This is a genomic window from Thioalkalivibrio sp. ALRh (genome assembly GCF_000381425.1).
Taxonomy (GTDB): Bacteria; Pseudomonadota; Gammaproteobacteria; order Ectothiorhodospirales; family Ectothiorhodospiraceae; genus Thioalkalivibrio.
The window spans coordinates 513826-627439 of record NZ_KB906519.1 but is presented as its reverse complement, the minus strand read 5'-3'; the positions used below and the strand labels follow the sequence as shown (position 1 = coordinate 627439).

99 protein-coding genes, 9 tRNA genes and 1 pseudogene (1 of these 109 cut by a window edge) are annotated in these 113614 nt (G+C 66.5%); 67 read left to right on the top strand and 42 right to left on the bottom strand.

The window, feature by feature from the left end:
* Window positions 1–1089: the 3' portion of a cation-transporting P-type ATPase gene (locus tag F791_RS0103000; RefSeq protein ID WP_019592152.1), read on the top strand. It extends 1662 nt beyond the left edge of the window; only the last 1089 of its 2751 coding nucleotides appear in the window; its start codon lies beyond the left edge, outside the window; the stop codon is at window positions 1087–1089.
* 21 nt (window positions 1090–1110) lie between these two features.
* On the opposite strand, the gene F791_RS0102995 is transcribed toward F791_RS0103000, so the two are convergent.
* From F791_RS0102995 to F791_RS0102985, 3 genes are all read right to left on the bottom strand, one after another.
* Window positions 1111–3168: a bifunctional diguanylate cyclase/phosphodiesterase gene (locus F791_RS0102995; protein WP_019592151.1), complete on the bottom strand. Its 2058-nt coding sequence runs from the start codon at window positions 3166–3168 to the stop codon at window positions 1111–1113.
* Between the two features lie 204 nt (window positions 3169–3372).
* Window positions 3373–3906 (bottom strand): cytochrome c, encoded by a 534-nt coding sequence (locus tag F791_RS0102990; RefSeq protein ID WP_019592150.1) that lies wholly within the window; start codon window positions 3904–3906, stop codon window positions 3373–3375.
* Between the two features lie 77 nt (window positions 3907–3983).
* Complete coding sequence (locus tag F791_RS0102985) at window positions 3984–4553, bottom strand: hypothetical protein (protein ID WP_018993752.1); 570 nt, start codon at window positions 4551–4553, stop codon at window positions 3984–3986.
* Window positions 4554–4668: 115 nt separating this feature from the next.
* Here F791_RS0102985 and F791_RS13160 point away from each other — a divergent pair, with 115 nt between their 5' ends.
* Complete coding sequence (locus F791_RS13160) at window positions 4669–5085, top strand: hypothetical protein (RefSeq protein ID WP_038038635.1); 417 nt, start codon at window positions 4669–4671, stop codon at window positions 5083–5085.
* A 27-nt stretch (window positions 5086–5112) separates the two neighbouring features.
* On the opposite strand, the gene F791_RS0102975 is transcribed toward F791_RS13160, so the two are convergent.
* Both F791_RS0102975 and F791_RS0102970 read right to left on the bottom strand, forming a co-directional pair.
* Complete coding sequence (locus tag F791_RS0102975; protein ID WP_018174620.1) at window positions 5113–5775, bottom strand: O-methyltransferase; 663 nt, start codon at window positions 5773–5775, stop codon at window positions 5113–5115.
* A 9-nt stretch (window positions 5776–5784) separates the two neighbouring features.
* Complete coding sequence (locus F791_RS0102970) at window positions 5785–6834, bottom strand: SO_0444 family Cu/Zn efflux transporter (RefSeq protein ID WP_018138562.1); 1050 nt, start codon at window positions 6832–6834, stop codon at window positions 5785–5787.
* A gap of 147 nt (window positions 6835–6981) precedes the next feature.
* On the opposite strand from F791_RS0102970, the gene F791_RS0102965 reads away from it, so the two are divergent.
* Window positions 6982–7452, top strand: coding sequence for a CopD family protein (locus tag F791_RS0102965; protein WP_018138561.1), 471 nt, complete (start codon window positions 6982–6984; stop codon window positions 7450–7452).
* A gap of 37 nt (window positions 7453–7489) precedes the next feature.
* On the opposite strand, the gene F791_RS0102960 is transcribed toward F791_RS0102965, so the two are convergent.
* Complete coding sequence (locus F791_RS0102960; protein ID WP_018993749.1) at window positions 7490–7855, bottom strand: DUF3293 domain-containing protein; 366 nt, start codon at window positions 7853–7855, stop codon at window positions 7490–7492.
* 270 nt (window positions 7856–8125) lie between these two features.
* On the opposite strand from F791_RS0102960, the gene F791_RS0102955 reads away from it, so the two are divergent.
* The gene (locus F791_RS0102955) at window positions 8126–9853 is read left to right on the top strand and encodes a diguanylate cyclase domain-containing protein (RefSeq protein ID WP_019592149.1); all 1728 of its coding nucleotides are present in this window, start codon (window positions 8126–8128) and stop codon (window positions 9851–9853) included.
* An 11-nt stretch (window positions 9854–9864) separates the two neighbouring features.
* Here F791_RS0102955 and F791_RS0102950 read toward each other — a convergent pair whose 3' ends face one another.
* Both F791_RS0102950 and F791_RS0102945 read right to left on the bottom strand, forming a co-directional pair.
* On the bottom strand, window positions 9865–12759 hold the full coding sequence (locus tag F791_RS0102950; protein WP_019592148.1) for an EAL domain-containing protein: 2895 nt from the start codon (window positions 12757–12759) through the stop codon (window positions 9865–9867).
* An 81-nt stretch (window positions 12760–12840) separates the two neighbouring features.
* The gene (locus tag F791_RS0102945; RefSeq protein ID WP_019592147.1) at window positions 12841–14265 is read right to left on the bottom strand and encodes a phospholipase D-like domain-containing protein; all 1425 of its coding nucleotides are present in this window, start codon (window positions 14263–14265) and stop codon (window positions 12841–12843) included.
* Window positions 14266–14373: 108 nt separating this feature from the next.
* Here F791_RS0102945 and parC point away from each other — a divergent pair, with 108 nt between their 5' ends.
* The gene (gene parC, locus F791_RS0102940) at window positions 14374–16635 is read left to right on the top strand and encodes a DNA topoisomerase IV subunit A (protein WP_019592146.1); all 2262 of its coding nucleotides are present in this window, start codon (window positions 14374–14376) and stop codon (window positions 16633–16635) included.
* A gap of 48 nt (window positions 16636–16683) precedes the next feature.
* Here the strand turns inward: parC and F791_RS0102935 are convergent, their stop codons facing one another.
* Window positions 16684–18477, bottom strand: coding sequence for a bifunctional diguanylate cyclase/phosphodiesterase (locus F791_RS0102935; protein ID WP_018138555.1), 1794 nt, complete (start codon window positions 18475–18477; stop codon window positions 16684–16686).
* The gene (locus F791_RS0102930) at window positions 18461–20554 is read right to left on the bottom strand and encodes an ATP-binding protein (RefSeq protein ID WP_018138554.1); all 2094 of its coding nucleotides are present in this window, start codon (window positions 20552–20554) and stop codon (window positions 18461–18463) included. The genes F791_RS0102935 and F791_RS0102930 overlap by 17 nt, the downstream gene beginning before the upstream one ends.
* Before the next feature lie 500 nt (window positions 20555–21054).
* Here F791_RS0102930 and htpX point away from each other — a divergent pair, with 500 nt between their 5' ends.
* On the top strand, window positions 21055–21942 hold the full coding sequence (htpX, locus tag F791_RS0102925) for a protease HtpX (protein ID WP_019592145.1): 888 nt from the start codon (window positions 21055–21057) through the stop codon (window positions 21940–21942).
* Window positions 21943–22048: 106 nt separating this feature from the next.
* On the opposite strand, the gene F791_RS0102920 is transcribed toward htpX, so the two are convergent.
* The gene (locus tag F791_RS0102920; protein WP_018138552.1) at window positions 22049–22729 is read right to left on the bottom strand and encodes an MBL fold metallo-hydrolase; all 681 of its coding nucleotides are present in this window, start codon (window positions 22727–22729) and stop codon (window positions 22049–22051) included.
* A 368-nt stretch (window positions 22730–23097) separates the two neighbouring features.
* On the opposite strand from F791_RS0102920, the gene F791_RS0102915 reads away from it, so the two are divergent.
* The 11 genes from F791_RS0102915 to F791_RS0102865 all read left to right on the top strand — a co-directional run bounded on the left by F791_RS0102915 (window position 23098) and on the right by F791_RS0102865 (window position 35517).
* A complete protein-coding gene (locus tag F791_RS0102915) occupies window positions 23098–24633 on the top strand; it encodes an ATP-binding protein (protein ID WP_018174631.1) in 1536 nt (511 codons plus the stop codon).
* Window positions 24630–26057, top strand: coding sequence for a sigma-54 dependent transcriptional regulator (locus F791_RS0102910; protein ID WP_018138550.1), 1428 nt, complete (start codon window positions 24630–24632; stop codon window positions 26055–26057). Before F791_RS0102915 ends, F791_RS0102910 begins: the two co-directional genes overlap by 4 nt.
* Window positions 26058–26454: 397 nt before the next feature.
* Window positions 26455–26916 (top strand): hypothetical protein, encoded by a 462-nt coding sequence (locus F791_RS0102905; RefSeq protein WP_018174633.1) that lies wholly within the window; start codon window positions 26455–26457, stop codon window positions 26914–26916.
* A 97-nt stretch (window positions 26917–27013) separates the two neighbouring features.
* Entirely contained in the window at window positions 27014–27547 is a 534-nt protein-coding gene (locus tag F791_RS0102900; protein WP_018174634.1) for a DUF4168 domain-containing protein, read from the top strand.
* A 222-nt stretch (window positions 27548–27769) separates the two neighbouring features.
* Window positions 27770–28198 carry a 50S ribosomal protein L13 gene (gene rplM / locus F791_RS0102895; protein WP_018138548.1) on the top strand — a complete coding sequence of 143 codons (429 nt, stop codon included), beginning with the start codon at window positions 27770–27772 and terminating at the stop codon, window positions 28196–28198.
* 29 nt (window positions 28199–28227) lie between these two features.
* Window positions 28228–28620, top strand: a complete 393-nt coding sequence (gene rpsI / locus F791_RS0102890) for a 30S ribosomal protein S9 (RefSeq protein ID WP_018138547.1) — start codon at window positions 28228–28230, stop codon at window positions 28618–28620.
* Between the two features lie 39 nt (window positions 28621–28659).
* Window positions 28660–28733, top strand: a tRNA-Gln gene (locus tag F791_RS0102885).
* Between the two features lie 633 nt (window positions 28734–29366).
* The gene (locus F791_RS0102880) at window positions 29367–30284 is read left to right on the top strand and encodes an MBL fold metallo-hydrolase (protein WP_018138816.1); all 918 of its coding nucleotides are present in this window, start codon (window positions 29367–29369) and stop codon (window positions 30282–30284) included.
* A 53-nt stretch (window positions 30285–30337) separates the two neighbouring features.
* Entirely contained in the window at window positions 30338–30487 is a 150-nt protein-coding gene (locus tag F791_RS13390; RefSeq protein ID WP_018138815.1) for a DUF3096 domain-containing protein, read from the top strand.
* Between the two features lie 151 nt (window positions 30488–30638).
* The gene (locus F791_RS0102870) at window positions 30639–34481 is read left to right on the top strand and encodes a DUF3683 domain-containing protein (protein WP_019592144.1); all 3843 of its coding nucleotides are present in this window, start codon (window positions 30639–30641) and stop codon (window positions 34479–34481) included.
* Between the two features lie 199 nt (window positions 34482–34680).
* Entirely contained in the window at window positions 34681–35517 is an 837-nt protein-coding gene (locus F791_RS0102865; RefSeq protein ID WP_018138813.1) for a rhodanese-like domain-containing protein, read from the top strand.
* Window positions 35518–35596: 79 nt separating this feature from the next.
* Here the strand turns inward: F791_RS0102865 and F791_RS0102860 are convergent, their stop codons facing one another.
* Together F791_RS0102860 and rpiA are read right to left on the bottom strand one after the other, a co-directional pair.
* Window positions 35597–35806 carry a DUF2905 domain-containing protein gene (locus tag F791_RS0102860; RefSeq protein ID WP_018138812.1) on the bottom strand — a complete coding sequence of 70 codons (210 nt, stop codon included), beginning with the start codon at window positions 35804–35806 and terminating at the stop codon, window positions 35597–35599.
* Window positions 35806–36465 (bottom strand): ribose-5-phosphate isomerase RpiA, encoded by a 660-nt coding sequence (gene rpiA / locus F791_RS0102855; RefSeq protein ID WP_018138811.1) that lies wholly within the window; start codon window positions 36463–36465, stop codon window positions 35806–35808. Before rpiA ends, F791_RS0102860 begins: the two co-directional genes overlap by 1 nt.
* Before the next feature lie 96 nt (window positions 36466–36561).
* Between rpiA and ilvA the strand changes: the two genes are divergently transcribed.
* Window positions 36562–38076, top strand: a complete 1515-nt coding sequence (gene ilvA, locus F791_RS0102850) for a threonine ammonia-lyase, biosynthetic (RefSeq protein ID WP_018138810.1) — start codon at window positions 36562–36564, stop codon at window positions 38074–38076.
* Between the two features lie 55 nt (window positions 38077–38131).
* Here ilvA and F791_RS0102845 read toward each other — a convergent pair whose 3' ends face one another.
* The 4 genes from F791_RS0102845 to purM are packed head-to-tail and all read right to left on the bottom strand — an operon-like array spanning window position 38132 to window position 42087.
* Window positions 38132–39538, bottom strand: coding sequence for an NAD(P)/FAD-dependent oxidoreductase (locus F791_RS0102845; protein WP_018138809.1), 1407 nt, complete (start codon window positions 39536–39538; stop codon window positions 38132–38134).
* Between the two features lie 5 nt (window positions 39539–39543).
* Window positions 39544–40344 carry a DUF3108 domain-containing protein gene (locus tag F791_RS0102840; protein ID WP_018138808.1) on the bottom strand — a complete coding sequence of 267 codons (801 nt, stop codon included), beginning with the start codon at window positions 40342–40344 and terminating at the stop codon, window positions 39544–39546.
* Window positions 40295–41032, bottom strand: coding sequence for a phosphoribosylglycinamide formyltransferase (gene purN, locus F791_RS0102835; protein WP_018138807.1), 738 nt, complete (start codon window positions 41030–41032; stop codon window positions 40295–40297). The genes F791_RS0102840 and purN overlap by 50 nt, the downstream gene beginning before the upstream one ends.
* Window positions 41029–42087: a phosphoribosylformylglycinamidine cyclo-ligase gene (purM, locus tag F791_RS0102830; RefSeq protein ID WP_018138806.1), complete on the bottom strand. Its 1059-nt coding sequence runs from the start codon at window positions 42085–42087 to the stop codon at window positions 41029–41031. Before purM ends, purN begins: the two co-directional genes overlap by 4 nt.
* A 156-nt stretch (window positions 42088–42243) precedes the next feature.
* On the opposite strand from purM, the gene F791_RS0102825 reads away from it, so the two are divergent.
* The 3 genes from F791_RS0102825 to hda are packed head-to-tail and all read left to right on the top strand — an operon-like array spanning window position 42244 to window position 45079.
* A complete protein-coding gene (locus F791_RS0102825; RefSeq protein WP_019592143.1) occupies window positions 42244–43275 on the top strand; it encodes a DUF2066 domain-containing protein in 1032 nt (343 codons plus the stop codon).
* Window positions 43272–44351 (top strand): AI-2E family transporter, encoded by a 1080-nt coding sequence (locus F791_RS0102820; RefSeq protein ID WP_018174643.1) that lies wholly within the window; start codon window positions 43272–43274, stop codon window positions 44349–44351. The genes F791_RS0102825 and F791_RS0102820 overlap by 4 nt, the downstream gene beginning before the upstream one ends.
* A 32-nt stretch (window positions 44352–44383) precedes the next feature.
* Window positions 44384–45079: a DnaA regulatory inactivator Hda gene (gene hda / locus F791_RS0102815; protein ID WP_018174644.1), complete on the top strand. Its 696-nt coding sequence runs from the start codon at window positions 44384–44386 to the stop codon at window positions 45077–45079.
* A gap of 18 nt (window positions 45080–45097) precedes the next feature.
* On the opposite strand, the gene F791_RS0102810 is transcribed toward hda, so the two are convergent.
* The 3 genes from F791_RS0102810 to arsC are packed head-to-tail and all read right to left on the bottom strand — an operon-like array spanning window position 45098 to window position 46421.
* The gene (locus tag F791_RS0102810) at window positions 45098–45454 is read right to left on the bottom strand and encodes a DUF2069 domain-containing protein (RefSeq protein ID WP_018138802.1); all 357 of its coding nucleotides are present in this window, start codon (window positions 45452–45454) and stop codon (window positions 45098–45100) included.
* A complete protein-coding gene (gene wrbA / locus F791_RS0102805; protein WP_018138801.1) occupies window positions 45451–46068 on the bottom strand; it encodes an NAD(P)H:quinone oxidoreductase in 618 nt (205 codons plus the stop codon). Before wrbA ends, F791_RS0102810 begins: the two co-directional genes overlap by 4 nt.
* Window positions 46065–46421 (bottom strand): arsenate reductase (glutaredoxin), encoded by a 357-nt coding sequence (gene arsC, locus F791_RS0102800; protein ID WP_018138800.1) that lies wholly within the window; start codon window positions 46419–46421, stop codon window positions 46065–46067. Before arsC ends, wrbA begins: the two co-directional genes overlap by 4 nt.
* A gap of 22 nt (window positions 46422–46443) precedes the next feature.
* On the opposite strand from arsC, the gene F791_RS0102795 reads away from it, so the two are divergent.
* The 21 genes from F791_RS0102795 (at window position 46444) to F791_RS0102695 (ending at window position 63229) form a co-directional block, all read left to right on the top strand.
* Window positions 46444–46734, top strand: a complete 291-nt coding sequence (locus F791_RS0102795) for an acylphosphatase (protein ID WP_018993738.1) — start codon at window positions 46444–46446, stop codon at window positions 46732–46734.
* Between the two features lie 81 nt (window positions 46735–46815).
* Window positions 46816–47862, top strand: a complete 1047-nt coding sequence (ruvB, locus tag F791_RS0102790) for a Holliday junction branch migration DNA helicase RuvB (RefSeq protein ID WP_018138798.1) — start codon at window positions 46816–46818, stop codon at window positions 47860–47862.
* Window positions 47859–48311, top strand: a complete 453-nt coding sequence (ybgC, locus tag F791_RS0102785) for a tol-pal system-associated acyl-CoA thioesterase (RefSeq protein WP_018993737.1) — start codon at window positions 47859–47861, stop codon at window positions 48309–48311. The genes ruvB and ybgC overlap by 4 nt, the downstream gene beginning before the upstream one ends.
* A gap of 40 nt (window positions 48312–48351) precedes the next feature.
* Window positions 48352–49026, top strand: a complete 675-nt coding sequence (gene tolQ, locus F791_RS0102780) for a protein TolQ (protein WP_018138796.1) — start codon at window positions 48352–48354, stop codon at window positions 49024–49026.
* Window positions 49027–49029: 3 nt separating this feature from the next.
* Window positions 49030–49482 (top strand): protein TolR, encoded by a 453-nt coding sequence (gene tolR, locus F791_RS0102775; RefSeq protein WP_018138795.1) that lies wholly within the window; start codon window positions 49030–49032, stop codon window positions 49480–49482.
* Window positions 49483–49493: 11 nt separating this feature from the next.
* Window positions 49494–50507, top strand: a complete 1014-nt coding sequence (tolA, locus tag F791_RS0102770; RefSeq protein ID WP_018993736.1) for a cell envelope integrity protein TolA — start codon at window positions 49494–49496, stop codon at window positions 50505–50507.
* Between the two features lie 32 nt (window positions 50508–50539).
* The gene (tolB, locus tag F791_RS0102765; RefSeq protein ID WP_018993735.1) at window positions 50540–51826 is read left to right on the top strand and encodes a Tol-Pal system beta propeller repeat protein TolB; all 1287 of its coding nucleotides are present in this window, start codon (window positions 50540–50542) and stop codon (window positions 51824–51826) included.
* Between the two features lie 39 nt (window positions 51827–51865).
* Entirely contained in the window at window positions 51866–52432 is a 567-nt protein-coding gene (gene pal / locus F791_RS0102760) for a peptidoglycan-associated lipoprotein Pal (RefSeq protein ID WP_018138792.1), read from the top strand.
* A 78-nt stretch (window positions 52433–52510) separates the two neighbouring features.
* Window positions 52511–53278 carry a tol-pal system protein YbgF gene (gene ybgF / locus F791_RS0102755; protein ID WP_018138791.1) on the top strand — a complete coding sequence of 256 codons (768 nt, stop codon included), beginning with the start codon at window positions 52511–52513 and terminating at the stop codon, window positions 53276–53278.
* Window positions 53275–53973, top strand: coding sequence for a 7-carboxy-7-deazaguanine synthase QueE (gene queE / locus F791_RS0102750; RefSeq protein WP_018993734.1), 699 nt, complete (start codon window positions 53275–53277; stop codon window positions 53971–53973). The genes ybgF and queE overlap by 4 nt, the downstream gene beginning before the upstream one ends.
* A 3-nt stretch (window positions 53974–53976) precedes the next feature.
* Entirely contained in the window at window positions 53977–54660 is a 684-nt protein-coding gene (gene queC / locus F791_RS0102745) for a 7-cyano-7-deazaguanine synthase QueC (protein ID WP_038048905.1), read from the top strand.
* Between the two features lie 137 nt (window positions 54661–54797).
* Window positions 54798–56069 carry a YeeE/YedE family protein gene (locus F791_RS0102740; protein WP_018138788.1) on the top strand — a complete coding sequence of 424 codons (1272 nt, stop codon included), beginning with the start codon at window positions 54798–54800 and terminating at the stop codon, window positions 56067–56069.
* A gap of 131 nt (window positions 56070–56200) precedes the next feature.
* Window positions 56201–56276, top strand: a tRNA-Lys gene (locus F791_RS0102735).
* 118 nt (window positions 56277–56394) lie between these two features.
* A tRNA-Leu gene (locus tag F791_RS0102730) sits at window positions 56395–56481 on the top strand.
* An 85-nt stretch (window positions 56482–56566) separates the two neighbouring features.
* Window positions 56567–57874, top strand: a complete 1308-nt coding sequence (tig, locus tag F791_RS0102725; protein ID WP_018174653.1) for a trigger factor — start codon at window positions 56567–56569, stop codon at window positions 57872–57874.
* On the top strand, window positions 57871–58545 hold the full coding sequence (gene clpP / locus F791_RS0102720; RefSeq protein WP_018138786.1) for an ATP-dependent Clp endopeptidase proteolytic subunit ClpP: 675 nt from the start codon (window positions 57871–57873) through the stop codon (window positions 58543–58545). The genes tig and clpP overlap by 4 nt, the downstream gene beginning before the upstream one ends.
* 115 nt (window positions 58546–58660) lie before the next feature.
* On the top strand, window positions 58661–59938 hold the full coding sequence (gene clpX / locus F791_RS0102715; protein WP_018138785.1) for an ATP-dependent Clp protease ATP-binding subunit ClpX: 1278 nt from the start codon (window positions 58661–58663) through the stop codon (window positions 59936–59938).
* 108 nt (window positions 59939–60046) lie between these two features.
* Window positions 60047–62512, top strand: coding sequence for an endopeptidase La (gene lon / locus F791_RS0102710; RefSeq protein ID WP_019592142.1), 2466 nt, complete (start codon window positions 60047–60049; stop codon window positions 62510–62512).
* Between the two features lie 249 nt (window positions 62513–62761).
* Entirely contained in the window at window positions 62762–63034 is a 273-nt protein-coding gene (locus F791_RS0102705; RefSeq protein ID WP_012981989.1) for an HU family DNA-binding protein, read from the top strand.
* 11 nt (window positions 63035–63045) lie between these two features.
* Window positions 63046–63121, top strand: a tRNA-Val gene (locus F791_RS0102700).
* Between the two features lie 31 nt (window positions 63122–63152).
* Window positions 63153–63229 (top strand) — tRNA-Asp (locus F791_RS0102695).
* A 216-nt stretch (window positions 63230–63445) separates the two neighbouring features.
* Here F791_RS0102695 and motB read toward each other — a convergent pair.
* Both motB and motA read right to left on the bottom strand, forming a co-directional pair.
* A complete protein-coding gene (gene motB, locus F791_RS0102690; RefSeq protein ID WP_019592141.1) occupies window positions 63446–64423 on the bottom strand; it encodes a flagellar motor protein MotB in 978 nt (325 codons plus the stop codon).
* A gap of 19 nt (window positions 64424–64442) precedes the next feature.
* Window positions 64443–65294 (bottom strand): flagellar motor stator protein MotA, encoded by an 852-nt coding sequence (motA, locus tag F791_RS0102685; RefSeq protein WP_018138782.1) that lies wholly within the window; start codon window positions 65292–65294, stop codon window positions 64443–64445.
* A gap of 109 nt (window positions 65295–65403) precedes the next feature.
* Between motA and F791_RS0102680 the strand changes: the two genes are divergently transcribed.
* From F791_RS0102680 to F791_RS0102665, 4 genes are all read left to right on the top strand, one after another.
* Entirely contained in the window at window positions 65404–66777 is a 1374-nt protein-coding gene (locus tag F791_RS0102680) for an HDOD domain-containing protein (RefSeq protein WP_018174655.1), read from the top strand.
* A 156-nt stretch (window positions 66778–66933) separates the two neighbouring features.
* Window positions 66934–68505, top strand: coding sequence for a PAS domain-containing methyl-accepting chemotaxis protein (locus tag F791_RS0102675; RefSeq protein WP_019592140.1), 1572 nt, complete (start codon window positions 66934–66936; stop codon window positions 68503–68505).
* A 607-nt stretch (window positions 68506–69112) separates the two neighbouring features.
* A complete protein-coding gene (gene mgtE, locus F791_RS0102670; RefSeq protein ID WP_018993729.1) occupies window positions 69113–70498 on the top strand; it encodes a magnesium transporter in 1386 nt (461 codons plus the stop codon).
* Window positions 70499–70581: 83 nt separating this feature from the next.
* Window positions 70582–71238: a TorF family putative porin gene (locus F791_RS0102665; RefSeq protein ID WP_018993728.1), complete on the top strand. Its 657-nt coding sequence runs from the start codon at window positions 70582–70584 to the stop codon at window positions 71236–71238.
* 127 nt (window positions 71239–71365) lie between these two features.
* On the opposite strand, the gene ispG is transcribed toward F791_RS0102665, so the two are convergent.
* From ispG to F791_RS0102650, 3 genes are all read right to left on the bottom strand, one after another.
* Window positions 71366–72592 (bottom strand): flavodoxin-dependent (E)-4-hydroxy-3-methylbut-2-enyl-diphosphate synthase, encoded by a 1227-nt coding sequence (gene ispG / locus F791_RS0102660; RefSeq protein WP_019592139.1) that lies wholly within the window; start codon window positions 72590–72592, stop codon window positions 71366–71368.
* A 104-nt stretch (window positions 72593–72696) separates the two neighbouring features.
* Complete coding sequence (locus tag F791_RS0102655; protein WP_038056963.1) at window positions 72697–73791, bottom strand: hypothetical protein; 1095 nt, start codon at window positions 73789–73791, stop codon at window positions 72697–72699.
* Entirely contained in the window at window positions 73772–74602 is an 831-nt protein-coding gene (locus F791_RS0102650; protein ID WP_018138773.1) for a hypothetical protein, read from the bottom strand. Before F791_RS0102650 ends, F791_RS0102655 begins: the two co-directional genes overlap by 20 nt.
* Window positions 74603–74709: 107 nt before the next feature.
* Here F791_RS0102650 and F791_RS0102645 point away from each other — a divergent pair, with 107 nt between their 5' ends.
* Window positions 74710–75348: a TIGR02281 family clan AA aspartic protease gene (locus F791_RS0102645; RefSeq protein ID WP_018993726.1), complete on the top strand. Its 639-nt coding sequence runs from the start codon at window positions 74710–74712 to the stop codon at window positions 75346–75348.
* Window positions 75349–75406: 58 nt separating this feature from the next.
* Window positions 75407–76741 carry an MFS transporter gene (locus F791_RS0102640; protein WP_018993725.1) on the top strand — a complete coding sequence of 445 codons (1335 nt, stop codon included), beginning with the start codon at window positions 75407–75409 and terminating at the stop codon, window positions 76739–76741.
* 22 nt (window positions 76742–76763) lie between these two features.
* Here the strand turns inward: F791_RS0102640 and F791_RS0102635 are convergent, their stop codons facing one another.
* Window positions 76764–77471, bottom strand: coding sequence for a MarC family protein (locus F791_RS0102635; RefSeq protein WP_018138770.1), 708 nt, complete (start codon window positions 77469–77471; stop codon window positions 76764–76766).
* A 349-nt stretch (window positions 77472–77820) separates the two neighbouring features.
* On the opposite strand from F791_RS0102635, the gene cysM reads away from it, so the two are divergent.
* The 10 genes from cysM (at window position 77821) to F791_RS0102585 (ending at window position 87198) form a co-directional block, all read left to right on the top strand.
* The gene (cysM, locus tag F791_RS0102630; protein ID WP_018138769.1) at window positions 77821–78732 is read left to right on the top strand and encodes a cysteine synthase CysM; all 912 of its coding nucleotides are present in this window, start codon (window positions 77821–77823) and stop codon (window positions 78730–78732) included.
* Entirely contained in the window at window positions 78729–79535 is an 807-nt protein-coding gene (locus tag F791_RS0102625; RefSeq protein ID WP_018138768.1) for a 3'-5' exonuclease, read from the top strand. The genes cysM and F791_RS0102625 overlap by 4 nt, the downstream gene beginning before the upstream one ends.
* The gene (rlmD, locus tag F791_RS0102620) at window positions 79535–80875 is read left to right on the top strand and encodes a 23S rRNA (uracil(1939)-C(5))-methyltransferase RlmD (protein ID WP_019592137.1); all 1341 of its coding nucleotides are present in this window, start codon (window positions 79535–79537) and stop codon (window positions 80873–80875) included. Before F791_RS0102625 ends, rlmD begins: the two co-directional genes overlap by 1 nt.
* Window positions 80876–80910: 35 nt before the next feature.
* Entirely contained in the window at window positions 80911–81555 is a 645-nt protein-coding gene (locus F791_RS0102615) for a MotA/TolQ/ExbB proton channel family protein (RefSeq protein ID WP_018138766.1), read from the top strand.
* The gene (locus tag F791_RS0102610) at window positions 81552–81977 is read left to right on the top strand and encodes a biopolymer transporter ExbD (RefSeq protein ID WP_018994647.1); all 426 of its coding nucleotides are present in this window, start codon (window positions 81552–81554) and stop codon (window positions 81975–81977) included. The genes F791_RS0102615 and F791_RS0102610 overlap by 4 nt, the downstream gene beginning before the upstream one ends.
* Before the next feature lie 35 nt (window positions 81978–82012).
* Window positions 82013–83152 (top strand): glycosyltransferase N-terminal domain-containing protein, encoded by a 1140-nt coding sequence (locus tag F791_RS0102605; protein ID WP_026296427.1) that lies wholly within the window; start codon window positions 82013–82015, stop codon window positions 83150–83152.
* Between the two features lie 2 nt (window positions 83153–83154).
* A complete protein-coding gene (gene lpxK, locus F791_RS0102600) occupies window positions 83155–84180 on the top strand; it encodes a tetraacyldisaccharide 4'-kinase (RefSeq protein WP_018138763.1) in 1026 nt (341 codons plus the stop codon).
* 29 nt (window positions 84181–84209) lie between these two features.
* Window positions 84210–84404 (top strand): Trm112 family protein, encoded by a 195-nt coding sequence (locus tag F791_RS0102595; protein ID WP_018174671.1) that lies wholly within the window; start codon window positions 84210–84212, stop codon window positions 84402–84404.
* A 7-nt stretch (window positions 84405–84411) separates the two neighbouring features.
* Window positions 84412–85179 (top strand): 3-deoxy-manno-octulosonate cytidylyltransferase, encoded by a 768-nt coding sequence (gene kdsB, locus F791_RS0102590; RefSeq protein ID WP_019592136.1) that lies wholly within the window; start codon window positions 84412–84414, stop codon window positions 85177–85179.
* 117 nt (window positions 85180–85296) lie between these two features.
* Window positions 85297–87198, top strand: a complete 1902-nt coding sequence (locus F791_RS0102585; RefSeq protein WP_019592135.1) for a SurA N-terminal domain-containing protein — start codon at window positions 85297–85299, stop codon at window positions 87196–87198.
* A 115-nt stretch (window positions 87199–87313) separates the two neighbouring features.
* On the opposite strand, the gene F791_RS0102580 is transcribed toward F791_RS0102585, so the two are convergent.
* The gene (locus F791_RS0102580; protein ID WP_018138759.1) at window positions 87314–88120 is read right to left on the bottom strand and encodes an enoyl-ACP reductase; all 807 of its coding nucleotides are present in this window, start codon (window positions 88118–88120) and stop codon (window positions 87314–87316) included.
* 252 nt (window positions 88121–88372) lie between these two features.
* Between F791_RS0102580 and F791_RS0102575 the strand changes: the two genes are divergently transcribed.
* Genes F791_RS0102575 through F791_RS0102560 form a run of 4 tightly spaced genes read left to right on the top strand, consistent with a single transcriptional unit; the run spans window position 88373 to window position 94526 of the window.
* The gene (locus F791_RS0102575; protein ID WP_018174674.1) at window positions 88373–90232 is read left to right on the top strand and encodes a peptide-binding protein; all 1860 of its coding nucleotides are present in this window, start codon (window positions 88373–88375) and stop codon (window positions 90230–90232) included.
* Window positions 90233–90277: 45 nt separating this feature from the next.
* A complete protein-coding gene (locus F791_RS0102570) occupies window positions 90278–91657 on the top strand; it encodes an ABC transporter permease (RefSeq protein ID WP_018138757.1) in 1380 nt (459 codons plus the stop codon).
* Complete coding sequence (locus F791_RS0102565; protein WP_018649049.1) at window positions 91650–92903, top strand: ABC transporter permease; 1254 nt, start codon at window positions 91650–91652, stop codon at window positions 92901–92903. Before F791_RS0102570 ends, F791_RS0102565 begins: the two co-directional genes overlap by 8 nt.
* A 3-nt stretch (window positions 92904–92906) precedes the next feature.
* Window positions 92907–94526: an ABC transporter ATP-binding protein gene (locus F791_RS0102560; RefSeq protein WP_018993719.1), complete on the top strand. Its 1620-nt coding sequence runs from the start codon at window positions 92907–92909 to the stop codon at window positions 94524–94526.
* A 22-nt stretch (window positions 94527–94548) separates the two neighbouring features.
* On the opposite strand, the gene folD is transcribed toward F791_RS0102560, so the two are convergent.
* The gene (gene folD, locus F791_RS0102555; RefSeq protein WP_018174676.1) at window positions 94549–95412 is read right to left on the bottom strand and encodes a bifunctional methylenetetrahydrofolate dehydrogenase/methenyltetrahydrofolate cyclohydrolase FolD; all 864 of its coding nucleotides are present in this window, start codon (window positions 95410–95412) and stop codon (window positions 94549–94551) included.
* A 54-nt stretch (window positions 95413–95466) separates the two neighbouring features.
* Entirely contained in the window at window positions 95467–96366 is a 900-nt protein-coding gene (locus F791_RS0102550) for a GGDEF domain-containing protein (protein WP_018993718.1), read from the bottom strand.
* Between the two features lie 161 nt (window positions 96367–96527).
* Between F791_RS0102550 and F791_RS0102545 the strand changes: the two genes are divergently transcribed.
* The 5 genes from F791_RS0102545 (at window position 96528) to F791_RS0102525 (ending at window position 99250) form a co-directional block, all read left to right on the top strand.
* Window positions 96528–96604 (top strand) — tRNA-Pro (locus tag F791_RS0102545).
* A 68-nt stretch (window positions 96605–96672) separates the two neighbouring features.
* Window positions 96673–96749: transfer RNA gene (locus F791_RS0102540), tRNA-Arg, on the top strand.
* A gap of 39 nt (window positions 96750–96788) precedes the next feature.
* Window positions 96789–96864: transfer RNA gene (locus F791_RS0102535), tRNA-His, on the top strand.
* A gap of 15 nt (window positions 96865–96879) precedes the next feature.
* Window positions 96880–96955 (top strand) — tRNA-Lys (locus F791_RS0102530).
* A gap of 297 nt (window positions 96956–97252) precedes the next feature.
* The gene (locus F791_RS0102525) at window positions 97253–99250 is read left to right on the top strand and encodes a nucleoside-diphosphate sugar epimerase/dehydratase (protein ID WP_018993717.1); all 1998 of its coding nucleotides are present in this window, start codon (window positions 97253–97255) and stop codon (window positions 99248–99250) included.
* 61 nt (window positions 99251–99311) lie between these two features.
* On the opposite strand, the gene F791_RS0102520 is transcribed toward F791_RS0102525, so the two are convergent.
* The 13 genes and pseudogenes from F791_RS0102520 to F791_RS13155 all read right to left on the bottom strand — a co-directional run.
* Window positions 99312–100328, bottom strand: coding sequence for a glycosyltransferase family 4 protein (locus F791_RS0102520; protein WP_018993716.1), 1017 nt, complete (start codon window positions 100326–100328; stop codon window positions 99312–99314).
* Window positions 100329–100466: 138 nt separating this feature from the next.
* On the bottom strand, window positions 100467–101435 hold the full coding sequence (locus tag F791_RS0102515) for a D-2-hydroxyacid dehydrogenase (RefSeq protein ID WP_019592134.1): 969 nt from the start codon (window positions 101433–101435) through the stop codon (window positions 100467–100469).
* On the bottom strand, window positions 101426–102277 hold the full coding sequence (locus F791_RS0102510; protein WP_018993714.1) for an aldolase/citrate lyase family protein: 852 nt from the start codon (window positions 102275–102277) through the stop codon (window positions 101426–101428). Before F791_RS0102510 ends, F791_RS0102515 begins: the two co-directional genes overlap by 10 nt.
* Window positions 102274–102924 carry a sugar transferase gene (locus F791_RS0102505; RefSeq protein ID WP_018993713.1) on the bottom strand — a complete coding sequence of 217 codons (651 nt, stop codon included), beginning with the start codon at window positions 102922–102924 and terminating at the stop codon, window positions 102274–102276. Before F791_RS0102505 ends, F791_RS0102510 begins: the two co-directional genes overlap by 4 nt.
* The gene (locus tag F791_RS0102500) at window positions 102921–104135 is read right to left on the bottom strand and encodes a glycosyltransferase family 4 protein (protein ID WP_018993712.1); all 1215 of its coding nucleotides are present in this window, start codon (window positions 104133–104135) and stop codon (window positions 102921–102923) included. Before F791_RS0102500 ends, F791_RS0102505 begins: the two co-directional genes overlap by 4 nt.
* 183 nt (window positions 104136–104318) lie before the next feature.
* Window positions 104319–105608, bottom strand: a complete 1290-nt coding sequence (gene tviB, locus F791_RS0102495; RefSeq protein WP_019592133.1) for a Vi polysaccharide biosynthesis UDP-N-acetylglucosamine C-6 dehydrogenase TviB — start codon at window positions 105606–105608, stop codon at window positions 104319–104321.
* A 74-nt stretch (window positions 105609–105682) separates the two neighbouring features.
* The gene (locus tag F791_RS0102490) at window positions 105683–107029 is read right to left on the bottom strand and encodes a glycosyltransferase family 39 protein (RefSeq protein WP_018138746.1); all 1347 of its coding nucleotides are present in this window, start codon (window positions 107027–107029) and stop codon (window positions 105683–105685) included.
* Entirely contained in the window at window positions 107026–108162 is a 1137-nt protein-coding gene (locus F791_RS0102485) for a glycosyltransferase (RefSeq protein ID WP_019592132.1), read from the bottom strand. Before F791_RS0102485 ends, F791_RS0102490 begins: the two co-directional genes overlap by 4 nt.
* The gene (locus F791_RS0102480; RefSeq protein ID WP_018138744.1) at window positions 108159–109496 is read right to left on the bottom strand and encodes a phenylacetate--CoA ligase family protein; all 1338 of its coding nucleotides are present in this window, start codon (window positions 109494–109496) and stop codon (window positions 108159–108161) included. The genes F791_RS0102485 and F791_RS0102480 overlap by 4 nt, the downstream gene beginning before the upstream one ends.
* Before the next feature lie 12 nt (window positions 109497–109508).
* Window positions 109509–110228 carry a hypothetical protein gene (locus tag F791_RS0102475; protein ID WP_019592131.1) on the bottom strand — a complete coding sequence of 240 codons (720 nt, stop codon included), beginning with the start codon at window positions 110226–110228 and terminating at the stop codon, window positions 109509–109511.
* 26 nt (window positions 110229–110254) lie between these two features.
* The gene (locus F791_RS0102470) at window positions 110255–111340 is read right to left on the bottom strand and encodes a sugar-transfer associated ATP-grasp domain-containing protein (RefSeq protein WP_019592130.1); all 1086 of its coding nucleotides are present in this window, start codon (window positions 111338–111340) and stop codon (window positions 110255–110257) included.
* Window positions 111341–111374: 34 nt separating this feature from the next.
* The gene (locus F791_RS0102465; RefSeq protein ID WP_019592129.1) at window positions 111375–113210 is read right to left on the bottom strand and encodes an ABC transporter ATP-binding protein; all 1836 of its coding nucleotides are present in this window, start codon (window positions 113208–113210) and stop codon (window positions 111375–111377) included.
* Window positions 113210–113614: pseudogene (locus F791_RS13155) on the bottom strand (capsular biosynthesis protein CpsI); the annotation flags it as partial. The gene F791_RS0102465 and the pseudogene F791_RS13155, both read right to left, overlap by 1 nt.

Sequence of the window (113614 nt, the reverse complement as noted above, 5' to 3'; positions counted from 1 at the left end):
CAGGCCGTGGCCGAGTGCCGGGAGGCCGGTATTCGCGTGAAGATGATCACCGGGGACCACCTGGCGACCGCGCGGGCCATCGGCGAGCAACTGGGACTGGGGCGCGATGCCGAGGCGCACGCGGGACACGAGCTGGATGATGTAGACGACGAGCGCCTGGCGCAGATGGCCGAGGCCACCGATGTGTTCGCACGCACCTCGCCCGAGCACAAGCTGCGTCTGGTGCGGGCCCTGCAGGGCCGCGGCCGGATCGTCGCCATGACCGGGGACGGGGTGAACGACGCCCCGGCACTCAAGCGCGCGGATGTCGGCGTCGCGATGGGCGGCAAGGGCACGGAGGCCGCCAAGGAGGCGTCGGAGATGGTGCTCGCGGACGACAACTTCGCCTCGATCGCCCACGCGGTCGAGGAGGGGCGCACGGTCTACGACAACATCCGCAAGGCCATCCTGCACATGCTGCCGACCAACGCCGGGCAGTCGCTGACTATCATGATGGCGATCCTGATGGGCCTGGCCCTGCCGCTGACACCGGTGCAGGTACTGTGGGTGAACATGGTGACCTCGGTGACCCTGGCGATGGCGCTGGCCTTCGAACGTGCCGAGCCGGGGGTGATGCAGCGTCCGCCGCGTGACCCGGATCAGCCGCTCCTGTCCGGGTTCCTGTTGTGGCGCATCCCGTTTGTCGCGGTCCTGCTGTGGCTGGGGACCTTCGGGCATTTCGTCTACATGGAGGCGGTGGTCGGCGTAAACGAGGAGCTGGCGCGTACCATTGCGATCAATACCCTGGTGGCCGGGCAGGCCTTTTATCTCCTGAATCTGCGCCTGATCCACCAGCCGGTGCTGCCGGGATTCGAGCTGTTTCGCTCGCACAGCATGTGGATCGCGATTGGGGTCCTGATCCTGCTTCAACTGGCCTTCACCTATGCCCCGGTGATGCACACCCTGTTCGGCACGACCACGATCGGCCTGGGCGACTGGCTGCGCATCCTGGCCTTCGGCCTTGCGGTGTTCGTGATCGTGGAGCTGGAGAAACTGGTGGTGCGCCAGGTGCTGGCCCGCCGTCGAGGAATTGCCCCGACGGCGGTGTAGTCTCCAGGACGGCCGCTGGGCTCAGGTGGTGACCAGCGGGAGCTGATCGGCAACCAGGAGCTCGCCGGCCCGGTCGGCGGGTACGGGGCGGGAGTAGTAGTACCCCTGGGCTCGGGTGCACCCCAGTGCGCGCAAGGTGGCCGCGTGGGTATTGCTCTCGACGCCTTCGGCGACCGCCTCCAGGCCGAGGTTGCGCGCCATGTTGATCACGGTCTGCACCAGGCGCTGGCTGTATTCGTCGCGGTCCAGCCCGGCCACGAAGGCGCGATCGATCTTCAGGATATCCAGCGGCAGGCGGTGAAGATAACTGAGCGACGAGTAGCCCGTGCCGAAGTCATCCATCGCCAGACTGACGCCGAGGGCCTTCAGTCCCTTGAGGGTGGCGATCAGTTCTTCGAGGTTGCCCAGCGTTGCGGTCTCGGTGATCTCCAGGCGCAGTTGTTCCGGCGGGGTGTCGGTACCGCACAGGATCGTGGCGACCTCGTCCACCAGCTCGGGGCGGGTGAGCTGCCGCGCGGAGAGGTTGGTGCTGATCGTCAGCGGCGGGCCGCTGCGTTGTGCATTCCAGGCTTGTAGCTGGCAGCACGCGGTATACAGCACCTGCATGTCGATCAGGTGGACCAGCCCGGCATCCTCCGCGATCGGGATGAAGCGATCCGGGGGCAGGAGTTCGCCTTCCCGTTCCCAGCGCACCAGGGCCTCGAACCCGGTAATGCGATTGTCCGCCAGGGACATGATCGGCTGGTAATGCACGACAAAGGCATTGCGCTCCACCGACTCGCGCAGGCTGGTCTCCAGACGCAGGCTCTCGAGCGCCTGCGTCTGCATGCCCGGGTCGCAGAACTCGCAGCGGGCCTTGCCGAGCGATTTGGCGCGATACATCGCCATATCCGCCTCGCGCATCAGATCCTCGGCACAGCTCGGGCCGTCCTGATCGGCACTGGCGACTGGGCAGGCCTGGCCATAGGGGCGCGTGGCGATGCCGATACTGACCGTGACATACACCGTCTGGCCGGCGACCGCGAAGGGCTCGTGCAGGACGGCCTGCAGGCGCTCGGCGACGCGCAGCGCATCCACCGGTTCGTGCAGGCCCTCCAGCAGGATCGTGAATTCGTCACCGCCCAGTCGGGCGAGGGTGTCGTCCGGTCGCGCATTGTGGTCAACGCCGGGACGAGAAACCGTGTCGTTCTGGCGTAGCGTCGTCAGCAGACGCTGGCCGACCTGGGCCAGCAGCTCGTCCCCGGCCGTGTGGCCGAGGCTGTCGTTGACGAGCTTGAAGCGGTCGAGATCGACGAACAGCACGGCGAACAGTGACTCCGGCTCGCGCGCATAGCGCGCGATCGCGTGCTCCAGACGGTCGTGAAAGAGCCGCCGGTTCGGCAGGCCCGTCAGCGGATCATGGGAGGCGTGGTGGATCAGCCGTTCGGCGTGGCGGTTGCGCTCGACCACGCGCCCCAGTTGCACACCGGCCTGTGCCAGCAGGGCCAGTACCTCCGGCTGCTCGGGCGTGGTCTCGGCGGCGAAGAATTCCAGTACGCAGGCGACCTCGTGCCCGACCATGACCGGGAAGGCGAAGCCCGAGCGCAGGCCGCTCAAGGCCGCCGCCGCGCGCCGGGGGAAATGGGGGTCCTGATCCAGGTGCTCGATCCACACCGGGGCACGCTGTTCGAGAACGCGGCCGGGCAGGCCCTGGCCGGAACGGAAGATCGTGTCTTCCGTGCATTCACGAAAGGCCTCGACCGGGTCGAGTGTCCGCAGGTGCCAGATGCCCGTCGGGCCCAGCTCCAGTTCGCCATCTGAACTCTTGCGCGCAAGGTAGGCATGGCCGACCGGCCAGTCGAGAAACTCCCCGATGGCATTCAGGGCCGTGCGCAGAACTTCGGCGATGGAGTCGGACTGATTGGCTGCGAAGGCAATCGTGTTGAGCAGTTCGATCTGCTGCTGCTTCGCGTAGAGGTCCTGCAGGCGGGTGTCGGCCAGGGATTCTGCATGTCGTCGGGCCTCGCGTTCCTCGCGAATCAGGCCCTCGAGGCGCGCGCGCTCCTCGTCCGGGAGGACGTCGCTACGGCGGCGATTCATTGGTGGTTTCCGTGTTCGCGGCGACCACTGGCTGCGTCATGCATGGGCTTCCCCGGTCTTCCATACCCTGGGTGTGAACGCGGCGGATCATAACCCGTTTGAGGCTTGCTATCTCGGCAGACGCCGTGGCGCTAGCGGCTATTCCCGAGTGAGCGTAATTCCTGGGGGCGGTGTGGCTTGCGTGAGGTCCCGGTTGAGCACTGTTTAGTGATGTTCGTGCCCGGTCGAAGGGTTGCGCGGATCGGATACGTGAGTGACCCAGGGCTCGCCCATCTCTTCCTCCCAGGCCTCCTGGGTCGGGTGGTTCTGGTCGTAGCGGATCCATGCCTCGAAGATCTCGTCGGGCCACTGCGCCTGTATGAAGGCGATGATCGCTTCTACGTCGTCGTAGGACAGGGTGTCCTCGAAACTGGGCATGGCCCCGCCGCGCGCTTCGGCGCCGTAGCGGATCATGTCCTTGAGCTGCCAGTAGGGGTGGTGCCAGGTGTGGGCGCTGCCATCCAGGGGCGGGGGCGGCATGTAGCCTTCCGCGTCGCGCTGGCGCCAGTTCTCCGCGCCCTCGCGATTCTCGCCGTGGCATACCGCGCAGTTCTGCATGTACAGCCGTTCGCCGTATTGCAGGGTCTCGTTGTCCCAGTCGCGCTGGTGGTGTTCCGGGGTCGCGTCCAGGCCTGGCAGACCGTCGCAACCGACCAGGACCGCGCCGGCGAGCAGCGCGGCCAGGGCCGGAAGGAACATGACGGGCCGGCGTCCGTGTCGGCTTGGCTTCATTCAACCCTCATTGTGACGAGTACCATTTCAGTCCGTCCGTTGGTTCAATCCGTCTGCATGGCCGGGTCGTCCGGGTCCGCGGGATTTTCCTGCGTGCCCGGTTCGCCTTGCTCGGCCGGCGGGCGATCCCCGCGGACGGCATCACGAACGGAGCCCCAGGCCTTGCGCGAGCCATCGCGAACGCCACCCCAGGCATCGCGGGCGCCTTCACGCACACCCTGCCAGGCACCGGAGGAACGTTCGCGGGTCTCGGCGGACCATTCGGCCAGGTTGTCGCGTTCGCGTACCAGTCCGTCGTAGGCCCGTTCTCGGCGCTCGCGGGTGGCATCGCTCAGGTCATCCCAGCCCTCGCGCGTGCGTTCGCGCAGGGTGGTGAGCTGCTGGTCCATTGCATCCAGGGTTTCGCGGGTGCGCGAGCGGGTTGCTTCGTCGTCGCGTTCGGCATCGGCCTGGATTTCTTCGCGGGTCTGCGCCCAGTCGTCGCGCAGCTCTTCCATTTCGGTTGCGGTTTCGTCCTCGGCGGCCTGCTCCTCGGCCAGCACGAGCGGCGCACTGAGTGCCAGCGCGGCCGCGGCCACCAGGGCGAGTCCTGTCGTGCGGATGTGGTCCATCATCGTATCCCCCGTGGGAATGGGCTTGTGGTCATGTGATGATAAGACGTTCGTGCGGTGGAATTTGTTGCAGTGGATGATGGATTTGCGACGCGAGACACGTGATGGGGTGCCAGCCATGATAGACAGACGACTAATCGGGGCGCTTCTGCTGGGCGGGCTGCTGGCGGGTTGTGCGCCATTCCCCTCTGAGCAAAAGCGAGCGACGGACGTGTTCCAGCCGCAGCCGACCGAGCGCAAGACGCTCGAGATCCCGGAGCTCGAACCGGCCGCCACGCCGGGGGGCGCGGTGATGGACTGGGTGGAGGCCAGCGGCTGGCGCGAGGGCCTGGGTACGGACTACTCCAGTCTGGAGATCCACCATCAGCGCCGCGAGCGGGCCGAGGTCTTCGTCAAGAACCTGCGCGATGACGCCGTGCGCGACCATGAATACCGGCTGACACTTCGTGAACGCGACGATGGCTGGGCGGTGACCGGGGTGGAGCGGCGCGTGATCTGTCGCCGGGGGTTGTCTGGCGACGGGCTTTGTCGCTGATCGCCTGATTCGCGCGCGGCCTGACGATCAGCGGCGACGCGCCAGGGACAGGCCGTCGCCGATCGGCACCAGCGAGAGGTCGATGCGCTCGTCACGATGCAGCGCCTGGTTGAAGTCGCGGATGGCCCGGGTGTCCTCGTCATCGCAGTGCCGGTCCGCCACCTGGCCATGCCAGAGGGTGTTGTCCACCATGATCAGTCCGCCCGGGCGGACCAGGCGCAGGCAGGCCTCGAAGTACTCCGGGTAACCGGTCTTGTCGGCGTCGATGAACGCAAGATCGAAGCGATCGCTCTGTCCTTCAGCCTCCAGCTGGCGCAGGCTGGCGCGCGCATCGCCCAGGCGCAGGTCCATGCGCGCGGCCAGACCGGCCCGGTCCCAGTAGCGCCTGGCGATCGCGGTCCAGGTCTCGCTGTGATCCAGGCAGACCACCTCGCCGTCGTCGGGGAGGGCTTGCCCCACCGCCAGCGCGCTGTAGCCGGTAAAGGTGCCGACTTCCAGGTAGCGCCGGGCCCCGACCAGGCGCGCCAGCAGGGCCATGAACTGTCCCTGTTCGGGGGCGATCTGCATGTTGTGCTCCGGCAGCCCCGCGGTCTCGGCGCGCAGCTCCGCAAGCAGGCTGGACTCGCGCAGCGAGCGATCCAGTACATAGGCCTGAAGGCGGTCATCGAGCCCGATTGAACGGTTGGACATCACGGCTCCTTAGGCATGGGCAGGCAGGCGCCAGCGTAGCGGATGCAGGGCGAGCACCACCAGCACGGCCAGCGCCACCCATTCGACGGTGGGCGGTATCCATTCGGTGGCCTTGCCCGGGGTGATCGCGGGGCTCAACCCGCTCATGCCCAGTCCGGCATCCAGTGCCAGCCCGAGCGCCACGGTGCTGGCGCCGATCCCCAATAGATAAAGACTCAGGGCCGCGTTGCCCAGTTCCCGCCGGAACACCCCCAGGGTCGCCAGGCTGGTGATCGGGGCGGCCAGCAGGAACACCAGCACGGCGCCAGGAGAAACTCCAGCCGCCAGCAGGGCGACCGCGATGGGGGTGGCCGCGGTCGCACACAGGTACATCGGGATGCCGATCACGGCGAGCAGCAGCATTGCCGGCAGCCCGCTGCCATATTCCGCCAGTGCGGCCGGTGGCACCAGGGCCAGCAGCGCCCCGGCAACGAACAGTCCGATCACCAGCCAGAGACGGATGTCATCCAGCACGTCGCCGAATGCGTAGCGCTGGCCCTCCAGCAGGCGCGTCCATGGGCCCGGCGCCGTGGCGGATGGTGAGCCCCCTCCATCGCAGGAAGCCGCGGTGCAGCAGTCTTGTGACGTCCGCGTATTGTCCGCATGCGCCGCGGGAGCGCGCGTGCGCCCGACCAGCAGGCCCGTGGCGATGGCCGTCACCACGGCGCCGGCGACCCGGGCGACGGTCATCAGGGGGCCGAGCAGGGCATAGCTGATCGCCACCGAGTCGACGCCCACGCCCGGGGTACCGATCAGGAACGCCGTGGTCGGGCCCCGTCCGGCGCCGCCCCGGTGCAGTGCCAGGGCGGTCGGGATCGCCCCGCAGGAGCAAAGCGGCAAGGGTGCCCCGGCAATGGCGGCGCGGGCGGTCGGTGCCAGACCCGTGCCGCCCAGCCAGCGCTGCAGCACCGCCTCTGGCAGGAAGGCCTTGACCAGTCCGGCCGCGGCCAGGCCCAGCAGCAGCCACGGGGCGGCCGTCAGGGCGAGTTCCAGCGTAGCGCTCAGGATCGCGGCGATCATTGGTCGATCGTCGTCTTGGGACGTCGCCGCTGCAAGAGTCCGCGAGGGCAGCGCCGGATGGTGACTGGCGAGACAGGGGTCGGCAGAGTCCGCTGTGCCCGGCTACACTGCGCCACGGAATCATCCGAAACGGACAAGGAGCGGAATATGGAAGGGTATGCACTGGCCACCGTGGTGCACGTGCTGGCGGTCGTGATCTGGGTTGGCGGGATGTTCTTCGCCTGGATGTTCCTGCGGCCGACGGCGGCACGGCAGCTCGACGACATGGCGCGGCTGCGCCTGTGGGAAGAGGTGTTCCAGCGCTTCTTCCCCTGGGTGTGGGCGGCCGTCGTGGCGCTGCTGATCACCGGCTTCCACATGATCTTCCTGGTGTTTGGCGGCATGGACAGCGTGCATCCCAGTGTGCACACGATGCTGGCGCTGGGCCTCATCATGATGGCGATCTTCGCCCATGTGGTATTCGCCCCGTACCGCCGTATGCGCCAGGCGATCGCGGCCAGTGATACCGCGGAAGGCCTGCGCCGTCTGGGCCAGATCCGCCGGCTGGTGGGTATCAACACCCTGATCGGGCTGGTCACCATCATCGTGGCCTCCGGTGGTCCGCTGATGCCGCAGTAGGGTCATTGCCGGTCGGGCAGTCGGGAGCGGCCGGGGCTCAGCCGGCCGATCGCAGGGCCGGGTGCCAGACCAGACGCGACGTGCCGGGAGGTTCGATTACCACAGCCGCGTTCTGGTCGAACCCGACCATCCAGGTATCCAGCTCGGCGGCGCCCATCCCCAGCACACAGCAGCCGGGTTCGTCGGGCCAGCGGCCGGCCGGGTCCCGGTGGACCGTGGGCCAGCAGCGCCAGCCGGCCTGCGCCAGCTCGCGCTCGAGACGGGCCTGGCGTGCGCGGTTCTCCGGTTCCGGCAGGGGGTCGCTGCGCGGGTTCCATGCGGTCAGCAAGCTGGCCTGCTTCACCCCCTGTGCCTGCACGGCGGCCTCGAGACGCGGATCGCGCTGACCGATGCGCAGGAGCAACGTCTGCCCGGGGGCCTCGATGCAATAGTGCGTGGCAGTGTAGGCCCGGGACAGCGCCGCCCGGGTCTCGGGGTTATCGATGGGTGTCCCGTCCCCTCTTGAGTTTGGCGCCATCCCGGGGCACTCTCGCGTGTGGTCGTGCGGACTCACGATCACACAGGGAGACAGCATGCGCGTCAAGGACTGGACTCAGACCTGCCGGACGGTCGGTGACGATCCGACGATCACGCGGGCGAAGGCACTGGCAGCCGGAAGGTCGGTGGGCTGATCGTGTCCGTCGATCGCCCGCGTGTCCCGGGAATCACCAGCGTGTTTGCGCTGGTGATTCTGCTGGTCGCGGCGATCGCGGTGTTCAGTTGGCTGCGGGTGCAACACCTGCAGCAGGATATCCAGACCCTCACCGAAGAACACATCCAGAGGGTTGATCATGTCCACCGCATGCGCAGCCTGGTGCGCGAGCGTGTGCTGCGCGCATCGCTGGTGGTGAGCGCGGAGGACACCGCCCTGCAGGAGCGCTATCACCGGGAGTTTCGCGACCTCGCGCCCCAGTTCGTGGAGACACTGGCGGCGGCGGAGGCCCAGACCACCGAGACCGCGGAGCGCCAGCGCATGCAGGAATTGCGCGAGCTGACTTCCATCGGCGCCCCGCTTCTGGAAGACATCGTCGATCTCGCCCTGGTCGGGGACCGTAACGAGGCCCTGGGCATGCTGTATGCCGACTTGATGCCGGTGCAGGAAGAAGTCCTGGGTCAGATGGAGCGCATACTGGAGGCTTTCCACCGGGACAATACGCGTGCGATCGAGGTCATGGCGCAACGCCATGAACAAAGCCAGGAATGGATGCTGTGGGCCACCGGTCTGGCGGCGTTGCTGATCATGCTGCTGGGGGCTCGCGTACGCCACCGCCTGCAGCGCAATCACCAGGCACTACAGGACGAGTTGCGCGAGCGCGAACGAGTGGAGGCGCGCCTGCGCGAGACCCAGGGGGGTCTCGAGGCCGCCGTGGCGCGTCGAACGGCGGAGCTCGAGGAGACCACGGCGCGCCTGGAGGAGGCGCAGCGCAGTGCGGGCGCAGGGTTCTGGGACTGGGACATACGCAATGGGCAGCTGAACTGGTCCGCTCATGTGTTCGAGCTGTTCGGGCTGGACCCCGGGTTGGACGAGGCGGGTTTCGAGTCCTACATCCACGCCGTGCACCCGGATGACCGCACCCGCGTGCGCCGGACCATCAACCAGGCCCTTGCCAGCGAAGCGGTCTATCGTGTCGATCACCGGGTCGTGCGGCCGGATGGCGGGGTGCGCCATGTGCGCGTGGAAGGCGAGATCGCCCGTGACGACACCGGCCGCCCCCTGCAGGTCCTGGGGATGGTGCGGGATGTCACCCTGGAAAAGGCCTCGGAGGAGCGCCTGTGGCATCAGGCCCATCATGACTCGCTGACCGGGCTGGCCAATCGCAGTCTCTTTAACGAGCACCTGTGCCATGCGCTGCGCCGTGCCCAGCGCAACAACACGGGGCTGGCCCTGGTGGTCTGCGATCTGGACGGGTTCAAGCCAATCAATGACCGGCTTGGCCATGACGCGGGCGATGTGGTGCTGGTGACGGTGGCCGGGCGTCTGCGCGAGGGGGTGCGCGAGTGCGATGTGGTCGCCCGCATGGGGGGAGACGAGTTCGTGATTCTGCTGGAAAACATGGATGCCCCGGATGCCTTGCTCGGGGTCGGTCTGAAGCTGATCGAACGCTTTGCCGAGCCCATCGAGGTCAACCACGAGGCCGTGCAGGTGGGCTTGAGCATGGGAGCAGCTCTGTACCCGCATGACAGTGCCGACGCGGAAGGTCTGCTGCTGCAGGCGGATCGTGCGATGTATGCGGCCAAGGAGGCCGGGGGCGGCGGGATCGTGTTGTACGAGCAGGTCGATACCAGCCTCGCCAGCCGGTCGAACACACGGCATCGGCGGCGCGGGCCGCTGGGCTGCGGTCTTGGGCTGGAAGCCCCGTAGTCAGCGCTGGGTCAGCTCTGGCGTTGCGCTGCCGGGCTGGCGTTTCGTTCCAGCCAGGCCGGGAACTCGTCTTCCGCGATCGGCTGGCCGTAGAGAAATCCCTGGAAATGCGTGCAACCCAGTGCCAGGAGCCGCTGGCGCTGGGTCTGTTGGGCCACGCCCTCGGCGATCACGCGCAGGCCCATGTTGTGGCCGATATCGAGGATGTTCTCGATGAGCATCTGCTCGCCCTTGTCCACGAGTTCATCGATGAACGACTTGTCGATCTTGAGTTCGTCCAGTGGCAGATCGCGCAGGTAGGCCAGAGACGAATACCCCGTGCCGAAGTCATCCAGTGCCACCTGGACGCCGAACTCGCGCAGCACCCGAAGTTTCCCAATGGCATCGGACAGGTCACGCAGCAGTCCCGACTCGGTCACTTCCAGGGTGATGCGGCTGGGTTCCAGGTCGGCGGCCTGCACGCGCTCCCTGAGCTGCTCGACGAAATCGGGGCGGGCCAGCTGCCAGGGCGAGATATTGATGGCCACGTGGGGCGGAAGCGGCAGACCCCGCGCGCGCCAGTCCCGCAGATTTTCCAGTACATGTTCGACCACCCAGGTCCCGATAGGGTGGATCAGCCCGGTCTCCTCGGCGATCGGGATGAACAGCGCCGGCCCGACCGAGCCCAGCTCGGGGTGTGTCCAGCGCAGCAGCGCCTCGGCACCGATCATGTTCTCCTGGGCATCGAACTGCGGCTGGTAACTCAGGTGCATCTCGTGATTCGCCAGGGCCTGGCGCAGCCCCTCCTCGATCTGCAGCCGTGCACGGGCCTCGTCCTGCAGCGCATGGCGGTAGAACTGCACCCCGCCGCGTCCGGCCCGTTTCGCCTGGTACAGCGCGATGTCGGCATGGCGCAAGGCATCCGATGAGGTCTGCCCCGCGTCCGGGAACAGCACGCAGCCCAGGCTGGCGCCGACACTGAAGGTGCGCTCTCCCACCACGATCGGGTGCTGCAGGGCATCCAGCAGCCGTTGGGCCGCGTCGTTGACCGTCGCCTCGATCGCCTGGCGCGATGCGCGCCGGGGATGGATCAGGGTGGCGAACTCGTCCCCGCCCAGGCGCACCACCAGGGCCTGTGCGGGCGCGTTCTGTCGCAGGCGGTCGGCGACCGCGGCCAGCACGGTGTCACCGACCGCGTGCCCCAGGGCATCGTTGATCGTCTTGAAATGGTCCAGATCGATCAGGATGAGCCCGCCATGCTGGCCCCCGTAATGTGCCAGGTCCAGATCCTGGGTTAGGGCGTCGTGCAACTGGATCCGATTGGCCAGTCCGGTCAGCGGATCGTGATAGGCGAGCCGCCGGATGTGCTCCTCACCTTCCAGTCGCTCGAGTTCGGCCGCTGCCCGGTCGGCAAAGATCTCGAGGATGCCCGCTGCCTGTTCGGTTTCGTCCAGCGGGTAGCGGTTCAGGACCGCGATGTGTCCGAGTTCGCGTCCCTGACTGTCGAGCATGGGGGCCCCGAGATAGCTGCGTGCCTCCATCTCGACGAGGAGGTGGTCGTGTGGGAACAGTTCCTGAACGCCATCCGGGTAGACGCACAGACCGCTCGTTAGTGTTTCATCGCAAGGGGTGTTGGCCAGGGCATAGTGGATGTTCTGCCCGAGTTCTCCATCTTGGGAAAGCGCGACGGTTTCGACGTAACCGGGCCTGTCCGCCATGTTGATGCCCACCAGGGCATAGTTGGCGCGAAAGACCTCGCTTAGCCGAAGCACAAGGTTCTGGAAGAAGCTCTCCCGGTCGTGGGCGCGAAAACCCTGAGCGATCACGCGCAGTGCGTCTTCGCTGCGGCGCGCCAGTGTGATGTCTTCCTGCATCACCACGATGTCCTGTACCTCACCCCGGTGATTCTTCAGGGGATACACGCACCCCTTCAGCCAGCGGCTGCCCGCCTGCTTCGTCGCGGAATCGGCCCCCATGTAGCAGGCGAAGGGTTCGATCAACTGACGCTGGCCCTGTGCAGCCGCCCGGATGGCATCGGTGATGCGCCCATCGATGGGGTCGGGACGGTGCAGCACGCTGGAATCGCGCACGCGCTCGCCGTCACGTCCATGAAGAGTTTCCCAGGCGGCGTTCACCTGGCGCACCCGGCTCTCGGGCGTGAGAACCGCCACGGCCATCGGGGCCTGTTGCACCAGATCACGAAAGCGGTGTTCGGACTCGCGGGTGCGCTCCTGGGTTTCCCGGTGCAGTACCAGGCTCATCACCAGGATCATGCCCAGATAACCGAATACCGACAGTGGGACCGAGTCGAGCACGCCGAGGCGCACCAGTGCGCCCTGGGCGGTGGCTGCGAGGAAGACCGCCATGGCGGCGAAAAGGACCAGCGGGCCGCTGCCACCTTCGCGATGCCACTGGCGTAGCAGGGCCCAAATCGCGAAGCCGAACACCAGTAGCAGTCCGGCCAGGCCCAGCAGAAACCATGGGCTGGGGGTTCCCGTCGCGAGTGCCAGCGTCTCGCCCCAGGGGAGGGTCACCGTGCGTAGTTCGGCGACCTCGCCCAGTTGCAGCCCGTGCGGTTGCTGCGCGTTGGCAACCCACATGGCAACCGTCAATATCGCCAGTGCCGCGAGCAGGCCCCGGGCGGGGGTTTGGGTATAGCGGGCGATGAACGCCGCGAACAGCACATAGACGGGGGCGATCAGGGCGTAGTACGCCTTGATGGGACCGGTATAGGCCTCAAGGGACGGTGCCTGATAGGAAAGGGCAATGCTGATCGCGGCGCCCGTTATCAGCAGGCACATGGCGGCGAACAACAGATGTTCCGTGCGCCTCAGGCTATGGGCGGCATACAACAGGTGGCTGGCTGTGGCGTAGACACACAGCCCGGCGAGCAGATAGAGCGCTGCGATCAATGGACCATTCACCATCGACCCCCTGAAATGGCGGAAATCCCTTTCTCTGTTTTCGAGTTAAGCACAAGCAGCGTCGGGTTGCGCGCGCTGGGGCATCTAGAGGTACGGCGTCAGCAGCCGCGCGGCCCCGTCGCGCAGACGAGCGGGCAAGGGGCGGGCGTGGACATCCTCCAGGGTCAGTCGATGGGAGCGCGAGCGCAGATCCTCGGCCCAGTCGGCCAGCTGTTGCCCCAGGTCGCGGTCCACGCATTCCAGGTTGCACTCGAAGTTGAGGCGCAGGCTGCGCGGGTCCCAGTTGGCCGATCCCACCAGGGCCCATTCCCCGTCGACGAGCATCAGCTTGGAGTGATTGAACGGGGGCGGCGTCAACCAGATGCGGCAGCCGCGGGTCAGGAGTTCGCCGTGCAGCGGACGGGCGGCCCACTCGACCAGGCGCAGGTTGTTGCGTTCCGGCAGCAGTAGATCGACCTCGATGCCGCGCAGGGCCGCGGCCTTGAGCGCCCCCAGCAGTTCCAGGTCGGGCAGGAAGTAGGGCGTGACCACGGTAACGTGCTCGCGCGCCTCCGCGATCGCGGCCAACAGGGTGAACTTGAGCACCTCGAAGTCTTCATCGGGGCCGTCCGGCAGGGCGCGGCACAACTGGGCACCTGCCAGGCGCGTCTCCTCCGGGAACCAGGGCGGGCCCTCCAGCGCCTCCTGCGTGCTGAACTGCCAGTCTTCCGCGAACACCCGCTGCAACTGCAGGCAGATCGGACCGCGGACCTCGAAGTGCAGGTCCTGAATCGGGTGTGGGCCCGGGTCGCTCGCGCTGTGGCCGCGACGGATATTCATGCCCCCGGTAAAGCCGTGCTCGCCATCCACCAGCAGCATCTTGCGGTGATTGCGCAGATTGAACGCCGCAAGCGTCCGCGGCAGGTGGTGTACGGGCATGAAGGCGGCGGCCGGGATGCCGGCCCGCTTGAGGAAGCGCAGGGTGTTGCGGCGGCTGTAGCGGGCGCCGATCCCATCGATCAGGACGCGCACCTCGACGCCGCGGTCGCGGGCGGCCTTCAGGTGGCGCACGAATCGCTGCCCGACCACGTCGTAGTCAAAGATATAGGTCGCCAGGGTGATGCTGCGGGACGCGCGGTCGATCGCCTCGAGCATCGCCGCGTAGGCCTGGTCACCATCGGTCAGCGGCCGGACCGAATTGCCGGCGCTGGCGCGAAACGGCGCGAGCCGGTCGCCACAGCCCAGCAGGCGACTCCAGCGGGGCGGAATGCCCGGGCCGTCGGCGTCGCGCGCCGCGGGGTCGACCAGCAGATGGCCCTCGCGCAGGGCGTGGGCGCGGCGGCGGATGCGGTTGACTCCGAACATCCAGTACAGGATCGAGCCCCCCACCGGCAGCAGTACGATCAGCCCGACCCAGGCGATCACGGTCCCGGTCTCGCGGCGCTGGAGCAATGCGTGCATCACACTGGCGGCGGCCAGTGCAAAGGCGGCGACGGCAGTGATACTGGCAATCCAGCCGGTACCCAGCACGGCATTCTCCCCGGGAATGGAATGGTGGCGGTGTGATCGCTACAGTACGCGGGCCGGGCGAGCGGTAAAAGGCCGCCATGGTGATCCATTCGCCCTTCGAGAGAGCCGATGACCGATATCGAGACCCCCAGCCTGTTCGCCAACAGTGGCGAGCAGCTGCCGCTGAAGGACTTCACCGAGAAGGCGTACCTGGACTACTCCATGTACGTGATCCTGGACCGTGCGCTGCCGCACATCGGCGACGGGCTCAAGCCCGTGCAGCGCCGCATCATCTACGCGATGAGCGAGCTGGGGCTCTCGGCCACGGCCAAGTACAAGAAGTCCGCGCGCACCGTGGGCGACGTGCTCGGCAAGTTCCATCCGCACGGCGACTCGGCCTGCTACGAGGCGATGGTGCTGATGGCGCAGCCCTTCTCCTACCGCTACCCGTTCGTCGACGGGCAGGGCAACTGGGGTTCGCCGGACGATCCCAAGTCCTTCGCCGCGATGCGCTATACCGAGTCGCGCCTGTCGCGCTACGCGCAGCTGCTGCTCTCCGAGCTGGGGCAGGGCACGGTGGACTGGGTGCCGAACTTCGACGGCGCGCTGGACGAGCCGAAGGTATTGCCGGCGCGGCTGCCCAACGTGCTGCTGAACGGCGGTTCCGGGATCGCCGTGGGCATGGCCACCGACATCCCGCCGCACAACCTGCGCGAGGTGGCTGCGGCCTGCGTGCATCTGCTGGAGCACCCGAAGGCGACTGTCGCGGAGCTGTGCGAGTACCTGCCGGCGCCGGATTTTCCCACCGAGGCCGAGATCATTACTTCGCCCGCCGAGCTGCGAAAGGTCTACGAGACCGGCCAGGGCTCGATCCGCGCGCGGGCGCGCTATGAACGCGAAGGTGACGACATCGTGGTGACCGCGCTGCCGCATCAGGTCTCCGGGGCCAAGCTGCTGGAGCAGATCGCCAGCCAGATCCGCGCGAAGAAGCTGCCGATGGTCGAGGACCTGCGAGACGAGTCCGACCACGAGCACCCGACCCGCCTGGTGATCACCCCGCGCTCGAACCGCGTGGACGTCGAGGCGCTGATGGCGCATCTGTTCGCGACCACGGACCTGGAAAAGACCTACCGCGTAAACATGAACGTGATCGGCCTCGACGGGCGCCCGCAGGTGCGCGACCTGGCCGGGCTGCTGGGCGAATGGCTGACCTTCCGCATCGAGACCGTGCGCCGGCGCCTGCAGTGGCGCCTGGAAAAGGTGCAGGCGCGGCTGCATGTGCTGGAAGGCCTGCTGATCGCGTATCTCAATATCGACGAGGTGATCGCGATCATCCGCGAGTACGACCAGCCCAAGCCCGAGCTGATGAGCCGCTTTGGCCTGTCGGACATCCAGGCCGAGGCGATCCTGGAGCTGAAGCTGCGCCACCTGGCCAAGCTCGAGGAGATGAAGATCCGCGGCGAGCAGGACGAACTGGCCAAGGAGCGCGATCAGCTGGAGAAGACCCTTGGGTCCGAGCGTCGCCTGCGCACCCAGGTGCGCCGCGAGATCGAGAAGGACGCCGCGGACTACGGCGACGAGCGCCGCTCGCCGCTGGTCCAGCGCGCTGCCGCGCAGGCACTGGACGAGTCCGCGCTGGTGCCCACCGAGCCGCTGACCATTGTGCTGTCGGAGAAGGGCTGGGCACGCGCGGCCAAGGGTCACGACGTGGATGCCCAGGGGCTCAGCTACAAGGCCGGGGATGCCTTCCAGGCCGCGGTCACCGGGCGCAGCAACCAGCCGGTCGCGTTCATCGACTCCACCGGCCGCACCTATACCATCCCCGCTCACACCCTGCCGTCCGCGCGCGGGCAGGGCGAGCCGCTGTCCGGCCGTGTGAACCCGCCGGAGGGCGCGCGCTTTGTCGGCCTGGCCACCGGGGCGGAGGAAGATCGCTGGCTGCTGGGTTCGGATCACGGCTACGGCTTCGTCGCGAAGCTGGGTGATCTGCTGGGCCGGCAGAAGGCGGGCAAGAACGTGCTGACCGTGCCTGACGGGGCCGCCGTGCTGCAGCCGGCCTCGGTGCGCAACCCGCACGAGGATCACATCGCCGTCGTCACCACGCGTGGCTACCTGCTGCTGTTCCCGGCCACCGAGCTGCCGGAACTGGCGCGCGGCAAGGGCAACAAGCTGATTGGCATCCCGTCCGCCGCCCTCAAGGACGGCTCCGAGCGGGTGCTCGGCGTGGCCGTGCTGGGCCCGCAGGACACCCTGGTCGTGCATGCCGGCAAGCGCTTCAAGGCGCTGGCCCCGACGGAGTGGGCGGAGTACGTGGGCGAGCGCGCCCGGCGCGGGCGCCAGCTGCCGCGCGGCTACCAGAACGCCGATCGCCTGGAAGTGCGCAGCGCCTGATTGGCAAGCGTGGCCGTCTACCGCCAAGCGCGGGGGAGCGGCTGGATGTCAGGCGCAGGCTCGGCCCAGCAGACCGCTTGCGTCCGTCTCGGCGAGCGGGCGGTGGTAGAGGTATCCTTGGCCAATCGGGCATCCGAGCTTCGCCAGGTGTCGTGCGTCGGCCTCGGTCTCGATGCCCTCGGCGACGGTGGTCAGGCCGAACCCGCGCCCCACCGACAGGATGGCGCGGGCCAGAGTGTCCATGCTCGGGTTCGCGGATACGCCGTCTATCAGGCTGCGGTCGATCTTGATGGCCGTAACCGGCAGGCGACGCAGGTACGCCAGCGATGAGTAGCCGGTACCGAAGTCATCAATCGCGATCGATACCCCGAGGGCCCTAAGGGCCCGAAGTTCCTCTACTGCCGCGTCCACGTCGTGCATTACCGCAGTCTCGGTAATCTCGATCTCCAGTGCGCTGCCGTTCAGGCCGTTGGCCTTCAGCGCGCTTTCCACTGCATCCACCAGCGATCTGCCGGATCGGGTCAGGGCGGCGAATTGCTGGGTGGAGACATTGACCGCGATCGGCGGGCAGTGCCCGCTGGCCTCGCGCCAGCGGCGGGCGGCGGCCAGTGCCTCGTGCAGGGCCCATTCTCCCAGCTCGGCGATACGCCCGGTGTTCTCCGCCAGCGGGATGAACTCCGCCGGCGAGATGAGCCCAAGACGCGGATGCTCCCAGCGCATCAGGGCCTCGAACCCGACCAGGCAGCCGCTGGCGAGCTCGATCTTTGGCTGGTAAAGCAGGTGGAACTGGTCTTGCTCGCGGGCGACCGTCAGACCGTATTCCAGTTGGTGGCGTCGGCGTGCAGCCTGCTCCAGTACGGGGTCGAAGCTGAGCCACTCGCTCCCGCGGCGTTCGCCCTTGGCCAGGGTCAGCGAGACCCGGCGGATCAGTTCCTCAGTGTCGCGACCATGATCGGGGGCCCGGACGTGTCCGGCGGAGGCACTGGGGGTGATCTCGTAGCGCCCCAGGCGCAGGTGCGCCATCGAGGCATCCAGGCAGTCCTGCAGGGTGCTGGTGGCAATGCTCTCGCTGCTGGCCACGGCGAGCAGCAATGTGGAACTGCCCCAGATGCCGCACAGTACTCGCCCCGGGGTCTGATCTTCCAGGGCCAGGCGCAGCCGCTGGCCGATCTCGCGCAGCATCAGGTCGGCCGCGGCATAGCCCTCAAGACGTTCCACTGCCTCGTGACCACGGACGTGCACCATGACCAGGTCCAGGGCGCTGCCGGTCTCGATGGTCCCGTCAATGAAACGCAGCAGTGAATGCCGGTTTGGCAGGCCGGTAGCCGGGTCGTGGTGGGCCAGGTGCTCGAGGTCCTGTTCGGTGCGTTGCAGGGTGCGCACACGGTCGGCAAGGCTGCGCGACAGGTCTTCGGCGCGATCGTGGGCGGCGTTGTGCAGCGCCCGGACCCGCAGGAGATTGTCGATCCGCTGCACCACCTCGGTGGTGTTGAACGGCTTGGTAATGAAATCCAGCGCCCCGGCGGCGAGGGCCTGTTCCCGGGTCTGGGGGTCGATCTGCGCGGTCAGGACGATGACCGGCAGCCAGTCGCCCTCCGCCAGGTCGCCGTTCAGTTGGCGCATCACCTCGTGGCCGTCGATACCGGGCATGCGGATGTCCAGCAGCACCAGGTCGAAGGGTTCTTCGCGCCAGCGCTCCACCGCGCGTTCCCCGCTGGTTTCGCTGGCGACATCCCGGAACCCGGCCCCCTCGAGGATGGCCCCGAGCAGATCCACGTTCATCCGGTTGTCGTCCACGATCAGAATGCGGGCATCGCGGGGGCTGTCAGCGGGTGTAATCATCGGCGTCCGTGCGACTCGCGGAAGGCTCGAGCAGTGGGTCGAGGGCCGCGAGGAACCGCGCTATATCCAAGGGCTTCGTGAAGTAAGTCACAAAATCCGGGTTTTGGTTCCCGTCATCGACGGCCTCACGCGTGGCATCGGCACTCAGGGCGATGATCGGGACCTCCCGGGTCTCCGGACGCGCGCGCAGGAGGCGGGCGGCCGCGGTCCCGCTCATCCCGGGCAGGTGGATGTCCATGATCACCAGATCCGGGGGGTTCTCCCGGGCGAGCATCAGGCCCTCCTCAGCGCTTCCCGCCGTCTGTAGTTCGATCCCGTCGCGAAGCGCCAGGATCTCTTGCATCAGGCTGACATTGGCTGGATTGTCCTCGACATACAGCACCCGCCGGCACAAGTCCGTTCTCGGTGCATCGTCGAGCGACCGGGTTGTGTGTTCCTGGGTCGCTGGACGCTCGGCGGCGCTGGTCATGGGCAGGGTGAAGAAGAATTCCGTGCCTTCGCCCTCCTGGCTTCGGTATTCGAGTTCGCCACCCATGTGTCGCACCAGCTCCCGAGTGATGACCAGTCCGATTCCGGAGCCCTGGATGGCGCCGGTCTCGTGCCCGAGGCGGCTGAAGGGCCGGAACAGTTCGGCGCGGCGGTCTTCGGGGATCCCCAGGCCGGTGTCCCGGACACGGAATTCCACGCGTCCGTCGGGCATGGGGGTCACGTGGACGCGCACGATGCCCTCGTCGCGGTTGTACTTGATCGCATTGCTGAACAGGTTCAGCAGTACCTGCTTGAGCCGTGTGCGGTCGGCCTGTACGGCGGGCAGGGCGGGTTCCGGAGGCGGAAAGTCCAGCTGGATGCCCCGTTCGCTGGCCGCGCCCTCGATCATGCCGCGGCACTCCGCGAGGGTCATGGCGGGATCCGTAGGCTCCAGTGACAACGCGATTTGCCCGGCCTCGATGCGGGACAGGTCCAGGATGTCATTGATAAGGGCCAGAAGGTGGTGTCCGCTGCGCTCGATGTGCTCGACCTGGCGCTGCTGGCGCTCGGGCAGTGGGTGGGCCCGGTCGGCCCGCATCAGCTGGGAGAACCCCAGGATGGAGTTCAGTGGGGTGCGCAGCTCGTGGGACATGTTTGAGAGAAACTCGGACTTGGCACGATTGGCCCGTTCGGCCTCCGCCAGTTCGCGGCGCTGGCTCTCGCGCAGGTCGGTGAGGTCCGTGACGATACCGATGTAGTGGGGCTGCTCTTCGATTCGAACCTCGCTGACCGCGAGCTGCATCGGAAAGGTGGAACCGTCGCGGCGCAGCCCTTCGACCTCGCGCCCGCTGCCGATCACCCGCGCTTGCCCCGTTTCGCGGTAGTGACGCAGGTAGTCGTCGTGTTCGTGGGCCCAGCGTGACGGCATCAGCATGGATACGTTGTGCCCGAGGACTTGATCCGCCGGGTAATCGAACAGTCGTTCGGCCGCCGAATTGAACTGCTCGATATGGCCAGTGTGGTCGATCTGGATGATGCCGGCCGCGGCCGTTTCGAGTACGGCGGCGAGACGCTGGCCCTGAGCATCCAGTGCGCTGCGGCTGTGCCCCAGGTCGCGGCGCGCGAGGTACTCGCGCAGCAACGAGGTGGCGATTTCGCCGAATTCGCGCAGATCCGTCGCCTCCTCTGAACGGAAGCGGCGTGGTTGCGTGTCGATGATGCACAGATTGCCGACTGCAAGCCCGGGCTCGGGTGTCAGCGGGATCCCGGCGTAGAAGCGGATGCCGGGCTCGTCGAGGACCAGCGGGTTGTCGGTAAAACGCGGGTCTGCGGTGGCATCCTCGATGATCAGCAGTTCATCCGGCCGGGCCAGAGCGTGTGCACAAAAGGAGATGCTGCGCTCCGTGCCGGCCCCGAGCGGACCCTGTGGCGCGATGAAGCACTGGCATTGCTCGTCGACCAGCGTGACCGTGGCCATGGGGACGTCGAAGTGGCGCGCGACGAGCCGCGTCAGCGGCCGAAACAGGTCGTGGTCGCTGGTTTCCAGGGGCAGGCGGTGCACTGCCTCCAGACGTGCCTGCTCGTTTTCGGGCAAGGGTGCGGAGGGCATCGGCCGGGACCGTAGGAATGGCCTGGCAGTATGCGGGAAGAATGGCGTTGATGGGAGGGGGCCGGCAGGGTTGGGGGCTGGGAACCGCAGCGCCGGAATGTGGTCCTTAAGGAAATACTGATGAATATACACGCTCGCTGCTTCGTCGCTTTTGCGTGCGAACAAGGCGCGGTGACTGCCGTGCAGTCATTCTGCACAAAGGAGGCGCAACGCCGCTGTTCCCACGCTTCGGGGTTGGCACCCCAGGTTCCCCGATCCTGCGTTGCGCCCCGAATCAATCAAAAGCGGGCGGGTAGAACCACTACCCGTTGCACGACGCGCCTTGTCTCGGAAAACCTGGGGTACCAACGCGAGCGTGTATATTCATCAGTGTTTCCTTAAAGCGGCGCGGTATCCCGCCGGTGGTGATGAAATACCGCCGGCGAGCCTTGAATTCCGGCGCGTGGCAACCATTTAATACGCATCCACCGATTCCGACTGATGGGGTACAGGAAGGCTTCATGAAACGTATTGCGCTGTTTCTGGCGACAAACTTCGCCATCATCATCGTGCTCAGTATCACCCTGCGCCTGCTGGGTGTGGAGCGCATTCTCGACGAGGAGGGGGTCCACCTCGACCTCAATGCGCTTCTGATCTTTGCCGCGGTGTTCGGCTTTGGCGGGTCCTTTATCTCGCTGGCCATCTCCAAGTGGATGGCCAAGAAGACCATGAAGGTCCACGTCGTCGACAAGCCGCGCAATGCCACCGAGCAGTGGTTGCTGGAGACCGTTCAGCGCCAGGCCCGTGAGGCCGGGATCGGCATGCCGGAGGTGGGCATCTATGACTCGCCGGACCCGAATGCCTTCGCCACTGGCATGAGCAAGAACAATGCGCTGGTTGCGGTCAGCACCGGGCTGATGCAAAGCATGGGTCAGGGCGAGGTCGAGGCGGTGCTGGGCCACGAGGTCGGGCACGTGGCCAACGGCGACATGGTCACGCTGGCGCTGATCCAGGGCGTGGTGAATACCTTCGTGATCTTCCTGGCGCGTGTGGCTGGGCATTTCGTCGACCGCGTGGTGTTCAAGAACGAGTCCGGTCATGGCCCGGCGTTCTGGATTACCACCATCGTGACGGAGATCATCCTGGCGATCCTGGCCTCGATCATCGTCATGTGGTTCTCGCGCCAGCGCGAGTTCCGGGCCGACGAGGCGGGAGCGAAGCTGGCCGGACGCGAAAAAATGATCGGTGCACTGGAGTCGCTGGCGCGCGCCTCCGGGCGCCAGGTGGACATGCCCGATCAGATGGCGGCCTTTGGCATTCGCGGGGGCATGGCCCAGGGGCTGAAGAAGCTGTTCATGAGCCACCCGCCGATCGAGGAGCGCATCGCGTCGCTGCGTGCGAACAGCTGATTCACCTCCAGCACCAGGGGCAGGAACGCGGAAGGCCGCCGACAGGGCGGCCTTCTTCGTTGGGAGGCTGGTTACTCGTAGGATGCGTTGAGCGCAGCGAGACGCATCAATAATAGCGTCCGCGCCCGGGCTGACCGCCAGCAGCGAGAGCGGCATCGCCCACAAAAGGGTTGCTGCGGCGCTCTTCCCCGAACGTCGACTCCGGGCCGTGGCCGGGCACAAAGCGCACATCGTCGCCCAGCGGCCAGAGGCGCCGGGTGATGGATTCGATCAGTTGCGGCCCGTTGCCGCGCGGGAAGTCGCTGCGGCCGATGGCGCCATGGAACAGGACATCGCCCACCAGGGCGAGGCGGCTCTCGCGGTCGAAGAACACGATATGACCCGGGGTGTGCCCCGGACAGTGCAGCACCTCGAGCGTGACCTCGCCCAGCTGCAGATTCTCGCCGTCGTGCAGCCAGCGATCCGGAACCAGCGCAGGCATCTCGGGAAAACCGAACATCTGGCACTGCATCGGCAGCTGATCGAGCCAGAAGGCATCTTCAACCTGAGGGCCCAGGATCGGGATATTGCAGCGGCGCGCCATCTCGGCGGCGGCCCCGACATGATCGAGGTGGCCATGGGTCAGCAGGATGCAGTCCAGCCGGACATCCTGCCGTCGTGCGATCTCGATCAGCGTGTCGGCCTCGGCGCCGGGGTCTACCCAGGCGGCGGCGCGGGTCTGGTCGCACCAGATCAAGGTGGCGTTCTGCGCGAGTGCGGTAACGGGGTGGCTCAGGTGCTGGAGCATATGGGCTGTGAAGATCGGTGACGAGAACGCGGATTGTGCCCGTTTTTGATTCGTGACGGGAATTCGGGAATAGAACGCGCGCGCCTGCGTCTTAAAGGGTGTGCAGATCTTTAGAAAAAGCGGTCGAGCGGAGCAGCCCAAGAGTACGACCCCCTGCGTACGAGGCTGCTTGACAAGAAGATCGCTATATTAGAAGATTTGCATATGCTGATTGCTGCCCCCCCCCTGGTAGCGTCAGCAGACTCCTCCATCCTCCTTTGGTGGTTTTCTTGGCGCGGGCTTCGACCCGCGCTTTTTTTTGCCCGGAATTCGCATCCCGACAAAGCCCTGCCTAACATGACGGCGATGTCCGGATCCCCGAACGCCTGATGCCCACACGTCTGAACAGTTTGCGCAATGCGGTGTTGCTGTTTGTCCTGCTGCCCCTGTTGCTGGTGGTCGGCGGCACGGTGACGCTCGGGCTGCAGGAGTTCCAGACGCAGATGGAAAATCGCATGCAGGCCGATATCGAGCTGGTTGCGCGTTCCATTCGCCTGCCTGTGGCCACCGCGATGATTGACCAGGACGTGACCACGGTGCAGCAGTCGCTGGACTCGTTGTTCCAGATCGATCAGGTGTTCGGCGTCTACGTCTACGACGCCCAGGGCGACATGGTCGCCACCAGCGGGCCGCCCAGCCCCACCATTCGCCACCCGGGCGAGGCCCAGGCGATCAGCGAGACGGGCAGCCTTGGCGCCTTCGACGAACATCAGGGGCGCGAGGTCTTCTCGTTCTTCCTGCCACTGTCGGATTCCGCCGGGCGGATCGTCGGCCTGTTGCAGGTGACGCGTGACGTCTCGCCGTTCCGGGCCTATGTGTCGCAGCTGCGCTGGCAGGGGGGCATGGTGATGCTGGCGGTCAGCGTGCTGTTCTTGCTGGTGGTCCTGATTGGTCACCATCGAGCGGTCGGGCGTCATGTGGCGCGCCTGATCGGTGCCATGCGAGATATTGGCGACGGGCAGCGGGGACTGCGCGCCCCGGAGAAGGGACCCTGGGAACTGCGCCGTCTGGCGATCACGATGAACGGGATGCTGGAGCGCCGCGAGGCCTCAGAGGCGGCATTGCAGGCGCAGCGCGAGGAGCAGGCACGGCTCGAGGAAAAGCTGCGCCACTCGGAAAAGCTGGCTGCCATTGGTCAACTGGCGGCCGGGGTCGCGCATGAGCTGGGGACACCTCTGGGTATTATCGCCGGCCGGGCCCAGCGTGCCGCGCGGCGCTTGCCCGCGGACGACCCCGCGCACAAGGAGATGAAGGAGCTGCAGGCGGAGCTCGAGCGCGTGGAGACCATCGTCCGCCAGCTCCTGGATTTCGCGCGCCGGAATCCGTTGCAGCAGCGCCCGCTGGAGCTGCAGGGCCTGGTCCGCGAGATCGTGGCGCGCGTACAGGAACGTGGCAAAGGGCGCGAACAGGTGCGCTTTGATCTGGATGGCGGGGCGTTGACGGTGGCGGCGGACCGGTTGCGTCTGGGGCAGGCGCTGGAGAATCTGATCGACAACGCTGCGCAGGCTGCTGCCGAATGTGTGCGGGTGAGTTGGCGCTGCCAGGGCGACACGCTCGAATGTGTGATTGCGGACGATGCCCCGCGCGCGGGGCGCGGAATCTCCGATGAGCAGGCTGAGCGCTTGTTCGAGCCCTTTTTTACGACCAAGCCGACGGGCGAGGGGACCGGCCTGGGGCTGGCGGTCGCACAAGTGGCGCTGGAGGACCATGGTGGCCAGGTAAGGCTGGATCGCAACGATCCGCAGCTCACGCGTTTTGTGGTCACGCTCCCGCTCGCGTCCGGCGCCTGTCGCGACAGGCAATCGGAACCGTCCGGGGCGGAGTCGGTCCAGGACGGGCACGCAACAGGTGGAGGAGCGGAATGAGCATGGCCCGGGGTGACGAGCTGAACAATCGCGTGCTGGTCGTCGAAGACGACCGGGGCCATCGCGAGCTCCTGGCCGAAGAGCTGGCCGAAGTGGGCTACGCGGTCACTGCGGTGGAGACGGCCGAGGAGGCCGAGCAGGTCCTGCGGCAGCAAACGGTTTCCCTGGTGGTCAGCGATCTGCGACTGCCCGGTGCCGATGGCTTCCATGTGCTGGAGGTGGCGCGCGACACGGTGCCGGTGCCCGGGTTCATCATGCTCACGGGCTTCGGCACGATCGATCAGGCCGTGACGGCGCTGAAGGCGGGTGCGGACGACTTCCTGACCAAGCCCGTCGATCTGGAGCATCTGCGTCTGGCGGCCGAACGGGTGGCCGAGGCCCGCCGCCTTCGGGCCGAGGTACGCCAGTATCGCGAGGTCCTTGCGGGCGACGAGAGCTTTCATGGCATGCAGGGCAAGAGCCCGGCGATGCTCAAGCTGCATGACCTGATCCGTCGGATCGCCGCGGCCGATGGCAGCGTACTCATCACCGGCGAATCGGGGACGGGCAAGGAGCTGGTGGCCCGCGCGCTGCATGCGGAGAGTGCCCGCGCCGATGGCCCATTCATCGCGCTGAACTGTGCGGGCATCCCGGAGACCTTGCTGGAGTCGGAGTTGTTGGGGCATGTCGCCGGGGCGTTCAGTGGCGCCAAGGGCGCGCGGCGTGGCCTGTTTACCGAGGCCGACGGCGGCACACTGTTCCTCGACGAGATCGCCGAGATGCCGGTGGCCATGCAGAGCAAGCTGCTGCGTTTGCTGCAGGACGGGCGTGTCCGGCCGGTGGGTTCCAACGAGGAGATCGAGACGGACGTGCGCATTGTGGCCGCCACCCACCAGGATCTGCAGGAGCGTATTCGTCACGAGCAGTTCCGCGAGGACCTCTATTACCGTCTCGAGACCTTTCGTATCGAGATCCCGCCCCTGCGCGATCGCGGTGATGACATCGAGCGCCTGGCGCAGCAGTTCCTGCGCGAGCAGGCGCTGGCGCGCGGGCTGCCCGTGCGCGAACTCAGCCCGGAGGCCATGCGTGCCCTGCTGCGCTACGGCTTCCCCGGGAACGTCCGCGAACTGGCCAGCCTGATGGAACGCGCGGCGACGCTCGCATCCGGGGAGGTGATCGAGCTACGCGATCTGCCCGAGCGTGTGCGCCAGTCCGGGGCCGCTAGCGGCTCGGGTGAATCGTCCGGGAATGTCTCTGGAGCCGACCTGCCGATACCGGGCGCCGGTGATGACAGCCACTGGCCCAGCCTCGCCGAGGTGGAGCAGGCCTATCTGCATCGGGTCCTGGAGCATGTCGAGGGCAACAAGCAGCGCGCCGCGCGTATCCTGGGGATCGGCCGCAAGACGCTTTATCGCAAGCTGGGCGAGAGCGAGTCGGATTCGTGACCGGCGTTATCTGCTGCGCACCGCGCCTGGTCTCGGAAAACCTGGGGTACCAACGCGAGTGTGTACATTAATCAGTGTTTCCCGAGTGCCTCTGCTCGGCGCCTCTCCACCGTTCACGGTCGGCTCTAACGTGACCCTTTTCACCCCTCCCAGCCCCTGATGGGCCGTACTGACCCGGGTCGCCCTGACCCATGTGTCGTTTTGACCCGCATCTCATTGTGATCCAGGCCCACCTGCAGGCCCTTTGGGTATTCGTAAAGCATTGATTATTAGTTTGTTGTTCTTTTTGGGTCGTTTTTGGCACGGCTTCTGCTAATTCCTTGGGTGCAGTCAACCGAAAGCCAATCGAGCCGTTCCGTTGACTGTGCTGAAACCTTAAATGAAGGAGAGAAGCACAATGTCGACTTTTCGTAAATCTGCTCTAGCAATCGCGATGAGTTCCCTTTTTGCCCTCGGTGGTCTGAGCGCCGCCCAAGCCATGGGCGAAGGTGCCGAGGCGCCGGATGAAGAAGAGGCGCAGGAAGAACAGGGTGGCATGCCGCCCCAGATGATGGTCCAGGCGGGTGAGCCTGCCGCGCCGCCGGCCGATGATGACGACGAGGATCGTGAGGGTGGTGGCATGCCTCCGCAAATGGCCCAGGCCGGTGAGCCGGCTGCTCCGCCCGCGGATGACGACGAGGACGAGGGCAACGGCGGTATGCCTCCGCAGATGACTCAGGCTGGTGAGCCGGCTGCCCCGCCCGCGGACGATGATGATGACGACCGCGAAGGCGGTATGCCGCAGATGGCCCAGGCGGGCGGCGCTGAAGCCCCGGCTGGCGATGATGACGACGACGAAGACGACGCCCCGGATTGGTAAGGGGCTAACGGGCAAGCCGGGCAGTGTTCGTCTGCCCGGCCCCCATCTCTGAGGCAGGAGCCTCGAGTTTTTTCACCCAGAGGAAGAGGTAGACATTATGAGCTTTCGCAAGACCGCACTCGCATTTGCTTTGACTTCCATGTTCGCGATCGGTGGCGTGGCGACCGCGCAGACCGGCGACATGGGTGGTGGTGCCCAGGGTGGCGCCGAAGGTGCCCCGCCGCAGGGTGGTGCCGAAGGTGGTGCTCCGCCGCAGGGCGGCCAGCCGCCGGAAGGTGGTGCCCAGGGTGGTCAGCCGCCTGAAGGTGGCGCTCCGCCGGAAGGTGGTGCTGCTGGTGCGCCGCCCGCTCAGCAGGCCCCTGAAGTGGACCTGAGCGAAGAAGATATCGACACGTTCGTGGGTGCCTTTGTGGCCGTCCAGGAAGTGCGCGAAGACTTCGCCAACCGCCTGCAGGAAGCCGAGGATGAAACCGAGGCCCAGTCCATGCAGCAGGAAGCCCAGGACGAAATGGTCAGCGCTGTTGAAGACGCCGGCATGTCCGTCGAGGAATACAACGAAGTGGCCATGGCTCTGCAGAACGATCCCGAGTTGATGCAGGAAGTCCAGGAGCGCGCCGAAGCGGAGATGTAATCCATCCCCGCTCCGGACCCCGGGCCTCGCGCCCGGGTCCAGAAAGGGCCGGCCTTCGTGCCGGCCTTTTTATTGTTTTCTATTACGGGATATCTCATGGGTGTGATCGCGCACAGGTTCTCGTGGGGCGTGCAGATTAATCCGCGCGCCGCTTGAATCAGACGCCGGGAAGCGCTATTCTTGCGCGCTTTCTGAATCGCCCCGACATCGGAGCATCAAGACATGAGCACCATCAGCGCCAAGCCGGCTGAAGTCGAACGCGACTGGTTCCTGGTCGACGCCGCGGACAAGACCCTGGGCCGCCTCGCCACGGAAATCGCGCGTCGCCTGCGCGGGAAGCACAAGCCCGTCTACACGCCGCACGTGGACACTGGCGATTACATCGTCGTGATCAACGCGGAAAAAATTCGCGTGTCCGGCAACAAGGCCAGCGACAAAATGTACTTCCGCCATACCGGCTACCCGGGTGGTATCAAGGAAGCCAATTTCAACCAGATGATTGACCGTCATCCGGAGAAGGTGCTCGAGCTCGCCGTGAAGGGCATGCTGCCGCGCAACCCGCTGGGCCGCGCCATGTTCAAGAAGCTCAAGGTGTACTCCGGTACCGAGCATCGCCACACCGCGCAGCAGCCGCAGCCGCTCGACATCTGACGGCTAAACAGCAAGGGAAATCGATCCGTATGGCTACCAATCAATACTACGGCACTGGCCGTCGCAAGACCTCCTCGGCCCGCGTGTTCCTGCGCCCGGGTACGGGCAACATCACGGTCAACGACAAGCCGCTGGACGAGTTCTTCGGCCGTCAGACCTCGCGCATGGTCGTGCGTCAGCCGCTGGAGGCCACCGAGTCCACCGAGAACTTCGACGTGATCGCGACCGTGGAAGGCGGAGGCGGCAACGGCCAGGCCGGGGCCATTCGTCTGGGCATCGCTCGTGCGCTGGTGCAGTACAACGAAGAGATGCGCCCGTCGCTGCGTCGTGGGGGTCATCTGACCCGTGACGCCCGCGAGGTCGAGCGCAAGAAGGTCGGCCTTCGCAAGGCTCGCCGCGCGACCCAGTACTCGAAGCGCTAAACCGCGCTCGAGTGCCGGCGCGTACGGCACCCGGTTTACTGGGGGATCGTCTAGCGGTAGGACTACGGACTCTGACTCCGTCAACCCAGGTTCGAATCCTGGTCCCCCAGCCATCCATAGAGAAGGGCCCCCTCGCGGGGCCCTTTTCTATGGATATTTGAGCGAGCCCAGGGTTCGAACCTGGAAGGTTCGGCGCAGCGAAGCGGAGCACTGCACGCGCGCTGCGCGTGCAGCCCCGAAGGGGTGAGGCGGCGTAGCCGCCGAATCATCCTGGTCCCCCAGCCATGGCGGTGTGCCCCTCGACGGGGCTCACCGCCATTTGCTTTGGACTGGTCGTTACTTCAGAGAAGGGCCCCCTCGCGGGGCCCTTTTCTATGGATATTTGAGCGAGTCCGGGGTTCGAACCTGGAAGGTTCGGCGCAGCGAAGCGGAGCACTGCACGCGCGCTGCGCGTGCAGCCCCGAAGGGGTGAGGCGGCGTAGCCGCCGAATCATCCTGGTCCCCCAGCCATCCCCGCCTGGAGCCGCTATCGGCCCTTGCGGGTCGAGCATGGCGATGCGGCGATCTCTGCCGCTGGCTTTCCCTCCCCGCGTCCCAAACTCGCTACACTCCCCTGATCGGCGCCCCGCCACCCGCATCCAGCGGGAATTCTTGCGGCCCCTCTGCGTCGAACCCTTCAGGAATGGCGCGAACGTCGACTCGATGTGCGCCAGACAAAACCAAAAAAACAGGAGAGGAGAGAGTCCATGTCGGTACCTGACAACCCCTACGAGCCGGTCAGCGTCGATACCACCGCCCACGAGGTCGAGGGCGCGGATACCTGGTACATGATCGGGATATCCGGAATCCCGGACCCGGACAACGAGGGGCATACCTCGAACGCCGGCTTTGTGGTGACGGACGAGGGTGTGGTGGTCTACGACGCCCTGGGGACGCCGCCGCTCGGGTTCGAGATGATCCGGCGGATCAAGGAGGTAACGGATCAGCCGATCAAGTACGTGATTGCCGGGCATTACCACGCGGATCACATCTATGGCCTGCAGGCCTTCGCCGATCACACGGACGCGAAGATCATCGGCCAGTCGCGCGCGCAGGACTATCTTGACAGCCCCGGGGCCTCCGCACGGCTCGAGCAGCGCCGAGGTGTGCTGGCTCCCTGGGTCGACGAGGACACCCAGATCATCCCGCCGGACGAGTTCTTCGATGACGAGTACGTGATCAAGCTGGGCGGCAAGACGTTTCGTTGCGTGCACGCAGGCCCGGCCCATTCGCCGGATGACATCATCATGGTGGTGGAGGAGACCGGCGTGGTCTTTGCCGGCGATATCGTGTTCGACGGCCGCATCCCGTTCATGGGTGATGACGCGCTGGACTCGGAAAACTGGGTCAAACGTCTGGAAGAACTGATGGAGATGGACCTGAAGTTCCTGGTCCCGGGGCATGGCGACGCCACCGACGAGGCAGCTCGCGCGGTGAAGTTCACCCGTGACTATATCGCGTATCTGCGTGAACACATGGGCGCGGCAGTCGAGAATATGGATTCCTTCGACGAGGCCTATGCGGCGATGGACTGGTCCGACTATGAGGACCTGCCGGCCTTCGAGCAGACCAATCGCAGCAACGCCAATGCCGTTTATCTGGAGATGGAAGAAAAACTCTTCTGATCTCGATCACTCGCGGTATGCCGGGCCGTCGAGCCCGGCAAAGGAGCATCCGCATGACGCTGCATATTGACCCCGGCCTGCTGACGGCCATCCTCTCGCTGGGTGCGGGCATCCTGATTCTGGTTTGGCCCCGGCTGCTGAACTATATCGTGGCGATCTACCTGATCGTAATCGGTGCGGTGGGGCTGCTGACCTACCTGTAACGCCGGGTAACCAGAAGCCGGGTACCGAACGGCGCGGGGATCGGCAGGTACTTTGGTGCCCAAAAGCATGGACGAAGAGTGCGACTTCGTGCGCATCCCGCACGGAGCCGTTACTCTTTGCGCTCATTCTGATCGGGGGGGCCAAGCCTCAATGACCGCCGAACGCGTTCGAGAAATACCCTATAACTACACTTCATTCTCCGACCGCGAAATTGTCATCCGCTTCCTGGGTTCCGATACCTGGGACCTCCTCAACGAACTGCGTGGGGAACGCCAGACGGGTGTCTCTGCGCGCATGCTGTTCGAGGTGCTCGGCGACATGTGGGTGGTCGCCCGCAACCCGTATATCCAGGACGACCTGCTGGACGACAAGAAGCGCCGCAAGTCGCTGATCGATGCGATGCAGCATCGCCTGGACCAGATTCGCAAGCGTGCTGACGGCAACGAGAAGGCGCTGACGCTGGCGCGCCGTGCCCAGGCCGCGGTCACGGCCTTTTCCGACGAGTTCCAGCAGACGCTGGAGCTGCGCGAGCGTGTGCGCAAACGCCTGAAGGGCCTGACGCACAGGGACAACATCCAGTTCGGTGGCCTGGCCCGCGTCTCCCACGTCACCGACGCCACCGACTGGCGCGTGGAACTGCCGTTCGTCGTGCTGACGCCGGATTCCGAGGACGAAATGGGGCCGCTGGTCGCCGCCTGTATCGAACTCGGCCTGACCGTGATCCCGCGTGGTGGTGGTACCGGCTATACCGGCAGTGCGGTGCCGCTGTCCAAGCGTTCCGCCGTGATCAATACCGAAAAGCTCGAAGGGATCGGTCCGGTCGAGCGACGTCCGCTCCCGGGTGTCGATCAGGACGTGGCTGTCGTGCGTGTGGAGGCCGGCGTGGTGACCAAGCGCGTCTCCGAGCTGGCCGCCGAGAATGGACTCGTGTTCGCGGTGGATCCCACTTCGCAGGACGCCTCCACCATCGGCGGCAACGTCGCCATGAACGCGGGGGGCAAGAAGGCCGTGCTCTGGGGGACCGCGCTGGACAACCTCGCCTCCTGGACGATGGTCACCCCCGAGGCCGACTGGATGCGGGTCGAGCGCCTGGACCACAACCTCGGCAAGATCCATGATGCCGAGACCGTGCGCTTTCGCATTACACGTTTTGGCCCCGACGGTCGCACCCCCAAGGGCGAACCCGAGACGCTGGAGATGCCGGGTGCACGCTTCCGCAAGCTCGGTCTGGGCAAGGACGTGACCGACAAGACCCTGATGGGCGTGCCGGGCATCCAGAAAGAGGGCTGTGACGGCCTGATTACCTCGGCCGAGTTCATCCTGCACCGGATGCCGGACAACATCCGCACCGTGTGCCTAGAGTTCTACGGTACCGATCTGCATCAGGCGGTTCCGGCGATCGTCGAGATCAAGGATGCGGTGGATGCCGAGGACGACGTCCTGCTGGCGGGTCTGGAGCACCTGGACGAGCGCTACGTGCGCGCCGTCAAGTACACCCCCAAGGGTGCCCGTGGCGAGCAGCCGAAGATGGTGCTGATCGCCGACATTGTCTCCGACAACGAGGATGCCCTGGGCCAGCTCGCCGCCAAGATGGTGCGCGCGGCCAACGCCCGCAACGGCGAGGGCTTCATCGCCGTGAGCCCGGAGGCGCGCAAGCGTTTCTGGGCCGATCGCGCGCGCACTGCCGCGATCGCCCACCACACCAACGCGTTCAAGATCAACGAGGACGTGGTGATCCCGCTGGAGCGGCTCGCCGAGTACACCGAGGGGATCGAGACCCTGAACGTGCGCGAATCGCTGAAGAACAAGCTGGCGATGATCGACGAGGTGCTGGAGTGCATGCGCGGCGACCACCCCGAGCTGCGCGAGCTACTGGAGGACACCGGTGGCGAAGGGCAGCAGTGGTTCGAGGCCAAGCGCGAACGCGCGGTCGAGAAGCTCGAGGCGGTGCAGAAGCGCTGGAAGGCGATCGCGGACAACTACTTTACGCTGGCCTCCGAGTGCGACGAGCTGCTGGACGAACCCGCCCGCGCCGATCGCCGTGACCACGACAAGCTGATCAACCTGCTACTGCGACGCAGCCTGCGCATCTCCTATCGTGCGGAGGTGGAGCGCCCGCTGTTCGAGATCTTCGACGGTCACCAGATGGAGTCGGTGCGCAAGCGCCTGGGCGCGATCCACGACCGCGTGCTGACCAGCCGGTTGTTCATCGCCCTGCACATGCACGCCGGGGATGGCAACGTGCACACCAACATCCCGGTCAACTCCAACGACTACCAGATGATGCACCAGGCCGAGCGTCTGGTGGATGACGTGATGCGCCTGGCGCGCGAGCTGAATGGCGTGATCTCCGGCGAGCACGGGATCGGGCTGACCAAAATGCAGTATCTCGAGCCCGAACGCATCGAGTCGTTCGCGAAGTACAAAAAGCAGGTCGACCCCAATGGCGTGTTCAACGCCGGCAAGCTGCTCGAGGGCTCCGGGCTGTCCAACGCCTATACGCCGTCCCTGCGCCTGGTGAAGCAGGAGGCACTGATCCTGGAGCAGAGCGAGCTGGGCGATCTCAACGACGAGATCAAGGACTGCCTGCGCTGCGGCAAGTGCAAGCCGGAGTGCAACACGCATGTCCCGCGCGCGAACCTGCTCTACTCGCCGCGCAACAAGATCCTGGCCACCGGGCTGATCGTCGAGGCCTTCCTCTACGAGGAGCAGACCCGGCGTGGGCTGTCGCTGCATCACTTCGACGAGATGAACGATGTGGCCGACCACTGCACGATCTGCCACAAGTGCCTGAATCCGTGCCCGGTCGACATCGACTTCGGCGACGTGACCATGCACATGCGCTCGATCCTGAAGAAGAAGGGCAAGCGCAAGGCCACGCCGGCGACGATGATGTCCATGGCCTTCCTGAACACCAAGGATCCGTCCAAGATCAAGGGCATCCGCAAGGGGGCGATCCAGATGGGCTATGCCGCCCAGCGCCTCGGCCACTACGCGTTCAAGAAGCTCAACCTGACCGGCGAGGGCAAGCGCCCGCGCTCGACCACCGGCAAGGCCCCGATGCACGAACAGGTCGTGCACTTCGTGAAAAAGCCGATGCCGGCCGGTCTGCCGAGCCAGACCACCCGTCAGATGCTGGGGCTGGAGGATTCGCGCTATGTGCCGATCCTGCGCGACCCGGTGAAGACCGATCTCGACTCGGACGCGGTGTTCTATTTCCCCGGCTGTGGCTCCGAGCGCCTGTTCAGTCAGGTCGGGCTGGCGACACTGGCCATGCTCTATGACGTCGGGGCGCAGACGGTGCTGCCGCCGGGCTACCTGTGCTGCGGCTATCCGCAGAACTCCAATGGCGACTTCGACAAGGGCTCGCAGATCACCACCGAAAACCGGGTGCTGTTCCACCGCGTGGCGACCACGCTGAACTACCTGGACATCAAGACCGTGGTGGTCTCCTGCGGCACCTGCATGGATCAGCTGCTCAAATACGAGTTCGAGCGCATCTTCCCGGGCTGCCGACTGCTCGACATCCACGAATACCTGATGGAGAAGGGCGTGAAGCTGGAGGGGCTCAACGGGGTGCAGTACATGTACCACGACCCCTGCCACTCGCCGATGAAGTCGCACAAGCCGACCGATGTGGCCGCCAAGCTGCTGGGGCAGGAGGTGCTGCAGTCCAACCGCTGCTGCGGCGAGGCGGGCACGTTCGCGGTCAGCCGTCCGGATATCGCGACCCAGGTACGCTTCCGCAAGCAGGAAGAACTGCACAAGGGGATTCGCCAGCTTACCGGCGAGGACAAGGCCGAAAACGGCAACGTGAAGCTGCTGACCTCCTGCCCGGCCTGCCAGCAGGGCCTGTCGCGCTACCGCGAGGACACCGGCATGGATACCGACTACATCGTGGTCGAGATGGCCAATCGCCTGATGGGCGACGGCTGGCAGAAGGACTTCATCGACCGGGCGCGCGAGGGCGGCATCGAGAAGGTTCTCCTGTAGGGGCGACGCTGCGGCGCCAGGACGGGCGGCAAGGCCCGCGCCTGGAAAGCCGCGTATGGTTGGCTACAATCGGGGCAACCGGGTACCCTGCCAAAACGTGCATCGTGCGATGTGCGTTCCGGGTCGGGACCCGGAGGGCTAAAGGGGCGATTCGTGGGCCGCAGTTCGCGGACGCCCATCGTCAACCAAGGGAGTTCGCATGATCGTTCGTTTCGCTCGCCCCCGAGTGGCCCTGGTGGCCCTGTGCCTGAGTCTGGCCGGAGCGCCCATCGTGGCCTCGGCCCAGCAACCTTTTGTGGAATTCCCGGGCCGCCCGCTCTATGAGCGCTTTGGGGTCGAGGCGGTGGATCTGTTCGACCTGCGCGGCCAGTTGTCGGGCTCCACCTTGGTCGACGTTCGCCCCCGGCTGGAATACGACATCCTGCATATCGAGGGCGCTCATCACGTCGATCTCGACAGCGAAGACTTCGATCAGCAGATCCTGGCGCTGGAAGAGGAACATGGCAGCCCACTGGTGTTCTACTGCAACGGACGCCAGAGCTACGCCGGCTATCGCGCCGCCGCGCGCGCCAACGAGCTCGGCGTGGCTTCGGCCCAGGCCTATGACGCCGGGATGCAGGACTGGGTCGAGCGCTACCCAGGGCTGGCTCGTTTCCGTGGTGAGCCGGCCAACGAGGCCGAGGACGAACTGATCAGCGGGGACGACTTCGAGGCCCGCGTGCTGGCGGCCGACGCCTTCTCCCGGCGCGCCCGCCAGGGTGAGGATGTCGTGGTCGTGGATATCCGCAGCCGCGGCGAACGCGACGAGATCTCGCTGTTTGGTGGCCGCGAGGTCGGCGCGCCCTTGTCGGACATCAGCGCCCTGGACCGTATCGTGGACCAGGCCCGGCGCAACGAGCAGACCCTGCTGATCTTCGACCAGTACGGGCAGCAGGCTCGCTGGCTGCAGTACCACCTGGAAGAACGCGGGGTGGATGACTACTACTTCCTGGAAGGCGGCCTGCAGCGCTTCTACGACGAGGTCATGGCGCGCTAGCGACTGTGGCCGAGAGCCGCTTTGCATGGCCCTCACAAACAAAAAGGCCGGGGACATCCCCGGCCTTTTTGTTGCGTGGCTAACGCCGAAACAGTGCGAGAATAATCGAGATCACCACGCTTACGATGATCATCGTCGTGATCGGGAAATAGAAGCGGGCATTTTCGCGTTCGATCACGATGTCGCCCGGCAGACGACCCCAGGGGACCTTGCCCAGCCAGGGCCACAGCAGGCCGATCAGAACGATCAGCCCGCCGATGACGATCAGCCACTTGCCGGTTTCGCTCACTAGGCGGTCATTTCCTCGACGCCAGAGGGCGAGCCGACCAGCATCACGTCCGCCGGGCGGCGGGCGAACAGGCCGTTGGTGACCACGCCGGCGATGTGGTCCAGCTCGGACTCCAGTTCCACCGGGTTCATGATGCGCAGGTTGTGCACGTCCAGGATGACGTTGCCGTTATCGGTCTTGAAGCCCTCGCGCAGCTCCGGATTGCCGCCCAGCTTCGAAAGCGCACGGGCCACGTGGCTGCGCGCCATCGGAATCACCTCGACCGGCAGCGGGAATGCGCCGAGGTAATCCACGACCTTCGTCTCGTCGACGACGCAGACGAAGGTCTTCGAGGCCGCCGCGACGATCTTCTCGCGGGTCAGCGCGCCGCCCCCACCCTTGGTCAGGTGCAGGTGGCGCGTCGCCTCGTCGGCCCCGTCGACGTAGATGGGCAGCGGGCCGGCGGAGTTCAGATCCAGGACCTCGATCCCGTGGCCGCGCAGGCGCTCTGCACTGGCCTCGCTGGAGGCTACAGCGCCGTCAATTTTGCCCTTGATACCGGCCAGGGCATCGATGAAGTAATTCGCGGTCGAGCCGGTGCCGACCCCCACGATCCAGCCACTTTCGATGCGCTCGAGCGCGGCCTCGGCGACCGCCTTCTTCATTTCGTCCTGAGTCATTACGCTGTCTCGTCTTTGATGTCTATAACCCGCCGAGGATACCGACTGGCGCGCAAGCGAGACAAGCATGATTCGCGCCGTGCTATCGTTCCGGCCATGACAGTCCCCTACCTCGAGAAGATCCTCACGGCGCGTGTCTACGATGTCGCGCGCGAGACGCCGCTGGAGCCGATGCCGACGCTGTCGCAGCGCCTGGGGTCCAGCATCTGGCTCAAGCGCGAGGACCTGCAGCCGGTGTTCTCGTTCAAGCTGCGCGGGGCCTACAACAAGATCGCGCAGCTTACGCCCGAGCAGCGCAAGAAAGGCGTGATTGCCGCCTCCGCAGGTAACCATGCCCAGGGGGTGGCGTTGGGCGCGGCCCATCTGGGGATCAAGGCGGTGATCGTGATGCCGGTGACCACGCCGTCGATCAAGATCGCGGCCGTGCGCCGTTATGGCGGGAAGGCGGTATTGCACGGCGATTCTTTCGACGAGGCGGCCGCGCATGCGCGGACCTTGCAGGAAAAGCACGGCTATACGTTTATCCACCCGTTCGACGATCCGGACGTAATCGCCGGCCAGGGTACCGTGGCGATGGAACTGTTGCGCCAGCACTCCGCGCCGCTGGATGCGGTGTTCGTCTGCATCGGTGGCGGAGGTCTGGCGGCGGGCATGGCCGCCTACATCAAGCGCTTGCGTCCGGAGATCAAGGTAATCGGGGTCGAGCCGGACGACGCCCCGTCCATGTACAAGGCGCTGCAGCAGAATCGTCGCGTCACGCTGAAGCAGGTCGGGATCTTTGCCGACGGCGCCGCCGTGCGCCAGGTGGGCAAGGAGACCTTTCGCCTGGTGCGCGAGCTGGTCGACGAGGTCCTGCTGGTGGATACCGACTCGATCTGCGCCGCGATCAAGGATGTGTTCGACGACACCCGCGTACTGGCGGAGCCGGCGGGCGCGCTGGCGGTGGCCGGGATGAAGCAGTACATCGCGCGCGAAGGGATCACGGGGGGCGACTTCGCCGCCGTGCTGAGCGGTGCCAACATCAATTTCGACCGTCTGCGCCACGTGGCCGAGCGCGCCGAGATCGGCGAGCACCGCGAGGCCCTGTTCGCGGTGACCATCCCCGAGCGCCCGGGGAGCTTTCGCCAGTTCTGCCAGGCCATCGGCAAGCGGGGCATCACGGAGTTCAACTACCGCTACGCGGACGACGAGCGTGCGCACGTGTTTGCCGGCATCAAGCTGGAAGGCGGCGACAGCGAACGTCAGGCGATCCGCGAGACGCTGGAGGCGCAGGGCTACGAGGTCATGGACATGACCGAGAACGAGGTGGCCAAACTGCACCTGCGGCACATGGTCGGTGGTCATGGCGGCGAGGTCCGCAACGAACGCCTGTACCGCTTCGAGTTTCCCGAGCGCCCCGGGGCGTTGCTGAACTTCCTGACCCACATGGGCCAGACCTGGAACATCAGCCTGTTCCACTACCGCAACCACGGGGCCGCCTACGGGCGCGTGCTGGTGGGGATGCAGATCCCGGCCGAGGATCGCGCGCGCTTTCGCGATTTTCTGAAGGAAGTCGGCTACCCCTGGCACGAGGAGACGGCCAACCCGGCCTACTCGCTGTTTCTGCGCTGATTGCGTTCCCGGCTAAGGCGGCTATGGGGGCACATCCTTGTGCCGCCCGTGTCCACTAAAGCCCGAAGATCTCGGACTTCAGGTTCCACTTCGAGGCGAGGGTTTCCGTTGCGTTGAGGAATTCCTCGGCGCGGGCCGGGTGGTTCCACTGGCCGCGGGCGAGCCAGGCCAGTGCGGTGTCGCGGTCGGGGGCCAGCGAAAGGATGTGAATCAGTTCGCCGGCGTCGCTGCCGATGACCTCGCCGCCCAGCAGGGCGCCGGTGTCCATGTCGCCGATCAGGCGTACGAAGCCCTCCGGCTCGTCCTGGCCCAGCGCGCGCGGGGAGGTCTCGAACGCGGCGAAGCCGACCGCCGGCTCCAGCTCATCGTCCTCGGCGTCGTCCTCGTCCATCCCCAGGCGCGCCATCTCCACCGCGGAGTAGATCGCGATCGGCACGAAGCGCTCGTCCTGCTCGCGGGAATTGCCGTTCTGGATGTTTTCCACCGCGATGGTGGCGTCCGCCAGCGCGTGGTTCGCGGTCTGCCATTCGCTCGCGACATCGCCGATGGCGTAGATGTTGTCGACATCGGTCTGCAGGGTGGGGCGGCGCTTCACGAAGCCGCGGGCATCGATCTTCACCCCGATTTCGTCGAGGTTCAGGCCCTCGGTATGCGGGGTGCGCCCGGTGCCGAGCAGGACCCAGTCGACCTCGAAGCTGTTGCCCTCGCTGTCGGTGATGGTGACGCCGTTATCGGAGGTCTCGACCTGGTCATATCCCTTGACCCGCACCGGCTCGATGCCGTCCGCGGCCAGCTGTTCCTTCAGCGTACCCAGCGCCTGAGGGCTGAATTTCTGGGTGGACAGGGGCTTGGAGCGCGACAGCCAGGTCACCTTCTTGCCGAGGTGATGGAAGATCCAGGCGAACTCGGTGGCGACCACGCCGGAGCCGATGATCGCGACGCGCTTGCCTGCCGGCGGCTTGTCGTCGAACAGCATGTCGGTGGTCAGTACGCGCCCGGGTTCGGTCGTGAACGGGGCCGGGACAGTAGCGGTGGCACCGGTGGCGATAATGGTATGGCGGGCCTGGATGGTCTCGGTTCCATCCTCCGTCGCGACCTCGAGGGTTTCGGCATCGCGGAAGCGGGCAGTGCCGTGACGGTACTGGATCTTCAGGTGCTTCATGTAGCCGAGGTAGGAGTTGCGGACCTCGGTGACCACGTCCTTCTGGTGGTCCCAGGCGCGGTCCATGTCGGCCGTGAGGCTGCCGCTGATGCCGCGGCCCTCGAAGTGGCGCTGCGCGGCGACGGTGCGTGCGGTGTGGTACCAGTCCTTTTTCGGCACGCAGCCGCGGTTCAGGCAGCAGCCGCCCCAGTCGCCCTTTTCGACGATGACGACGTTGAGCCCGCGCAGGGCGCCCAGAACGGCGGCACGATAGCCCCCGGGGCCACTTCCGATGATGGCCAGGTCAAAGGTCTCGCTCATGGTGTCTACTCGGTCAGGTCAATGATCGGGTCGTGCCACTCCAGCCGGGTCAGCTTCAGTTCGAACACGCGGCCGTCGGCCTCGTAATCGAACCTTACCGGCAGGTGGCTGAGGTCGGGGGCGAACCAGGCAGAGAGTTCGATGTCACTGTCCTGGCTCTTGCGCACGACGCGCACCGTCTCGATACGCCCCATCGGGGATTCGATCGTCTCCGTATCGGCGTACTCGAAGCGATACTCGCGCAGGCGGTCGCGTTCCAGGGTCTGTACCGTTTCGCCGTCGCCCTCTCTGGCGAGGTCGCCCGCTTCCAGGCGCTGCATCATGAAGTACAGCGAGCCGAGGAAGTCGAGGGTATGCGGGGGAACCTCGATATCGAATCGCTCGTTGTCTACGTGTCCGATCGCACGGTCTTCTTCCCAGTCGAAGCGCGTCTCGACCTTGCGTTCGCGGCGGGGTGTCACCTCGCGGCTGCGCGAGGTGACCAGTTGAAGCCCGACGTCGTTGGCGTTCATCAGGGCCTCGCGGCTCAGCTCGAAGCGCCCGAGGATCCGCAGGAAGCCGGATACATGGGCATCCATGGCCATGCGTGTTTGTACGTCTTCGTGGTTCAGGGTGATCCTGGCATTCAGGGTGTTGCCCATGGCCTGGGCCTCGTAGCTGGCCGTGAATGGCGGCAGGCGCGGACCCTCCTGGGGCTCATTGGCGGCAGCGGACGCCAGCAGGACCTGTCCCAGCAGGAGCAGGGCGGTCAGCAGGCTAGTCCGCGTCGCGCGGCACAGGGCTCCGTTCCTCGGGAGCTTCAACATCGGGTACTACCTCATTGGTTTCGAGCTGCAGCGGGACCGTCAACGGGGTGTTGTCCCCGGTCACGATGCGGTCGCGCCACTGAATTTCCCCTGAACACAGGCGCCGCACGACCTCGGGATACAGCCGGTGTTCGGCGCGCTGGACGCGGGTGGCGAGGCTCTCGGGCGTGTCATCGGGCAGGACCGGCACGCGGGCCTGCATGATCACCGGGCCGCCGTCCAGTTCGGGGGTGACAAAATGCACGCTGGCGCCGTGTTCGTCCTCCCCGTCGGCCAGCGCGCGGGCATGTGTGTCCAGCCCACGGTACTTCGGCAACAGGGAGGGGTGAATGTTCAACAGCCTTCCCGTGAAGCGATCGACGAAACCGGGGGTCAGGATGCGCATGAAGCCGGCCAGGATCACGAGATCGGGGTCAAAGGCCTCGATCGCCTCGGCCAGATCTGCATCGAAGGCCTCGCGCGAGGGGTAGTCGCGGTGGTTCAGAACACGTGCGGGGATCGCGTGCTCTTCCGCGTAGGCCAGCCCCCCTGCATCGGGGCGATTGCTGATGATGCCGACGATCCGGGCCGGGATGTGGCCAGTGTTGCAGGCCTCGATCATGGCGCCCAGATTGCTGCCGCGCCCCGAGATCAGGACGACCAGGCGTGGCAGGGAATCCGGGCTGGAGGGGCCGGCGTTGCTGCTCATCGTGCGGCGTAGACCACCCCGGGGGCCGTGTCTTCGCAGTTCACGATCACGCCGATCGGCCAGCTCGGGATGCCCGCCCGGGCCAGTGCCGAGCTGGCGGCCTCGACACGGTCTTCGGGCAGGATCACGGTCATGCCGATCCCGCAGTTGAACGTGCGCAGCATCTCTTCAGGCGCGATGTCGCCGGCCTGTTGCAGCCAGTCGAACACGGGTGGCCATTGCCAGGCCTGCGGATCAATGCGGGCGCACAGCTGCTCCGGCAGCACTCGCGGGAGGTTTTCGGTCAGGCCGCCACCGGTGATGTGGGCCGCCGCGTGTACCGGAAACTGCTGCATCAGATCCAGCAGCGGGCGCACGTAGATCGTGGTCGGGGCCATCAGGGCGTCGCCCAATGTGGTGCCGTCGGCTCCGGGAAGCGGGGCATCCAGGGCCGCGCCGGAGTGTTCCAGGACGCGCCGGATTAGAGAATAGCCATTGGAGTGCGGGCCGCTGGCGGCCAGCCCGAGCACGACATCGCCCGCGCTGACCCGGGTGCCGTCGATCAGGGCCTCCTTTTCGGCAATGCCGACCGCGAAGCCCGCGACGTCGTAGTCCTCGCCCTGGTACATGCCCGGCATCTCGGCCGTTTCGCCCCCGATCAGGGCGCAGCCGGCCTGTTCGCAGCCGGTGGCGATACCGGTGACGACATCCGCGGCGATATCGACGTCCAGGTGTCCGGTGGCGTAGTAGTCGAGGAAGAACAGCGGCTCGGCTCCCTGCACCACGATGTCATTCACGCACATCGCCACCAGATCGATGCCGATGCTGTCATGGCGCCCCGTCTCCTGGGCCAGGCGCAGCTTGGTGCCTACGCCGTCGGTGCCGGAGACCAGCACAGGCTGCTTGTAGCGGTCCATCGGGAGCTCAAACAGGGCACCAAAGCCGCCCAGCCCGGCCATGACGCCAGGGCGCTGCGTGCGGGCGGCATGCGGTTTGATGCGTTCGACCAGCTCGGCGCCGGCCTCGATGTCGACACCTGCCTCGCGGTAGGTCAGGCCTGAACGGGTTTCGGACATGGGTACCCTGGGTGGTTGATGGCCGCATCCGGTATCCGGCGGCGCTCGCGGAATCCGGCATGGTAGCGAGGCGCCGGGGGGCGTGCAAAAAGCCGGGCGCTGCAGGGCGGGGCGCTGTGGTATTTTGGGCGCCTGTCGAAAACGCCATTCAACCCTATGCTGCGCCTCTTTCGCCCGTCCCGCGCCCTGGCTGCGTGCCTACTCCTGTGTCTGCTGTTGTTGGTCTCTCCATTGCTGGCGGATGATGCCGTGGTGGTGAACGTCCATGCGGAGGACGAAACGACCGCGCTGGCGCAGGGCCTGGAACAGGCGCTGGTGCGCGTGGCCGGGCAGCGTTCGCCGGAGCTGAGCGAACTGGCGCAGCTCCTGTTGCTGGAACTGGACGAGGAGGGGCGTATTGAGGCCCTGCGTCGGCGGCAGGAGGTGGATAACGGCGAATATCGCCTGGAGTTCGATCGGGGCCGCCTGCGCAACGCTCTAAATGCCGCCGAGGTGCCCGTGGTGCTGGGCGCGCGCCCGCAACTGCTGGTCTGGGCGGTGTACGAGGCGGACGGGCGCCGCCACCTGCTGGGCTCCACCCAGGACGAGGCCGATGTGCTGGCCGGGATTGACGCGCTGGGGCGCGATCGCGGGATGCCTTTCGTGCTGCCACTGGGGGATCTGGAGGATCGCCGGGCCGCGCAGGCGGGGGATGTGATTGGTGGCGTGACCGAGCCGCTGCAGGAAGCGGCCGGGCGCTACGGGCCGACGGGTATCGTGGCGCTGCATGTACGCTCGGTTGGGGGTGGCGCCGAGGCGCGTGCCATTACCGTGCATGGTGGGCGCGAGTACCGTAGTGAGGGCCGCGGTGAATCTCCGGCCGCCGCGGCGCGCGCGGCGGTCGAGGATGGCCTTGACCAGGTCGTGGCACCGCTGGCCCGCGTCGCCGCCGAGCCCGAGTGGGTGAAGCTGGGCTTTGTCGGGGTCGAGGGCTTTCCCGCGTTCGAGGCGTTGCGGCGGGAGCTGGCGCAGATCGAGGCTATTGAGAGCGCAAGGCTGGATTCGCTGGGTGGTAACGCGGTGACCCTCGAGGTGCGCACGGGTTTGGCCCCGGATGACCTGGTAGACCTGCTGCACGCCAGCGGCTATGGCGCGGCGGAGGATCCGCGCGGTGACTCCGAGGCGAAGGCCTGGCTGCGCCGCGAGTGAACCCGCTGGCGCCATTCTCTGCTGCCACGCTGGCGGCCCTGGTCGGGCTGGTGGTCCTGGGCGTGGCGCTCTATCTGCTAGCGCCGATTCTTACGCCGTTTCTGATCGCGCTGCTGATCGGCTACCTGTTCAACCCCCTGGTGACGCGCCTGGCGGTACGCATGGGCGGTTCGCGCACCTTGGCCACGCTGGTGATCTTCGTGCTGGTGATGCTGGGAATGGCGGGGCTGGTGCTGGTCCTGATCCCGCTGGCCATGGCCCAGTTCGAACGCCTGATGCTGCTGTTGCCCGAGGTGATCGCCTGGTTCGACGAGCGGGTTCGTCCCTGGATCGAGCAGCAGGCGGGCGATCGCCTGCCGGCTCTGGAGCCGGCGGCACTGCAGGAACTGCTGGCCGAGCACTGGCGCGAGGCCGGCGGTCTGGCGGGCGGGTTGCTGCACTGGCTGGGCAGCTCGACCGGCGCCCTGGTCCTGGGCGTGCTCAATCTGGTGCTGATCCCGGTGGTCAGTTTCTATCTGCTGCGGGACTGGCCGCGGCTGGTCGCGGGTCTGCATGACCTGCTGCCGCGAGCCTGGCGTGACCCGGTCAGCCGTTTTGCGGTGGAATCGGACCATACCCTGGGGGCGTTCCTGCGCGGGCAGCTACTGGTAATGCTGGCGCTGGGGCTGTTCTACGCGATCACCCTGAGTGTGGCGGGCGTACAGATGGGGCTGGCCATCGGCCTGATTGCCGGACTGGTCAGTTTCATCCCCTATGTGGGCGTGATCGTGGGCATCGTGCTGGCCACGGCGGCCGTGCTGTTCCAGGGCGATGGCTGGACGCTGTTGCTGGTGGTGCTGGTGATCTTCGCGGTGGCGCAGGTGCTGGAGTCGGTGGTGCTGACCCCGTGGCTGGTGGGGGACCGGACCGGGCTGCATCCGGTGGCGGTGATCTTTGCCGTGCTCGCCGGCGGTCAGCTGTTCGGGTTCTTCGGGGTCCTGCTTGCGTTGCCGGTGGCGGCGGTGCTCGCAGTTGCGGTGCGTCAGGCAATGGCGCGCTATCGGGACATGAACGCAGCCGGGGCCGATGTCCCGTGAGACCCGAAGGCAACAGCCCGCTGGAGCGCCAGATGCCGCTGGACCTGCGCCTGCGCGACGCCTCGCGTTTTTCCGGTTTTTGCGTGGCAGGCAATGCCCTGGCGCGGGATGCCGTGCGGGCCTTGAGCGTCGGGACCGGGATACAGGAGCCGCAGATCCTGCTGCACGGGCCGCCCGGCTCCGGCAAGACGCACCTGCTGCAGGCTGCCTGTCACCAGGGACACGAGCGCGGGGAACCGGTCAGCTACCTGCCGCTTGGCGAGGTACGTGATGCGCCACCGATGGCCGTGCTCGATGGTCTGGAGCGCTCGCGTCTGGTGGCGCTGGATGATCTGGAGGCCGTGGTGGGCCGCGGGGACTGGGACGAGGCCCTGTTCGGGCTGATCAACCGGCTGCGTGATGCCGGCTGCCGCGTGCTGCTGGCGGCCGCGGCACCGCCCGAGGGGCTACCGGTCCAGTTGCCGGATCTGGCCTCGCGCCTGGCCTGGGGCCCGGTGTTCCGCATGCAGCGGCCGGATGATGCGGCCTGCAAGGAGATCCTGGCACAGCGTGCGGCCCTGCGCGGGCTGGAGCTGCCGGAGCCGGTGGCGGATTACCTGCTGCGCCGCTGCTCGCGTGACCTGTCCACGCTGCTGGCGCTGCTGGACCGCCTGGATCTGGCTGCGCTAGCCCAGCAGCGGCGCCTGACCATCCCGTTCGTGCGCGAACAGCTGGCCCGTATGGGCTGAACCCGGGGTTGCTTGAGGTTACTCGGCCGCCGCGCGGGCCCGCCGGGCGTCCAGTTTCACGAACAGCAGGCTGCCCGCGAACCAGGCGAGGCTGGCTCCGGTCATCAGGAGGCCATAGAGCCGGTCCTCCGCGGCCGCGCCGATGGTGATCCCGAGCGTGATGTAGGCGAGCGCCAGCAGGCTGGACCAGGCGTGGGTGTAGCGCCTTCCGTGCAGCATCCCGCGCAGCGGAAACAGCAGCGGCATGACCAGTACGATCAACGCCAGCCAGACCGGGACGATCTCCGGCGGGGCGATCCAGGTGGTCCAGACCAGGATTAGCAGCAGCAGTCCAAGAAAGCCGGCCAGAGCCAGGGCACGGGACAGCGCGATCATGCCGGGGCGCCAGGTGCTGCTTCGAGGCGCAAGGCGATGCGCGCGACGCGTTCCCCAAGGGCTGCTGCGATGCGCTGTTCGTCGCGGGTGACCGCCTGCTCGCCCTGGGTGCCGGCCACATGGCTGGCGCCGTAGGGCGTGCCGCCGCTGGTGGTGCTGTTCAGCTCCGGCACGGTATAGGGCACGCCGACCCACAGCATGCCCTGATGGATCAGCGGCAGGGCCATGCTGAGCAGGGTGGTCTCCTGCCCGCCATGCTGGGTGGCCGTGCTGGTGAAGACGCCGAAGGGCCGGTCCACCAGCCCGCCGCTGGCCCACAGCCCGCTGGTGCCGTCGAGGAAGTATTTCAGCGGCGCGGCCATGTTGCCGAAGCGGGTCGGCGAACCCATGACCAGCCCCGCGCATTCCTCGAGATCGCGCAGTTCGGCATAGGGTGGCCCGTCCTCGGGTACTGCCGGGCGGTCCTCGTCGATATTCGTGGAGACTGGGGGTACGGTGCGCACCCGCGCGGTGGCGCCAGCCTTTTCGACGCCGGTTGCGACCTGGCGGGCCAGCTCGGCGGTCGCCCCGTAGCGGCTGTAGTACAGCACCAGGATCTCCGGTGCCGTGCTCACGACACGATCTCCAGCACCTGTTCCGGCGGGCGCCCGATGCGGGCCGCGCCCCCGACGATCAGGATCGGTCGCTCGATCAGTTTCGGGTGCTGGACCATGGTCTGGATCAGCGCCTCGTCATCCATCTCCGCGTCTTTCAGGCCCAGCTCGCGGTACTCCGCCTCGCCGGTGCGCAGCAGGTCGCGGGGGCGGATGCCCAGCTTCTCGATCACGCCCTTCAACGTCGCGGCATCCGGTGGCGTCTTCAGATACTCCACGATCTCGGGCTCTACACCTTGCTCCCGCAGCAGGGCGAGGGTCGCGCGCGACTTGCTGCAGCGCGGGTTGTGATACAGCGTAGGGGCGTCGGACATGAATCGACTCCGGAGGTCATCGATGGCAAAGGCCCATGATACCCATGCCCGCCGCTGGCATGTCAGGGGGCGTGTGCAGGGCGTGTTCTTTCGCGCCTCGACCCGGGAACAGGCGCAGGCGCTCGGGCTGACGGGGTATGCGCGCAACCTGCCGGACGGCCGCGTGGAGGTGCTGGCGGTCGGCGACCCGGATGCCCTGGAGCGGCTGGAGGCATGGCTTTGGGAGGGACCGCGCATGGCGCACGTGGAGGAACTGGATAGGGAGGTTGTGAGCCCGCCGGAGCCGTTGCCCGCAGGCTTTGATACGGGTTGAATCGGGAGCTTTTGAGACGCTTCCTTTAAAGTTGTACGGGGGTCTATAAACGCCATCGCGACGGATGCATACTGCGGGGTCATGGAATCACGCCTGGTCGATATGCAGAGTCAGTCGGAGGACACGCGGGTGGAGGTCAGCCTGCGTCCCAAGCGGCTGGACGACTACACCGGACAGCCCCGGGTGGTTGAACAACTGGGCCTGTTTATCGAGGCGGCGCGCGGGCGCGGGGAGGCCCTGGACCATACGCTGGTGGCCGGCCCCCCGGGGCTGGGCAAGACGACCCTGGCCCATATCGTGGCGAACGAACTCGGGGTGGGGCTGCGCCAGACCTCGGGCCCGGTACTGGAGCGCGCTGGCGACCTGGCCGCGATCCTGACCGCGTTGGAGCCCCAGGACGTCCTGTTCGTTGACGAGATCCACCGCCTGCCGACCGTGGTCGAGGAGATCCTGTATCCGGCGCTGGAAGACGGTCAGCTCGACATCGTGATTGGCGAGGGACCGGCGGCGCGCTCGATCAAGGTGGACTTGCCCCCGTTCACACTAGTGGGCGCGACTACGCGCGCGGGCCTGCTTTCGGCGCCGTTGCGTGACCGGTTCGGCATCGTTCAGCGACTCGATCATTACACTGTCACAGACCTCGCCCATATTGTCGGGCGCGCCGCCGGATTGCTGGGTGTCGGGATCGAGCCTGAAGGGGCGGCGGAGATCGCGCGCCGCGGGCGGGGCACGCCGCGCCTGGCGAATCGCCTGCTGCGGCGGGTTCGCGACTATGCCGAGGTCCGTGCCTCCGGCGTGATTACCGCCGAGGTCGCGGGTCAGGCGCTGGACCTGCTGGCGATCGATGCCTCGGGCCTGGATGCCCAGGACCGCCGGTTGCTGGAGGTGCTGGTCGAGAAATTCGACGGCGGGCCGGTCGGCGTGGAAAGCCTGGCGACGGCGCTGAACGAGGATCGCGGTACCCTGGAGGATGTGGTCGAGCCGTTTCTGATCCAGCAGGGGTACCTGCAGCGAACCCCGCGCGGGCGTCAGGCCACGCGGCGGACGCTGGCGATGTTCGGCCTGACCGGGTCGGTGGAACCCGACCTGCTGGCGCCGGTCGACAGCCAGGGCGGAGGCCGTCCGTGACGGAAGGCGACGCCCCGTTCGAGTGGCCGGTGCGAGTCTATTACGAAGACACTGACGCCGGCGGCGTGGTCTACCACGCGAACTACCTCAAGTTCATGGAGCGCGCGCGCACCGAGTGGTTGCGCGCGCTGGGGTTCGAGCAGGATGCATTGCGCGAGGAATACGGGATCGTTTTTGCGGTGCGCCGCTGCTGTCTGGATATGCGGCGCCCGGCGCGCTTCAACGATGCCCTGACGGTGACCTGCCGGCTGCACTCGTTGCGCCGGGCGAGCCTGGAGTTCCATCAGGGTGTGGAGCACGACGGCGAGACCCTGGCCAGCGGCGAGGTGGGGATTGCCTGCGTCGAGGTGGCGCGCCAGGCGCCCGCCGCGATCCCCGGTCCGGTACTGGAGGCCCTGCGCCGACATCATGATCATGGGCCGGCTGACCGCGTAGCCGGAACCAAGTAACGCTGTAACGGGAGACGGACAAGTGGCAGTCGACTTTTCAATGTACCAGCTGGTGATGGAGGCGACCCTGGTGGTCCAGCTGGTGATGGTGATTCTGGTGCTCGCCTCCGTACTCTCCTGGTTGGCGATCGTCGTCAAGGCCAGGTCCCTGAATGCGGCGCACCGCGCCTGCGACGATTTCGAGGAGCGCTTCTGGTCGGGGGCCGACCTGTCCCATCTCTACGAAGGGGTGCGGCGCAAGCAGGAAATGACGGGCATGGAGCACGTCTTCTCCTCTGGGTTCAAGGAATTTCTGCGTGCGCGCCAGCATGGCATCCCGGCCGGTGAGCCCGCCCAGCGTGCCATGCGTGTGGCGATCGCGCGCGAGATTGACGAGATGGAGCGTTATCTGCAGTTCCTCGCCACGGTGGGGTCAACCAGCCCGTATATCGGCCTGTTCGGCACGGTCTGGGGCATCATGCATGCCTTCCTGGGGCTGTCTGGGGTGCAGCAGGCGACCCTGGCGATGGTCGCTCCCGGGATCGCCGAGGCCCTGATCGCGACCGCGCTGGGTCTGTTTGCCGCGATCCCGGCCGTGATCGCCTACAACCGCTTTGCGGGGGATGTCGACCGCGTGGCCGTGCGCCTGGAGAACTTCAATGACGAGTTCGTGGCTCTGCTCAACCGGCAGGTTCACGCCAAGTCCACGGATACGGCCTCCGAGGCCACGGCCTGACCCATGTCCGAGCAGCGCCGCAACAGTCGCCGCCTGCGGCGGCCCATGTCCCAGATCAACGTCGTGCCGTTTATCGACGTGATGCTGGTGCTTTTGATCATCTTCATGATCACCGCGCCCATGCTGCAGCAGGGCGTGGAAGTCGACCTGCCGGAGGCGGACGCCGAGGCCCTGGACCGGGACGAACAGGCGGCCGAGCCGCTGGTGGTGACCGTGGACGCCAGTGGGGCCATGAGCCTGAACCAGGGGCCAATCATCGATGAGCCGCTGGCGCCGCAGGAGATGACCGAGATCGTGCGCGAGTTCCTGGCGGAGCATCCGGGCACCCAGACCTTCGTGCGTGGCGACCGTAATGTGGACTACGGGCGTGTGATCGACGCCATGATCGCCCTGCAGCGCGCGGGCGGCGGGCGTGTCGGACTGATCACCGAGCCGCCGCGCGAAACCGGCGACTGACGCACGCTGCCGTGTTCGAGCTTGTCCGCCGCCACCCTGTCAGCTTCCTCCTCGTGCTCCTGTTGCACGGGGCGCTGTTTGCGGCGTTGATGTTCAATATCAGCCTGATATCCCCCACCTCCTCGCAGGCCGCGGTGGAGATCTCGGTGCAGGAGGATATTGAGGTGATCGACGCGGTGGCCGTGGATGCCGAGGCGTTCGATCAGGTCGAGCACCAACGCGAGGTTGCCCGTCAGGAAGAAGTCGCCGAGCAGCTGCGCGAGGAAGAGGAGCAACGGCGCGCCGAAGAAGAGGCCCGCCGCGAGGAAGAGCGCCGACAGGCCGAAGAGCAACGCCGCCTGGAAGAGGAAGAACGGGCGCGGCAGCAGGCGATCGAGGAAGCCGAGCAGGCACGCCGAGAGGCCGAAGAGGAGCGTCAGCGCGCACAGGAAGAGGCCGAGGCCGAGCGTGAACGGATCCGCGCCGAACGCGAGGCGGCGGAGCGTGAACGACAGGAGGCCGAGGAGGCCCGCGAGCGCGAAGAGGCGGAGCGGCGCGAGCGTGAAGAGGCCGAACGCCAGGCCCGCGAAGAGCAGGAGCGCCGCGAGCAGGAAGAGGCCGAGCGTCGTGCGCAGGAAGAGGCCGAGCGCCGGGCCGAGCAGGAGCGCGAACTGGAGGAGCAGCGCCGCCGCGAGGCAATGGAGCGCGAGCAGGAGCGCCTGGCGGAGGCGCGCGAACGGCGCGAGGCCGCCGAGCGCCAGGCGCAGATGGATCGCGAAGTGGATGAGTGGCGTGCCCAGGTGCAGTCGGTGGTCCAGCGGCGCTGGCGTCAGCCGTCGGATATTGACTCCTCGGACCGTGCCATTGTTCTCGTGCGCGTAAACGAGACCGGGCGTATCATCGACTTCGATATCGAAAGCTGTTCCGGCGACAGCCGGTTCTGCGACTCCGTGCGCCAGACCATGGACCGTCTGAGTTCGCTGCCACGCCCGCCGGATGCGAGCGCGGTGCGGGGCGGGGTGCGGATCCGATTTGAACCGGACTGATTCGCGGGCCACGCCCGCTTGACGAGGAGCTCATGCGACGACTGATTCACTGGATGCTGCCGGCCATGCTGCTGCTGTGGGCAGCGCAGGCACAGGCCGTACTGGAAGTCACGGTCACCGAGGGGGTCACCGGGGCGATACCGGTGGCCGTTGCGCCGTTTACCTACGAGGGGGAGGGTGAGCTCGACGAGGACATCTCCCAGATCGTCGCGGCCAACCTGGCCCGCAGCGGGCTGTTCAATGTCGAACAGGATGATCTGCCTTCGGCCCCGTCCGGACCGGCCGACTTTCTTGCCGAGCCCTGGGCCGACACCGGGGTCGAGTACCTGGTCGTGGGCAATCAGCGCCGCGATGGCGATGACGTCCTCGTGGAGTTTCACGTATTCGATGTGCTGTCCGAGGAACGCCTGGGCGGCTGGCGCATTCCGGTGCCCGGCGACATGCTCCGGCGCGGGGCGCATCGTATCTCGGACATCATCTACGAACAGATCACGGGTGACCCGGGGGCATTCAGTGCGCGCATCGCGTTCGTGAGCGTGGAGCGTAACGGCGACGAGCGCCGCTTTGCCCTTGAGGTCGCCGATTCCGACGGGGCCAATCCGCGCACCCTGTTTCGTTCCGCGAAGCCGATCATGTCGCCGGACTGGTCGCCGGATGGACGCGAACTGGTGTACGTCTCGTTCGAGAACCGCCGTTCCGAGGTCTATCGCCAGAATGTCGAGACCGGCAGTCGGGAACGGGTGGCCAGCTTCACGGGTATCAACAGCGCGCCCGCCTGGTCGCCCGATGGCCGCTATCTCGCGCTGAGCCTGTCACGCGATGGGGCGCCGAATATCTACCTGATGGAGCTGGAGACGGGCGAGATGCGCCAGATGACCCAGACCAGCTCGATCGAGACCGAGCCGGTCTGGTCGCCCGATGGCGAAACCCTCTACTTTACGTCCGACCGCGCAGGCGCGCCGCAGATCTATGCGCTGCCGCGAGAGGGGGGCAGCCCCCGGCGTCTGACATTCGAGAGCGGCTATGCGGCCGCGGCGACGGTGTCCCCGGATGGGCGTTATCTGGTCTACGTGCACGGTGGTGATGGCGGATTTCAACTGGCCCGTCTCGATTTGAACGACCGCCGTGTGACCCGCCTCACGGATGGGCGGGATGCGGAATCGCCAAGCTTTGCCCCGAATGGCAGCATGATTATCTATGCGATGACAGATGGCGGGCGTGGCGTGCTGGGCTCGGTGAGCCAGGATGGGCAGGTCCATCAGCGTCTCGCTGCCAGGGAGGGCGAGGTCCGTGAGCCGGCCTGGTCACCCTTGAATTGATCTTCCTAATAACAACCGCTTTTCGAGGATAATGACGTGATGAGCACGATCTTTCGCTGGTTTTTTGTGGCCATGGTGATTGGGGCGCTGTCGGCATGTGCGACGCCGACGCGTGATGCCGAGGATGCCGAACGCGAGGCCGAGCGGGCTGCGGCCGAGCAAGCGGAGCGCGAACGCGCCGAAGCCGAGGCCCGCGAGGCCGAGGCCCGCGCGCTGGGCCGCGATCGGCAGTTCGATGCCGATGCGCTGGATGATCCGGACAGCCCGCTGGCCGAGCGCCTGGTCTATTTCGAGTTCGACCGTGACGAGGTGCAGTCGCAGTACATGGATATGCTCGAGGCGCATGCGGCCTATCTGTCGCAGAACTCCGGGGCCCGCCTGCGGCTGGAGGGCCATACCGACGAGCGGGGTACTCGCGAGTACAACCTGGGGCTGGGCGAGCGCCGCGCACAGTCGGTGCGCCGTATCCTGACCCTGAACGGGGCCTCGGATGACCAGATCGAGGTCATCAGTTATGGTGAAGAAATGCCGGTCGCCTTTGAGCAGAACGAGGAGGCTTGGGCCAAGAATCGCCGGGTCGAATTGGTCTACGAATCCCGGCGCTAGACGACGGGAGGCGCCATGCGGCGTTTGACAGGTAGCAGTAACCGAAATGCCCCCCCGGGGGCATTTCTCTTTCCACGGGTGGGTGTGGCGGTCGCCGCCGGGGTGTTGGTCCTGGCGATGGGGTCGTGGGGCCCGCTTGCCAGCGAAGCCGTCGCCCAGGACGACGTGTTCGCGACCCAGTCGCAGATCCGCGACCTCTCGCGGAGGCTGGACCGCATCGAGCGGACGCTGGACTCCAGCGCCATGCAGGAACTCCTGCGGGGTGCGGAAACCATGAACCGGGAGATGCGCGAGCTGCGGGGCGAAGTGGAGACGCTGCGCCACGAGCTGGAGCGTCTGAACGCCCGTCAGCGCGATCAGTTCCGTAACCTGGACGAGCGTGTGGCCACGTTCGAGACCGGCGCGGCCGCGCCCGCGGATACCGCTGCCCCGGCGGACGAGGTCATTGAGTTCGACCTTCCCGAGGCGGACGAGCAGGCGGCCTACCAGGAGGCCTTCGAGCAGTTGATGGCGGGTGACTACAACGCCGCGATGAGCGGCCTTGAACGCTTCATCGAGAGCTATCCCGACAGCGACTATTCCGCCAATGCCTGGTACTGGCTGGCCGAGGCCAAGTATGCCAGTGGCGACTTCGAGGCGGCCCTGGAGGATTTCGAGCATTTGCGCGAGCAGTACCCGGAGAGCGACAAGTCCGGGGATGCCCTGCTCAAGATCGGCTATGCGCATTACGAGCTGGGCAACGAGGACGAGGCCCGCGAGGCGCTGGAGGCGGTGCGCGCCGATTACGGCGGCACGACGCTGGACCGCCTGGCACGCGAGCGGTTGCGGCGGCTCGACGGGCAATGACCGAGATCCCCGTGCGTGCCCGGCGCGCACCGACCACGGGCGATTCGCATGGCCCGACCCAGGTCCGTATCACCGAGATGTTCGTTTCGCTGCAGGGCGAGGCGGCGGATTCCGGCTGGCCCACCGCATTTGTGCGGCTGACCGGGTGCCCGCTGCGTTGCCGCTGGTGCGACAGTGCTTACGCCTTCGAGGGTGGCGAGGCACGCGCGCTGGACACGATCCTCGCGTGGGTCGGTCAGACGGGCGTCCGTCATGTCTGTGTCACGGGTGGGGAGCCACTGGCCCAGCCCGGTTGTCGCGACCTGCTGGCGCGGCTGTGTGATGCAGGCTATCGGGTGTCGTTGGAAACCAGCGGCGCCCTCGACATCGGCGGGCTCGATTCGCGCGTCACGGTCGTGATGGACTGGAAGGCGCCGGGCTCCGACGAGCAGGACCGCAACCTGGAGGCCAATATCCCTCACCTTGCTGCCGGCGATCAGCTGAAGTTCGTACTCGCGAACCGAGCGGATTTCGATTGGGCCCGCGCGGAACTCGGGCGCCTGGATCTTGCGCCCGAGGTCGAGGTCCTGTTCTCGCCGGTATTCGGCGAGCTCGCCCCGCGCGAGCTGGCCGACTGGATCGTGGCCGAACGGCTGCCCGTGCGGTTTCAGCTTCAGCTCCACAAGCTCCTGTGGGGCGATCAACCAGGTCGTTAGTCGATGTCGCAACCGGAAAAGGCGGTGGTGTTACTCTCGGGCGGGCTGGATTCTGCAACCTGCCTGGCAATGGCGCTGGCCGACGGGCTCGACTGTCATGCCCTGTCGATCGACTATGGCCAGCGACACCGTACCGAGCTCGACGCGGCGCGCCGCGTGGCTGCCGCCCAGGGCGTGCAGGACCACCGAGTGGTCCGGGTCGACCTGACCGCGATCGGCGGCTCCGCGCTCACCGATGACGCGATCGCGGTCCCCACCGAGTCGAGCGAAGGCATCCCGGTGACCTATGTGCCCGCCCGTAATACGGTGTTCCTGTCTCTGGCGCTGGGGCTGGCCGAAACGCTTGATGCCCGGCTGCTCTATGTCGGTGCGAATGCGGTCGACTACTCCGGGTACCCGGATTGTCGCCCGGCCTTTATCGACGCCTTCCGCGACCTTGCGCAGGTCGCTACCCGTGCCGGGGTGGAGGGCGTACGCTGGGAGGTGCGTGCACCCTTGATGCACATGAGCAAGGCCGAGATCATCCGTGCCGGCGCGCGCCTGGGGGTCGATTACGCCCAGACGGTGAGCTGCTATCAGGCCGACCCCGAGGGCCGGGCCTGCGGGCGATGCGACAGCTGCCGTATCCGTCGCGAGGGTTTTGCGGCCGCTGGTGTCCCCGACCCGACTCTCTACCGGACGGCCTGACGGCGGACGGTTCGCCCTCGTCAGACAGCCCCGGGTCCGGAATGAATTGGGGGTCGATCTCGTCTTGCGTCCGATGTATGCTGCGCACCCCATGGGTGCAGGCGTGCCCGACAACCGATCAGTGAGAGGATACGTTGATGGAATTCTCCAGCTTTTCAACCGCCGCAATGATGTTCCTGGGCGGCACGTTCGTCCTCGCCTTCATCATGGGTGCGGTCGCGAACAAGACCAACTTCTGCACCATGGGAGCCGTCTCCGACTGGGTGAACATGGGTGATACCGGGCGCATGCGCTCCTGGCTGCTGGCGATTGCCGTGGCGATGCTGGGTGTGGCGGCGCTCGAATTCTTCGGGGTGCTGAGCGCCGAGGGTTCCTTCCCTCCCTACCGCGGCGAAAACTTCAACTGGCTCGGGCACGTCCTGGGTGGCTTCCTGTTCGGCATCGGCATGACCTATGCGTCCGGCTGCGGTAACAAGACGCTGGTGCGTGTGGGTGGCGGCAACATCAAGTCGGTGATGGTGATGATCATCATCGGTGTGATCGCCTTCTGGCTGACCAGCCGCGCCACTGTCTTCGGCACCGGCCAGACGCTGTTCCAGCTGCTGTTTGGCTGGATGGACGCGGTGTCCATCCAGATGGAAGGCGGCCAGGATCTTGGCTCCATTATCGCTGGCGAGAACGCCTTGGGCGCCCGCCTGGTGATGGGTCTGGTGATCGGTGTGCTGCTGCTGGCCCTGATCTTCAAGGCCGCGGATTTCCGCAAGAGTTTCGACAACATCCTGGGCGGTCTGGTGATCGGCCTGGTGGTGATCGGGGCCTGGTGGCTGACCAGCAACATCCAGATCGACGACGGCATGGGCGGCGTGTACAGCGCCCAGGAATACATCCAGGAATGGGATTTCGTCGCCGATGACGACGATGGCGAGCGTCCGGCGCTGTCCGGTCCCTGGGCCAACCAGTCGTTTACCTTTATCAACCCGATGGGCCAGAGCGTGGGCTACGTGTCCAGCGGCTTTGACCGCACCATGCTCTACTTCGGTGTGCTGGCGCTGGCCGGCGTGATCCTGGGTTCGTTCTTCTGGGCTCTGGTGTCGCGCAGCTTCCGAATCGAGTGGTTCTCGTCCTTCCGTGACTTCGTGAACCACTTCATCGGCGGCATCCTGATGGGTGTCGGCGGCATCCTGGCGCTGGGTTGCACCATCGGTCAGGCGGTCACCGGGATTTCCACGCTGGCGCTGGGTGGCTTCTTTACCTTTGCGTTCATCGTGTTCGGGTCCGCGCTGACCATGAAGATCCAGTACTACAAGATGGTCTATGAAGACGAGGCGACCTTCGGCAAGGCCCTGGTCACCTCGCTGGTGGACATGAAGCTGCTGCCGGGTGGCATGCGCAAGCTCGAGGCCATCTGATCGCCGGCCGCCGGGGGAGCCTTGCGTTTTCCCCGGCGGGCCGTAAACTACGCGGCGCGGTGATTCAGGTGCTGCCGCGTAATGACAAGGCCGGCGGACCCCTGCGGGGGTGCCATGCGGGCCTCAGACATGGGTCGTTAGCTCAGTTGGTAGAGCAGTTGGCTTTTAACCAATTGGTCGTAGGTTCGAATCCTACACGACCCACCATTATTCCCGGGCGCGTGCGAGCGCGGCCGGCACAAGGGCCCGCCTACGCGGGCTTTTTGTGTTTATGGGGCGCGAACAGGCTAGAATGCGCGCCTTTATCGAACCATTGAATGCACACGCGAAAGTGGCGGAACTGGTAGACGCGCTGGGTTTAGGTCCCAGTGGGGTAAAACCCGTGAGAGTTCGAGTCTCTCCTTTCGCACCAATGTCCCGTGAACGCCCAGGCAGGCAGCCGGCGAGTGCTGCGGTCGGCAGGGATGACCGATTTTTGAACTATTGCGAGGCCCTTCATGCAAGTTTCCGTTGAAGCCACCGGCAACCTGGAACGCAAGATGACCATCCAGGTCCCCCCCGAGCGCGTCGAGACCGAAGTCGACAACCGTCTGAAATCGCTGGCCAAGCGCGTCCGGCTCGACGGCTTTCGCCCGGGCAAGGTCCCGCTGAAGGTCGTGCGCCAGCGTTACGGCGCCGGGGTCTATCAGGAGGTGCTGAGCGAAGTCCTGCAGGAGAGTTACCGCGAGGCCGTGCAGCAGGAAGGGCTGGAGCCTGCGGGGAACCCGAGTATCGAGCCGCAGAGTGTGGAAAGCGGGCAGCCGATCGAGTTCGTTGCGAGCTTTCAGGTCTTTCCCGAGGTCGAGGTGGCCGATTTCTCCGATGCCGAGATCGAACGCCCGGTGGCCGAGATTGGCGACGAGGACATCGATCGCGTGATCGACTCCCTGCGCGAGCAGAACAAGGAATGGGCGGAGGTCAAGCGCAAGGCGAAGAAGGGCGATCGCATCACGCTGGACTTCGTCGGCAGCATCGATGGCGAGGAGTTCGAGGGTGGTAAGGCCGAAGACTTCCAGGTGGAAGTGGGTGCCGGCCGTCTGATCGAAGACTTCGAGAAGCAGCTCAAGGGCGTGAAGACCGGCGAAGAGCCGACCATCGACGTCACCTTCCCCGATGACTACCCGGCCGAGAACCTGAAGGGCAAGACCGCGCAGTTCGCCCTGACCATCAAGAAGGTCGAGGGGCCCAAGCTGCCTGAGGTGGACGAAGAGTTCGCGAAGAAATTCGGCATCGAAGACGGCTCGGTCGAGAAACTTCGCGCCGACGTGCGGTCCAATATGGAGCGCGAGTTGAACCAGGCGCTGAAGGGCAAGGTCAAGAATCAGGTCATGGAGCTGATTATCGAGCGCCATGGGTTCGACCTGCCGGATGCCCTGGTGAAGTCCGAGATCAATCGCCTGCGCGAGGAGGCCGAGAAGCGCTTCGGTGGTGCCCAGCAGACCCAGCCGCTCCCCGACAGTCTGTTCGAGGAGGAGGCCAAGCGCCGCGTGCGCCTGGGTCTGTCCCTGCGCGCCATCATCGACCAGAAGGGGTTCGAGGTGGACGCGGAGCGGGTCGAGCGTGACCTGGAAGACATGGCGGCCACCTACGAGGACCCGGAAGAGGTCAAGCAGTACTACCGCTCCAACCCGCAGGCGAAGAGCAACCTGGAGTCGCTGGTGCTCGAGGACCAGGTGGTCGACTGGATCGTCGATCAGGCCAAGGTCACCGAGAAAAAGACCAGCTTCCAGGACGTCATGAATCCGAATAAGGAGTCGACTGAATGAGCCACGACATGGCCGGTCAGGGGGCGCAGCATGCCCAGGGGCTGAATCTGGTCCCGATGGTGGTCGAGCAGACCGCCCGCGGCGAGCGCGCCTATGACATCTACTCCCGGTTGCTGAAGGACCGGGTCATCTTCTGTGTGGGTCCGGTCGAGGACTACATGGCCAACGTGATCGTGGCCCAGCTGCTGTTCCTCGAATCGGAAAACCCGGACAAGGAGATCAGCCTGTACATCAACTCCCCGGGCGGGGCCGTGACCGCGGGCATGGCGATCTACGACACCATGCAGTTCATCAAGCCCCAGGTGAGCACCCTGTGTGTCGGCCAGGCCGCGAGCATGGGCGCGGTGCTGTTGGCCGGTGGTGCCCCGGGCAAGCGTTACTCCCTGCCGCACTCGCGGGTCATGATCCACCAGCCGCTGGGCGGGTTCCAGGGGCAGGCATCGGATATCGACATCCACGCCCGCGAGATCCTGAAGATCCGCGAGGAGCTCAACCGCGTACTCGCTCACCACACCGGGCAGACCGTGGAGCAGGTGGAGCAGGACACGGATCGTGACCGTTTCATGACCGCAGTGGAGGCCAAGGATTACGGCCTGGTGGACAACGTCCTCTCCAGCCGCGGCGCGCCGGACACCGGCGACAAGGAAGCCGGCAAGAAGGACAAGTCCTGATCGAAGCACGGCCGGGGCGCGCGGGATATACCGGACTCGCGCCCGGTCCGTTTGCAACGTGGCTGCAAACGGGGCATGTTCTGAGAAACCCTGATAGCGCAACCGAGGCATACGGATGAGCGACGACAAGACCCCCTCCGCCGACGGCAAGCTTCTGTACTGCTCTTTCTGCGGGAAGAGTCAGCACGAAGTGCGCAAGCTGATCGCGGGTCCCTCCGTGTTTATCTGCGACGAGTGTGTCGAGCTTTGCAACGACATCATTCGCGAGGAGATGCAGGAGGCGGGGCATACCGAGCGCGATTCGCTGCCCAAGCCGCGCGAGATCCGCGAGATCCTCGACGACTACGTGATCGGGCAGAACTCCGCGAAGAAGATCCTCTCGGTCGCGGTGTACAACCACTACAAGCGCCTCGAGGCCCGAGCCGGCAAGGACGACGTCGAGTTGTCCAAGTCCAACATCATGCTGATCGGCCCGACCGGTTCCGGCAAGACGCTGCTGGCCGAGACGCTGGCGCGGGTGCTCAACGTCCCGTTCACCATCGCCGACGCGACCACGCTGACCGAGGCCGGTTACGTGGGCGAGGACGTCGAGAACATCATCCAGAAGCTGCTGCAGAAGTGCGACTACGATGTGGAGAAGGCCGAAAACGGCATCGTCTACATCGACGAGATCGACAAGGTCTCGCGCAAATCGGACAATCCCTCGATCACCCGCGATGTCTCGGGCGAGGGTGTGCAGCAGGCCCTGCTGAAGCTGATCGAGGGCACCACGGCCTCCGTGCCGCCGCAGGGCGGGCGCAAGCATCCACAGCAGGAGTTCCTGCAGGTCGATACCCGCAACATCCTGTTCATCTGCGGCGGTGCCTTCTCCGGCCTGGAGAAAATCATCCAGCAGCGCGCGGAGAAGGGTGGTATCGGTTTCTCTGCCGAGGTCAGCTCCAAGGACGAGAGCAAGAGCGGCGGCCAGTGGCTGAAACAGCTGGAGGCCGACGACCTGGTGCGCTATGGCCTGATCCCCGAGTTCGTCGGTCGTCTGCCGGTGCAGGCGACGCTGGACGAACTGGACGAGGATGCGCTGATCACCATCCTGACCCAGCCGAAGAACGCGCTGGTCAAGCAATACGCCCGTCTGTTCGATATGGAAGGCGTGGAGCTCGAGTTCCGGGACGATGCCCTGGCCGCGATCGCCCACAAGGCGATGGAGCGCAAGACCGGCGCCCGGGGCCTGCGCACCATCATGGAGAACATCCTGCTCGACACCATGTACGAGCTGCCCTCGATGGAGGGCGTCAGCAAGGTGGTGATCGACGAAGCCGTGATCCGCGGAGACGCCGAGCCCTACCTCATCTACGAGAACGCATCGTTCTCCAAGCAGGCCGCTGCCGATTCCTGAAGCTTCGCGGTCATGCACAGGGGGCGGGCATGGGGCTGGCCCCGGCTTGAAAAACGGTCAGGGCGCCCCCATCTCTCCCGTACATTCGTCAAGCCCTGAGGGGGCCACATGACCGACCAACACTCCTCCCAGAACGAGGTGGATTCCCCCGTGAAGCGCGTCGCGGTCCTGCCGCTGCGCGATGTCGTGGTGTATCCGCACATGGTCATCCCGCTGTTTGTGGGTCGCGAGAAGTCGATCCGCGCGCTGGATTCCGCCATGGCCCAGAACAAGCAGGTCCTGCTGGTGGCGCAGAAGAGCGCCGAGGTGGACGAGCCCGAGGCCGGCGATCTGCACGAGATCGGTACCCTCGGCAACATCCTGCAATTGCTGCGCCTGCCCGATGGCACGATCAAGGTGCTGGTCGAGGGCGCCCAGCGCGCGCGCGTGATGGATGTCTCCACGACCGGCAATGCCGAGAAGGAAGAGGACTACTTCACCGCCGATATCCGCATGATCGAGGAGGAGTACGACACCGAGGAGAAGGAACTCGAGGTCCTCGGCCGCTCCGCGCTCAATCAGTTCGAGCAGTACATCAAGCTGAACAAGAAGGTCCCGCCGGAGATCCTGACCTCGCTGGCCGGGATCGACGACACCTCGCGTCTGGCTGACACCATTGCTGCGCACATGTCGCTGAAGCTCGAGGAGAAGCAGCAGGTCCTCGAGATCGCCAACGTGCGTGCGCGTCTGGAGCACCTGGTCGCCAAGATCGAGGGCGAGATGGACGTGCTGCAGATCGAGAAGAAGATCCGCGGCCGCGTGAAGCAGCAGATGGAGAAGTCCCAGCGCGAGTACTACCTGAATGAGCAGATGAAGGCCATTCAGAAGGAGCTGGGCGATCTCGAGGATGCGCCAAACGAACAGGAAGACCTGGCCGAGAAGATCGAGCAGGCCGGCATGCCGGCGGAGGCCAAGAAGAAGGCCACCGCCGAGCTGAACAAGCTGAAGATGATGTCGCCGATGTCGGCCGAGGCCACCGTCGTGCGCAGCTACATCGACTGGCTGGTCAATGTCCCGTGGAAGAAGAAGACCCGGGTCAGCAAGGACTTGGCCCGTGCCGAGAAGATCCTCAACGAGGACCACTACGGCCTGGAAGAGGTCAAGGAGCGCATCCTTGAATACCTCGCCGTGCAGTCGCGTGTGCGCAAGCTGAAGGGCCCGATCCTCTGCCTGGTCGGTCCCCCGGGGGTCGGCAAGACCTCGCTGGGCCAGTCCATCGCGCGCGCAACCAACCGCAAGTTCTCGCGCATGGCCCTTGGCGGTGTCCGTGACGAAGCCGAGATCCGCGGTCACCGCCGGACCTATATCGGCTCCCTCCCGGGCAAGATTGTCCAGAACCTGTCCAAGGTCGGGGTGCGCAACCCGCTGTTTTTGCTCGACGAGATCGACAAGATGGCGATGGATTTCCGCGGCGATCCGGCCTCGGCGATGCTCGAGGTCCTGGACCCGGAGCAGAACCATACCTTCAGCGACCACTACCTGGAGGTCGATTACGACCTCTCCGACGTGATGTTCGTGGCCACGGCCAATTCGATGAACATCCCCGGTCCGCTGCTGGATCGTATGGAGGTCATCCGCTTGTCCGGCTACACCGAGGACGAGAAGGTCAACATCGCCCATACCTACCTGGTACCGAAGCAGATCAAGACCAACGGCCTGAAGCCGGACGAGATCAATATCTCCGATGCCGCGGTGCGCAACGTCGTGCGCTACTACACCCGCGAGGCGGGTGTGCGCGCCCTGGAGCGCGAGATCGCCAAGATCTGCCGCAAGGTGGTCAAGCAGCGTCTCCTGGCCAAGGGCAAGGAGCGTGACCGCACCACGTCGGTCACCCCGAAGACCCTGGACAAGTACCTGGGTGTGCGGCGCTTCCGCTTCGGCCTGGCCGAGGAGAACGATCAGATCGGCCAGGTGACTGGCCTGGCGTGGACCGAGGTCGGTGGCGAACTGTTGACCATCGAGGCGACGGTCGTCCCGGGCAAGGGCAAGACCCAGCAGACCGGCAAGCTCGGCGACGTGATGCAGGAGTCGATCCATGCGGCCCTGACCGTCGTGCGCTCGCGTGCCGAGTCCCTGGGGGTCGAGGAGAACTTCCACGAGAAGAAAGACCTGCACATCCATGTCCCCGAGGGCGCCACGCCCAAGGACGGCCCCTCGGCCGGTATCGCGATGTGCACGGCCATCGTCTCGGCGCTGACCGGCATCCCGGTACGTGCCGACGTGGCGATGACCGGCGAGATCACCCTGCGGGGTCAGGTGCTGCCGATCGGCGGGCTCAAGGAGAAGCTGCTGGCGGCCCATCGTGGCGGGATCCGCACGGTGCTGATCCCCGAGGAGAACGAAAAGGACCTGGTGGACATCCCGAAGAACATCAAGAACAAGCTCGATATCCGCCCGGTACGCTGGATCGACGAGGTGTTCGAGGTGGCGCTCACGCACCTGCCGGAGGCCAAGGGCGGCGAGACACCGGCCAAGGTCGAGGAGGCTGTGAAGCCGGCCAAGGAATCGGGCCGACGCCGGGTCCGGCACCACTAAGCAACGGATTTGCAATCAAAACCGCGGCTTCGGCCGCGGTTTTTTTGCGCCGTGGCGTACAGTGAACCGCAGGGGTTGTGTAACGCTTGTTTGACACTTTTTCGAGCCCCTTGATATAACCCCAATCGCATTATTTGATTCCCGGCTGGGCAAGCCCGCGACAGGATGGAGAACCCTCCCCGCGCTGGTGTAAGCTTGGCCTTCATCGGGCCGTAAGCCTGAGTCACCACTGAGATAAGGAAGCGCTTCATGAATAAATCCGAACTGATCGACGCGATCGCCGCAGAAGCCGATGTCCCGAAGGCCCAGGCCGGCCGCATGCTGGACGCCATGGTGACCGTGGTGGGCGATACTCTGGCCAAGGGCGACCAGGTCTCCCTAGTGGGCTTTGGCACCTTCCTCGTCCGCGAGCGCGAAGCCCGCACCGGCCGTAACCCGCGTACTGGCCAGTCCATCCAGATCGCTGCCTCCAAAACGCCTTCTTTCAAGGCTGGTAAAGCGCTCAAGGATCGCGTAAACTAGTGCGCTTTATCGGGTGCTTAGCTCAGTTGGTAGAGCGTCGCCCTTACAAGGCGAATGTCGGCGGTTCGAACCCGTCAGCACCCACCATGCAGCCTGACTGGCTGCATGAAGAAAATTTGGAGCGGTAGTTCAGTTGGTTAGAATACCGGCCTGTCACGCCGGGGGTCGCGGGTTCGAGTCCCGTCCGCTCCGCCATATCTGAGAAAGGCGCCTTCGGGCGCCTTTTTCTTTGCCTGTCGTACAGCCCAGGCCGCCCCCCCCCACCCGTTCCCGAGAAGCGACCCTTTGTCTTTTGGTGCACGGGAAAGAGGGGCTGCCGCGGCGCATACGGCCTGGCTTGAGCTCGGTACGCGGTCGGCGCTGGTTGCTGCGAGCGCACCTTGGGGCGCGCGCGAGAGGGAGCCGTAGCGCTCAGGTGTCGCTTGGGCGAGTTTCGTCGATGGGCGCTTGGGGATCGATCGGTGTGCCCGGGCCGTTCTCGCTCTCAGGGGAGGGGGTGGATTCTGGTGCGTAGGTCTCGCCCTCAAGGCTCTTGCGCATCGCTTCTTCGGCCTCCTGGTTGAGCACGATGATGGAGATGCGTCGGTTGATGGCCGCCTCCGGGTCGTCGCGGTTGAACGGTACGCTGTCGGCCAGGCCCACGACCCGCGCGACCTGTCCCGATTCGGCCCCGCCCGCAATCAGCGCACGGCGTGCGGCATTGGCGCGGTCGGTCGAAAGCTCCCAGTTGGAATAGTCCGGACGCAGCAAGGGGCGGGCATCGGTGTGGCCGGTGATCGAGATGCGATTCGGCACCTGGTTGATCAGGCTTGCGAGCTCGCGCAGGATCGCGTCGGCGTGCGGAAGAGGAGTGGAGCTGGCGGTGTCGAACATCGGGCGATTCTCGCGGTCGATGATCTGGATGCGCAGTCCCTCGGGAGTGATATCCAGCAGCAACTGGTCCTTGTAGGGCTCCAGTGCCTGGCTCTGGCCCAGGGCTTCCTCCAAGGCTTCCTGAAGTGCCTCCAGGGCCTCGCGGTCGCGGGCTTCGGCCAGCTCGTCCAACGCCTCTCCATCCAGCCCCTTGGGTGCCTCCATGGCCTCGGGGTCCTGGATCAGCTCGGGCATGCCCTCGAAGTCGATCAGCGATGGATCGACCCCGGTCCCATCGCCCGGTGCCTGGCCGGGCGCGGCGGCCTCGCCGACGAATGCGGAAGGGTTCTGGAAGTACTCGGATATGCCGGCGCGTTGTTCGTCGTCCAGCGCCACGAGCAGCCATAACACCAGGAAGAAACCCATCATCGCGAGGGTGAAGTCGGCAAACGCGATCTTCCACGCGCCACCGTGGTGGCCGCCCTTGACCACCTTCTTTTTGACGATGATCGGCTGGGTCTTGTCCTCGACGCCCATGTGGCTGATCCGGAGGCGGTCAGGCCCCCTTCACGTGCTCCTCGAGCTCGGTAAAGCTCGGGCGCATGGCGCCTTCCATGGTCTTGCGGCCAAACTCGACGGCGACCTGCGGGCTGTAGCCCTGGACATTGGCCAGGATGCAGGCCTTGATGCACTGCAGGAACTTGGCTTCTTCCTGGGCGCGGGTCTCGAGCGCCGTCGAGGTCGGTCCGGCAAAGCCGTAAGCCAGCAGGATCCCGAGGAATGAGCCGACCAGCGCGGCCGCCACGCTCGAGCCAATCTCCTCGATCGAGCCGTCGAGCCTGCCCATGGTCATTACGATCCCCAGCACCGCGGCGACGATCCCGAAGCCGGGCAGGGCCTCCGCAACGCGGTGCACGGCGTGGGCGGGCTTGTGGGATTCCTCGTGATGGGTCTCGAGGTCCAGATCCATCAGGGCATCGAGTTCATGCGGGTTCATGCTGCCGGAGATGATCAGGCGCATGTAATCGGTGATGAACTCCATCGCGTGGTGATCCTGCAGGATCCGCGGGTGGGCCTGAAAGATCTCGCTGTTCTCCGGCTCCTCGATGTCATTCTCCACCCCCATCAGCCCTTCCTTGCGGGCCTTGGTGAAGAGCTTGTACATCAGTGCGAGCAGGTCGAGGTAGTCGTCCGACTTGTACTTGCTACCCTTCATCAGGCTGGGGATGGACTTGAAGACGGTGATGACGACTCGAGGCGGATTGGCGATCAGGAATGCGCCCAGCGCTGCACCCCCGATGATCCAGTATTCGTATGGCTGCCACATGACCCGAAGGTCGCCGCCATGAAAGTAGTACCCCCCGAAGACCGACGAGAATACGACGACGATGCCAAGAAAATACTTCACGAAACGGGAACCCCGAGCTGGTCGATGGGCGAAAGTGACGCCGGTCACGCTTTCGCTGTTGATATAGTGACGGCCATAACGATAACGACTCCCCCGCGCGAGGTACAGCATGGCCAAGGATGAGGGCGCGCCCTATAGCGACCAGGCACGTCGCCTGGCTGGACTCGACTGGCCGATTCTGGAAGCCAGTGCAGTCGCCTTTTCCCAGCCGGACGCGCTGGTGCAGCGCTCCTTGCGGGATTTGGGCCAGTGGGCGGAGCGCGACCCCGGCCTTGCACTGCGTCTGGTCCTGCGGGCGAACGGCTCGCGCCGCGGTATGCGCCAGGAGGTGCATTCGGTGCCCGATGCCATCGCCATGCTCGGTCTGCAGAACGTCTGCGATGAAGTCCGCACGGCCCCGCCGGTTGGTGAGGTCGTGCGTGAACCGCAGCGATATCGGCAGGTGGCGGCCCAGTCGCGGCTGGCGGCGATGATCGCGGCCGACGTGGCCCAGCGTCGACGCGACTCCGAGCCGGCGGAAGTCGGTCTGGCCGCCCTGCTGAATCAGCTGGGCCTGCTCGGTCTCCTGGTGGCTGGTGAGCCACGCCTGGGCCGCCTGCTTGCCATGCTGGAGCTCAACGCCCTTCCCGACGAGGCCAGCTATACCGCGCTGGGCTACGCGACCGACGACCTGTCGCGTGCGATGACCGAGGCGATGGAGCTGCCCGAACTGGTCGTGGGGACTCAGCGCGCGGTCAACGCCGCGCATCCGCGCGCCTTTGAGGTCATGGTCGCCAGTGCGGTGGCCTGGCAGATCATGCGCGGGATGGACACGGTGCGGGGCGATCGCGATCTGCGCCTGTTGGCCGGCCTGACCGGAGTCAACGAGAAGGTCGTCGCGGACCGGCTGTCGGAGATCATCGATCGCTTCAATGAAGACGTCGACCTGTATCACATCGAGCCCCTGAATCCCGCGACACCCGGGTCGGTCTGGCTCGGCGCGCGCCACCGCACGCGCCTCGCGCTTTGCCCACGTGCGGATGTGCTGGAGGAGGGGCTGGCGCGACTACAACAGGACACCAACCGCGTGTCGCGGCTGCGGCGCATATTGCGCGTGATGCAGTTCGGGCTGGGACTGAACCGGGTGGTGTTCGCCCGGCTTGCGCGTGATGGCGAATCACTGCGAGCCGAGCACATGGTCGGGACCCTGCACGAGCCGGAATTTAGTCACTTCGTGATCCATCGTTCGGCCCTGGGCCCGTTGGAGGCCGTGCTGGAGGATGACATGCCGACCTGGTGGGGGCGCCACTACCCGGGCGTGGCGCTGCCGGAGGCGGTCCAGGCCCTGACAGGAGGGGTCGATGCCTTTTATGCGCCGGTGCGGGACCAGGGGCAGGTGGTCGGTCTGGTGTATGCCGATCGCCGCAGTCGCCAGCATGCCCTCGATGACCGCGCGTTCAAGGGTTTTTGCCGCGTGGTGCAGGCAGCCTCGAGCGCCGGTTAGTCTTTTCTCGCACACGATCAATTGGCCCGTGCCTCAAGCTACGACGGCCCTGGCCGTTATATCGGGTGGTGCATATATGGTCGCGCATGAAGGCGAGGCCATGTGTCTGCCACTTCGGCTCCACCCCGACACTGCAACAACAGGACATCGTCCCTTATGCGCAAGAACCTTCCCGTTACTCAGACCGAGTATTCCCTCGAGGCCCACGGAGACCTGATCTCGGCCACCGACGAGAAGGGCCGGATTCGCTATGCCAATGACGATTTCGTGACGGTCAGCGGTTTCGGCTGTGAGGAGCTGGAGCATTCGCCGCACAACATCGTGCGCCACCCGGACATGCCGGAGGCCGCCTACGTGAACATGTGGGAGACCCTGAAGGCGGATCACCCGTGGATGGGTATCGTCAAGAACCGGCGCAAGGACGGTGACCACTACTGGGTGGATGCCTTTGTAACACCCGCCTACGAGCATGGTCGCAAGACCGGTTACGAGTCGGTGCGGGCCATCCCGGAGCGCGAGCATGTCGCCCGCGCGGAGCAGGTTTATGCCGCGCTCAACCGGGGCCGGAGTTTTGCGCGGCGCTGGTATCACGGCCTCACCTGGCGTCTTGCGGGGACGTGGATCGCGGGCTTTCTGCTGGCGCTGGCCGCTGTGTCCCTGGCACCCCCGCCACTGGTCCTGGCCGGCCTGCTGGCGCTGGTCTTCGTCGCCGGTGGGGTGGTGTCGCTGGCGTTGACCTCGGGTATCCGGCAGGCGGTTAACCGCGCCCGCGAACAGTTCGACAACCCCGTGATGGAGGCGATCTATACCGGGCGTCGCGACGACAGCGCGTCGCTGGAGCTAATCCAGCATTTCAACGAGGCGAAGCTGCGCACGGTGCTGGGCCGTATCGAGGACAAGGCCGATGCGGTGGCCGGTGACGCGCAGGCGATGGCCAGCAGCGTCGATCAGACGGCCTCGGGCGTGGAGCGCCAGCAAAACGAGATCGACCAGGTCGCCACTGCGATGAACGAGATGAGCTCGACTATCCAGGAGATGGCCGGCAATTCCGCGCGCGCGGCCGAGGCCGCGAACCACGCCGAGAAGGAGACCGGGGCCGGGCAGGAGGTCGTGAACGATACGGTTGCCGTGATCAACCGCATGGCAGCCGAGGTCGAATCCACTGCCGAGAAGCTGGGCAAACTGGAGGCGAGCACCGAGGAGATCGACAAGATCCTGGGCGTGATCCGCGAGATTGCCGAACAGACCAACCTGCTGGCGCTGAACGCCGCGATCGAGGCCGCGCGCGCGGGCGAGCACGGCCGTGGCTTTGCGGTGGTGGCCGACGAGGTGCGCTCATTGTCGCAGCGCACCGACGAGTCCACGGTGACCATCCGCAACATGATCGAGAGCCTGCAAAACGGTGCGCGCGAGGCGATGTCCGCCATGCGCGCCAGCCAGGAACAGGCGGCCGACGGGGTTGAAAAGGCCCGTGCGGCGGGGGATTCGTTGACTACCATCCGCGAGGCCGTCGCCCAGATCACCGAGATGAACACCCAGATCGCCACGGCGGTCGAGGAACAAAGCGCGGTCTCCGAGGAGATCAACCGCAACGTGACCTCCATCCGCGATGTCGCCAGCGAAACCGGTTCGGTCTCCGCACATGCGCGCGACGCCAGCGCGCGCATGCTGGCCGAGGCCGCCGAACTCAAGGCGCTGATCCAGCGTTTTGAACAAAAGGCCGTATAAGAATTTTATTTTCGGGGTTGCGAAAGTGAATGGTCGTCACTACAATCGCGCCCATCTTGAGTAGCAGAGGTCTGTCAATGGACTGTTGTCGATGGATGCATGAGCGTCGGGCCGGTAGCCGGTACGAGCATGCATATCGTTGCCAGCGGGGTCCCGCCACCCGGTAGTGCGGTGGTGTCCCCCGGTGTCAGCGATATGCGTGACTCCGGGGGGTGGCAGAAAGCCTTTCCCCTTGCGCCCCTCGCGGGTGCCCCCCAGCCCCTCAGCCCGTATTGCGCCCGCCCTTGCGCGTGGCGCGCTGCCCCATGCCATTCGATGATATTCCGCCTCTGCCCGGATTCCGGGCCGATGCGCACGTTGCCGTGCGCGTAACGGATTGGACTGTATCCATGAATAACCAGCAGGAGGCCGCCATGCCAGCGCCTGAAGACGACGACCCCGGTTCTAGACCCGGAACATCACTGCGGGGCAGTGATAAAAGTAAAAGTGTGTTCGTCTCGCTGATGGGGGTTTTGTAAAAGACCGCCACCTGCGGTCACGGGATTCTTTTGTCTTTTGTAATGCCCCGCGTGCGTTTTTTTATTTTTTAAGCACAAGGAGTATTGCAATGAACGACAAGATTCTGGAAATGATTCATGCCGGTGACGTGGGTGCTGCCCGCGACGAGGTGATCCATCCGGTCCCGGCCATCACCGCCAACCGCCTGTCGGAACTGGACCCGCGTTCCCGCTGGGTGATCCTCGAGGGTGTGGACACCAATGAGCGTCGCGCCATCTTCCTGGCGATGGACGACGAAGAACAGGCGATCCTGTTCGAGCATATGCCCGAGCCGGAGGCCCGCGAACTAGTGCAGGCCCTGCCGGCCTACACCCTGGCGCGGTCTCTGACGCTGGTGGGCAAGTCCCTGGCGGACGATCTCCTGGATGCCCTGCCCGGGGCCAAGCGCGACAAGGTGCGCGCCCTGTGGCGTCAGGACGAAGACACCGTGGCCCGTGTGATGCGTCGCCCGGTGTTCTGGGTGACCCCGGAAGAGACCGTCGGCGAGGTCACTGCCCGCCTGCGCGACGATCGCAATATGCCGGACGATGTCGGGGCCGCACTGCTGATTACCGATCGCGACCACCACTACAAGGGGCTGGTGCGCCTGGGCCGGATGTTCCGCGCGGAGTCCGGCCAGACGGTTGGGGATCTGACCGAACTGGAGGACTTCTGCACCACGCCCGACGGCGACAAGGTCGAGGCCGCCCGCCTGCTGCAGCGCACGGATCTGCCGTATCTGCCGGTGGTGGATGCCGACGGCGTGCTGGTGGGGGTGCTGCGCATCGATGACGCGATGGACGTGCTCGAGGAAGACACCTCGGAGGACTTCTACAAGAAGGCCGGGATCGGCGACCTGCTGCACCAGAAGGATGTCGTGCGCTCGGAGAAGCTGACCTCCGGCGGGATCGGCTATGCGGTCAAGGTGCGCATGGCCTTCCTGATGGTGACGCTGGCGGGTGGTCTGGCCGTGGGCGGGGTGATCGACTTCTTCGAGGACACGCTGGCGGCGGTGGTCGCCCTGGCCATCTTCATCCCGCTGGTGATGGACATGGGCGGCAACGTCGGCACGCAGTCGACCACGATCTTCGCCCGCGGGCTCGCCCTGGGGCATATCAACCTGGGCCGCTTCTTCCGCGCGCACCTGGTCCGAGAGGGGGGCGTAGGCCTGGCCATGGGGGTTGTGATGGCCGTCATCGCCGGTACCATCGCCCACTTCTGGCAGGGTGCGCCGAACGGCATCCCGGAGCTGGGCATCGTGGTTGGCGTGGCGCTGTTCGTCTCGGTATTCACCGCCTCGATCCTGGGCTTCCTGCTGCCCTGGGTACTGCTGAAGATCGGTGTGGACCATGCGCCGGGCGCGGATCCGTTCATCACCACCATCAAGGACTTCACCGGTCTGGCCGTGTACTTCGGCATGGCTGCCTGGCTGCTGAGTGCGCACATGCCGGCCTGAATGCCGGGGAATCCGAACCGTGTTGCCGGAGACAGAATCCGGCAACACGCCCGTAACGAACGTTTGATAGAAGAGGAATTGACATGAGCCATCGAAACTTCCATCGCGGCGTGCTGGCCGCAGCCGTGGCCAGTGTATTCGCCTTCGGCATCTCGGCGGCCCAGGCCGCCGAGGCCGAATTCAACATCGGCGTGTTCACCGACTACATCGACGACGGTGCCTCCAAGTCCGACAACGACCCGGTGGTGCAGGGCGGCTTCGAGCTGGGCTTCCCCACCGGCGTGTTCACCGGTGTGCAGGCCTCCAGCCTGGGCAGTGGCCGTGGCACCGAGATCGTCCCGTTCGTCGGCTATGGCTTCGACGCTGGCCCGATCGGCATCGAATTCGGCTACGAGTACTCCCATTACTCCAGCCTGGATGACGAAGACGAGGGTGAGCTGTTCCTGGGCGCCGATTGGGGGCCGCTGTTCGCCGAGGTGGCGTATGTCGCGCACGCCGACGATCGCGATGCCGAGGGCAGCCGCGTCTGGTTCGTCGGGGCCGGGCACGAAGTGGCCCCGCGCACCGAGCTCTTCGGCGGGCTCGGCTATGACGATCCGGCCGATGACAACGGCGCGAAGTTCTGGGAACTGGGCGCGGCGCACGCGACCGACTTCGGCACCTTCTCGCTCACCTACGCCTCGCGCGACGAGAGCGGCGCTCAGCACCTGCTGGTCGGCGGCTACAGCGTCCACTTCTGACGCTCGCGTTGAGGGTCGGGCTTACGAGGTCATCCCGGACGCCGCGCAGTGGTGATCCGGGACCTTGCGGCAGGGTCTAAACGCCGGAGATCCCGATACTTCGCTTCGCTGCGGCTGGGGGAGCGCGTCAGGCGGTCTGGCCGTAGCGGCGTTCGATGTAGGCCTCGACGCGGGCCTGGAATTCCTCGGCGATGCGTTCGCCCTTGAGCGTCACGGTCTTCTCGCCGTCCTCGTAGACCGGGGCCACGGGTTGCTCGCCGGTGCCGGGGAGGGAGATGCCGATGTTGGCGTGCTTGCTCTCGCCGGGGCCGTTGACCACGCAGCCCATTACCGCGACGGTCATCTCCTCCACGCCCGGGTACTGTTGCTTCCAGTTGGGCATCTGCTGGCGGATGTAGGACTGGATGTCCTGTGCCAGGTGCTGGAAGTACTCGCTGGAGGTGCGACCGCAGCCGGGGCAGGCGACCACCGACGGCAGGAAGCTGCGCAGCCCCATGCTCTGCAGGATCTCCTGGGCGACTAGGACCTCCTGGGTGCGGTCGCCGCCGGGCTCCGGGGTCAGCGAGATGCGGATGGTGTCGCCGATGCCCTGCTGCAGCAGCACGGCCAGGGCGGCGGTGGAGGCGACGATGCCCTTCGCGCCCATGCCGGCCTCTGTCAGCCCGAGGTGCAGCGGGTAGTCGCAGCGCGCGGCCAGGTCCTGGTAGACGCTGATCAGCGGCTGCACGCCACTGACCTTGGCCGAGAGGATGATGCGGTCGTGGGCCAGACCGATGCGTTCGGCCTCGGCCGCGCTCTCCAGTGCCGAGGCGATCAGCGCCTCCTGCATCACCGCCTCGGGTGCGGCCGGCTCGGCGCGCTGGCTGTTCTCGTCCATCATCCGCGCGAGCAGGGCCTGGTCCAGACTGCCCCAGTTCACGCCGATGCGTACCGGCTTGTCATAGCGGATCGCGGTCTCGATCATCGCGGCGTACTGGGCGTCGCGCTTCGAGCCGCGGCCGACATTTCCGGGATTGATGCGCAGCTTGGCCAGCGCCTCGGCGCACTCCGGGTACTTGGTCAGCAGCTTGTGCCCGTTGAAGTGGAAGTCCCCGACCAGCGGCACCTCCAGCCCCATGGTCTCCAGCCGCTCGCGGATCTCCGGTACGGCCTTTGCCGCGTCCTCGGAATTCACCGTTATGCGCACGACCTCGGAGCCGGCGCGTGCCAGTTCCGCCACCTGCACGGCGGTGCGCAGCGCATCGGCAGTATCGGTGTTGGTCATCGACTGCACCATCACCGGGGCATCGCCACCGACGGTGACAGGGCCGATGCGAACGGGGACGGTCTTGCGGCGGGTGGGGGTCGTGTTCATGTTGAGCTATGCGGGGGCGGTATAACGGTGCGCGGAGTGTAACGCAGGCCCCGCCCGCTGCCGAGACGCCGCAGGCGGCACGGGGTTGCCGTAGCTGCTGCAGTTCACGGATTCAGGGCCGCCTTCCACGGCTGAAAAGTCCGGTCGATTGCCTCGCGGCTGGCCGTGTGGCGTGCCTCGACATGCTCGGCGATGGCCTGCTGCCAGGTCAGGCGGGTCTCGGTGTGCAGGGCGTCCAGGGCCTCGTGCAGAGCGGCCTCGAGGGCCTCGCGGTGGCGCGCCTCGTCGATCCGCAGCAGCACCCAGTCGGTCCCGACCCAGGCCGCGCCGGCGGCCGCGATCCCGCAGCCGAGCGAGACTGGGCCGCTCCAGGCGCAGACCCCCGCGCCCAGGGCCCCCGCACGCCCGGCCCGGGTCAGTGCCGCGCCGCCACTGCGCGCCGCCTGGGCCGCCAGACGGGCCTGGACCGCACGGGCGATCAGCGGGGTGGCCAGCCCCGTCCCGGCGGCGGCCGTGGCTGCCAGGCCCGCGCGCTGTTCCAGCCGGGCGAGATCCGCATCCATTGCACTGGCCAGTTGCTGGGCGCGTTCGATGCGTGCGTGCTGTTCGATCGGCGACTGCAGGGCCGCCGGCGTGGCGGGTACGCGGGCGTCGGCCATCTCGCGCGTCAGGGCGATGCGCCAGGCATCCCGGACCTTGCGCTGATCCTCGTCCAGGCCCCATTGTGCCCGTTCGGCAAGCGCCTGCAGGGGGCCGTCCCAGAGGTCTTCCGGCAGGAGCCGGTCGCGCAGGGCCCGCGTGGCTGCGTCTTCTTCGGCCGTGCCCAGCCACTGGGCGCCGCGGAGCAACAGGCGCTGATACTCCGCACCCAGCGAGAAGTACCAGTCCGCGACCTCTGGCACGCGGTCGTGCAAGGTCTGGAAGTGCTGGTCCAACTCGTGATCAATCCGAGTCTGCCACTGGGCTCGGACCTGCTCGTCACCGGCCTCCAGCCACTCCAGCGAGAAGCGCTCCAGGCGGCTCAGCCGGTCGCGGTCGAGCCGATAGCGCTCGCCCTCGAACTTCAGTTCGACATGCGCCTGGTCATCCCACTGGCGCGGTTCGTGGCGATCGACCTGGGCCAGGAACGCGGCCGCCGCAAGGGCGGTCAGCGCGAACCAGACCAGGGTCCGCAGGAGTCTACGGTTGCGCGGGGTCATCGCCGGGATCACGGGGCGGGAGCAGTCCGTTGGCCAGCAGCAGGAAGCCGGCGGCCAAAAATGCCTGTTCGATCAATAGCAGCGACCAGGCCACCAGCACCGGCAGGGGCTGGGCGCCGGGCGGCAGCCACTGCTGGCCAAGCCACAGGCGCAGCCCGTCCTGGGCCGCGGCCAGTTGCAGCCCGATCTCCAGCACGGCGCTTCGGGCCCCTTCGTGCTCCACCATGAACCATATCACCTGTTCCAGCGAGGCGCCGGAAAGGTCCGGATACCAGCCACGCAGGGCCAGCATCAGCAACGCCAGTGTCAGCCCGCCGCCGGTGATCCACAAGGCGCCGCGCCGGGCCAGCTCCGGGGCCAACCGCGGGTGCGCATGACCGGCGATCAGCCGGGCAAAGGCGGCCTCCAGCACGACCAGTGCCAGCGCGCCCGCGACCAGGACCGCCCACACCGCCGGGGTCTGGATGCGGGCCAAGGCCAGGACCAGCAGCCCGCCCAACAGAGCCCCCACGACCAGGTGGCGCAATGCCATCAGCGGGCCCCCGCGCAGGCGTTCGCTCCACGGGCTGCCCGCATCCAGATAGCCGCGCAGGAACGCCGCCCGGCGCAACCGGTGGCGGCGAAAGCCGCCGTAGCCGATCAGCAGGGTCGCCCCGATCCACAGGGCCAGGATCACCGCTTCGGGCGCCACGCGCAGGTTCAGGTGGAGCAGCCACAGCCCCATCAGCAGGAGCACCAGCGTGAACAGCTGGCGGGCGGCATTGGCCGGCGCCCGGGTGGGCACCGCGGCGGCGGGGGCAGTGGCGGACATGCGTGACTCCGCAAGGGATGTCTCCCGATGGTAGCAAGCGCGGGCGTCGCGCGATGCAGGAAGAAGCCGTTCTGGTGCGGTTCAGGTGGTCAGGGTATAACCGGGGCATGCCACGCATCGCCGTCATTATTCTCCTTTGTCTGCTCGCTGTGCCGATATCGGCGGAGGACTGGCAACTGCATGCCGTGTTCGGCAATCAGGTCGTGCTGTCGGTCGACGGCGAGCGCGCGCTGGTCGGCGAGGGCGAGACCGGGCCGGGCGGGGTGCGGGTACTGCGCATCTCCGGCAGTGGCGCGGTGGTCGAGCGCGCCGGCGAGCGTCGCGAACTTCAGGTGGAAAGACGCCCCCGCGGCGCCGGTGCGCCCCAGGTCGACCGGCGTGGCGCCGGGGTCAGCGTACATCGGGATTCGGCGGGCGAGCACGCGGTTACCGGCGGGGTCAACGGTCAGGCGGTGACCTTCGTGATTGATCCCGAGGCCGAGTGGGTGCTGCTGCGCGAACGCGATGCCCGGCGCGCGGGTCTCGATCCGGATCGCGGGGAGTCGGTCCGTGTCGAACGCGCCCGCGGAAGGATCGAGGGTCGTTCGCTGCGTGTTGATCGCCTGCAACTGGGGCACCTGGCCCGTGATGACGTCCCGGTGATCGTCTTGCCCGACGAGGACCTGCCGCGCTCGCGTCTGGGTCAGGCGTTCCTGGATGCCTTCGAGGTCGAGTTCGACGGCGGGGCCTACACCATCCGGCCGTAAGCTCCCTGCCAGGTGGATTCGCGTTAGGATGCCGCAAGTCCACCACTGCTGATCCCCTATGCCGCTGATCCGGCGTCACCCCGTCGATGCCCCCGCCCCGCGCCGCGAGATCTTTGGCTGGGCGATGTTCGACTTCGCCAACCAGGCCTACACGCTGCTGATCATCACGGTGATCTTCGGCGATCTGTTCACCCGCATCATCGTCGGTGACGGGCCGGACTACCGGCTGGGCAATCTGCTGTGGAGCCTGGCCCTGGCGATCAGCTACGGGATGGTGGTGATCGCTGCCCCGTTCGCCGGTGCGATCATGGATGCCACGGCCTCGCGCAAGCGCTTCCTGATGGCCTCCTGGATGCTGACCGTGATCGCCACGGCGATGCTCTACTTCGTCGAGCCGGGGCTGGTGGTCTTCGGCATGGCGCTGATCATCGCCTCCAACTTTGGCTACGCGATTGGAGAGTCCTTTATCGCCAGCTTCCTGCCCAGTCTCGGGCCGCCGGAGAAGCTTGGCTGGATCTCCGGGCTCGGCTGGGGCATGGGCTATGTCGGCGGGCTGATTGCCACCGCCTTTGCCCTGGGTCTGCTGGGTGACGTCAGCGAGGAGAACTTCGAGCGCATCCGCTGGGTGGGACCGTTCGCCGCGGCCTTCTTCCTGATCTCCGCGATCCCGACCTTCCTGTTCCTGAAAGAGCGTGGTACGCGTCGGCGCATGCGCCGACGGCTGCAACTGGGGCTTGGCTGGCGCCGCGTGCGCGAGGCGCTGGTGACCCTGGGGCAGCGCCGCGAGCTGCGCGCGCTGTATGTGTCCATCTTCTTCATGATGGCCGGGATTTACATCATCATCTCCTTCACCTTCATCTACGGCTCGCAGGTGATCCAGTGGGAGGAGTCGGTGCGCATCGCGATGTTCGTGATCACCCAGGTCACGGCGATCATTGGGGCGATCGGGTTTGGCTTCCTGATGGACCGCGTCGGACCGGTGCGTATCTACCGCATCACCCTCGCGCTGTGGGCGCTGGCGGTGCTGGCGATCTTCGGCACCTCGGCCATTGCACAGTGGCTGAGCGCGTTGCTGGGCCAGCCGGTCGAGGCGCAGATGGTGTTTCTCGGGGTCGGGATTATTGCCGGGCTGTGTCTTGGGGCTGCACAGTCGGCCGGGCGCGCTCTGGTGGGCATGATGGTGCCGGTACGCGAGGCGGGGCGCTGGTTTGGCTTCTGGGCGCTGTCGGCGCGGGCGGCCGCGATCTTTGGCCTGGTCGGGATTGGCCTGTTGCAGGCCTGGCTGGGGCTGGCCAATGCGATCCTGTTCTGTCTGTTCCTGTTCGTGGCCGCGCTGCTGGCCTCGATTCCGTTGCATCTCGCCCGGCGCAACCGCGAGCCCGATACGGCCTGACTCGAAGGGCAGTCGCGCTGCCCTAATCGTGGTCACGGGCCGGGATGCGCGGGTCCTCCACCTCGTTTTCGTCCAGCATTTCGGTGTCCAGCATGAAGCCGATTGCGGCGTCGCTGATGCCGTTGATCACGAATTGCACGGCCAGTACCGCCAGGATCAGGCCGAAGACCTTGGTCAGGATGTCCTTCCCGGTGTCGCCCAGGTACTGGACGATGTAGCGCGAATAGATCATCGCGTAGTAGCAGGCCACCATGCAGGCCAGTACGCCGAGGAACACGAGCCCCGTGTGATAGACCGTCGGGGCCTCGCTGGTCAGGATCATCACCGTGGCGATCGCACCCGGACCGCTCATGAACGGGATCGCCAGCGGGATCACCGAGATATCCTCGGTCACGTGCCCCTTGTCGGCCTTCACCTCTTCGGCGGTCTCCTTTTCGGTCGCTCCCTTCTGCCGAATCATGCCGATCGCGATGCCGAACAGGATGATGCCGCCGGCGATGCGAAACGCGGCCAGGGTGATTCCGAACAACTGGAAGATCACCCCGCCCAGCAGGGCGAAGGCGAACAGCAGGGAGGTGGCTACCTTCACCGAACGCAGCGCGATCGCGCGCCGTTTCTCCTCAGAGGCGCGTGGCAGCATCGCCGTGAAGATGAACGCTGTGGTCAGCGGGTTCACGATCACGAACACCGCCAGGAAGGTGACGACGAGGTATTCCAGCAGTACGAGCATGACTGGATCTTAGGCCGGAAGCCGGAAGGTTGCGAGATGGGCTTGCGCAGGTGGTCGGGTCACACCGATCGCCACGGCACTGCGCGCCTCGCGATGACGATGCCCTTTTGGTGTCATTGCGAGGAGCCAAGCGACGAAGCAATCGCCTGACGCTTGCGGGGCGCCCGAAATTCGGTTCCGGTGGTTCCGGACGGAAGTTGCCGCGCCCCCGGCGGAATCTCGCGATGACGGTGCCCCCTTCGCGTCATTGCGAGGAGCAGCGCGACGAAGCAATCTCCATGGGAAGCCCCGACGCCGGACCGTCGCGTGCATGGGCAGGGACAGGGCCCGGTCGTTATACTCTGCGCGCATGAAGAAACGCCTGCACCCTGAATCCTTCCCGACCCTCGAGCATTTTGTCGGCAATACGCCGCTGGTGCGCCTGCAGCGCATGGCGGCGGATCTGCCGTCCACCGTGCTGGTGAAGCTCGAGGGCAACAATCCCGCCGGTTCGGTCAAGGACCGGCCCGCACTGAACATGATCCAGGCAGCCGAGCGCCGCGGCGACATCCAGCCCGGCGATACCCTGATCGAGGCGACCAGCGGCAATACCGGCATCGCGCTGGCGATGGTCGCGGCGATGAAGGGCTATCGCATGATCCTGGTGATGCCGGACAACATGTCCGCCGAGCGCCGCGCCTCGATGAAGGCCTTTGGCGCCGAGCTGGTGCTGGTCTCGCGCGAGGAGAGCATGGAGGGCGCGCGCGATCTGGCCGACCGCATGGAGGCCGAGGGCAAGGGCCGAGTGCTGAACCAGTTCGGCAACCCGGACAACCCCGAGGCCCACTACATCGGCACCGGGCCGGAGATCTGGCGCGACACCGAGGGCACGGTGACCCATTTTGTTTCCGCTATGGGGACCACCGGCACCATCATGGGCGTGTCGCGCTATCTGAAGGAGCGCGACCCCAGTGTGCAGATCGTCGGCGTGCAGCCCACCGAGGGATCGTCGATCCCCGGTATCCGGCGCTGGCCGGAGGCGTACCTGCCGACGATCTTCGAGGCCTCGCGGGTGGACCAGACCGTGGACGTGACCCAGGAGGAGGCCGAGGACACCATGCGCCGGCTGGCCGCCGAGGAGGGCATCTTCGCGGGTGTCTCCTCCGGGGGTTCCGTGGCCGCGGCCCTGAAGCTTGCGGCCGCGATCGAGGGCGGCACCTTCGTCGCGATCATCTGTGACCGCGGCGACCGCTACATCTCCACCGGCGTGTTTCCGTCATGAGTGCCCCGGTCCTGATCTTCGACCTCGAGACCGTCCCCGACATCGACGGGGCCCGGCGCCTGCACGACTTCGAGGGCCTGAGCGATCACGAGGTGGCGGAGGCGCTGTTCGCCCTGCGCCGCGCGCAGGCCGGCACGGAGTTCCTCAAGCACCCGCTGCACCGCATCGTCTCCATCGGCGTGCTCTATCAGGGCGGCGACGCGCTGAAGCTCTCCGCCTTCGGGCGCGAAGGCGAGGACGGACAGGCGCCCAGCGAGGCCGATCTCCTGCGCCAGTTCTTCGACGTGATCGACAAGCGTACGCCTCAGCTGGTGAGCTGGAACGGCGGTGGCTTCGACCTGCCGGTGCTGCACTACCGCGCGCTGGTCAACGGCGTGCAGGCCCCGCGCTACTGGGAGCAGGGCGACGACGACCGCGAGTTTCGCTACAACAACTACCTGTCGCGCTTCCACTGGCGACACGTGGATCTGATGGACGTGCTCGCGGGCTTTCAGGGCCGCGCGGTTACCAGCTTGGACATGATGGCTAGCCTGCTGGGCTTCCCCGGCAAGCTGGGCATGGATGGCTCGAAGGTCTGGCCGGCCTGGCGTGACGGTCGCCAGGCCGAGATCCACGACTACGTGGAGCACGACGTGCTGAACACCTATCTGGTCTGGCTGCGCTTCGAGTACATGCGCGGCAACCTGACCGACGCCGCGCTGGCCAGCCGTCAGCAGCAGCTGGCCGAGTACCTGGGTAGCACCGATACCGCACACCACCACGAATTCCTCGACGCCTGGCAGCCGGCCGGACGCGCGGACTGATGGCGCGCATCGACAAGACCCCGTTCGAGGCCACCATCGAGGAGGTCACGCTGGACGGTCAGGGCGTGATCCGCCGTGATGGCAAAGCCTGCTTCATCCACGGGGCGCTGAAGGGCGAGCGGGTGATGGCCGTGCAGACCGGGCGCAAGCGCCGTTTCGATTCCGCCGAGGTGGTCGAGGTGCTGGAGCCGGCCCCGGGCCGGGTCGAGCCGCCCTGCGAGTTCTTCGGCCTGTGCGGCGGCTGCAAGCTGCAGCATGCGTCGATCGAGACGCAGCGTGCGATCAAGGAGCAGGCCCTGTTCGATGCCCTGGAGCGTATCGGCCACGTGACTGCCGAGGCCCGCTTCGAGCCGCTGACCGACACGACCCTCGGCTACCGGCGCACCGCGCGGCTGGGGGCGAAGTACGTGCCGAAGAAGGGCGGGGTGCTGGTCGGCTTTCGCGAGCGCGGCAGCCCGTATCTGGCCGAGATGACCCACTGCGAGGTGCTGCACCCGGCGGTGGGGCAGCGCATCCGGGCCCTGCGGGAGCTGATCGGTGGTCTGGATGCACGCGATCGTCTGCCGCAGATCGAGGTCGCGGTGGACGATGACGAGCGCGTGGCGCTGATCTTCCGCAACCTGGATCCGCTGTCGGAGGCGGACAGCGCGCGCCTGTCCGCCTGGGCGGAGGCCGAGGGCATTCAGGTGTATCTGCAGCCCGGCGGCCCGGACACGGTGGAACCGCTGGCCGGGCCGATCGAGCCGCTGGTCTATCGCCACCCGGACTACGACGTGTCGGTCCCGTTCATGCCGACGGACTTCATCCAGGTGCATGCCGGGATCAACCGCAAGATGGTCCCGCAGGCGCTGGCCGCGCTGGACCTGCATCCGGGCCAGCGGGTGCTGGATCTGTTCTGCGGGCTGGGCAACTTCACCCTGCCGCTGGCGCGCAGCGTGTTGGATGGCGAGGTGGCCGGCGAAGTAGTTGGCGTCGAGGTGGACGACGCGATGCTGGCACGGGCGCGCGCCAATGCCCGCGACCAGGGCATCGCCAACACCCGCTACGAACGCGCCGACCTGGACGACGTCGAGGCCCTGAAGAACGCCGCATGGCTGCACGAGCGCGCCGACCGCGTGCTGCTGGACCCGCCGCGCACCGGCGCGGCCGCGGTGATCGAGGCGCTGGCGCCGCAGGGCATCGAGCGCATGGTCTATGTTTCCTGCAACCCGGCCACGCTCGCCCGTGACGCCGAGCGCCTGGTGCATCATCATGGCTATCGCCTGGAGCGGGCCGGGATCATGGATATGTTCCCGCATACCGCCCATGTGGAATCCATGGCCGTGTTCCGGCGCGACTGACGCGCCGGCCCGACGAGCCAAGAGGGAGAGACTGAATGCTGGAGATCGTACAGGCGGGCGGCTGGCTGATGCTGCCGATCCTGCTGTGTTCCGTACTCGCGGTGGCCATCGTGCTGGAGCGGCTGTGGACGCTGCGCCGCTCGCGCGTGGTCCCGCCGCGCCTGCTGACCTCGGTGTGGGAGCAGATGCGCACGCAGGGCCTCAAGCTCGACGACATCCAGCGCCTGCGCGCGGGTTCGCCGCTGGGCGCGATCCTGGCCGCCGGTCTTGCCACCCATGACCGTGCGCGCCAGATCACCCAGGAGAGCATCGAGGAGGCCGGCCGTCGGGTGGCCCACGAACTCGAGCGCTACATGAATACGCTGGGCACCATCGCGATGATCACCCCGCTGCTGGGCCTGCTCGGCACCGTGGTCGGGATGATCGAGGTCTTCACCGTGATCACCGAGATCGGCGTGGGCAGCCCGCGTGATCTGGCCGGGGGCATCTCCCAGGCCCTTATCACCACCGCCGCCGGCATCGGCGTGGCGATCCCGGCACTGGCCTTCCATCGCTACTTCCGGGGCCGCATTGACGAGCTGGTGCTGGAGATGGAGCAGGAGGCGACCAAGCTGGTCGAGGTGATCCACGGCGAGCGGGACGCAACCGCCGCCACGCCGGAAGGCGGAGTCACCGCGTGAACTTTCGCAGGCCGCACCATGACGAGCCGGGCGTCAATCTGACGCCGCTGATCGATGTGGTGTTTCTGCTGCTGATCTTCTTCATGGTCTCGACCACCTTCGATCAGCACGCGGACATCGAACTGACCTTGCCCTCGGCCGACCGCGAGGCCGAAGTGGTCGAGCGGGCCTGGCTGGATATCGTGGTGGATGCCGACGGCAACTACTTCGTCAACGGCCAGGAGCTGGTCAACCGCCGCGCCGAGACCCTGGAACGCGTGCTGTCCGAGGCGCGCGAGGGGCGCGAGGATGATCCCGTGCTGATCCGCGCCGACGCCAATACCTCGCATCAGTCGGTGGTGCGCGCGCTCGACGTGGTCGGGCGCCTGGGCATTACCTCGGTCTCGATCGCGACCCTGGGTGAACGCGACGACGATGACTGAGGGGCCACGCGAAGATGCCGCCTTCGGGGCTGCGCATGGGAGATGAGGCGGCGGGCTACGGTGATCGCCCGCTGCCGGTCTGGCGTGCCGTCTGGCGCGATTATCGCCAGGGCAACGGAGCGCGGGCGCGGGCGCGCCGCGGTTTTCTGAGCCCGCCCGCCGAGCGGGGGCGTCTGGTCTGGATCAAGGCTGGTGGCACCGCCGAGGATGTACGTCTGGGCATCGAGCTGCTGGGTGCGGTGCGCGACAAGCGTCAGGACGTGCGCATCGTGCTGACCTTCGAGCAGGACTACCCCGAGCTGTTCGAGCGCCACATGCAGCCATTCAAGAAGGTCGGCGTGGGCTATGGGCCCAGCGATCGCCCGCGCGTGGTGCGCCGTGTCCTGGATCGCTTCCAGCCCCACGGCATCCTCCTGGCCGGGGGCGGTGCCCCGCGCAGCCTGCTGGCACAGGCCCAATGCCCGGTGGTTGCGGTCAATACCCGTACCCCCACGTGGAAACCTGTGCGGCCAGTGGACCAGTGTTGGCCCCTGAACACATCCACGAGCTGGGCGGACGGTGCGGCGGCCGATGTCCTGCCGGTCGCCGACCCCCAGGCGCGTTTTGTCGAGGCCCAGGCGGACGTGGTCCTGCGCGCCCTGGTCGGCGGGGAGGTGCAGCGGCTTTGGTGGTGGCATGGACGTGACGACCAGTGGTCGGCATGGCACGCGGCCTGGGAGGCATCCGGCATGGGGGCGACCGATATCCTGCTGGCCAGCCGCCGGGGTGGGGCGGCGGCGACCGCGCGCGATCTCCCGGGTGCCGGGCTGCGGGTCTCGGATTGGGATCGCTCGGCTCTGGCGCCGGGGACCATCTTGCATCTGGATGACCGGCGCTGGTTTGCGGCAGCGGCCAGCGCCGCGCATGCGATACACCTGGCCGCCCCCGACCGTCAGGCCCTCTGGCAGGGACTGGCGGGGGGTGCGGCCGTGAGTCTGGGAGAGGAACCGGCCGCCGAGGTTCCATGCCCGGTGCTGGAGGATGTCTCCGCCGTGCTGGAGGCCTGGGCGCGACTGTGGGACGACCCCGCCGCCCGGCGCCAGCAGGGCGACGCGGCCCGGCGGCGCTTCTGGGAGGAGCGCCGGCAGGTGGACGCCAACTTCGATGCCGTGCTGCGGCGGGTCTGGGACTGGTAGCTATGGGCCGGTTCAAGGCGTGGCTGGGCGCCCGCATCTGGGATCAGTGGTGTCATCGCGGGCCGTTCGCGGCGGCGATGTATCCGCTGTCGCTGGCCTATGCCGGAGCGGTGGAGTGGAATCGCCATCGGCTGGAGCAGGCCCGGCGGGGCATCACGATCCCGGCCAAGGCCGTGATCGTGGTCGGCAACCTGACGGTGGGTGGCAGCGGCAAGACCCCGATGACCATCTGGCTGGCGAAACGGCTGGCGGATGCCGGGTATCGGCCGGGGATCGTCAGCCGGGGCTACGGCGGGCGCGGGGACGTCGCAGGGATTCGCGTGACCCCGCTTTCCGACCCCGTGGTGGTCGGGGACGAGCCCCTGCTGATCGCACAGCGCACCGGGGTTCCGGTACAGGTCGACCGCGATCGCGTGCGCGGGGCTCAGGCGCTGACCGACCAGGGCGTGGATGTGGTGATCGCGGACGACGGGATGCAGCATCACCGTCTGCCGCGTGACATTACCATCCTGATGATCGACGGCAAGCGCCGGCTGGGCAACGGTCTGTGCCTGCCCTCCGGGCCGTTGCGCGAGCCGAAGACCGCACGGGAGCGGGCGGACTTTGTGCTGGTGACCAGTGGCGAGCCTGGCCCCGGCGAGTTTGCGATGGAGCTGGTGCCGTCCAGTCGCCTGCAGCGCGTGGATGGCCAGGGCGAGGGCTACAAGCCGCACCGCTTTGCCCGTCGCGATGCCCATGCGATTGCCGGCATCGCCGACCCGGAGCGTTTCTTTCGCATGCTCGAGGCGGCCCATATCGACATCATCCGCCACCCGTTTCCGGATCATCACCGCTTTCGTTCGCACCAGATCCGCTTCGGTGACGGGTTGCCGGTTCTGATGACCGAGAAGGATGCCGTAAAATGCCGGGCGTTCGCGCAGGAGAATCACTGGTACTGGCCGATTGCGGCCCGCGTGCCGTCCGCCTTCGAGTCGGCTTTGCTGGCCCGTCTGGAGACGGTCGCCCGAATCAAGAAGACGCTGATCTGACCGCGTCGCAACTACTATTGGGGTATTACATGGACAAGCGTCTGCTCGATATTCTCGTCTGCCCGGTGACCAAGGGCCCGCTCAAGTACGACCGCGAGAACCAGGAACTGATCTCCGTCTCCGCCGGTCTTGCCTATCCGATCCGCGATGAGATCCCGGTGATGCTGGAGGACGAGGCCCGCGCGCTGTCGGACGAGGAAAAGGAACGCTGGCGCGCCGCCTGAGCGTTCCGTGGCCGCCTTCCACGTCGTGATCCCGGCCCGGATGGCTTCCAGCCGCCTGCCGGGCAAGCCGCTGGCAGCCGTCGCCGGGTGCCCCCTGATCGCCCATGTGATCGCCCGGGCGAAGGAGAGCCGGGCCTCGCGGGTGATCGTCGCGGCGGACGACGAGCGCATCCTCGATGTCGCGCGCCAGTGCGGGGTCGAGGCGTTTCCCACCGAGGCGGATCTGCCCTCCGGTACCGACCGCATCGCGGCAGTGGCGGCCGCCGAGGGCTGGGGCGACGAGTCCATCGTGGTCAATCTGCAGGGTGACGAGCCGCTGACTCCGGGACCGCTGCTGGATGACCTGGCCCGCCTGCTGGCTGACACCCCGGACGCGGACATGGCGACCTTCGGCGTTCCGATCGTCCGCCCAGAAGACCTGGCCGACCCGAACCAGGTGAAGCTGGTCACCGATGCGTCGGGGCGTGCCCTGTATTTCTCGCGCGCCCCGATCCCCTGGGATCGCGAGGCCCATCGGGAAGGCCGTGCCCCGGCGCTGGATCAGGCGACCCGGCATCTCGGCGTCTATGCCTACCGTGCCGGCTTTTTGCGCCGAATGAGTGCGGAGGCACCCGCTGCACTCGAGCAGCTCGAGCAACTCGAGCAACTGCGGGCCCTGGCCATGGGTGCCTGGATCCAGGTCGGCCGTCGCGGCGATGCGCATCCGCCGGGTGTCGATACCCCGGAGGACCTAGACCGGGTAGATGCCCTGCTGTCGGGGCGGGCGCGTGTCTGACCACGGATTCTCCGGGTTTCCGCAGACTTGGGGCGCCGCTCCTGCTACCATCGTTGATTGATTCTGAAACCCCCGGCCCCAAGCGCCGGGGCGACCCCGGAGCACGCAGAGACCACCATGCTGCAAGCAATTCGCGACCGGGCGAGCGGCTGGCTCGCCTATGTGATTATCGGCCTGATTACCATCCCCTTTGCTGTCTGGGGGCTCGGGGAATATTTCGGTGGCTCCGGCCCGCTCGTCGCGGCCGAGGTCAACGGGACCGATATTCAGGTACGTGACGTGCACAACGAGGCGCGCGCACAGCGGGACCAGATGGCCCGCATGTTCGGTGGCCAGATCCCGGATGACCTGCTCGACGAGGAGGGCATCCGCATGCAGGCGCTGGAGACCCTGATTCGCCAGGAACTGCTGCGCCAGGCAGCCGATTCGGCGGGCTTCAAGGCCGCAGGGGACAGCATCTTGCGCGAGATTCGCGGGATGCCGGTGTTCCAGGAAGGTGGCCAGTTCAGTCGCGAGCGCTATGCCCAGTTGCTCAATGCCCAGCGCCTGAGCCCGTCGGACTTCGAGCGCGACATCGGCCGGTCGATCATCCTGTCGCAGCTCCAGGGTGGCATCCAGGCCACCGGCTTCCCGGCCGATGCAGTGGTGGACGACTTCAGCCGCTTGCGCAACCAGACGCGTGTGGCCAGCTGGCGCGTCTTCCCGGTCGATGACTTCGACCAGCCGGACGTGGTCGACGACGAGGCGATCGAGGCCTATTACGAGGCCAACCAGGACGATTTCACCACCGAAGAGCGCGTGCGCATCGCCTACCTGCAGCTCGACCCCGAGTCCCTGGAAGACGCGGTGGATGTGTCCGAGGACGATATTCGCCAGCACTACGAGGTGAACCGCAGCCGCTACGAAGAACCGGAGCTGCGCGAAGTGCGCCAGATCCGGATTCAGGACACCGGCGAGGAAGGCGAGGTGAAGATCAACGAATTGCGCGATCGCCTGGACGATGGCGAGGACTTTTCCGAGCTGGCCGAAGCGTATTCCGAGGACAGCCTCAGTGCCGACCGTGGCGGCAGCCTTGGCGAGATCGCCCGGGGCGACCTGGATCGCACGCTCGAGACCATCATCTTTACACTGCCCGAGGGGCTGATCAGCCGCCCGGTGCGTACCGACCGGGGCTGGTTCATCCTCGAGGTGACCTCGATTCAGGAGGCCCGCCCGCAACCGTTCGAGGACGTGCGGGACGAGGTTGAACGCGATCTGCGCGACCGCAGCGCCGAACAGATGCAGATCGACGCCCTGGATGACCTGATGGGACAGGCCGCCGAATATCCGGACAGCCTGGAGCCGGCCGCCGAGGCGACCCGTCTGGAGATCCAGACCAGCGACTGGTTTACCCGCGGCTCCGGCGACGGTATCGCTCAGCACCGTTCGATCCGCAATGCGGCCTTCGATCCCCGCGTGCTGGAGGATGGTCACAACAGCGAGGCGATCGACCTGCAGGATGGTTCGACCATCGTGCTGCGCATCGAGGAGCACGAGCCGTCCGAGGTCCGCCCGCTGGCCGAGGTCGAGGACGAGATCCGCGAGCGTCTGCGGCGGGAGGCGGCCGCCGATGCCGCCCGCGAAGCGGGTGAGGAGCTGATCGCACGGCTGCGCGACGCCGACGACTGGGCGGATGCCATCGAGGACGACGACGCCTGGCAGATGGAGCGCGAGGTGCGCCGGGATTCGCCGGTAGATGGCGATAACGGCGTGCCCGGTGGCTTGCAGCAGCACCTGTTCCGCCTGTCGGCTCCGGGCGAGGACGCCGTCGAGATCAGCGGCACGAGGCTGGGGAGTGGCGACTTTGCCGTCGCGATCCTGCATGAAGTCCGGCTGGACGAGCAGGAGGCGGACGAGGCGATGCGCCAGCAGGCCCGCGAGCTGATGCGCAATGCCTATGCCAGCGCCGAGTTCCGCGCCTATCTGGCCTGGCTGGAGTCCGAGGCGGATATCAAGCGTTATCCGGAGAACCTGGACTAGTCGCGCCCAGCGGGCGGTTCACCGGAACCGCCGAACGTAAAAAGGCCCGGTCCGCGAAAGCGGGCCGGGCCTTTTTCGTGGGTCGCGTACCCCGCCAGCCGGCCGGGGCGGGAGCTTAACTGTCCTTGTCGAGTCCGATCTCGGCGGCGCCCAGGCCGACGGTGTTGTAGCCCGAGTCGACGTACATCACCTCGCCGGTGATGCCGGAGGCCAGGTCGGAGCAGAGGAAGGCCCCGGCATTGCCGACCTGCTCGGTGGTCACGTTGCGGCGCAGCGGCGCGTTCGCCTCGACGTGGTCGAGGATGCGCTTGAATTCGCCGATGCCCGAGGCGGCCAGCGTGCGGATCGGGCCGGCGGAGATCGCATTCACGCGCGTGGTTTCCGGGCCCAGGGTGTAGGCGAGATAGCGGACATTGGCCTCGAGGCTGGCCTTGGCCAGGCCCATCACGTTGTAGTTGGGCATGGAGCGTTCGGCGCCGAGGTAGCTCAGGGTCAGGATGGAGGCGTCGCGGTCCTTCATCATGCCGCGCCCGGCCTTGGCCAGCGCCGCGAGGCTGTAGGAGCTGACGTCGTGGGCGATGCGGAAGCCGTCGCGGGTCATGTTGTCGAGGAAGTCGCCGTCCAGTTGTTCCTTCGGGGCGAAGGCGACCGAGTGCACCAGGATATCGACGCCATCCCAGTAGTCGTCCAGGCGCTCGAAGACCTGTTCGATCTCGCGGTCGTCCTCGACGTTGCAGGGCACGAGGATGTCGGAGTCGAAATCGGCGACCAGCTTCTCCACACGGTCGCGCAGCCGCTCGTTCTGATAGGTGAACGCGAGCTCGGCGCCCTCGCGATGCATGGCCGACGCAATGCCGTAGGCGATGGAGCGGTTACTGGCTACGCCGACAATCAGCGCGCGCTTGCCCTTCAGAAAACCCATGTGAATCTCCTTGAATCTGGTTCGTGCCGGCGCCCTTGAAAAGGACCGCCCCGTGGCGGCCGGACCGGGCGGGAACCCAGTGCCGACGCGACTGTCTCGGGATCATACCGATGTGCCGCGGGTCGGGCCAGCAAGAATGGGACAACGCCGGTGAGACCGGCTGACGGGATTGCTATAGTGCGCGAAGTGCGGTCTGCATCGGTTGTCCCTGGGGGAGTGCGGACGTCGGTGCCACTCAAGAGCGGAGGCCTTGTGAGTCGTCATTTTGGTTGGATTGTCACCCTGATCGTGCTGGGCATCCTGCTGTTGCTGGTCATGGTGCAGGTGGATCGCCAGTGGCAGCGCATGGCCGCCATGCAGAACATGATGAGCGAGCAGGCGCGCGACCTGCGCGCTCTCCGCCGCAGTCTGCAGAGCCTGGAATCGGATCTGGCCGAGGGACGTTTTGCGACCGGCGACGGCGAACGCGCACCTCGGGTTACGGAAGTGCCCTCGGCATTCGAGCGGGCGGCCGAGGTGGCGGGGCGCGAGGATTACGCGGAGGGCGACTGGCTGGTGCAGGCCTTCGGTACCGGGCTGGCGACGATCACGCCCTACGTCTCAAGCGACGCCTATGCCTCCGAGGTCCAGAACTACGTTCTGGAGTCGCTGGTGCAACGCCATCCGGAGACACTGGAATGGCAGGGCCTGCTGGCCGCGTCCTGGGACTTCGATGAATCCGGTCAGGAGCTGACCTTCCAGCTGCGCTCGGGCCTGCAGTTCTCCGACGGAGAGCCGCTGACTGCCGAGGATGTGGAGTTCACCTTCAACTTCCTGATGACCGATGCAATTGCGGTGCCGCGCGCGCGGGCGTTTCTGGAGAAGGTCGAGAAGGTGGAAGCGGTGGACGAGCGCACCGTCGTATTTACCTTCGAGGAACCGTACTTCGACGCCCTGCGAGTCGCCGGTGGCCTGGATGTCCTGCCGAAGCATTTCTACGAGCGCTATCTTGACGAGCCCGAGACCTTCAACGAGTCGCGCGGGATCCTGCTGGGTTCCGGCCCCTACCGGCTAGAGGACCCGACCGGCTGGACGCCGGATGCCGGGCGGATCGAACTGGAGCGCAATCCGCGCTACTGGGGGCCGGTGGAGCCCTCGTTCGACCGGCTCGTCTGGCGCGTGATCCAGAATGACTCGGCGCGCCTGACGACCTTTCGCAACCGCGATATCGATGTCTACGGCGCCCGGCCGCGCGAATATGCCCGGTTGCGTGATGACGAGGCCCTGCGCGAGCGGGCGGATACCCATGAGTACATGAGCCCCACCGCCGGGTATTCCTACATCGGCTGGAACCAGAAGCGCAATGGCGAGCCGACCCGCTTTGCCGATCCCCGTGTGCGCCGGGCGATGAGCTATCTGACGGATGTCGATCGCCTGATCGAGCAGGTGATGCTGGGGTATGCCGAGCGCGCGATCAGCCCGTTCAGCCCGCGCAGTGACCAGCACAACCCCGACCTCGAGCACATCCCCTTTGACGTCGATCGCGCGCTGGAGCTGCTGGCCGAGGCCGGCTACTCCGAGAAGAACCGCGACGGGGTGCTGGTCAACGAGGAGGGTGAGCCGTTCTCGTTCGACCTCGTGTACTTCCAGGACAACGAGGACACCCGCCGCATCGCCTTGTTCCTGCGCGATCTGTACGCGCGCGCAGGGGTCCATATGCGGCCGCAGCCGACCGAGTGGTCGGTGATGCTGGAGAAGCTCAGCCGCCAGGACTTCGATGCCATTACCCTGGGCTGGACCAGCGGCGTGGAGGTGGATATCTACCAGATGTTCCACTCCAGTCAGACGGTCTCAGGTGGTGACAACTTCATCAACTACGAAAACCCCGAGCTGGATGCCGTGATCGAGGCCGCGCGCGGCGAGGTGGACGAGGACGCGCGCATGGAACACTGGCGCGAGGCCGAGCGGATTCTGGTGGAGGATCAGCCGTATACCTTCCTGATGCGGCGCCAGACCCTCGCCTTCATCGACCGACGCATCCAGAACCTGGAGCAGACGGCGCTCGGCCTGAACCTCGGGTTTGTGCCGGTGGAGATCTACGTCCCGTTCGACCAGCAGCGGTACGGGCAGTAGCCGCATGCCAACCGGGGCCGGAGTGCCAGAGAACCCGCGCACGCCATGCTGACCTACATCCTGCGCCGCCTGATGCTGATGGTGCCGACGCTGTTCGGCATCACGATCGTGGTCTTTGCCGTGATGGCGGCCGCGCCCGGTGGCATCAGCGCGCTGACCCTGATCGAGGGGCAGGGCCTGGAGCCGCAGGCGCAAAAGGCGATGGAGGAGTACTACAACCGCCTCTATGGCCTGGACCAGCCACCGCCGGTGCAGTACGGGCGCTGGTTGAACAACATCTCGCCGGTCGGCTTTGCCCAGGATGAGGACGGCTCGCTGACCGGCTGGCCCAAGCTGAAGGCCCCCAATCTCGGAACCAGCTTTCGCTTTGGCCGGCCGGTGTCCGACCTGATTGCCGAACGTCTGCCGATCACCCTGCTGTTGAATGTGCTGTCGATACCACTGATCTACATCGTGGCGGTGGCTGTCGGGGTGCGGGCGGCCACCCAGCAGGGACAGGCCTTCGATTCCCAGTCCGGGGTGGTGCTGCTGGCCCTGTGGTCGGTGCCCACGATGCTGGCGGGCGTCCTGCTGATCGGTTTCTTCGCCTCCGATCAGTTCTGGCAATGGTTCCCGACCGGGGGGTTGAGCCAGCGTGCGGCGCTGGACATGACCTTCCTGCCAACGGTGGAGGTGGCCTGGGCCATACCGCTGCTGCTGGTGCTGCCGTTTCTGGGGGCGGCGCTCGGCATTTATCTGGCGCGCTACCTGCCGGCGCTGATCCGGGGCGGGCTCGGTGCGGCTGTCGGGGCCTTCTGCGGCTGGCTGATGTTCAGTGACCTGGCCCCGGCGGGCTGGATCAGTACGACGGTTGCCATGGCGATCGGTGTGGTGCTGGGCTGGCTGATGGCGCACAGTGACTGGGGCGTGCTGCGTGGCTTCTACCTGGGCACGGTGGGCCTGGCCGCGGGGTTCGCGATAGCGCTGGGCCTGGCGCCGGGCAGCATGGTCCCGGGTTTCCTGCTCGATCGCGCCTGGCACCTGGTGCTGCCGGTGCTGTGCCTGTCCTATGGGGGGCTCGCCTTCCTGGCCAAACTCTCGCGTTCGTCGGTGCTGGAAAACCTGAACTCGGACTACGCCCGCACCGCGCGTGCCAAGGGCGTGCCCGAGCACGAGGTGCTGTGGCGGCATGTGTTCCGCAACAGTCTGTTACCGCTGATCACCGTCTCGGCCACCCTGCTGCCGTCGCTGCTGGCCGGCTCGGTGATCGTGGAGGCAATCTTCTCGATCGACGGGATGGGCAAGCTCGCGGTGGAGGCGGTGCAGACCCGCGACCGTGAACTGGTGCTGTCGATCACCCTGATCTCCGGCGTGCTGACCTTGGTTGGCTATCTACTGGCGGACCTGGCCTATGCCATTGTCGACCCGCGGGTGAGCTATGACTGAGTCGGTGCAGCAGGTCGAGGGCCGTCGCAGCCGCTCCTGGGCACGCCGCGTGGTCGGAGAGGTACTGCTGCGCTGGGGGGCGCGGCTGGGGATCGGCTGGATCGCGCTGCTGACGCTGGTCGCGATCCTGGCGCCCGTGCTGGCCAGCTCGCACCCGCTGCTGGTACAGACGGCGGACGGCTGGTCCATGCCCTTTCTGCGCTACCTGACCGCGGCGGATGTCACGCTGTTCGGGATGCTGGTACTGGCGGGCGTGTTCTGGCTGTTGCCCGGCCGGCCCTGGCGGCGCTTTGTGCTCTGGGGGGTGCTGAGTGCGATTCTGGGGGCGGTGGCCTGGCAGACGGTCTCGTCCCCCTCGCTGGTGATCTACGAGCAGTACCGCGAGGCCGAGGCGCAGGGCGAATACCAGACCGTGATCCGGGCGCCGATCCCGTATTCGCCGCGCGACTACCTGCGGGATTACGCGGACACCGGGCTCGAGGCCCCGCGCGAGGCCCCCGATCGCGTGCACTGGTTCGGTACCGACGACAATGGCGCGGATGCCCTTTCGCGCATGATCCATGCCTCGCGCATCGCCCTGTCCATCGGCTTCATCGCCACCGGGATCGCACTGGGGATCGGGGTGATCCTGGGCGGGTTGATGGGCTATTTCTCGGGAATCGTGGACATCATCGGCATGCGCCTGGTGGAGATCTTCGAGGCCATCCCGACGCTGTTCCTGCTGCTGACCTTTGTCGCCTTCTTCGGGCGATCGCTGTACCTGATGATGCTGATCATCGGCCTGACGTCGTGGTCCGGCTATGCGCGCTATGTGCGCGCGGAGTTCCTGCGCCTGCGCCAGCAGGACTTCGTGCAGGGGGCGATCGCCTCCGGGCTGTCGCTGCCCTCGATCCTGTTCCGCCATATGCTGCCGAACGGGATCGCGCCGATCCTGGTGGCGGCCAGCTTTGGCGTGGCCTCCGCGATCCTCGCCGAGGCCACGCTGTCGTTCCTGGGCCTGGGGCTGGTGGACGAGCCCTCCTGGGGGCAGATGCTGAACCAGGCGGTGCAGAGCTCGACCTTCAATTGGTGGATGGCGGCCTTCCCGGGGGGCGCGATCTTCCTGACCGTGTTTGCCTACAACCTGATTGGCGAGGCCCTGCGCGATGCGGTGGACCCGCACTCGCGCTCGGCCGCCAAGGCGGCCAGCCATGCCGCGCCGGCCCGGCCGGCCGCCTCGGGTGCCACCAGCGGGGGGGTGCGCTAGGCCATGCTCGAGGTGCGCAACCTCCGCATTCGCCATCGCGACAGCGAGGCGCCGCTGGTCGAGGACATCAGCTTCTCGATCCGCGCAGGCGAGCTGTTCGCGCTGGTGGGCGAGTCGGGGTCCGGCAAGTCGATCACCGCGCTGGCGATCATGCGGCTGCTGGACGGGGGCTTCGAGCCTTCCACGGGGGAGGTCTGGCTGGCCGGCCACGGCACTCGTCAGGAACTGCTGGGCCTGCCGGACCGCGTGATGCAGCAGGTCCGTGGGGACCGGGTAGGCATGATCTTCCAGGAGCCGATGACTTCGCTGAATCCGGTGCTGACCGTGGGCGACCAGATCGACGAGGTCCTGCGCCTGCACCGTCCGCAGATGACCCCGGCCGAGCGCGAGGCGCGGGTGCTTGAAGTGCTGCGCGAGGTCCAGCTTCCGAACCCGGAACAGCGGCGTCACGACTATCCGCACAAGCTCTCCGGGGGTCAACGTCAGCGCGTGATGATCGCGATGGCGCTGGTGGCGGAGCCGGATCTGCTGATTGCCGACGAGCCGACCACCGCGCTGGACGTGACCATCCAGGCCGAGATCCTGAAGCTGATCGATCAGCTGCGCGAGAAGAACGGGATGGCCGTGCTGCTGATCACTCATGACTTCGGCGTGGTCGCCTCGGTGGCGGATCGCGTGGCGGTCATGCACAAGGGCCGGCTGGTGGAGCAGGGCGAGTGTCATCCCTTGTTACGCGATCCACAGGATGCTTACACACGCAAGCTGATCGGGGCGCTGCCGGAGAATCTGCCCGCCTTACCCTCCGTGCCGGGGGCCGGGCGCGAGACACTACTGGACGTGCGCGATCTGCAGGTGCACTTCCCGGTGCTGAAGGGCCTGATGCGCCGTCAGGTGGATGTCGTGCGTGCAGTGGACGGCGTGTCGTTTCAGCTCGAAAACGGCGAGGTGCTGGCCGTCGTGGGGGAGTCCGGCTGCGGCAAGACCACACTGGGCCGCGCCATCCTGCGCCTGATCGAACCCACCGGCGGCGAGATCCGCTATCGCGACCAGCCGCTGACCGGGATGCCGCGCAAGCCCTTGCGGCGGCTGCGCCGTCATTTGCAGGTGGTATTCCAGGACCCGGCCTCGTCGCTGAACCCACGCCTGAATGTGATGACCCTGCTGACCGAACCGATGGCCGTCCACGGGATCGGCGAGGATCAGGAAGATCGCATCGAACGTGCCCGGGCGACCCTGGACCAAGTCGCGCTGCCGCCGGATACGCTGTGGCGCTATCCGCACGAGTTCTCGGGCGGTCAGCGTCAGCGTATCGGCATCGCCCGGGCCCTGGTGCTGGACCCGGACGTGATTATCTGCGACGAGGTGACCAGTGCGCTGGATGTCTCGGTGCAGGCGGAGGTCCTGCAGATCCTCGGACGGCTGCGGGTCGAGCGCCGCCTGGCGCTGATCTTTATCACCCACGACATGGGCGTGGTCGAGTATTTTTCCGACCGCATGCTGGTGATGCACGATGGCCGCATGGAGGAGATCGGCAACACCGCCGAGGTGCTGGCCAATCCGCGTGCCGACTACACCCGGCACTTGCTGGAGGCTGTCCCCCGGGTCTCGCGCTACGTGCAGTAACCTGCGCCGAGTCGGATGGTGCCTAGCTCGCCTCGTGGGTGCCGAAGGCGCGGGCGCGCAGGGTGTTGTCCAGCAGCATCGCCACGGTCATCGGACCGACCCCGCCGGGGACCGGTGTAATCCAGTCGGCCTTCTCCGCAGCCGCATCGAACTCCACATCACCGCACAGGGTGCCGTCTTCGCGGCGGTTGATGCCGATGTCGATCACCGTGGCCCCGGGCTTGACCCAGTCGCCCTTGATCAGGCCTGGCTTGCCCGCCGCCGCGATCAGGATGTCGGACTGGCGCGCGATGCCCGCAGTATCCGGCGTGAAGCGGTGGCAGATGGTCGGGGTGGCACCGGCCAGCAGGAGTTCCAGCGCCATCGGGCGGCCCACGATATTGGAGGCGCCGATCACGCAGGCGGTGCGGCCCTTGAACGGTTCGTCCAGGTGGCGCAGCAGCTGGATCACGCCCCAGGGGGTGCAGGGACGCAGGCGCGGGATCCGGGCGACGAGCCGGCCGACGTTGTAGGGGTGGAACCCGTCGACATCCTTGGCGGGCGAGATGCGCTCGATCACCGTCTCCGGATCGATATGGCTGGGCAGGGGGAGCTGCACCAGGATGCCGTCGATGGTGCGGTCGGCATTGAGCTGGTCGATCAGGGCCAGCAGGTCCGTCTGCGGCGTGCCCGAGGGCAGATCATAGGAATGCGAGACCACCCCCACCTGCTCGCAGGCCTTGCGCTTGTTGCGCACATAGACCTGGGAGGCGGGATCGGAGCCGACCAGCACCACGGCCAGGCCCGGCGGACGCAGGTCGCGGGCGGTCATGGATTCGATCTCGGTGGCGATGCGGGCGCGATGGGTCTGGGCAATCGCGCGGCCGTCGATGAGCTGGGCGGTCATGGGAGGCTCTGTCTCGGAAACTGGCCGCGATCATCCCACGCGCGCGGGAGCGCCTCAAGCCGAGCCGTTTGCGCGGAGATCAGATGCTGCCGCCAGGCTGGCACGCTCCTGCCCTGGTTCACAGCGATTACGACCGCCGGCCTTGGCACGGTAGAGGGCATCGTCCGCCCGCTGGATCAGGAAATCCGCGTTGTCGCGGGAGTCGGGCGCTGTATCGAGACTGGCGGTCCCCACCGAAACCGTTACGTACAGTTCGTCCGGGGCGCAGGGCGGTACATGTTCATGGCCCTTGAGTACGACCGGAGTCCGGGCGATCTCGTTGCGCAGCTTCTCGGCCAGTTGCAGCGCAGCATCCAGGTGGGTGTGTGGGGCGATGACGACGAATTCCTCGCCGCCGAAGCGTGCTGCCAGGTCTACGCGGCGCAGGTTTTGCTGCAGGCGCAGGGCGATCGACTGGAGGATGTAGTCGCCCGCCAAGTGCCCCAGGCGGTCGTTGATGGCCTTGAAATGGTCGATGTCCAGCATTATCACCGATAGTGGCTGGCCGTAGCGCCGCGCACGCGCGACTTCGTCGTCCAGGCGCCGGTCCATTTGGCGGCGGTTGCACAGGCCGGTCAGGGGGTCGGTAATCGACTCGTGCTCGAGTCGGGTGATGCGGCGGATACTCTCGACCGAGCTGTAGGACAGACGCACCACGCTGCAGACGAAACAGCCCCCGAGGAGGAAGATGATCGGCACCAGCAGGTCGGGGATGGCCTGGTACATCCCCCAGTTCAGCGGGATGTACCCGAGATAGCCGAGGGTGAAGACGGGGATCAGCAGGAACATCAGCAGCCAGCCCGTACGGACGCGGCTCTCTGGCAGCTCGCGCAGCAGGCGGGCGAGGTTCCACTGGGCATAGATCAGCCCCGCTGCACCCAGCACGATGGCCCCGTTGGCGATCCAGTTGAGCATCTCCCTGTCCCCCGCGCGCAATCCCAGCTTGCGTGCGTCAACGTACCACGGAAACGTGTATGAAAGAACAACGTTTCTAACCCCTTGTACCTTGACCGCGGGCGGTGGCAGCGCTACCATCCTGCGCTCGCTGTGTAGGCCCTTTAGCGGGGACGGCTCGACGGGGTATAGCGCAGTCTGGTAGCGCGCCTGCTTTGGGAGCAGGATGTCGGGGGTTCGAATCCCTCTACCCCGACCACCCCTCCCGGCCAATGGTTTGCAGGCAGGCTCGAGATCAGGCGTGGCACCTCGACGTTCGGCGGTAACGCGCTCGTAGCTCAACCGGATAGAGCATCGGCCTTCTAAGCCGACGGTTGCAGGTTCGAGTCCTGCCGGGCGCGCCAGAGCCGCCCTGTGGCAGTTGCCTGGACAGTGACACGGTGGTGACCGTAGCTCAGTTGGTAGAGTCCCGGATTGTGACTCCGGTTGTCGTGGGTTCGAGTCCCATCGGTCACCCCATCCCCTTTTTCTTGGGGGCCGTTAGCTCAATTGGTAGAGCAGTGGACTCTTAATCCATTGGTTGTAGGTTCGATTCCTACACGGCCCACCATCTCCAAGTCTGACCTTCCGCGTTTGGTCCGTATTTTGTGTTCCCTCGGGCGGTCTCGTCTGTTTGGGTCCGGCTGTGCCTGTCGGTGCTGACCCGCACTCGATTGTCGGGTGTATCGGGCGGTATTCGGTCAACCTTTTTCGGCTGATTTCGTAGCGATCTACCGACAGCGTGATTTCCCCCCCAATTAGCCTGCCATTCAGGTGCTAGCCTCCCCACACGTTTGCGGTGCAAGGCGAGCCGAAAGGTTCGGCAAGTACACCGCGCCCGGTTGCTGACACATTGGAGGCCTGAATCATGGCGGTACTGGATCGTAGTCTGGAGAACTTGCTGCGACTGCCGCGCGGCAAGAAGCAGGGATTGATGGTGCTGGCGGACATCGTAATGCTGCCGCTGGCGCTGTGGCTGGCCTTTGTGATTCGCACGGGACAGCCGCTGCCGCCCATGATGGTCGAGGCCTGGTGGCTGTTTGCCCTGGTCCCGGCGGTTGGTGTGCTGGTGTTTGCGCGCCTCGGCCTGTATCGAACGGTCGTGCGTTTCATGGGGGCCCGGGCGGTACGTGCGGTGATCGTCGGGGTCTCCGCGCTGGCGCTGATGATCTGGGCCTCCGCCGAGCTGACGCAGACGCCCGGATTCTTCGGGGCGGTCGCGGTGAACTTCGCCCTGCTGGCCTTTGCCCTGGTGGCGGCGGGCCGATTTGCGGTGCGCAGCTGGTACCAGGCCGTGTCCGATGCGCGTACCGGCAGTGAGCGCGTGGTCATCTTTGGCGCCGGCGAGGCAGGAGTTCAGCTGGCCTCCGGGCTGCAGTCCAGCGGGCGTTTCCGGGTGATGGCCTTCATCGACGAGGACCCGGCGGTCCAGGGCCGCTCGATCGATGACATCCCGGTCTGTGGCCGCGAATCCCTGGGTACTCTGGTGGAGCAGTGTGGCGTGGGCCGGGTGTTGCTGGCGGTGCCGTCGGCGAGCCGTGCCGACCGCCGGCGCATCCTCGAATGGCTGGAGCCCTATCCGCTGCATGTGCAGTCGGTGCCCTCGCTGGAGGCAGTCGTCTCGGGCCGGGCCCCGCTGGATCAGCTGGAGGACCTGGATGTCGCCGACCTGCTGGGCCGCGATCCGGTGCCGCCCAACGAGGCCCTGCTGGCGCGGAGCATTCGCGGACGCGTGGTGATGGTCACCGGGGCCGGGGGTTCTATTGGTTCGGAGCTCTGCCGCCGCATCCTCAGTCTCGAGCCGGCCGCCCTGGTACTGTTCGAGCGTAACGAGTTCGCGCTCTACCGGATCGAACAGGAGATCACGCAGCGCCGGTCGTCCATGCAGTCGGGTGTCGAGGTGCACGCGGTGCTGGGCTCGGTCGCCAACCAGGCGCGAGTCGAAGAGGTCCTGCACCAGTATGGCGTGCAGACGCTCTACCACGCGGCGGCCTACAAGCATGTGCCGCTGGTCGAGGGCAATCTGCTGGAAGGCCTGCGCAACAACAGCCTGGGTACCGCCGTGGTGGCCGATGCGGCGATCGCGGCCGGCGTCGAGCGCTTTATCCTGGTGAGCACGGACAAGGCTGTGCGGCCCACGAATGTGATGGGCGCGAGCAAGCGCCTGGCCGAGATGGTGCTGCAGGACCGCGCACGCCGTCAGAACACAACGGTGTTCAGCATGGTGCGCTTTGGCAACGTCCTGGGTTCTTCCGGATCCGTTGTGCCCCTGTTCCATCGCCAGATTCGCGAAGGCGGGCCGGTCACGGTGACTCACCCGGAGATTACCCGCTACTTCATGTCGATCCCGGAGGCCGCCGAGCTGGTGATTCAGGCCGGGGCGATGGCGCAGGGGGGCGAGGTCTATGTGCTCGACATGGGCGAACCCGTGCGCATCATCGACCTGGCCCGGCGCATGATCCGTCTGCATGGCCATCAGGTCCGGGAGGACGAGGCCGAAGGGGAAGGCATCGCCATCACCTGTACCGGCCTGCGTCCCGGCGAGAAACTCTACGAGGAACTGCTGATCGGGGATAACGTGGAAGAGACCCCGCACAGCAAGATTATGCGTGCACGCGAAACCTGTGCGGAGCCGGCGGTTCTCGCCCGCGCCCTGCGCACGCTGGAGAAGGCCGACCGCGAGCGCAATGCCCAGGCCGCGTTCGAGGTGCTTCGCGAGATCGTCGATGGTTACGAGCCGGGCCGCGACGAAGAGGCCACGCATAGTACCCCCGCACCGGTCGGTCGGCCCCGTCCGGCTCCGGCCCCGACCGTGCGTCCGGCGGCAGTCGCCTATGCACGGGTGGCCGATTCGGTTCCACGCTAGGGCAAGCGAAGCCCTCTGGAGGAGGGGAGGATGATCCGGGTTTCCCTGGGCGAAACCCGGATCAGTCGCGTCCGGCGCGCAGGGCGATGGCCAGCAGGAGCAGGGGCAGGTAGCCGATCACGACACCGGCGGCACCCGGTAGCTGGTTGGCAACGACCAGGACCGCAATGGGGAGTAACCAAAGCAGGTTGATCGCGGCGACACCCAGGGCCACCGGGATATGGGACCCGAACCGGTGGGCGGCATGCTGGTAGGCATGGCTGCGATGGGCCTCGTAGACCCGCATTCCCCGAAACAGGCGTACGGCCAGTGTCGTGGTGGCGTCGACAATGAACACGCCCAGCAGGATCAGCCAGGCGGCCAGGAAGTTCGTGTCCAGCCCCGCTGCTTGCATCGACAGCAGACCCAGCAGCAATCCGAGTGTGCCACTCCCGACATCCCCCATGAAGATCCGCGCCCGCGGAAAGTTCCAGACGAGGAATCCCGTACTTGCCGCGGCCAGCAGCGCCGGCAGCCACCATGCGTGTGCATCCCCCCACCCAAAGAGCAGGCCGGCCATGGCCAGACAGGCCGTGATCGCCTGAATGCCGGCCAGACCGTCGATGCCGTCCATGAAGTTGTAGAGGTTCAGCAGCCAGACAACGTAGAAAAGCGCGAGTATATGGCCGATCCATCCGGCGTCGATTTGGACACCGGCAATCGCCACGGGTGGCAGCCCGCCCAGCCAGGCCAGGCCCCAGGAGGCCGCAAGAAAATGCACCAGCAGTCGCCAGCGTGCGGCCAGGTGACCGTGGTCGTCCAGCCAGCCGACCCAGGCGACGGCGCCCGCAGCCCCGATCAGGGCGGCGGCGGTCGGCAGGTCGACCCAGCCGATCCCGGCGGAGAGCAGGATTCCGAGCAGAAAGACCAGTACCAGTGCCAGGCCGGCACCGCGTGGTGTGGGGGTCTGGTGAGAGCTGCGTGCGCCGGGGATGTCGACCAGCTGCTGCGCCAGGGCGTAGCGGCGAATCCAGCCCGTGATTACCACCACCAGCGCGAAGGCGGTCAGCAATCCGATGGTCTCGATCACGTAAGGCATCCCCCATGGGTCCCGGCTGGCGGCCCCGGGCAGGCAATCGGATTGATGCCGCCCCGGGCCGGATGCCGCGCATTGTGGGGGAAGGGGAGATGGGACTCCAGCGCTTGGCTGGTAACCGTCGAGCTGGTAACCGCCGACCTAGTAACCAGCGACCGGGTCGAGCGGAGTCACCGGGGGCTCGCCTTGCGCCATCGCGCGGGCATTGCGGATGAAGATCTCCAGCGCACGTTCCATATAGTGCGGCGAGGTGCCCGAGACATGGGGTGTGACGAGGACGTTCTCCCGGTTCCACAGCGGTGACTGGGCGGGAAGAGGCTGCTGCTCGAAGACATCCACCGCCGCACCGCGCAGGCGTCCGGCATCCAGCGCCCGGATCAGCGCCTGCTGATCCACAACGCCGCCGCGCGAGATGTCCACCAGCACGGCCCCCGGCTGGAGCCGCTGGAACTGGGCTTCGCCGATCCGGTGCCGGGTGTCCCGGGTAAGCGGCAGGCATACGATCAGGTCGTCCACCTCCGGCAGGCGGTCCTCCACGCTATCCAGGGCAATGACCTCGTCGGCGCAGTCATGGGGGCGCGGGTTGCGCTGGACACCGATCACGCGCATGTCGAACGCCCGGGCCCGGCGCGCCACCTGGGTACCGATATGCCCCATGCCAAGCACCATGGCGGTGCGCCCGGTCAGCTCCCCGAGCCAGCAGCGCTCCCAGCGCTTCTCGCGGCTTTGTGCGTTGAAGCGGTCGAAGTGCTTGGCGAAATAGAGCATGGCCCCGATCGCATACTCGCTCATCGGGGCGCCGTGGACGCCACTGCTCTTGGTCATCAGCAGGCCGTCCTTGGGGAATGGCATGTCCCAGATCTTCTCGACCCCGGCGGACAGAAAGTGCACCCAGTCATAGCGCGACAGGCGGTCCAGGGCGTCGGGCAGCCAGGGCAGGGTGGGGGCGATCACGGCATCGACCTCAAGCCCCTCGGGGATGGCCTCGGGCTGGCCGGCGAAGGTCAGCGTGGTGCCGGGCAACGCCTGCTGCAGGCGGGCCTCGATCGTGTCCTGCTGCTTCTCCAGAACCTCCGGTTTCTGCAGGAACAGGGTGTGGCTCAGGCGCATGCACGGCTCCGGTTGTGCATGCGGGCCGCCAGCCGGAAGATGCGGGTGCGGACCTCGTCGCGGTTCTTCAGCAGTGCTTCCGCGGGGGCTGCGCGAAACTGCTGTTCCGCGGCCTGTAGCCGCTCCAGCTCGCCGCGCAGGCGCGCCGTCCCGGTGGCCGGGTCTTCCTGGCTGACCACCTCGCGGAAGGCGCGCGAAAGGATGACCCATTCGGATCCAAGGCGCACGTGTTCGCCCAGGATGGACTCGGCCGGGACCTCGCCCTTGCCCACCGCGCCGACACCCCCGAACCCGAACGCGATGCCCGCCTCGCGGCACAGGGCGGCCGGCACCTCCAGCATGCCGCCGGCCAGCGGTTCGAACAGGAAATCGAGCCCGGACGCCAGGCTGAGATCGTTCAGGCCGATATGAATCTGGTCCTGTGGCCCGAGCAGGGGCAGGTAGGACGGCAGTCGGATCAGGGCCTGCGGGGTCTCGACCAGCAGGGTCACCGGCACCTGTCCGCCGACGGCGTCGAGAAAATGCTGCACCTCGTCGATGCGGGTGAACATCGGCAGCATCAGCCGGTCGGCGCCGGCCTCGATCGCCTGACGGACCTCGGAGGGCGTTTGTGGTGCCGGCGGATTGATGCGGACCATCAGCTCTGCGCTCGTGAGCACGCTGGAGATGCGCCGGACATCGTCGAGCGTGTGGCGCGCCTTGTGGGTATCCAGATGGCCCTGGCGTTCGGCCTTCCCGCGGGTCTCCATGTCGACAAAGATCCGTGCGATCCCCGCTGCCTCGGCCTGCCGGGCCACATCGGCGGAGGCCGTAATGAACATGTGTTTCAGGGTGGAAGTCATTCCATGTTCCCTTGCTGTCGGTTACGCAACGAATCGCGATAGGTACGCCAGTTGATCCCGGCCTCGCCGTAGATCCCCTGGCCGGTCAGGACGACGTAGACCGTCTTGATGATGAGCCCCAGGTCGTACAGCAGGTTGTGCTGCGCGGCGTATTCGGTGTCGGCCTCGAGCTGCTGGATCCAGCCCAGCGTGCGGCGACCGCGGACCTGGGCCAGTCCGGTCAGGCCGGGACGCACCGAAAACCGGGAGGCGTAGGAGGGGGGCACGACCTCTACCTGTTCCGGCAGGATCGGGCGGGGACCGACCACGCTCATGTCGCCGCGCAGGATGTTCCACAGCTGCGGCAGTTCGTCGAGACTGGTCGCCCGCAGCCAGCGCCCTACGCGGGTAATGCGCGGGTCGACCCCGGTGCTGACCACCTGTTCCTGGTGCTGGTCGATCGCGTCCGGATCGCGATCCACCATGGTGCGGAACTTCAGTACCCGAAACGGCTGTCCGTTGAAGCCGATGCGTCGCTGGCGGAAGAGGATCGACCCGGAGCTGTCGAGGCGAATCGCAATGGCGATCAGCAGCAGCAACGGGGCCAGCACGAGCAGCACCGCCATGCTGGACAGGATGTCGAACAGGCGTTTGAGGGTGGCGTTCATGCGAGCTCCATCGTTCGAAGAATGACGCGGTTGACCTGCCCCACCTCGTACTTTGCCTCCACCCGATCGCGCGAGGCCCGGGCCATGCGGGGCAGCAGCTCAGGGTGGTCGAGGAGCCTCTGCATGGCATCCGCCAGGGGCGCGGAGGTCCGGGGCGGGACGAGGAGGCCGTTCTCGCCGTCGACGACGGTCTCGCGGCAGCCCGGGGCATCTGTGGTGATAATCGGGCGGCCCACGCTCATCGCCTCCAGCACCGAACGCGGGGTGCCTTCGCGGTAGGAGGGCAGGACGAACACGGAGGCCTTCTGAAGCCAGGGTCGAACATCGGCCACACCACCGACGAACTCGACAATGCCCTCGCGCTTCCAGGCCTCGACCTGCTCCGCCGAGATCGTGTGCGGCAGGTCCGGGTTATGGGGGCCGACCACCACGAAGCGGGCATTGGGGTGTTGCGCGTGAACCTGGCGCGCGGCCTCCACGAACTCGAGGATGCCTTTCTCGGTGAGCAGACGGCCGACAAACAGGAACAGCGGGTCGCCTTCGGGAAGGGGATGCTGGGCGAAGCGGTCCACGTCCACCCCGGATCCGTTAATGCGAACGACTCGCTCGGTATCCGGCAGCACACCCCGATCGAGAAAATCCTGGAGGTCATCCGGGTTCTGGAAGAACACTCGATCGCAGCGGGCCAGCGCCTGGCGATACAGGCCGGAACTGATCGTGCGCAGGATGCGCGTGCGCCAGGACTCGGTGGTAAAGGCATGCCCGAGACCGGTAATCATCGCGTAGACCCGCGGGACCCCGGCCCAGCGGGCGGCCAGAGAACCGTACACCACGGGCTTCACGGTATAGCTGAACACGGCCTCCGGTCGCAGGCGCCGCATCAGCTGGGTCAGGGCGAAGGTCGTGCGCAGGTCTTCAATCGGGTTGACACCGGTACGGCCCAGGTCGAACGGGTAGATCGGGATGCCCAGCTCCTCGACCTCGGGCAGGTAGTCCTTGCGCGGGACGGCGGCGGCCACCGTTTGGCCGCGGCGGCGGATCTCGCGGATCAGGTCCCCGCGGTTGGCGATCAGCGATCGGGCATTGGCCGCCACGATCAGGAGATCGATCCCGCTGTGTTCCCGCGACTCGCTTTCCCGGTCGGCCTGTGCCGTGCTGGTGGCATCCCCGCGCAGGGTGGTGGCCACCCTGCGGTGCTCGGTGTTCTGCATGTCTGTTGCTCCTGTTCCCAAGAGGTGCCGGGTGGTCTCCGCCTACGCTGGAGAGGTCTCTCGGAAGTCCTTGTGCATGGGTACAAAAGGTAAACAGGACAATGATTTATCGCTATGTTTCGGGGTGCTCAAAGTGTGCGAGACACCCCGAAAAGGCAGACCGGCTCAAGGGGGATGGCCGGTTTATAGACGCAGGTCACTCGCCTCGGGTGGGAGGACGGATTTCACGTCGAAGATGACCGCGCGCTCGCGCCCGAACTTCTGCAGGCCCTGGGCCCCGAGTTCGACGAACTCGTGGTGCGGGACCGCAAGGATGATGGCGTCGTACTCGCCCTGCTTCGGCGACTCGCTCAGCAGGTCCAGGCCATACTCGTGACGGGCCTCGGCGGTATCCACCCAGGGGTCCCAGACATCGACTTCGGCGTTGTAGCCGTGCAGGTCATGGATGATGTCCACGACGCGCGTATTGCGCAGATCCGGGCAGTTCTCCTTGAACGCCAGTCCCATCACTAGGACGCGCGATCCCACGACCGGGAATCCCTTGCGGATCATGGCCTTGATCGTGCGGTCCGCGATGTAGCCGCCCATGCCGTCGTTGGTGCGGCGTCCGGCAAGGATCATCTCCGGGTGGTAGTTGGCGGCCTGTGCCTTGTGCGTCAGGTAGTACGGGTCGACGCCGATGCAGTGCCCGCCCACCAGGCCGGGTCGAAACGGCAGGAAGTTCCACTTGGTCCCGGCTGCGGCCAGCACGGCCTCGGTATCGAGATCGAGTCGCTCGAACAGCATTGCGAGTTCGTTGATCAGCGCGATATTCACGTCGCGCTGGGTGTTCTCGATCACCTTGGCCGCCTCGGCCACGCGAATGCTGGGGGCCGGATGGGTGCCGGCACGGATGATGCGGGCGTACAGCGCGTTGACGAAGGTCGCGACCTCGGGGGTCGAGCCGGACGTGACCTTGACGATATCGGGGATGCGATGCTCCTTGTCGCCGGGGTTGACCCGCTCCGGGCTGTAGCCGAGGAAGAAATCCCGGTTCAGCTCCAGGCCGGATTCGCGGGCCAGCACCGGGGCGCAGTCTTCCTCGGTCGCGCCGGGGTAGACGGTGGACTCGTAGATCACCACGTCCCCTGGCTTCAGGGCACGACCCACCGTGCGGCTGGCCGCCAGTAGCGGGCCCAGGTCCGGGCGCCGGTGGGCATCGATCGGTGTGGGGACCGTCACGATGAACACGTTGCAGTCCTGCAGTCGCTCCAGATCGGCGGTCAGTTCCAGATGCTCGGCGGCGGCGAGTTCCTCACGGGAAACCTCGCGTGTGCGGTCGTGTCCCCCGCGCAGTTCCTCGACGCGGCCCGTATCGATATCGAAGCCCAGTGTGGGCAGGACCCGTCCGAACTCGGCTGCCAGAGGCAGGCCGACATAACCCAGACCAATTATGGCCAGACGCGGGGCGTCCGGTGCCGCAAATTCCGCCATCTTCCAATCTCCTGTGTGAATGTTGGTAATGGCCCCGGGAGCGGGGCGGGTGCGCGCGAGTCGCGCGCGGCCGATCAGGGCGCGGCACGCCGTGGTTGCGGCAGTTCCGCGCCGGAAATCTCCGGTGGATCCGTGGTGCTGTTCGGGGCTGACGAGCGACTGGCGCCAAGGCGTCGCAGTCGTTCCCAGCGCCACAGGCGGCGCCCGGCCAGGCCCGCCGCCAGGGCGATCAGGATCCCGAGGAACTTGGCCCGGTGACGGGCGGCGGTCCCGAAGTTACTGGTGCCCCAGGCGAAGATGATCGCCAGGACGATGAACACGACGACCAGCACGCGAAAATCCGAGCGATGCCACCAGTGGCGGCGATACACCGCCAGCAGCAGGACCAGTGTCAGATAGAACAGACCCTCCACCATGCCGATCAGATGCACGGGCGAGCGCACTTCCCACAGCGGGGGACCGAACAGCAAATAGCCCACCCGGATTGGTGTCAGGACCAGTGCCTGGAGGTCATTGGACGGGATCAAAAAGGACGGGTAGGCGGCCCCGCCGCGGGCGCTGCGCTCGGCCCGCTGGTCCAGCGTCTCGGTCTGTTCCATCACGTCGCCCAGTTGCCCGATCGACGAGAAGCGCATGTCGTCCATCACCACGAATCCGAGGACCCCGGCCGTGCCGAGCAGCATGCCGCCGAGCATCAGCCCGGGACGCATATGCCCCAGATCCGATGCGCGCAGGAATTCCTTGATCGACCAGCCGACCAGCACGACCGCGATGCCCGCGATCGCAAAGACTGCCGCGCCATGCACGACCGCCGCACCCAGCAGGACCCCGACGGCGGCCACCAGGAAACCGGTGCGCTGACTCTGAACCCAGCGCACCAGCCAGAGCACGCCCAGCAGGAAGAAGGCAGTAAACCAGACCTCGCGTAGTGGCACGGCCGCGTTCACGATCAGGATCGGGAACAAAGCAGCGATCCAGGCCGCACGCACGGCGGCCTGGCGGTCCCAGAGCTGCTCGGCGATGCGCGCAATCAGATAGACCGTCAGCATGCCCAGGGCGATGTTCACGGCCTGGAAGGCCAGGGGGGCGCGGTCGGCACATGCGTAGACGTTCGCGATCAGCCAGCTGTGCAGGTACGAGCTGCCCATGCTGAAGTGGTCGCCGAGATTGCCGCAGCCACTCTGGGCCCAGAACCAGGCCCGGCGCTCGAAGCTGATCGCATCGGCTCCACCCTGAGGCAGGGGAAACAGGAAGCGCTGTACCAGCGCCGCCCCGATGCGGGCCAGCAGGGCCGCCAACAGCGGCCACAGATAGCCCTCGCGTCTTGCCCCGGTCCACAGCACGGCGACCAGCACCACCATCAGGAAGCTGGCCGACAGGAGCAGCTCCATCGTCGTGAACGGGATCGAGGTGTAGCTCATGGCGAGACGGGCGCGGTATCGACCATCGCATCCTGGAACAGGGTCTGGTAGTGCGCGGCCACGGCCTCGAGGGCGTAATGCGATTCCATGCGTGCGCGCGCCTCGTCGCCCAGTTCGCGCAGGCGTTCACGGCCCTGGCCGATGGCCCGGGCAATGGCGTCGGCCAGATCCAGCGGCTCGGGGCTTGTGGCGACAAAGCCGGTGGACCCGACCACGCGGGCGGCATCACCGATATCCGTTACCACGGCTGGTCTGCCGCAGGCCATGGCCTCGCCCACGACATTGGGGAAGCCTTCGCCCCAGCGCGAGGGCAGCACTAGCAGGTCCAGGCCCGGGTAGAGGGCCTCGGGTTCGGGGGTGGGCGGCAGCAGCGTGACATGCCGGTCCATTCCGTGTTCGCGGATGGCCCGGTCCAGCGGGTTGTCATCCGCGGATACCCCGGTGCCTACCATTACGCAGTGAACGTCGGCTCCACCCCGGACCAGATGCGCCAGCGCGGCCACCAGTCCGGCATGGTTCTTCATCGGGTGAGCGCGTCCGACCATGCCCAGCAGCCAGGTATCCGCGCCAATACCCAGTTGGGTGCGCAGCCCGGGGGCGGCGTCCGGTGCCGGATGGAAGCGCGCCAGATCAAAGCCGTTGGGCAGGACCACGCGGCGATCCGCGGAGAATCCCAGTGCCTCGTGCTGGGCGGCCGCGGTTGCGCTGTTGTAGACGATGCGGGTCGGATACCGCGACAGCCAGGCGCCGCTGCGGATCACCCAGCGGGTCCCGCGTTTCTCGTGCGCCAGGTCATGCACCGAGTGGCGCACGTTCCAGAACACCGGTCCCTGATGCCCGAGGCGTCGGGTCAGCGAGGCCGCCAGATTGCCGTGGTACATCCAGCCCATCACGCCATCGGGCTGATAGGCGGCCAGCGCGCGGCGCAGGGCGACAATCCACCCCGTGGAGAGCGGGTTGCGCAGTCGTCCGGTATAGACCGGGATGCCCTGCGCGCGGATGTCGCCGGCCATCACGCCGGGCTCCTTGAGCGCGAACACGGCGCCGGCGTCCGGTGCCGCGTGCAGCAGGTTGCCCAGCTGGCGCTCCGCGCCGCCCTGGCCGAGCCCGTTGATCACGTGCAGGACCTTCACTGCCGGTTCTCCTGCAACTCGCTGATCACATGCAGGTGCTTGCCGCTGGGCGATGGCGGGATCTCGTTTACACGATCAATATCCAGGCGTGTGCCCGCGCCGAGTTGCTCGCGGATCTCGGGCGCCAGACGTGCCTGCAGGCGCTGTTCGCGTTCTCCCTGCGGGGCACGGTCGATGGGGATCAGGCGCAGGCGGATATGATCTGCCGCGTGCTGGACCCACTGGTACTGTCCGATCCAGTCTTCCGGGTACAGCAACTGGCGCAGCCACCCGCCGAACACGACGGCACCGTTGGCGCCGCGGATGTGGTCGGTCACGCGTCCCCATACCCCCTCCAGCAGCGGCCATTCCCGGCCGCAATCGCAGGTCTGGCCGGACCAGCTGGCCAGGTCGCCGATTGCATAGCGCAACAGGGGCATGCTGTGGTTCGTCAGCGAGGTGACCACGACCCGCCCGGGGGTCCCGGGTGGCGTCGGACGGCCGTCGTCGTCGAGGATCTCCAGGTACTGGGTCAGCGGATTCACGTGCAGCCCGCGGTGGTGCTCGCATTCGCAGGCGATGTCCCCAACCTCGCGCGAGCCGTAGCGGTTGAACACGGGGGCATCGAATGCCTTCTCGATGGTCTCGCGCATATCGGGAAAGAGGGTGCCGGCCGAGCTCAGGACACTGCCGATACCCGGCACACGGACCCCCCGGCGCAGGGCGTGCCGGGCGAGTTCGTGGCCACTCTCCGCGTAGATCTGCAACTGTCTGGGCGGTGCGGCGCGCAGCTGCTCGAGGTGCGCGTCCATCGTCTCCGGATCCATGCGGTAGGCGTTCAGCAGGGTGCGATTCTTCAGGCGTTCGGCGAGGCGGCGGGTGCCCCGGGGTGCGGTCAGGTCGCGCGAAGCCGCCCACAGCACGGCCTTGGGCTGACCCGGGCGGTAGCCGGTCCAGCCGTCGAACAGGGCCTTGGTGGCGCGACCCCAGCGGCGATAGGCGGTGTCCTGGTAGAACGTGGCGGGCTCGCCGGTGGAGCCCCCCGAGGTGTTGCGCCGCAGCCCGGGGCGGGGTTGCTGTGCGCACAGGCGCTCGCCTTCGCGACGGATGGTGTCCTTGTCGAGGATGGGCAGCGACAGCAGCGTGGCCAGCGGATCGGCGGCGATGGTGTCCGCATCTGGCAGGATTTCGCGGTAGTACGGCACGTCGTCGCGCGCGTGTACCAGCAGGCTTGCGATCCGCTCGGCCTGCAGGCGCTGCAGGGCGGGCAGGGACAGCCGCTCGGCCCGGCGCAGCGCGGCATATTCGCGCGGGCCGGAGAGCCAGGGGAGGAGGGCACCAAAGGCCAGGGACATGACGGTTGTGCCTCAGGCGCTGGCGGTGCGCGTCGAGCGCAGGCTGGAGCGCGCCCGGCGGGCCAGCTCCAGGAACGGACCCAGACGCGAGTACTGGATCGTGCGTCGCGACTCGCGCGAGAAGCGGCAGGGCTGGCAGTGACCACAGGGCTGTCCGAGGATCGGCGAATGACAGAACCACGACTGTTCGAGCAGCGGCAGGAAGCCCTTGGCCTCGGCGTCGTACTTCATCGCCTCCTTCGTCACCGACAGCAACGGGAAGCGGTAGTACTGGAACAGCTCCCAGGCGAAGTCGTCCTCGCGGAAGCGGAAGTCCCCGTACTGCGGGTTGCGGAACAGACGTTCCTGCAACTCGGTGCCGGCCTCGTGGCCGGTGAGCGACAGCTCCAGGTCGCGCAGGACTTCCTGTTCGCACAGGCGGGCGAGCCAGTCGTACTGGGTACCCACATGCACCTCGCTCGCCAGGCGCTGGTAGCGCTCGGTGATGTTCGGGTCCTCGAGGATGTCGCTGCGCAGATAGACACGAACCGGCGCCACGCGCCCGCGGGCCTCCGCCCGCGCCTCGATGCCCGCACGGATGTTGGCCATGGCCCGCAGCTCGTACACATAGGATTTCCGGCGCGGGTCCAGCACGTAGATTGGCTGCACCTTGCGGTTGCGATAAAGCGCCAGGTCCAGCAGGCGGTAGCTGGAGTCCCAGCCACCGGTCCACAGCAGTTTGATCGTGTTCATGTCGTTCTCCTGATGGCAGTGGCGGATCAGCGCGGATAGCCGCGCGGGACCGAGGGCAGCAAGGGTCCGAAGCAGGACTCGTTGCGCGACCAGGCCACCTGCTCCGCATTCCACTCGAGGATTACGGGCTCGCTGTTGGCCTGAATGCAGACGTCCCAGCCAATGAAGCGCAGATAGGGGATGCGGCGATGGGCGTTCAGGCACAGCTCGCGTACCGCCCCGAAGTTGGGGATCCGGCAGTCCTTCACGTCCACGCCGCTGTCCGGGTGGACCGAGCCGATGCTGACGCAGACCGGGTCGCGCAGATGGCCGTCCAGCCAGCCCTCGCCATCGACACCGACGAAGTAACCACCGGTGGAGACGTTGTCGGTGCGCTGCCCCTCGCGGCCCAGGCGGAGGAAATGGTTCAGGATGCGCAGCTCGCCGGATTCCGGATCGAGGAAGGTCAGAACCCGCAGCGTATTGACCGAGCTGGCGTTGATCCGCGCGATATCCGGATGCTGCTCGATCAGGGGCTGTACGATGCAGTTTCCGGGGACCTTGCCGAGTTCCTCGGCCACTTGTTCGGCGGTGGTGAAGGTCACGCCGAGGCCCTGGCGACCCTCGTCGGGCTTGATCACATAGCTCTTGCCGGACTCGAGTCGGGAGAGGGCGGTTTCCAGTGATTCAGGCGTCCCCTGGGCATCCAGGTACTGGCCGCCCACGCGCACGAAGACCGGGGGCACGACGCTGTCCGGGAACAGGCGCGAATCCATGGTCTTGAGCCCGCTCAGGCGGCGGATGTCCTGCCGGTTCCAGAGCGGGTTCAGGGACTCGGTGTAGTAGTCGTCGCCGATCCATCCCTCGACAAACTCGCGCCGCACCTCGGTGTAGGCGGCCAGCCACGGCCACCAGGACTCGCTCCCGTAGGTGTCGGTCGCATAGCGCTTGATCCGCTGCAGGACCGGGCGCGTGACCGCGGACTCGCCGTGGGCGCGGATCAGCTTCTCGCGCCACTGGATGGCGATCTTGCGCGACTTTTGCAGGTGGCGCAGATGGACCGCGCGCGCAATGGTGCGGGCGATGCGGCCGCTGTTCTTGATCTGCAGCGGCTGGGATTGAACGTGCGTCACGGGCAACTCCTCGTGTGGTGTCGGCATGGCGGGTTCAGCCATGGGTGCCGGAGGCCGCGGGGCCGGGGACGGACTGGACCTGGGGGTTATCTGCCTCGGTGTGAGTGACCAGCTCGTCGAAGCGGCCAACGGAGGCGAACGATCCCCGTTCCAGGTGGGCGACCTGATCGCAGGCGCGCACGGTACTCAGGCGGTGCGCGATCAGGATGATGGTCTTGCTGCGTGACAGGGACTCGATCGCCTCCATCACGGCGCGTTCGGTTGCGGTGTCCAGGGCACTGGTGGCCTCGTCGAACACCAGGACGTCGGGGTCGTGGTAGAGGGCGCGGGCGATCCCGATGCGCTGGCGCTGGCCCCCGGACAGGCGCACGCCACGCTCGCCCACCATCGTGGCGTACTGCTCCGGCATGTCCTGAACGATGAAGTCATGCACCTGTGCCATGCGCGCGCAGCGCTCGACGCGATCGTGGTCGATCTGCGCGGCGGGAATCCCCAAGGCGATGTTCTCGGCCACGGTCGAGTCGGTCAGGAAGATGTCCTGGGGGACGTAGCCCAGGGACTGCTGCCAGGCGCGCAGGTTGGCATCCGTGACCGGCTGGCCATCCACCGAGATGGCGCCCTCGGTCGGGCGCAACAGGCCCAGCAGGACATCGACCAGCGTGGTCTTGCCGGAGCCGGTGGTGCCGATGATCCCGACCGATGTACCGACCGGGATCTCCAGGTTGATGGACTGCAGCGCGGGGCGGTGGCCGCCCGGATAGGTAAAGTCGATGCCCTTGAGCGCGATGGTCTTGCGCGGGACCAGTGGCTGGGGGGCCTGGCGATGCAGTTCCGCCAGGGCCTCGCGCTCGCGCAGGTCCTCGGTCACGCTTTCCACGGCGGCGGCGCCGAAGCGAAGCTTCGCCAGGCCCGCGTAGATGTGCTGCGCGGCCGGCAGCAGGCGGTAGCCGGCAAAGGCGTACAGCCCGAGGATCGGCAGGATCTCGCCCAGCGCATCCGTACCGGTGCCGCCCTGGGTGTGCAGCAGGATCAGGGTGAGCCCGATGATGCCGCCGAAGCCGATCGCCTCGATCAGGAATTTGGGGACCTGGGAGATGGTCTGGTTGGTCGCCTGGTGCCGGGCCTGGCGCTTGGAGGGGGTATCGAAGCGCGACAGGTATGCGTGTTCGCGACCCAGCAGCTTGATGTCCTTGATGCCGCCGAGGGCCTCGCCGGCGGCGGTGAAGCGTTCCTTGTTGGCGAGCGAGCGATCCCGGCCGATGCGCCCGAGCAGGCCGCGCACGAACACGAAGATCGTCCCGTATACCCCACCGATCACGACCGCGACCCCCAGCGCGAGCCACGGATCCACAACGATCAGCAGTGCCACGATGGCGATGGTTACGACCAGGTAGGCGATCATCGTGATCCCGGGACGGAAGACGTTCAGCACCAGCTGGTCGACCTCGGACAGGATGCTCTTGGCCATGTCGCCGCTATGACGGTTCAGGAAGAACGCATACGGCTGGCGCAGGTAGGTCTCCAGCAGGCGCTTGCCAAGGCTGTGACGGCGCATCTCGATAAAGCGGTTCATCGCGTAGTGCGTGAGCGTGCGAAACACCGCCGAGAACAGGATCAGCGCGAAGGCCGCCGCACCCAGGGCGAAGATGAACTGATCCACCGAGTTGAATCCCAGCCCCCTATAGAGCTGGTTCAGTACGGGGTTGGTGTTGACCAGCTCCGGGTTACCCAATACGGACAGGAACGGCATGATCGATGCGACCCCGGCGGTCTCCAGTACCGCCATGATCATCATCAGCCCCAGCACGAGCCCACCCCGGCGCTTCTCCGCCGGGGTGAGCAGCTGCAGCGTTTTGCGGTAGACCCCCATCAGGCGGCCGCCCGGTAATACCCCAGGTACCACTCGACGAAGCGGGCGACGCCCTCCTCGACCGAGGTGGTGGGTTCATAGCCGGTGTCGGCGCGCAGCGCCTCGACGTCGGCGTAGGTGTCCGGCACGTCGCCCGGCTGCAGCGGCAGGAGATTCTTCTCCGCCTTGCAGCCCAGGCAGTCCTCCAGCACCTCGATGTAGTGCATCAGCTCCACCGGGCGATGGGCCCCGATGTTGTACAGCCGGTAGGGTGCCGCACTGGTGGCCGAGTCGGGCTCGGCGCCGGTCCAGTCGAGGTTGGGCTGCGCCGGACGATCCAGCGTGCGGATCACGCCCTCGACGATGTCGTCGATGTAGGTGAAGTCACGGCGGTGGTGGCCGTAGTTGAAGACGTCGATCGGCTC

What these genes read in the sequence shown, in the direction of transcription:
- F791_RS0102995 (WP_019592151.1), bottom strand. Translation starts at nt 3,168, where the DNA reads ATGAATCGCCGCCGTAGCGACGTCCTCCCGGACGAGGAGCGCGCGCGC.
- F791_RS0102990 (WP_019592150.1), bottom strand. Translation starts at nt 3,906, where the DNA reads ATGTTCCTTCCGGCCCTGGCCGCGCTGCTCGCCGGCGCGGTCCTGGTC.
- F791_RS0102985 (WP_018993752.1), bottom strand. Translation starts at nt 4,553, where the DNA reads ATGATGGACCACATCCGCACGACAGGACTCGCCCTGGTGGCCGCGGCC.
- F791_RS13160 (WP_038038635.1), top strand. Translation starts at nt 4,669, where the DNA reads ATGATAGACAGACGACTAATCGGGGCGCTTCTGCTGGGCGGGCTGCTG.
- F791_RS0102975 (WP_018174620.1), bottom strand. Translation starts at nt 5,775, where the DNA reads ATGTCCAACCGTTCAATCGGGCTCGATGACCGCCTTCAGGCCTATGTA.
- F791_RS0102970 (WP_018138562.1), bottom strand. Translation starts at nt 6,834, where the DNA reads ATGATCGCCGCGATCCTGAGCGCTACGCTGGAACTCGCCCTGACGGCC.
- F791_RS0102965 (WP_018138561.1), top strand. Translation starts at nt 6,982, where the DNA reads ATGGAAGGGTATGCACTGGCCACCGTGGTGCACGTGCTGGCGGTCGTG.
- F791_RS0102950 (WP_019592148.1), bottom strand. Translation starts at nt 12,759, where the DNA reads ATGGTGAATGGTCCATTGATCGCAGCGCTCTATCTGCTCGCCGGGCTG.
- parC (WP_019592146.1), top strand. Translation starts at nt 14,374, where the DNA reads ATGACCGATATCGAGACCCCCAGCCTGTTCGCCAACAGTGGCGAGCAG.
- F791_RS0102935 (WP_018138555.1), bottom strand. Translation starts at nt 18,477, where the DNA reads ATGATTACACCCGCTGACAGCCCCCGCGATGCCCGCATTCTGATCGTG.
- F791_RS0102930 (WP_018138554.1), bottom strand. Translation starts at nt 20,554, where the DNA reads ATGCCCTCCGCACCCTTGCCCGAAAACGAGCAGGCACGTCTGGAGGCA.
- htpX (WP_019592145.1), top strand. Translation starts at nt 21,055, where the DNA reads ATGAAACGTATTGCGCTGTTTCTGGCGACAAACTTCGCCATCATCATC.
- F791_RS0102920 (WP_018138552.1), bottom strand. Translation starts at nt 22,729, where the DNA reads ATGCTCCAGCACCTGAGCCACCCCGTTACCGCACTCGCGCAGAACGCC.
- F791_RS0102915 (WP_018174631.1), top strand. Translation starts at nt 23,098, where the DNA reads ATGCCCACACGTCTGAACAGTTTGCGCAATGCGGTGTTGCTGTTTGTC.
- F791_RS0102910 (WP_018138550.1), top strand. Translation starts at nt 24,630, where the DNA reads ATGAGCATGGCCCGGGGTGACGAGCTGAACAATCGCGTGCTGGTCGTC.
- F791_RS0102905 (WP_018174633.1), top strand. Translation starts at nt 26,455, where the DNA reads ATGTCGACTTTTCGTAAATCTGCTCTAGCAATCGCGATGAGTTCCCTT.
- F791_RS0102900 (WP_018174634.1), top strand. Translation starts at nt 27,014, where the DNA reads ATGAGCTTTCGCAAGACCGCACTCGCATTTGCTTTGACTTCCATGTTC.
- rplM (WP_018138548.1), top strand. Translation starts at nt 27,770, where the DNA reads ATGAGCACCATCAGCGCCAAGCCGGCTGAAGTCGAACGCGACTGGTTC.
- rpsI (WP_018138547.1), top strand. Translation starts at nt 28,228, where the DNA reads ATGGCTACCAATCAATACTACGGCACTGGCCGTCGCAAGACCTCCTCG.
- F791_RS0102880 (WP_018138816.1), top strand. Translation starts at nt 29,367, where the DNA reads ATGTCGGTACCTGACAACCCCTACGAGCCGGTCAGCGTCGATACCACC.
- F791_RS13390 (WP_018138815.1), top strand. Translation starts at nt 30,338, where the DNA reads ATGACGCTGCATATTGACCCCGGCCTGCTGACGGCCATCCTCTCGCTG.
- F791_RS0102870 (WP_019592144.1), top strand. Translation starts at nt 30,639, where the DNA reads ATGACCGCCGAACGCGTTCGAGAAATACCCTATAACTACACTTCATTC.
- F791_RS0102865 (WP_018138813.1), top strand. Translation starts at nt 34,681, where the DNA reads ATGATCGTTCGTTTCGCTCGCCCCCGAGTGGCCCTGGTGGCCCTGTGC.
- rpiA (WP_018138811.1), bottom strand. Translation starts at nt 36,465, where the DNA reads ATGACTCAGGACGAAATGAAGAAGGCGGTCGCCGAGGCCGCGCTCGAG.
- ilvA (WP_018138810.1), top strand. Translation starts at nt 36,562, where the DNA reads ATGACAGTCCCCTACCTCGAGAAGATCCTCACGGCGCGTGTCTACGAT.
- F791_RS0102845 (WP_018138809.1), bottom strand. Translation starts at nt 39,538, where the DNA reads ATGAGCGAGACCTTTGACCTGGCCATCATCGGAAGTGGCCCCGGGGGC.
- F791_RS0102840 (WP_018138808.1), bottom strand. Translation starts at nt 40,344, where the DNA reads ATGTTGAAGCTCCCGAGGAACGGAGCCCTGTGCCGCGCGACGCGGACT.
- purN (WP_018138807.1), bottom strand. Translation starts at nt 41,032, where the DNA reads ATGAGCAGCAACGCCGGCCCCTCCAGCCCGGATTCCCTGCCACGCCTG.
- purM (WP_018138806.1), bottom strand. Translation starts at nt 42,087, where the DNA reads ATGTCCGAAACCCGTTCAGGCCTGACCTACCGCGAGGCAGGTGTCGAC.
- F791_RS0102825 (WP_019592143.1), top strand. Translation starts at nt 42,244, where the DNA reads ATGCTGCGCCTCTTTCGCCCGTCCCGCGCCCTGGCTGCGTGCCTACTC.
- hda (WP_018174644.1), top strand. Translation starts at nt 44,384, where the DNA reads ATGCCGCTGGACCTGCGCCTGCGCGACGCCTCGCGTTTTTCCGGTTTT.
- F791_RS0102810 (WP_018138802.1), bottom strand. Translation starts at nt 45,454, where the DNA reads ATGATCGCGCTGTCCCGTGCCCTGGCTCTGGCCGGCTTTCTTGGACTG.
- arsC (WP_018138800.1), bottom strand. Translation starts at nt 46,421, where the DNA reads ATGTCCGACGCCCCTACGCTGTATCACAACCCGCGCTGCAGCAAGTCG.
- F791_RS0102795 (WP_018993738.1), top strand. Translation starts at nt 46,444, where the DNA reads ATGGCAAAGGCCCATGATACCCATGCCCGCCGCTGGCATGTCAGGGGG.
- ruvB (WP_018138798.1), top strand. Translation starts at nt 46,816, where the DNA reads ATGGAATCACGCCTGGTCGATATGCAGAGTCAGTCGGAGGACACGCGG.
- tolQ (WP_018138796.1), top strand. Translation starts at nt 48,352, where the DNA reads ATGTACCAGCTGGTGATGGAGGCGACCCTGGTGGTCCAGCTGGTGATG.
- tolR (WP_018138795.1), top strand. Translation starts at nt 49,030, where the DNA reads ATGTCCGAGCAGCGCCGCAACAGTCGCCGCCTGCGGCGGCCCATGTCC.
- tolB (WP_018993735.1), top strand. Translation starts at nt 50,540, where the DNA reads ATGCGACGACTGATTCACTGGATGCTGCCGGCCATGCTGCTGCTGTGG.
- pal (WP_018138792.1), top strand. Translation starts at nt 51,866, where the DNA reads ATGAGCACGATCTTTCGCTGGTTTTTTGTGGCCATGGTGATTGGGGCG.
- queE (WP_018993734.1), top strand. Translation starts at nt 53,275, where the DNA reads ATGACCGAGATCCCCGTGCGTGCCCGGCGCGCACCGACCACGGGCGAT.
- queC (WP_038048905.1), top strand. Translation starts at nt 53,977, where the DNA reads ATGTCGCAACCGGAAAAGGCGGTGGTGTTACTCTCGGGCGGGCTGGAT.
- F791_RS0102740 (WP_018138788.1), top strand. Translation starts at nt 54,798, where the DNA reads ATGGAATTCTCCAGCTTTTCAACCGCCGCAATGATGTTCCTGGGCGGC.
- tig (WP_018174653.1), top strand. Translation starts at nt 56,567, where the DNA reads ATGCAAGTTTCCGTTGAAGCCACCGGCAACCTGGAACGCAAGATGACC.
- clpP (WP_018138786.1), top strand. Translation starts at nt 57,871, where the DNA reads ATGAGCCACGACATGGCCGGTCAGGGGGCGCAGCATGCCCAGGGGCTG.
- clpX (WP_018138785.1), top strand. Translation starts at nt 58,661, where the DNA reads ATGAGCGACGACAAGACCCCCTCCGCCGACGGCAAGCTTCTGTACTGC.
- lon (WP_019592142.1), top strand. Translation starts at nt 60,047, where the DNA reads ATGACCGACCAACACTCCTCCCAGAACGAGGTGGATTCCCCCGTGAAG.
- F791_RS0102705 (WP_012981989.1), top strand. Translation starts at nt 62,762, where the DNA reads ATGAATAAATCCGAACTGATCGACGCGATCGCCGCAGAAGCCGATGTC.
- motB (WP_019592141.1), bottom strand. Translation starts at nt 64,423, where the DNA reads ATGGGCGTCGAGGACAAGACCCAGCCGATCATCGTCAAAAAGAAGGTG.
- F791_RS0102680 (WP_018174655.1), top strand. Translation starts at nt 65,404, where the DNA reads ATGGCCAAGGATGAGGGCGCGCCCTATAGCGACCAGGCACGTCGCCTG.
- F791_RS0102675 (WP_019592140.1), top strand. Translation starts at nt 66,934, where the DNA reads ATGCGCAAGAACCTTCCCGTTACTCAGACCGAGTATTCCCTCGAGGCC.
- mgtE (WP_018993729.1), top strand. Translation starts at nt 69,113, where the DNA reads ATGAACGACAAGATTCTGGAAATGATTCATGCCGGTGACGTGGGTGCT.
- F791_RS0102665 (WP_018993728.1), top strand. Translation starts at nt 70,582, where the DNA reads ATGAGCCATCGAAACTTCCATCGCGGCGTGCTGGCCGCAGCCGTGGCC.
- ispG (WP_019592139.1), bottom strand. Translation starts at nt 72,592, where the DNA reads ATGAACACGACCCCCACCCGCCGCAAGACCGTCCCCGTTCGCATCGGC.
- F791_RS0102655 (WP_038056963.1), bottom strand. Translation starts at nt 73,791, where the DNA reads ATGACCCCGCGCAACCGTAGACTCCTGCGGACCCTGGTCTGGTTCGCG.
- F791_RS0102650 (WP_018138773.1), bottom strand. Translation starts at nt 74,602, where the DNA reads ATGTCCGCCACTGCCCCCGCCGCCGCGGTGCCCACCCGGGCGCCGGCC.
- F791_RS0102645 (WP_018993726.1), top strand. Translation starts at nt 74,710, where the DNA reads ATGCCACGCATCGCCGTCATTATTCTCCTTTGTCTGCTCGCTGTGCCG.
- F791_RS0102640 (WP_018993725.1), top strand. Translation starts at nt 75,407, where the DNA reads ATGCCGCTGATCCGGCGTCACCCCGTCGATGCCCCCGCCCCGCGCCGC.
- F791_RS0102635 (WP_018138770.1), bottom strand. Translation starts at nt 77,471, where the DNA reads ATGCTCGTACTGCTGGAATACCTCGTCGTCACCTTCCTGGCGGTGTTC.
- cysM (WP_018138769.1), top strand. Translation starts at nt 77,821, where the DNA reads ATGAAGAAACGCCTGCACCCTGAATCCTTCCCGACCCTCGAGCATTTT.
- F791_RS0102625 (WP_018138768.1), top strand. Translation starts at nt 78,729, where the DNA reads ATGAGTGCCCCGGTCCTGATCTTCGACCTCGAGACCGTCCCCGACATC.
- rlmD (WP_019592137.1), top strand. Translation starts at nt 79,535, where the DNA reads ATGGCGCGCATCGACAAGACCCCGTTCGAGGCCACCATCGAGGAGGTC.
- F791_RS0102615 (WP_018138766.1), top strand. Translation starts at nt 80,911, where the DNA reads ATGCTGGAGATCGTACAGGCGGGCGGCTGGCTGATGCTGCCGATCCTG.
- F791_RS0102605 (WP_026296427.1), top strand. Translation starts at nt 82,013, where the DNA reads ATGGGAGATGAGGCGGCGGGCTACGGTGATCGCCCGCTGCCGGTCTGG.
- lpxK (WP_018138763.1), top strand. Translation starts at nt 83,155, where the DNA reads ATGGGCCGGTTCAAGGCGTGGCTGGGCGCCCGCATCTGGGATCAGTGG.
- F791_RS0102595 (WP_018174671.1), top strand. Translation starts at nt 84,210, where the DNA reads ATGGACAAGCGTCTGCTCGATATTCTCGTCTGCCCGGTGACCAAGGGC.
- F791_RS0102585 (WP_019592135.1), top strand. Translation starts at nt 85,297, where the DNA reads ATGCTGCAAGCAATTCGCGACCGGGCGAGCGGCTGGCTCGCCTATGTG.
- F791_RS0102580 (WP_018138759.1), bottom strand. Translation starts at nt 88,120, where the DNA reads ATGGGTTTTCTGAAGGGCAAGCGCGCGCTGATTGTCGGCGTAGCCAGT.
- F791_RS0102570 (WP_018138757.1), top strand. Translation starts at nt 90,278, where the DNA reads ATGCTGACCTACATCCTGCGCCGCCTGATGCTGATGGTGCCGACGCTG.
- F791_RS0102565 (WP_018649049.1), top strand. Translation starts at nt 91,650, where the DNA reads ATGACTGAGTCGGTGCAGCAGGTCGAGGGCCGTCGCAGCCGCTCCTGG.
- F791_RS0102560 (WP_018993719.1), top strand. Translation starts at nt 92,907, where the DNA reads ATGCTCGAGGTGCGCAACCTCCGCATTCGCCATCGCGACAGCGAGGCG.
- folD (WP_018174676.1), bottom strand. Translation starts at nt 95,412, where the DNA reads ATGACCGCCCAGCTCATCGACGGCCGCGCGATTGCCCAGACCCATCGC.
- F791_RS0102550 (WP_018993718.1), bottom strand. Translation starts at nt 96,366, where the DNA reads ATGCTCAACTGGATCGCCAACGGGGCCATCGTGCTGGGTGCAGCGGGG.
- F791_RS0102525 (WP_018993717.1), top strand. Translation starts at nt 97,253, where the DNA reads ATGGCGGTACTGGATCGTAGTCTGGAGAACTTGCTGCGACTGCCGCGC.
- F791_RS0102520 (WP_018993716.1), bottom strand. Translation starts at nt 100,328, where the DNA reads ATGCCTTACGTGATCGAGACCATCGGATTGCTGACCGCCTTCGCGCTG.
- F791_RS0102515 (WP_019592134.1), bottom strand. Translation starts at nt 101,435, where the DNA reads ATGCGCCTGAGCCACACCCTGTTCCTGCAGAAACCGGAGGTTCTGGAG.
- F791_RS0102510 (WP_018993714.1), bottom strand. Translation starts at nt 102,277, where the DNA reads ATGACTTCCACCCTGAAACACATGTTCATTACGGCCTCCGCCGATGTG.
- F791_RS0102505 (WP_018993713.1), bottom strand. Translation starts at nt 102,924, where the DNA reads ATGAACGCCACCCTCAAACGCCTGTTCGACATCCTGTCCAGCATGGCG.
- F791_RS0102500 (WP_018993712.1), bottom strand. Translation starts at nt 104,135, where the DNA reads ATGCAGAACACCGAGCACCGCAGGGTGGCCACCACCCTGCGCGGGGAT.
- tviB (WP_019592133.1), bottom strand. Translation starts at nt 105,608, where the DNA reads ATGGCGGAATTTGCGGCACCGGACGCCCCGCGTCTGGCCATAATTGGT.
- F791_RS0102490 (WP_018138746.1), bottom strand. Translation starts at nt 107,029, where the DNA reads ATGAGCTACACCTCGATCCCGTTCACGACGATGGAGCTGCTCCTGTCG.
- F791_RS0102480 (WP_018138744.1), bottom strand. Translation starts at nt 109,496, where the DNA reads ATGTCCCTGGCCTTTGGTGCCCTCCTCCCCTGGCTCTCCGGCCCGCGC.
- F791_RS0102475 (WP_019592131.1), bottom strand. Translation starts at nt 110,228, where the DNA reads ATGAACACGATCAAACTGCTGTGGACCGGTGGCTGGGACTCCAGCTAC.
- F791_RS0102465 (WP_019592129.1), bottom strand. Translation starts at nt 113,210, where the DNA reads ATGGGGGTCTACCGCAAAACGCTGCAGCTGCTCACCCCGGCGGAGAAG.